This window comes from Mycolicibacterium palauense, assembly GCF_002592005.1.
GTDB classification, from domain to species: Bacteria; Actinomycetota; Actinomycetes; order Mycobacteriales; family Mycobacteriaceae; genus Mycobacterium; species Mycobacterium palauense.
Window position 1 is genome coordinate 1 of the sequence record NZ_NVQF01000012.1, and the last position, 95,719, is coordinate 95,719.

Sequence of the window (95,719 nt, forward strand, 5' to 3'; positions counted from 1 at the left end):
GAAAGCCCGCCCCGCCCGGCGTCACGGGACAGACCAACCACGCCGCCACACGAAAACCGCTACTCAACAACACAACTCGGCACCAGACCGAGCCCACACCAACTACCACGCAAAATCGAGGCTAGCCCCCCGGGGCCGGATCCGGCCAGCCCGGGATGTGCCTAGGGTCGATCCATGCCCACCGACCGCCGCACCGCATCGCCGCTGCGCGGACTGCTGACGCTGCGGCCGGCGCCGCCGCGCTGGCCGCTGGCCACCCGCGTCGCGTTCAGCAGCGCGATTCCGATCCTGATCGGCTGGGCCGCCGGGGACATCGGGGCCGGCCTGATCGCCTCCCTGGGGGCGTTCACCTGTGCCTACGCCAGCGACCGCCCGTACTACAACCGCGGAGCGCAGTCGGCGGTGGTGGCCGTGGCGCTGGCCACCTCGGTCACGGTGGGCGCCTGGGCGGCCGACGTCACCTGGCTCGCGGTGGCCGCCGTGTCGGTGGTCGCGGTGGCCGCGGTCTGGTGGTGTTCGGCGCTCGATGTGGGTCCACCCGGCGCCTACATGTTCGTGCTGGTGTGCGCGGTCGGCGTCGGGGTCTCGGCGTCGCACCTGGCGCCCTGGCAGATCGGGCTGCTGGTTCTCGCGGGCGGCGTGGTCGCCTGGAGCGCGCAGATGAGCGCGGCCCTCCTCGCGCCGCGTGGCCCGGAGAAGGCCGCGGTGGCCGCGGCCGGGGAAGCCGTCGCCGACTACCTCGAGCACGACGGCACCCGCGACTCGGGCGTCGCGCGGCGACGCGCGGCCACGGCGCTGACCCGGGCGTGGGCGACCCTCGTCGACTACCAGCCGCGCAGGACCCGGCCCGGTCCCGCGCTGCGGGAGCTGCGCGACGCCAACCACGCACTGCATGTGCTGTTCACTGAGGGAATGAGCGCGGTGAACGCTGGGCGACCGCTACCCGCCGGGGCCGCGGCCACCGCCCGGGCCGTCGGCAGCAGGGAGCTCGATCCCGGGGCGGTGCGGAATCTGCAGCGGGACCGCCCACCGCTGCGGCAACCCCCCGCGCGGACCCGCCTGGCCCGGGCGGTGCGCCCCGGCACCCACACCCGCCGGGTGATGCTGCGGGTGGCGATCGCGGCGCCGCTGGCCGGCACCGCCGCCGTCGTCGTCGGCCTCGGCCACGAGTACTGGGCGATGGCCGCCGCCGTGCTGGTGCTGCACCAGGGGGTCGACCGCGTCGCCACCCTGCAGCGCGGGACGGAGCGACTGGTCGGCACGGTCGTGGGCCTGGGCGTCGCGGCGGTCATCCTCAGCATCCACCCGCAGGGCCTGTGGCTGATCGTGGTGGTGGCGTTGCTGCAGTTCGCCATCGAGATGTTCGTCGTGCGCAACTATGCGATCGCGACCGTGTTCATCACCGCGATCGCACTGACCATCTCCTCGGGCACGCACCGCGTCGACGTCGGCGGCGTCGTCGCGGACCGGGGGTTGGACACCGTGATCGGCTGCGGCGTGGCCATCGTGGTCTATCTGGTGCTGGCGCCGCGCCAGGAGGCCCACCGCATCGGTGAGGCGATCGCCGCGCTGCTCGAGGACGCCGCCACCGCGACTGCGTTCCTCGCCCGCGGGGACGCCTCGTCGCTGGCGGCCCGCGGCGCCCGGCGTGACCTGCAGGACAGCGTCTTCGATGTCGTCGCCGCCGAGCAGGCCGCCCGCAGCGGTTCGCGCCGCGACCGCGCCGCCGCGGCACGGCTGTCGGCCGCCGTCACCGCCGCCGAGCACCTCGGCTACGCGACCGTGACCGCGGGCTGGGCCGCCGAGCAGGGTTCGGCGGAGGTCTTCGGCTCGGCCGATCCCGACGCCTACGTGGCGCTGCTGCGGCGGATCACGCTCGCGGTCCGCGACGACACCGCTCCCGTCGCTGTCGCCGACGACACGACCCCCGTCGCCGGTGAGCGCCTGCCGCCCTTCGCCGCCGGCGAGGTGCCGCTGCTGATCGAGGCCCTGCGCGACGGCGCCCGCGCCCGCCCGGGAGCGCGCTGAGTCAATTTGGACCGTCCGGCCCACTCGCGCCGGTCAGCTGCCGGCTGGCCTCCTCGGCGCGCGCGAACGCCGCGCGGTCGCCGAGGATGGACGCCTGGATCTGGGCGCCCTCGTAGAGCAGGTGGATCTGTGCGGCGAGCGCGTCGTCGCCCAGGAGGCGGCCGAACAGTTCGAGCATCCAGCGCTTCTCGGCCCGCACGGTGTCGACCGCCTCCGATTCGCCGGCGCCGAGTTCGGACCAGGCGTTGACGAAGGCGCAGCCCCGCGGGTTGGCGGCCGCCCACCGTTCGGCGACCGCGAAGACCACGCCCAGCCCGCCCCACCCCGGCGACTCCGCCGGGTCGCGCAGCGCCGAGAGCAGTGCGTTCTGCCAGTCGTGGGCGCGCTGTTGCAGATAGGCGGCGATGAGCCCGTCCTTGGACCCGAACCGCTGGTAGAGAGTGCGTTTCGTGGTGCCCGCGTGCTCGGCGAGCAGGTCGACCCCGACCGCGGTGATGCCGCGTTCGTAGAACAACTCGCCGGCGGCGACGAGTATCCGGCGCCCGACGCGGGTGGTCGCCGGCGCCGGCACCGGGTCCAGACCGGCCAGTTCGGGCATGTGACCGTCCTCTCCCCCAAAGTCCACTGAAAGTATACCGATCGGTATGCTTTGGTGGACGGTATGGCCCGTTTCCTCCTCGCCGCCGGCTTCGTCGCGCTGTGGAGTTCCGGATTCGTCGGAGCCACGTTGGCCGCCGACGTCGGCAGCGCCTCGGCGATCCTGGCGTGGCGCTACCTGGTCACCGCCGCCGTGCTGCTCGCCGTCGTGGCCCCCAGGCTGCGGCGGCTCTCGGCCCGTACCGTCGCGCAGCAGGCCGCCCTCGGGTTGTGCGCCCATGTCGCCTTCCTCGGCGGGGTCTTCGGCGCGGCCGGCGCGGGCGTGGACGCCGGCACCACGGCACTGGTGTGCGCCCTGCAGCCGATGCTGGTGATCGCGATGGGCCGGGCGTTCTGGGGCGACCGCGTCACGCTGCGCCAGCTCGTCGGCCTCGGGCTGGGACTGGTCGCGGTCGCGGTGACCGTCGGCGGTGCCGGCGCCGGCGGCGGTGCCGCCGTGCTGTTTCCGGTGGTCAGCGTCCTCGGGCTGTCCGGGGCGGCGCTGCTGGAGCGCAGGTGGCGGCCCACCGTCGACGTGGCGGTCGGCCTGGCGGTGCAGGTGACGGTGTCGGCCGCGGTGTTCACCGCCTACGCCGGCCTGTCCGGCACCCTGCGGCAGGTCTCGCCCACCCCGCCGTTCTTCGTGGCGCTGCTGTGGCTGGTGGTGCTGTCGGGGCTGGGGGGCTACACCGCGTTCGTGATGTGCCTGCGCCGGTTCGGGGCGTCCTCGACCAGCACGCTGTTGTATCTGACCCCGCCGGTGACCGCGCTGTGGGCCTGGGCGGTGTTCGGCCAGGCGCCGACGGTGCCCCAGCTCGGCGGGCTGGCATTGGGCGCTGCGTCGGTGGCTCTCGTCACCGCACGGGTATCGGGCGCCGCCCGGCCGGCACCGGCGGCCACGGTGCGGGCCCCGGAAACGCAGTCAGGGCCGTGATCCCGACGGGATGCACGGCCCTTGCTGCGATCTGGGCGCCGAGGCGCCGAACGGTCAGGCGCTCTTGTCGCGCCGCTCGGTGCGCGACGGCTTGCGCGGAACGATGGTCGGCAGCACGTTGTCCTGCACGGTCTCCTTGGTGACCACGACCTTGGCGACGTCGTCGCGGCTGGGGATGTCGTACATCACCGGCAGCAGGACCTCTTCCATGATGGCGCGCAGGCCACGGGCGCCGGTGCCGCGGTGGATCGCCTGATCGGCGATCGCCTCCAGGGCGTCGCCGCTGAACTCCAACTCCACCCCGTCCATCTCGAACAGCCGGGTGTACTGCTTGACCAGCGCGTTCTTGGGGGTGGACAGGATCTGCACGAGCGAATCGCGGTCCAGGTTGGTCACCGAGGCCACCACCGGCAACCGGCCGATGAACTCGGGAATCAGGCCGAACTTGATCAGGTCCTCGGGCATCACTTCGGCGAAGTGGTCCTGGGTGTCGATCTCGGCCTTGGAGTGCACCTCGGCGCCGAAGCCCAGGCCGCGCTTGCCGACGCGGTCGGAGACGATCTTCTCCAGCCCGGCGAAGGCGCCCGCGACGATGAACAGCACGTTGGTGGTGTCGATCTGGATGAACTCCTGGTGCGGATGCTTGCGGCCGCCCTGCGGGGGAACCGAGGCCTGGGTGCCTTCCAGGATCTTCAGCAGCGCCTGCTGCACGCCCTCACCGGAGACGTCGCGGGTGATCGACGGGTTCTCGCTCTTGCGGGCGATCTTGTCGACCTCGTCGATGTAGATGATGCCCGTCTCGGCGCGCTTGACGTCGTAGTCGGCGGCCTGGATGAGCTTGAGCAGGATGTTCTCGACGTCCTCGCCGACGTAGCCGGCCTCGGTCAGCGCCGTGGCGTCGGCGATCGCGAACGGGACGTTGAGCATCTTGGCCAGCGTCTGGGCCAGGTAGGTCTTGCCGCAGCCGGTGGGCCCGAGCATCAGGATGTTGGACTTCGCCAGCTCCACCGCCTCGGCCGAGCGGCTGTCGCGGCCGCCCTTCTCGCCGGCCTGGATGCGCTTGTAGTGGTTGTAGACGGCCACCGCCAGCGTGCGCTTGGCGGTGTCCTGACCGATCACATAGCTCTCCAGGAAGTCCCGGATCTCGGCGGGCTTGGGCAGCTCGTCGAGTTTGACGTCATCGGCGTCGGCGAGCTCTTCCTCGATGATCTCGTTGCACAGGTCGATGCACTCGTCGCAGATGTACACCCCCGGGCCCGCGATGAGTTTCTTGACCTGCTTCTGGCTCTTCCCGCAGAACGAGCACTTCAGCAGGTCACCGCCGTCTCCGATGCGCGCCATGGTGGTGGGGTCCTACTTCCTGTCCGCCGGTTGTCTACCGGGTGCCGTCGGGGTGTGTCCCCGGCGTGCCTGGGCCATTGGTTCCCGACGCTACCCGCTAATCCGGGTAAGAGGCGACCGATGAAGCGAATAGCGTCGGTGGTATTCGTCTGTGGCACGAACATAACGCCTCACCGCCCACCGGACCGGCGCAACGCGCGACCGTGTCTTTGGCGTGTCGTCGCGTTGACCGGACCGCGACCGGCACGGCACCGCGGCGGCCGGCCCGGTCAGACCGTCTGCGCGGAGAGCTTGCGGTACTCCAGGACCGTGTCGACGATCCCGTACTCCTTGGCGTCCTCGGCCGTGAGGATCTTGTCGCGGTCGGTGTCCTTGCGGACCTGCTCGGGCGACTTGCCGGTGTGCCGCGCCAGGGTGTGCTCCATCAGCGTGCGCATCCGCTCGATCTCGGCGGCCTGGATCTCCAGGTCGGAGAACTGGCCCTGGATCACCCCGGCCAGCGAGGGCTGGTGGATCAGGATGCGCGCGTTGGGCAGCGCCAGGCGCTTGCCCGGGGTGCCGGCGGCCAGCAGCACCGCCGCGGCCGAGGCGGCCTGCCCCAGGCACACGGTCTGGATGTCGGCACGCACGTACTGCATGGTGTCGTAGATCGCCATCAGCGAGGTGAACGATCCGCCGGGCGAGTTGATGTACATGGTGATGTCGCGGTCGGGATCCAGCGACTCCAGCACCAGCAGCTGGGCCATGATGTCGTTGGCCGAGGCGTCGTCCACCTGCACGCCGAGGAAGATGATGCGCTCCTCGAACAGCTTGTTGTACGGGTTGGACTCCTTGACACCGAAGCTGGAGTGCTCGATGAACGACGGCAGGATGTAGCGCGCCTGCGGCTGCAGACGCGGGTCCGTCGACTGGTGGGTGTGGTTGCTCATGAGGCACTCCCGTTGAGGTGGGCGCGGGTGATGATGTGGTCGACGAAGCCGTACTCCAGCGCCTCCTGGGCGGTGAACCAGCGGTCGCGGTCGGAGTCGGCCTCGATGCGCTCCTGGGTCTGGCCGGTGAACTCGGCGTTGAGCCGGAACATCTCCTTCTTGATGACCGTGAACTGCTCGGCCTGGATCGCGATGTCGGCCGCGCTGCCGGTGACACCGCCCAGCGGCTGGTGCATCAGGATGCGCGCGTGCGGGAGGGCGTAACGCTTGCCCTTGGTGCCCGCCGCCAGCAGGAACTCACCCATCGAGGCCGCCATGCCCATGGCGTAGGTGGCGATGTCGCACGGCGCCAGCACCATCGTGTCGTAGATGGCCATGCCGGCGCTGATCGAGCCGCCCGGGGAGTTGATGTAGAGGTTGATGTCCTGGGTCGGGTCCTCGGCGGCGAGCAGCAGAATCTGAGCGCACAGTCGGTTGGCGATGTCGTCGTCCACCTGTGACCCCAGGAAGATGATGCGCTCGGCCAGCAACCGCTCATAGACCGAGTCCGTGAGGGTGAGGCCCTGCGATGCAGATCGCATGTCAGTCACGACGGGATACCTGCTTTCTCGTGTGTGTTCTCGCTCGACATTAACCAACACCGGCGCACGCGCACTCCTTGAGACGTGCGCGTTCGCTCACAGCGTCACTTCGTGTCGTCTTCGTCCTCGTCGGCCTCCCCGGCCTCGTCTTCGGCGCCGGCCGCCTCGGCGTCCGCGGCGGCGGCCTCGATGAGTTCCTCCGCCTCGGTGGGCCGGCCGAAGAACTCCGAGGTGTCCACCACGGCACCCTCGGTGTCCTTGACGGTGGCCGCCTCGACGACGGCGGCGACCGCCAGGCCGCGGCGCACGTCGGCGAACAGCACCGGCAGCTGGTTGTTCTGCTGCAGCGCCTGGATCAGCTGCTGGGGCTCCATGCCGTACTGGCGCGACATCAGCATCAGCCGTTCGGTGATGTCGTTCTGGCCGGGCTGGATCTCCAGGTCATCGGCGATGGCGTCCATCAGCAGCTGGGTCTTGACGGCCTTCTCCGCGCTGCTGCGGGTGTCGGCGTCGAACTCCTCGCGGCTGCTGCCCTGCTCGGCGAGCATCGCCTCGAACTTGGCCTCGTCGTGGTCCAGGCCGTGGATGGCGTTGTGCACGGTCTCGTCGATCTGGGCCTGCACGATGGACTCCGGCAGCGGCACCTCGACCTGCTCGAGCAGCATCTCCAGGGCCGCGTCGCGGATCTTCTCGGCCTGCTCGATGCTCTTGTACCGCTTGACCTGGTCGGTCAGGCTCTCCTTGAGCTCCTCGATGGTGTCGAACTCGCTGGCCAGCTGCGCGAACTCGTCGTCGGCCTCGGGCAGCTCACGCTCCTTGACCGAGCCGACGGTGACGGTGACGACGGCGTCCTTGCCGGCGTGCGCGCCGGCGGCCAGCGCGGTGGTGAACTCCTTGGTCTCGCCGGCCGACATGCCCACGAGCTGCTCGTCGAGGCCCTCGATGAGCTGCCCGGAGCCGACCTCGTGGGACAGCCCCTCGGTCTTGGCCTCGGGCACCTCCTCGCCGTCGACGGTGGCCGACAGGTCGAGGGAGACGAAGTCACCCTCGACGATCGGTCGCTCCACACCGGTCAGGGTGCCGAACCGGGCCCGCAGGTTCTGCAGCTCGGCGTCGACGTCCTCGTCGGTGACCTCGACGGGGTCGACGGTGACCGTCAGCGTGCTCAGATCCGGCAGGCTGATGTCGGGGCGGATGTCGACCTCGGCGGTGAACACCAGCTCGACGTCGTCCTCGATCTTGGTGACCTCGATCTCGGGCTGGCCCAGCGGCTTGACCTCGGTGGAGGTCACCGCCTCGCTGTAGCGGGCCGGCAGCGCGTCGTTGACGACCTGCTCCAGGACCGCGCCGCGGCCGATGCGGGCCTCCAGCAGCTTGCGGGGGGCCTTGCCGGGCCGGAACCCGGGCAGGCGCACCTGCTGGGCCAGCGCCTTGAAGGCGCGGTCGAAGTCGGGTTCGAGCTCGGTGAAGGGCACCTCCACATTGATCCGCACCCGGGTGGGGCTCAACTGCTCGACGGTGCTCTTCACGGAAACTCCTTGATTGTTCTGCTGCTGTCGCTGGTCTGGTCGGTCGTGCTGGTCGGGGTGACAGGATTTGAACCTGCGGCCTTCCGCTCCCAAAGCGGATGCGCTACCAAGCTGCGCTACACCCCGAGGTGGCCCGGGCACGCGTTATCGCGAGCCCACGGCATCCTACGGCCTCGTGGCTCCCGGTTCATACGCCGACCTGCTCGTGCACCGGCGAGAACACCTCCGCGGGGGTCCGGGACGGATCCGAGTGGATTTGGCGTCGCGCGAGTCGGTACAGTCTGGCCCTGGTACTCCATGAGTGCTGCATGCGGGCGTAGCTCAATGGTAGAGCCCTAGTCTTCCAAACTAGCTACGCGGGTTCGATTCCCGTCGCCCGCTCCACAGCTACCACTACATCCTCGGTAGCACGCTCGTTCGACGGATCGCGCCGTACCCCGGCTGTACCCCCAACGGCTTTCGCCGAAGGCCGGGACGATGTTGCTACTGGGACTGCAATGGCCAGTGAGCCCAATGTTGCGATTGTGGCGTTGCCCCAGCTCAGCCCCTACCCCGCGCCCGGCGTGTCGATCTTGAATCGAACGCACGTTCGCCTATGGTGGCAACTGTTGGTTCCGATCAGAAGGAAGGGGCCGTGAACACACAGGAGTAGATACATGACTGAAGAAGCAGAACCCGAAGGCAAGCAGGGCGGCAAGCCGGCAAAGCCGGCCAAGCGCACGCGGCGGCCCCGTCCCTTCCCGAACATCTCGTTCAACGAGGCGTTGGTGTTGGCCAACGCCATTCAGGAGCATGGGTCTGGGCAGAAGATCCGCCGCCTGACGCTCTTCGATGCGTTGGAGAGGTCGCCCGACAGCGGACCGACACGCAAGCTCATCATCGGCAGCAACCAGTACGGCCTCACCACGGGCAGCTACTCCGCCGAGTTCCTTGACCTGACGGACGAGGGACGAGCCGCGTCCGACCCCTCGGCATCGGCTCGCGCAAAGCGCCGCGCTCAGATCAACCTGGCGATCACCAACATCGACAGCTTCAAGACCGTGTACGAGAAGTACAAGGGTGGCCGACTTCCTGCCAGCGATGTATTGCGGGACAGCTTCATCGAAGCAGGCATTGACGCCGATATGGCGAATCAAGCTGTTGAGGTGTTCCTCGCCAATGCGCGCGAACTCGGCTTGGTCAAGACGATCAGCGGATCGGAGCACCTGGTATCCGTCGATGCGGTGATCGACGAGATTAATGCCGACCCTGCGCCAGCACCTACATCGACAGGCAACGTCGCCACGGGTGCGGTGGCGACGGGCACCACCAACGTGATCCAGTTCGGATCGTTGGGCGCCAACAAGACTGCCGCCTCCACTGCCGCGGCCACCGCTGCGCGGACCGATCTGTCCACGACGTGCTTCATCGTCTCGCCCATCGGCTCCAACGATTCCGAGCAACGGAAGCATGCGGACCTCGTCCTGACCGCGTTGATCGAGCCTGCCCTGGCTGACCTCGGACTGACCGCTGTTCGCGCGGATCAGATCGGCAGTCCTGGTCTCATCACGGCACAGGTCATTGACCATGTGGCTCGTGCGGCGCTCGTGATCGCAGACCTGAGCTTCGCGAACCCGAACGTCTACTACGAGGTCGCACTGCGCCAAGCGGTCCGCAAGCCGATGGTGCAGATCACCCGCTCGTCAGACCCGCTTCCATTCGACGTCGGCCAATTCCGCACGTACGTGATCGACATGTCGGACATCTACACCTTGGTCCCGCAGATTGATCTTCACCGCAAGGAGATCACCAGGCAGTGCCGCTCGGCGCTGGAGGACGGCGCACCCGCCGAAAGTCAACTATCGCAGTTCTGTCCGCACTTCTGGGATCAGATCGCGGAGGGCACCGCCTAACCCCACAGCGGTACAACATTTTTCGCGTGTAGCGGTGGTGCGGCCTCCATCGCTCCAAGTGCCGCCATCGCGTCGGCGTGGTCGTCGGTGTTGAACAAGCGGGCGTAGACGCCGAGCGTCGTGGTGACCTTCGCATGGCCCATGAGCCGCGCGATCTCCAGTGGCGACCGCCCAGCCGCGACGCATAGGCTCGCGTGGGTGCGCCGGAGCGCGTGGAACTTCAGCTGGGCTCAGTTGCTGCGGCCTTGTTGCCCGACGCGGTAGCGCGCCGACTAGCCCGCAATACGGCTGGCCGATACACGGCCTTTGACACGTCATCCGAACTGGTCCCGCCCCTCGGTGGACGGTTCCCCTCGGCCGACTGGCTAAGCCGCCGGCTGTCCAAGGGGCTCATTCCTGGGACGAAGCTCGGCCGTACATGGGTGATGTCGGGTATGGCTCCGGCATCGGGGTTCAAGGCATTATCGAGACGTTCGGACTCGGTGAGCTGGCGTACCCGAACAAGTCGTGGCTCGGTCGCATCCTCGCCGGCTTCGCGGGCGCAAGAGCCGCCATCCCTAATCAGGCTGGTGAGACCAAGACCCCGCGGAAGCCAAACATGAACGACGTCAAGGCCGGCGCTGCTGCTGCAATTCAGAATCAGACGAACGGCGGAGTTCACATCGCGGGTGACTTCATCGCGCAAGCGGGTCGGGACAACGGCCAACAGATCCTCAACGACATGGCATTTGCGAGCGCGTCGAACGGCAGTCGCTGATAAGGCCCTCAAGACGGAAAGGCATTGACAAAAGGACGATTACGACCTCAATGACTACTACTACCTCGCCGCCATCCACACCGATGAGGAGATCGATGCAATGCTGTTCGCGGAGGTGGCCTAGCGTGGCTAGACGCCCCTGCCTCACCATGGGCTGTAGTGGGTGGGCACTGCCTAATGGCAGTAGGTGTCGTGGGCGCCATCGACAACGACGACGAGACACCTACGACAGCCCGAGTTATCGAGCGTTAGGTAGGCCCTCAGGACCCTGTCGACTGCGGTTGCAGGGCTGTACGGGCATCGGCGACACGTGGCACCACGTCATCCCTTTGGCCAAGGGCGGCAACCATGCACGTGCTAACGCGGTCTCCGCATGTGGGCACTGCAACAGCAGTAAGCGCGATCGCCTCTAGGGTTTGGCCTCGAAGAAGACGGGGTCGCCAATGAATCCTGTCTTCACCGACCACAAGCCGTCCGCCCCCGCAGGGACAGCGACACAGACGTTTCCTTCTGCGGTGCCACCCGCGTACAAATCACCGATGTCGCTAATGGGACTGGGGACCACCCCACACGAGTCGCCATAAGTTCTGTTGTCGGAACCGACGAAGTTCACCCTGATTCCGAATGTGGGGTTGCCGGTCTCCTTTCCGGTGTAAGTGGCCTTTACCGGCACCATCCAAAACTCCATGCCCGGCTTCGGCGGGTCATTGAATTGATTCTCTGCCGCAACCGCATCCCCAGCTTCCACCGGCTGGCCGAGCGTGACCGTCCAATCCTCGTTACTCACCGGCTGACCGATGGGTAGCGGGTTGTCTCTACTGCCACCTTCGGGTGGGGCGGCCTGGGCTGTGCTACTGCCCTGACTGCCGGTTGACGGCGAACTGGCCGGGGACAGGTCTGAGTCGTGAAAGGCGTCACTGAACGCGTTGCCGACGATGGTGAAGAACACGACGGCGCCGACGATGAAGCCCACGATCGAAACGATGATCGCGGCGATGCTCGTTCCCTTGGTCTTGCCGGAGAGGAAGACTCCGACAATGCCGAGAATCAAAGCGATCGGCAGGAGTACCCAGCCGACAATGAGAGCGCCGGGAACACACGCGAAGACGAAGCCGACGATGGCACAGATGAGGCCGATGAGTCCGACGACGTTTCGTTGTGGCGGCGCCGCCAGTGGTGGTGGGGCGTAGCCCGGCTGCTGTCCTGGATACAAGTCGTCTCTGCCTTCCCGATGACTGAATAAGCGCCGCCAACGCTAGCAACTTCCTGTGAGTCGCCTGCACTGCCCTCGAAAAAGTGCCCTGAACAGGCCCAAAAGTTCGTAATCCATCGTCCCAGTTCGACGCTCGGGCCGCTCCGCACGCCTATAAAGCCGCTCTTCATGCCTCGTTTATGGATTCTGACCTGCATATACATGCCTCCAGCAAGCATCTGCCAAGCGCAAACCCGCCGTTCGCAGATGCTGCACAACCCTTCGAAGGGCCAACTCTTGACATCATCCAGCCGCGAAATTCGCGACGCCATCGTTGACGCCATCGCAGAGGACGGTTCCCATACGCACATGCTCACTAGTGGCTCAAACGAGCATCGACAGCGCCGATATCGAGGACATGATTCGCCACGTTGTCCACCACGGCTACGGGCGTTTCGGCGCCCAAGGCGGGCGGCTGATCATTCTCGCTCACCCGAATCAGGTTGAAGATATGACGTTCTGGCGGGCAGGTGTCGAATACGCCGCCGGCAGGACGCCCAAGTGGGACTTCATCCCCTCGGCCGCGCAGCCCGCCTACTTCACCAACGAGCAGATTGTCGGTGCGATCCCGCCCACCGACTTCGAAGGGCTGCGGGTGCTGAGCAGCTACGGCGACGCTTGGCTGATCGAATCCCACTACGCCCCATCTGAATATGTAATCGGCGCTGCGACAGGTGGATTGGATTCTGATCGCAACCCCGTCGGTTTTCGGGAGCACACCAATCCTGCGTACTCCGGTCTACGCCATATTCCCGGCGCCAACCGGTACGCCCTGCAGGATTCGTTCTACGCAAGCGGGTTCGGCACGGGCGTGCGACATCGTGGCGCGGCGGTCGTCATGCAGGTGACCGAGGACGCCAACTACACCGCCCCGACCATCCAAACGTGAGGGTCGCCATGTTCGAATGATGCCGCAATTCCCGCGACCCGGAGAAGGACTACCGCGACATCTCAGGGTTTGGCTTCGGGCCTGGGCTCGTGCCTCCCGGCAAGGAGCACGCGCCGCCGGGCGAGGGCGGTCGATACGTCGGGGTGTGCCCGCCGGTCGAACTCACCCCCAGCCACGACCTCAGCGTCCGCGTCCGACAAACCCGATGGAGACCCGGAGACCCGCCGCGCGGCTACCCCGGCGAGCGGCTGCGCGGCTAGGCGTGGCGGCGGTCGACGAGTGAAGGAAGTCTCCCAACCTACTAGCGCTTGGTGACCGTCGCCGCAGTCGTTGGCGTGGTTGGGGGTTAGACCTCAGCAGTAAGGGATCTCAGCTGCTCACCGATGGTCTCTAACAGCTCGGTAGGCGAGTCAAAGGTGAGAACGATGGGCTCGCCCTGAACCTCTCCGCCATTGGCGGCGAGCATAATCGCGGGCATCTCGGCGACACGTTGCACAAACTCGTCAATGAAGCGGTGATACCCGTCAATCCCCGAATCAGACAGCAGCGCGACATTATTGAGCAGATCGGCATATGTGGACGGTGCGGCCAGGCCCCGTGCGCGCTCGGAGAAGGCGAGAATCCGGTCGTAGAAGTCCATCAACCGCATCGCGCAGTGATAAACAGCTTCGGCGTCGGCGCTCGCTTCGTCGTGCGGCGAACACATGATCGCGACGAACGGGCCGCTGAACATGAAGTCTTCCATTTGTTGGATCAGCTGCGCGTAGTCCTGCATTGCGTCAACGACGAACTGACCGACCTCGCGGGAATCACGGGCGCGCTCGCCGGTGGGCTTCGCGAAGCGGAACAGGTGATCGCGGACGCGGGAGTTGGCGAGATCACGGCGCTGGACGAGCACGGACACGAACCCGGCATAGCGCCAGTTGTGATCCTTGGCTGCGAACAGCTCATTCAACTCTTCGGTGGTGTGGACTACTTCGGCGAACTTCGGCTGATCGTCGTCGCTAGGTCTGGCATCTTCGGACATGGTGGGTGTTGCTGCTTTCATCCTGGGCGTGCCGGAGGGAGCACCTTGTGCGGCTCACTAGAAACCCAACTTCCCACGTGCCAGCTGTAAACACAGTTCGCCACGCCGTGTGTAGCGTATTCAAAAATCGTGGACTACATCACAGTGCGGCGTGTCGGCTTGACGGATTTGTGACGAATGATGCGCGTGGGGTGTATGGATTTCCAGGCTCACGTAGCCGATGACCTATGTGCGGATGTGCGCTCCGGGCGCCTTGGGCTCTAGAGACGCGAAGTAGTCAACCTCAACTTTGACGTCCTCGACGACCCTCTCGGTTGTGGAGACGCCGATGCCGTTGGCCTTCAGCAGGTCGCAAAGTCTGTCGCCGTCGATCAGATCAATCGGTGGCGCTCCATCCCGCTTCGATTCCGTTCGGGCGTCGCTCGTGAAGGTGCCGGTCGTGATCAGCAGTCCTTTCTCCCCCCGGCCGGCCATTGCTCCACGAAAGTCGCGGACGGCCGAACTGCCGACGCTTCCCTTGTACCGCTTGCATTGGAAGAACACCGGAAAGCTCAGTAGCGATATCTCATAGACGCCGAGCCCGTCGATGCCACCGTCGCCCGTTCGGCCGGTCACTGCGACGCTGGAGAAACCGGCCTCGCGGAGCAATCTCTGAGCGAGACGTTCAAAGGCGCCAGGCGACATCCTGACCATCGTGTCCAGCAGTTCGTCTTTCCAATCGGCCTCGGCCTCAGCCTCCACGTGTTCTAGCTCGTCAGCCACATCCGATGAGCCACGGCGGCCGTTCTTCTTGTTGGCCTTCGTCGCCTTCTTGCGGCTGGCTGCGAACTCCGACCGCAACGGCTCGATGATGTCGGGTGTCGCGTCCTGCCCCGCCTGGGTAACCGACCAGACGCCTCGTGTGCTGTTGTCGAGGAGACCCATACCCTTCAAGTAGGTCCGCGCCCAGGCGAGCCGATTTTGGACGACCGTTTGCGGACCGCCACTGAGCAACGCACTCTGCTGCTCGGACGACAGCTGCTCGCGCTCTATCACCGCCCCATCCAATTCCGCGATGGACGCGGAGCCGCCGAGCGAGATCACGGCTTGAAGCGTTGGCCAGAGAAAGTCCGAGTAGGAGGGCACCGTCACAGTCACGTGTTCGAGTTTCGCAGAACAATTACGCACCCCGGCGGGTATGACACGGTCCCGTATTGGTCCCGTAGACGGAGCCGAACCGCGGACGTACCCGAGCGGTACCGAGGGCGGCTATCAGCCGCACCGAAAGTGCGTTTGACCAATGCAAAAACTGGTCTCGCCAAGCCGCCTACCAGCGCGATTCCGAACAGCCGTTCAGGCGCGTAGAAAACTTCCAAACTAGCTACGCGGGTTCGATTCCCGTCGCCCGCTCCACACCGACCCGCGGAACGCCCGCGCGACTCCACCGGCCCCACGTTCATTTCGGCTCGTAGCCACCCGCGAGGTGGCGCCGCGGGTGTGAAATTGTGCTCATGCCTGCTGGCCCGATCGGCGGGGCTCGGGAGCGCCCACCGATGACCGCGGGGACGATCCTGGCCGCGGTGGGCGTGGCATTCGCCTTCGCCATCCCGGCCATCGATCCCCGACTGCTCACCTTGAGTCTGGCCGCGGTCAGCCGCGGTCTGGACGTGCCGTCGGGCCACCTCGGTTTCCTGGCCGGCGCCGCAACGCTGGTCATGGCCTTCTCGGTGCTGGCGGTGGGCAACCTCGGCGATACCTACGGGCTCAAACGGCTGCTGCGCTACGGGCTGCTGGCCAACATCGTCGTGGCGTTGCTGGCCGCGCTGTCGCCCAACTACCCCGTCCTGCTGGTGCTGCGCATCGCCGACGGCCTGGCGCTGACGGCGCTGGCCGGACTGTCTCTGGCGCTGCTGACGGTGTCGGTCCCGCCGACGGTGCGCCCGGTGGCCATCGGCATCGTCATGGCCACCGATGCGATCCTCTACGGGGTGAGCCCGCTCGTCGGTGGGTGGCTGGTCGGGCTTCTCGGGTGGCGGGGACTGTTTCTGGTGTCCCCGATGCTGGCGCTGGTGGCGCTGCTGTTGACCGCGCGCTATGCGGTCGAGTCGCCGCGCCAGCCGGCCGGTGGCGTCGACACCGCCGGCGTGGCGCTGTTCGGGGTGGCGCTGGTGGGTCTGACCTACGGCATGAGCTCGGCGCAGAACGGCTTCGGGTCGCCGCATGCGTGGCTGTCGCTCGCCGCGGCGGGCGTGGCCCTGGCGGCCTTCGTGCGCCATGAACGCCGAACGCAGCACCCCGCCCTGGATCTGGGGTTGTTCGCCCGGCCGGGATTCGTGGTGGCGTTGCTGACCGTGATGACCATCGGGTTCCTGTCCGGCGGATTCAGCCTGGTGCTGGGCCAGTTCGGCGGGGTGATTCTGCGGCTGTCGGCCCAAGAGATCGGGATGGTGTATCTGCCGGGCACCGTGCTGCTCGCGGGGCTGAGCATCGTCGCCGGGCATCTGGTCGCCAAGTACAGCGCGCGCCCGGTGTTGGTCACCGGCTTGTTGGTGATGGCCGGCAGCGGTCTGCTGGTGGCGCTGACCGCCGCACCCACGATGGCGGTGTGGGTGCTGGTGCTGGCCACCGTGCTGCTCAATCTGGGCTCGGACCTGGCCTCCACCCCGGCCTCGGACACCGTGCTGTCCTACGCCCCGCCCGACGGGGCCGGGTCGGTGTCGGCCATGCGCTCCACGTTCGGAACGGCCGGCTCCGCACTGGGCCCGACGATCTACATCGTGCTGTTCAACGCGTTCTTCCACCGCGAGTGGCTGGCCGATGCGCAGTCACGCGGGATATCGGCCCAGCAAGCCCAGCACCAGGTCGACGCGGCGCGCAGCTCGCTGGCGCACGGCCCGGGTCTGCCTGGATTGGACCCGCATCTCACCCACCAGGCGTCCACCCTGACGCTGGACTGGGACTTCAGCAACGGGGTCCGACTCACCATGCTGGCGGTCAGCGCCGTGCCGGCGGCCCTGGCGATCGTGGCGTACTTCGTGATGCCGCGACGCTCGTGACCTCCGGGCCGCCGACCGGCTCCGGGATTCGGGCCGAATTCAGGCTGGTACCGGTCCCGCGAGCGCGATCCGCACCAGCCTTCCCTGGTCACCCGTGTCGTACACCAGCTGGTACAGGTTCCCGTCGGGTCCCTGGGCCAGCACCACGGTGGGGCCGGCGTCCGGGTCGAAGGTCTGCGGATCACCGCACATCGTCAGGGCGGCGTCGCAGGTAAGCACCTTGATCCAGCCCTGCACCTCGTCGGCGATGAACACCTTGTCCTGATAGCCCACGCCGAGCTGGCCGCCGGTGTAGAGCAGCCCCGCGGTGATGGCCGCCCCGGCGCCGCGGGGATAGGTGTAGATCGGGTCGGTCTGGCCGGCGCAGTCGCTGGTGCACAGGCCCTCGGAGTCGGGCCAGCCGTAGTTGCCGCCCGCGGTCACCAGGTTCAGCTCCTCGAACAGCGACTGGCCGACGTCGGCGACCAACAGATCGCCGTCGGCGGTGAACGACATCCGGAACGGGTTGCGCAGCCCGTAGGCCCAGATCAGCGGGTGCGCCCCCGGCCCGAAGTCGGGGTTGTCCGACGGGACGGTGCCGTCGGGGTTGATCCGCAGGATCTTGCCGTAGACGTTGGTCAGGTCCTGTCCGTTGGGCGCGTAGAGGTCGTCGCCCTTGCCCCAGTAGAGCTTGCCGTCCGGGCCGAACGCCAGCCCGCCGCCGCGGTGATAGAGCGCCACGGTGTCCGGGGTTTCGTAGAGCACCATCTCCGAGTCCGGGGCGGCGGTGTCGCCGACGACGGTCAGCCGCGACAGCCGGTCGTGGATCTCGGCGGTGGTGTAGGCGACGTAGAGGTATCCGTTGTCGCTGAACTGCGGGTCCAGGGTCATCCCGCTGATGCCGCGCTCGAAGGCGTTGTTGACCGACAGCGTGATCAGGGGCTGGTCGAGCACGGTGCCGTTGTCGACGATCTTGATCGCACCGGTCTTCTCGGCGAGCAGGACCCGCCCGTCGGGCAGGAACCGGAAGTCCACCGGCTGGTGCAGACCGGCGGCGACGACCGTCCGCTGCGATCCGATGAACACGGTCTCGGTCGTCTTGTGGCCGCGGTTGCCGAGCAGGCCGAAGGTGAACAGGCTGATCAGTCCCTGGACACCGTGGATGTGGAACCCGCTGCGGGCGTCGCTGACCGTCACGATGAAGCTGTCCTGGCCCGCGTACGTCGGGCCGGGCGTGTAGACGAAGGATCCGTCGCTGTCGATGTCGACCGTGCCGTTGGCGGGCTTGGTTGCGGTGTACCTCAGCGTCGAGGAATCGGGGTCGACGGGGTGCAGGCTGCCGAGGATCGTGTCGCCGACGGGGATGTCCTCCGAGGGATCGTGGCTGAGTGTCGGTGTCACGTTGTTGAAGAACGCGTTCACCGGGGCAGCGGCGGTCGAGCTGTCCGCGGCCTCGGCCGGGGGGTCGACCGTGCTCGCGGCCGGGGACGTGGTTGATACGCGTTGTGTCCGTTGGGGTTCGGCGACCGCGGGGTCGGCCTCGTCATCGGCGCCGATATCGGTGCCGATGACGGGTTGGACGTCCTCCAGTGGTGCGGGATCCACCTCGGAGGAGTCGGCATCGAGGGACTCGTCGACGGCTTCCTCGACCTCGGCGTCGGCCTTGATGTCAACCTCGACCTCGTCGACCCCAGCCTCGTCGACCCCAGCCTCGTCGACCTCAACGTCGTCGGACTCGGCCTCCTCGGCCTCGGCGTCGTCGACGGCAGCCTCCATGGCCGCCTCGACATCGGCGTCGGTGTCGGATTCCGCGTCGGTGCCTGTGCCGGTCCCGGAGTCCCTATCGGAGTCCGTGTCGGCATCGCTGCCGTCCGACGCGACGTCAGCGGCACCCCTCGACGCCGCAGACGTTGCGGAGTCCACGGACGATGTGGACGCCGAGGACACCGACGCCGACACCGAGGACGCCTTCGAGGATGACCCGCCGCCGGCCCTCGACGTGCTCGCCGCCGACGTCGAGCCACCCCCCGCCGAGGAGTCGGACGCGTCCGCGGAGGCCACCGCCGTCCCACTGGCGATCGCCGCGCCGACCCCCAGCGCGAACGCCAGTCCGCCGACCCGTCCGACATAGCGCGCGTACCCGGCCGAATCCGTCGCCGCTGCCGATTTCCCCATGTCACGCCCCCTTTTTACGAGGCGACCCGTGACCCCCCGGCGCGGCCGCCCTCTGGGGGGCACTCTATGCCCCGAGTTTGCCGGCCACGTCGTTTCCAGACCAGCGGTCACAAACTCGCGAACCAGCCGCTGCGGACACGCTCTGGGGAGGTCGAGGCAACCTCGACGGCCGCGGGGGTTGGGCACAGACGTGTTGACTCCGAGGTCGCGCGTGGCGCCAACCCCCGCTACTCCAGGGGGTCAGATTTGGTGGTTTTGCCACCCCTGGTGCTGCCACTGGATCTCGGGTCGCAGATTGTTCAGGTTGTTCAGATCATGATTGAACGGCTGAACCTGTGCGACCTGCCCGAGACCATTGCCGATCTCCGGTGCGGCGTTGCTGGTGGCAGCCAAACCGACCGCGGCAGAGCCCGCGATGGCCAGAGCCGCCGCCGGAACGGCGACGTAGCGGCTCACCCGACGGGTGAATGCGTTGGACATGATTTCCCTCCCACAAGCGGTGCGTTTCAGGTTGTCGGCGCCATACCGGCACGATCAAAGTGTGCCGACCTCACCACCGATTCGGCATCGGCCGATCGGCCGGTAGTCGGGACGACATCGTTGTCCCCCGGCCGGGGGACACGGACAACGGCCGCGGCGAAGGTTCCCGGCGTCCCGGTGCCGAACGGGCGACTGACGACATCGGGGCTCTGGAGATATCGGGGATCTGGCGCTCGCCGAATGATCAAACCGCCGTGCCCCCGCACCCCGGCAGATACCGTGGGACCGCACGGAGACGGGCCAGCGATCGGCGGGACGCGCGATGACCGATGTCAGGCCCCCTCAGCCGGCCCCCACCCCCGGGGGCCCGAGGCTGGGGCGCTCCCTGGGTGCACTCGACGGGCTGAACTTCTTCCTGGCCGACGTGCAGTCGGGGCTCGGCCCGTTCCTCGGTATCTACCTGCTGACCGTTCCGGGCTGGGATCCCGCCGATATCGGCCTGGTGCTGACCGTCGGTGGACTGGTGGGGTTGGCGGTGCAGACGCCGATCGGTGCGTTCATCGACAAGACCGTGCACAAGCGCAGCCTGATCGTCGCCGCCGCCGTGGTCACCGCCGTCGGCGCGGTGATGATCACCGTCAACCCGAGCTATCCGGTGATCACCGCGGCCCAGGTGGTCACCGGTGTGGCCGGGGCGGTGTTTCCGCCCGCGATCGCCGCGATCGCGCTGGGTCTGGTCGGCGCGGCGGCCTACACCTACCGCACCGGCCGGATGGCGGCGTTCAACCATGCCGGCAACGTGGTCGGCGCCGTGGTCTTCGGGGTGGCGGGCTATCTGATCACCATCAAGGCGGGGTTCTGGTTCGCCGCCGCGGTCAGCGTCCTGGTGGTCGTCGTGACGCTGATGATCAACCCCCGGTTGATCGACAACGACGTCGCCCGGGGACTGACGCCGGGACCGGTCGCCGATCACCGCGTCAAGCGTCCGTCGGGTTTCGGTGTCCTGCTCACCTCGCGCGCGCTGCTGGCGCTGTGCGCGGCGGCCCTGCTCTGGCAGCTGGCCAACGGCGCCATGCTGCCGCTGACCGGCCAGGAGCTCGCGCTGGAGAACGTCAAGCAGGGCACCGTCTATCAGGCGGCGCTGATCATCGTCGCGCAGCTGGTGATGATCCCGATGGCGATGATGATCGCGCGGCACGGCAAGGACTGGGGGCGCAAGCCGATCTTCCTGGCGGCCTTCATCGTTCTGCCCATCCGCGGGATCATGTTCACCTGGTGGGACCAGCCCTACTACATCATCTCGGTTCAGATCCTCGACGGGATCGGCGCCGGGATCTTCGGTGCGATGTTCATCCTGGTGATCGCCGACCTGACCCGGGGCACGGGCCATTTCAACCTGGCGCTGGGCGCGGCCACCACCATCCAGGGCATCGGCGCCGCGCTCAGCCCCACCCTGGCCGGGTTCGTCGCGGTCGCGGCGGGATTCCACGTCTCGCTGTTCGTGCTGTCGGGCATCGCGGTCCTGGCGCTCGTCGTGTTCGTTCTCGGCGTGCCCGAGACCGCGGGCATACCCGACACCGTCGCGGGCGAAGCGCCACGGCCCCCCGGGCCCTGACCCGCACCGGGACGTCGCCGCCGTCTTACCGGCAGAGACTGCACATTCTGCGGGACCTCACAGCAGATTCGCAGCGCATCCGGCGGGTGGCGGAGTACGGCTCGTAGGTGGGGACGTCACCGCGGGGACCGCGGCGGTCCGACTGTCGCGGCAGCCTCCGGTCGCCGGCGTGCCGACGCGTCGATCGAGAAGAGGGCACATGAACATCGGCAGGCACAGAATCAGACGATGGCAGGCCGTGGTCGTCGGCGGGTCCGCCTTGGTCCTGACCGTGGCCAGTTGCGCCTCCGACTCGACCCAGTCGTCCTCGACGTCGACCTCCGCGCCGGCGGACACCACGACCACCACCGTCTCCGAGGCGGCGGCCGCCCCCGTCACCGTGCAGCTCAACCGGGAACCCTCCGGCACCGCGACGCTGAGCTGGGACCCCGATTCCAGGATGGTCAGCGCCACGCTGCACATGCAGGGTTTCACCCCGGGCAGCAGCCACGCCATGCACATCCACGAGGGCGGGTGCGCCAGCCCGGGCAAGGTGCTGGTGCCGTTCCCCGACGTGACGGCCAACGAGAGCGGGGCGATCGACACGACGGTCACCAGCTCCCAGCCGGCTCCCGACGGCCTGGCCGGCGGCACCCTGCTGAACATCCACCTGGCCCCGTCGGACCAGCTGGGCAGCCCGGATTCGCTGGGCTTCACGTCGATCTCGTGTTCGGACATCACCCCCGCCGCGGCACCGGCGTCCACGGAGCTGACCATGACGGCACCACCGTCGGGTCCGCAGCCGGAGGGGTCGGCGACGCTCGCGTTCGACCCCGGCGCCAGGACGCTCACCGTGTCCGTCACCGCGAACGGCCTCGCCGCGGGAAGCGACCACGCCGAGCACATCCACCTCGACTCGTGTAGCGCCCAGGGCGCCGTCCACTTCCCCCTCAACGACCTGGTCGCCTCGGCCGACGGCACCGCGGAGGCCACCACGGTGATCCCGAACGTCGACCAGGCACCGCCGGACTCCGGCTGGTACGTCAACGTCCACCTCGGGTCGGCCACCCAGATCGAGCAGGACGGCAACCCGACCCTGTACTTCCAGCCGATCCTGTGTGGAGACGTCGGCCAGTAGCCGATGCGGGCCAGGATGCCTGCCCGCCCTACAGGGGACTGGCCGCCGGTGCGGTGTCGGAGTCGGCGTCGGAGTCGCGGCGCTGCCACGGCCACCGGCCGGTCATCTCCACCTCCAGCGAGAAACTCAGGAACGTTCTGATCGCCACGATCCCGGCGAGCAGCCCGACGCTCTGCGCGGTCGGCGTGATGGCGACGGTCTTGATGATGTCGGCCGCCACCAGGAATTCCAGTCCGAGCAGGATCGCCCGGCCGAGCTGCTCGCGGAAGTCGCGGTAGGCGGTGCCGGTCCCCTTTCGCGCCCGCGTCACCGCGACGCCGGCGGCGAACGCCCCGCCCAGCGCGATCACGGCGACGCCGACGCCGTCGATCACCGTTCCGACCAACTCGACAGACTCGATGAAGCTCATGCCCGGCACGCTAATCCGCTGCGCCGCGGTTTGGGCCGCGGATCGGGCGCGGCGCCCCGATCAGCCGGCCAGGGCCGAATCCACCCAGCTGCGCAGCGCCGCCACCGGTGCGGCCCCGGACTGGCGGGCCAGCACCCGCCCGTGATCCATCAGCAGCAGGGTGGGCACGGCACGCACCTCGAAACGCTGCGAGAGCCCCGGTGCGGTGTCGACGTCGACCTTGACCAGCTTCAGCGTCCCGGCCCGCTCTGCGGCCAGCTGCTCCAGCGCCGGGCTCACCATCCGGCACGGGCCACACCAGGTGGCCCACAGATCGACGAGCACCGGCACCGAGGCGGACTCGACGACCTCGGCGAAGTCGCCGTCGCTCGCGGAGGTGATCCATGGCAACCACTGCCGGCACTTGCCACAACGCGGCTTGCCGGCGCCGCCGGCGGGGACGCGGTTGCGCTGCCCGCAGTGCGGACACGTCACGGTGCTCGATTCCATGGACCCATTCTCGTCGCAGCGGCCCACCCGCGGGGCGGTGTTCGCCATCCCGGCCGCTGACCGGGTGTCCCGCCGGGTGCCCGCCTGGGGTGCTGGCGCGAGGTGCACACCACGGTCGTGGTTGCCGGCGGTGGACGCGAAAGCGGCGACCCTGACGTCCATCTCGGCGTAGCACGCCGGAGAGCCCCCCGGGAGGACCCTGCCCGGGAACCCCACCGCAGAGCCCCGGTGGCTTTGGGCCCCGCCGCCATATCCGGGTGCCCCTTGCGCGGTCGCGGCGGCGGGCGAACCATCGGTATCGGGCGACAACCACGCAGACACCGGCAGACGAAGGAGTCCACCATGAAGGCGACGATCGGTGATTGGCTGGTGGTCAAGAGCGCGACCACGGGCAAGTCCGAGCAGCGCGGCCTCGTCCTGGAGACCCACGGCGCCGACGGGTCACCGCCGTTTCTGGTGCGCTGGCTCGACAGCGGCCACGAGGCCCTGATGTACCCGGGCCCGGACGCCGTCGTGCTCACCGCCGAGGAGATCCGGGAGGCCGACGAGCGGGCCGAGGCGCGGGCGATGGCGGTGCAGGACGTGATCCGCCAGCACCCTCACTGATCCGGCACCGAACCGGCACTGAACCGGCACCGATTCGGCGACCGGAGCGCGGATCAGCCCAGCGCGGATGCGTGCAGCTCGCCGAACGCCGTGTCGATCTCCTCGGCCAGCCCGGCCACCCCGGGCAGGGCGTGCGGGTCGGTGCACAGCCCGATGCCGATGTCACCGGCGCACGAGACCGCCGAGATCCGCAACGCATGGTGCACCGCCGGCTCCGACGACGAGAACAGGTGGCGCACAGCGCGTCCCGCCACGCCCACCGGGCTCGGCGGGCCCGGGACGTTGGAGATGGCCACCCCGAACTCCCGCGCGCTGCCGGCCAGCCGCTGCGCGGCGGCACCGACGTGGTGCAGCCGGCCCAGCGCGTGGAAGAGGTCGAACAGCTCCTCGGCGTCGCCCAGCCGCTTGCGTTTGGCGGTCTCGGCGCGGATCAGATCCAGCCTCCTGAGCGGGTCGGACTCGGCCAGTGGCAGATCGACGTTGATGAAGGAATCCCGGTTGCCCAGTTCAGCGGCCGACTCGTCGCGGTGGTGCAGGCTGACCGGCACCTGGGCCCGCAACCGGTGCAACGCGGTCCCGCCGGCGCTCAGCCACGCGCGCAGGCCGCCGGCGACCACGGCGAGCAGAACGTCGTTGACGGTGGCGTGGTCGGGCCGCGTGGCGCCGATCTCCTTGAGCTGCGCCAGTGGCGCCACGGTGAAGGCGAGTTCGCGGGCCACGCCGACGCGCCGGTCGAACGGCGAGGCCGGGCCGGGCCGCGCGAGTTCGCGCAGCACCGCCTCGGGCATCCGGCGGGCCTCGGTCAGCCGCGACGGTTCCGGGGCCGTGCGCAGGCCGGCGGCGGGGTGCCCGCGGCGCTCCCCGCGATGATCGAGCTGCCGGTCGAACAACACCGCGTCGAGGAAGCGCATCCCGGCGATGCCGTCGGCCATCGCGTGGTGGATCCGCACCGCGATCGCCTCGCGGCCGTCGTCGAGCGGCCCGATCACATCGACGGTCCACAGCGGCCGTCGACGGTCGAGGTGCTCGGCCATCAACTCACCGACGACACGCCACAACTGCGCGCGGGTGGCCGCCGCCGCGATGCCACGGCGCCGGACGTGGGCGGTGATGTCGAACCCGGTGTCGGGCACCCAGCACGGACCGTCGGCACCGTCCACGACGCGCTGGGTGGCCCGGGGCTGGCCGGCGAGGCGTTCGGCCACCCCGGCGCGCAGTCCGTCCAGGTCCAGGGGCTCGTCACCCGGGTCGAGCAGCACCAGTTTGAGGGTGTGCCCGGTGATGGCCGACGACTCCAACCCCAGGATGCGCGCGTCGTCCTCGGACAGCTTCTCGCCACCGTCCCCGGCCATCGGATCAGTATGCCCGGAACCCGGCCTTTGCGGGCTGTCAGGGCACAGCCCGCACGGCTATTCGGGATGCCTGTCGTCCGCGGCCGCGACCGTCTGCTTTACGCTGTGGCCGAACCGATCAGCGAAGGAGACGAGGATGGCCTGGTTTCTCGCCCTGCAGGGCTCGTCCACCGCAAGCCAGCAATCGTCGGCCCACGAACTGCAGGACGGGGTCGACCTCGACCGGCTGGCGCAGGACATGATCGGCGCCGCGTCGCGCGACGGTGTGGTGGCGGTCCCGGCGATGTTGCCGCAGAACAGCAAGCGTAAACAGCGCGCCACGCTCTACATCCGGCCCGCCGCGTGGGGCATGTGGACGTTCTATCAACTCTCCGAGGACGACCGGCGCGATCTGGCCAAGGAGAACCCGGTCCTGCACGCCCTCACCCACGCCGCGAACCAGCAGCGCGCACAGGCCGGCGGGGTGAACCCGCTGGGCGGCCCGCTGCAGCCGGGGAACCGGCCCGGCCGCCCCTGAGGCCTACTCCGGTTCAGCCGGCGACGACGTCGCCGTACCGCGGGCAGTAGGTCTGCACCGCGCCGCGCACCAGATCGGCGGCCTGTCCGTCCGCGAGACCGGCGTCGGACAGGCCGGTGATCAGGCCGCTGCGGATGGCGGCGTCGTCGGCACCCTGCGATACCCCCGCGGCGATGTGGTTGCACATACCCCTGCCCGCTTCGCCCGCGGCCTGGGTCGAACTGAACTTGACTCCCAGATGTGTGGCGATGTCGACGAATTGGTCGTCGTCGGTGTCAGCGCCGGCCACGGCCGCCCCGAGCATCGCGGCCACCATCGCGGTGGTGGCGGCGATCGTCCCGGCGGCCGTGCGCGCCGTCCTGCTCTTCGAGAACAATGACGCTCCTTGATCGGCTGGCCGCGCTCGAGGCTAACAAGACCCACCCCGGATGCGGGGCCTCCCCGTCCGCCCGTCACGGAACGGTGTCGATTCGATGCCGATCGGTCTCCGGGCGGCTGTCGCTCCGGCCGGAACCGTACATTCGTGGCACAGAACGTGTTTCGTCGAGAGCCACAGCGTCAGGACCCGGCGCACGACGACCACGTCCGTTCCCGTCTGGAGGCGTGGTGCGCAGTACTTCCTTTGCCCGCATGTCGCCGGCGGTCTCGGGCACCTGTGTCCCCGCATTCGAGGCCGTGCGCGCCGCCTTCACCGACAACTTCGCCGAGCGCGGCGAGGTCGGCGCGGCCGTCGCGGTGTGGGTCGACGGCGAACTGGTGGTCGACCTGTGGGGCGGTTCGGCCGACGCGACCGGACGACGCCCCTGGCGCCAGGACACCCTGGCCAGCATCTTCTCCGGCACCAAGGGACTGACCAGCACCTGCGTGCACCTGCTGGCCGACCGCGGCGAACTCGACCTCGCCGCGCCGGTGAGCCGCTACTGGCCCGAATTCGGCCAGGCCGGCAAGCAGGACATCACCCTCCGCATGGTGATGGGTCACCGCTCCGGGGTGATCGCCCCCCGCGCGCGGATGCACTGGAGCGACACCACCGACTGGGACTCGGTGTGCCGGGCCTTGGCGGCCGCCGAACCGTGGTGGCGTCCCGGGACCGCGCAGGGCTACCACATGGTCAGCTTCGGCTTCATCCTCGGCGAGGTGGTGCGCCGGGTCACCGGCCGCAGCCTCGGCCAGTACCTGCGCACCGAGATCGCCGAGCCGCTGGGCGCCGACATCCACATCGGGCTGCCCGCCGCCGACCACGCGCGCTGCGCGGACATGGTGGACAAGCCGCACATCCGCGACGTGCTCGCCGTCGGCCGGGCACCCGCCGACCCGGTCTCGCTGGACGAGCACCCGATGGCCGGGCTCGCCGCGGCGATGGGGTTCGTGCCCGACGACGAGCTGGGGTCCCACGACATCACCCGGTGGCGGTCGGCGGAGTTCCCCGGCACCAACGGCCACGTCTCGGCGCGAGGCATGGCGACCTTCTACAACGCGCTGGCCCAGGGCAAGCTGCTGTCCCGGGAGTACCTGGACACCGTGCGGGAGTCCCAGGGCGGATTCGACCCCGACGTGGTGCTCGGCGCACGGGTCGCCGATCACGGCTGGGGGCTGGGGTACATGCTCAACCAGCGCGGCGTCGCCGGACCCAACCTGCGCAGCTTCGGCCACGGCGGGTCCGGTGGTTCGTTCGCGTTCGTCGATCCGGAGCACCGGATCGGCTACGCCTATGTGATGAACCGGTTCGACGCCACCAAGTGCAATGCCGACCCGCGCTCGGTGGTGCTGTCCGACGCGGTCTACGACGTGCTGGGTGTGGCCCGCCGGGCGAGCTGACCCCGCACCGCTCCCCCGATCGCGCCCCGGTCGCGCCCCGATCGCGCTCGGCGAAACCACCCTTTCCTGTGGGTACGCTGGACGCCATGAACGGCGTTCTGCTGGTCCTCATCGTCCTGGTCGTCGCGGCGATCGTGCTGGCCGTCTGGAGTTCCTCACGGGCCTCGCAGCGGCGCAACGAAGCCTCCCTGGCCGACGCCAAAGCCGACGCGCGGCGCGTCATCGACCGGCTGGGCGGGCAGGTGATCAACCTGACCGGCACCGACGACGCCTCCAAGCAGGCCCTGGCCGACGCCTCGGAACGCTTCACCGCCGCCGGCGCGCAGATCGAGCAGGCCGCCACCGCCAAGCAGGCCCTGCTGGCCAAGGAGAGCGCACTGGAGGGCCTGTACTACGTGCGGGCGGCGCGCAGCGCGATGGGCATCGACCCGGGCCCCGAGTTGGAGACCCTGGCCGGGCAACGGGCGGCCGGCAGCGTCACCGAGGACCGCCGGGTGCAGTTCGAGGGCCGCGAGATCGAGGCCTCGCCGGGGCCCTCGGCGCGCACCCCGAACTACTACCCCGGCGGCCGGGTGGCCGGCCGGCCGGTGCCCGCCGGCTGGTACTCCGAGCCGTGGTGGAAGCCGGCACTGGTCGCCGGCGCCTGGGGTCTGGGGTCGGTGCTGCTGTTCGACGCGCTGTTCTCGGGCATGCACGGCAGCGGCTACGAACAGGGTTTCGCCCAGGGCTATGACCAGGGTTTCGATCAGGGCATGGATCCGGGTGTCGACCAGAACGCCGACATGGGCGCCGATCCCGGCGGGTTCGACGGCGGCGGGTTCGACGGCGGCGGGGATTTCGGCGGGTTCGGCGACTTCGGTTTCTGAGGCCCGACACATCGCAGTCGACCGCGCCGTCTCGCGGTGTCAGTTCCGCACGGGAGCCGCGGCGAGCCAGTCGTCGATCGCCGCGGCCACCAACGACGGCGCCTCGACCGGGGCGAGGTGGCCGACGTCGTCCAGCATCGTCAGCGGGGCGGCGCCCGGCAGGGCCCGCTGCAGCCGCAGCGCCTGCTCGGCCGGAATCCAGGGGTCGGCCCGTCCCCAGCCCAGGGCCACCGGACAGCGCACCCGGTCCAGGCGTTCGGCGATCGGGCGGGTGTGCTCGCTGCGCAGCGCGGCGATCTGGCGGTAGAAGGCGGCCTGACCACCGACCTGATCACCGCCGTCGGTCCAGGGCCCGGTGAGGGCGTCGACCCAGTCGGGCCCGAGCCGATGGCGGGCGGCTCCGCCGATGTACTCGCGGACCAGCGCCGCGTGCAGCCCGGCGGGCAGCGCCGCGAACACGGCGCCGTGCTCGGCGACGAGCCGGAAGAACGCCGACCCCCACGGTTCGAGGACGACGGGATCCCAGAGGTACATCCCGGCGTAGTCGCGGTGGTGCAGCAGGTGTGCGCCCAGCGCGACGGCGCCGCCGATGTCGTGGGCGACCACGTGGGGCCGCTGCAGACCCCAATGGTCGAGCAGCCGCGCGAACCGGGACATCTGTGCGGCCAGGTCGACGGGCACCGCGGGGTCCTTGGGGGCGGCCCCGTAGCCGGGCATGTCCCACAGGAAGACCCGGTAGCCGGCGCCGAGCCGGGCGGCCACGTCGGCCCACACCCGCGCCGACCACGGTGTCCCGTGGCAGAACACCACGTCCCCACGTGCGCCGGGGCCGCCGAGGGTGTAGGTCATCACCGTCGCGCCGTCGACCTCCAGGGGACGTCCCGCGGGCAGGAAGCCGATCGTCGAGTCCATGCCGGCAAACCTAGAACTTCAGGTCCACCTGAAGTCAACCGCGTCGGCCGCGGGACAATCGCCGCATGAGGATCGGAGAGGCCGCGCGCCGTGTCGGGGTCGCCACGCACGTGCTCAGGCACTGGGAGGAGGTCGGCGTCGTCGTACCGGACCGCAGCGCGGCGGGCCACCGCGACTACACCGACGAGCACCTGCACCGCCTGCGCATCCTGCGGGCGTGCCAGGGCGTCGGCATGCCGCTGGCCGAGATCCGCCTGCTCCTGCACCGCGACGAGCCCGGACGGACCACGGTGATCGAGCGGCACCTGTGCGCGATCCAAGGGCGGCAGGCTCAGCTGGCGGCCGCCGAACGCTTCCTCACCCACGTGGTGGACTGCCGACACGACCTGGTCACCCGGTGCCCGGAGTGCAGCGCCTACGGCGACCCCGCAACCCCGGTCGACGGGTAGGGGTGTCGCGGCGGCGGCCTCAGCGCTGACAGGTGGGGCACCAGAACAGATTGCGCCCCTCCAGCTCCTCGGTGCGCACCGCGGTGCCGCACACCCGGCACGGTTCGGCGGCGCGACGGTAGACGTAGGTGCGGGGCCGGCCCTGCCGATACGAGGGCGCGCCGTGGTCGTGTTCGGGGCGGACCACGACGATCTTCCCGCGGCGCACCCCCACCGTCATCAGCGCCACCAGGTCGGCCCACAGCGCGTCGAACTCGGCGCCGGTGAGCGCGGTACCCGGCCGGTGCGGGTCGATACCGTGCCGGAACAGCAGCTCGCTGCGGTAGACGTTGCCGACTCCGGCGATCACCGTCTGATCCATCAGCAGCGCACCGATGGGTCTGCGCGACTTACTGATTCGTTTCCACGCCGCCTCCGGGTCGGCGTCGGGGCGCAGCGGGTCCGGCCCCAGCCGGGCCACCACGTCGGCCACCTCCGCGGCCTCTATCACCTCGCACAGGTTGGGCCCGCGCAGGTCGGTGCCGTACTCGCCGCCGATCATGCGCATCCGGACCTGACCGACCGGATCCGGCGCGCCGGCCGACTCCGACAGCGCGAACTCGGTGAACGTCCCGTACAGCCCGAGGTGAACGTGGACCACCTTGCCGCCCTGATAGCGGTGAAACAGATGCTTGCCCCAGGCGTCGGCCTTCTGCAGCACGCGCCCGTCGACGGCGGCCGCACCGTCGGTGAACCGGCCCTGCGGGCTGCCCACCCGCACCGGGGCGCGGCCGAAGCGGCGCTGGTGCAGCCGGGCCAGCCGGTGCAGGGTGTGCCCCTCGGGCATCGGTCAGGCGCCGGGCACCGCGGGCGGCACGTGCGTCTGCTCGTACTCGGCGAGGATGTCGATGCGGCGCTGGTGCCGCGGCGCCTCGGACCACTCGGCGGCCAGGAAGGCGTCGACGATGGCCAGCGCCTCCTCCGTGGTGTGCATCCGCCCGCCGATCCCGATCAGCTGGGCGTTGTTGTGCTGGCGGGCCAGCTCGGCGGTCTCGGTGCTCCACGCCAGGGCGCAGCGCGCACCGGGCACCTTGTTCGCCGCGATCTGCTCGCCGTTGCCCGAGCCGCCCAGGACGAGGCCCAGGCTGCCGGGGTCGGCCACCGTCCTGACCGCGGCGGCGATGCAGAAGGCCGGGTAGTCGTCCTCGGCGTCGTACGTATAGGCGCCGCAGTCGATGGGCTCGTGGCCGCCGGCGGTCAGGTGTTCGATGATGGCCTGCTTGAGTTCATATCCGGCGTGGTCGGACCCGAGGTAGACGCGCATGGCGATCACCCTACTGCCCGCCGGGGACCGGCCCGCGCGTCGCCACCAGCCCGTCGACCAGCAGCTCGAGCAGTCGGCGCCGCTGCTCTTCCGAGGTGGCCGCCAGCGAGATCCCCAGCAGGCCGGTCACCACGTCCTCGGCGCGGACATCGGCACGCAGGCTGCCCTCGTCGATGCCGGCCGCCAGAAGCGACTCGACGGCGCCGATGATGTCGGCGCGTGTCCGGCTCCGCGAGACCGAGCCGGAATCGAGGACCGCGCGCAGGGATTCGGCCATGCCCTGCTTGGCGGCGACGAACCGGGCGTAGCGCTCCATCCAGCGCCGCAACGCCACCACCGGCGGGTTGCGGCGCAGCAGCTCGGCGGCCGCGGCCGACACCTCGGCGAGCTCGGCGCGGTAGACCGCCTCGACGAGCGCCTCACGGTTGGGGAAATGCCGGTAGAGCGTGCCGATGCCCACGCCCGCCGACCGGGCGACGGCCTCCAGCGACACCGGCCCGTCGGCGGCGGCGAAGGCCTCGGCCGCCGTCCGCAGCAGCAGCTCGCGGTTGCGGCGGGCGTCCGCCCGGGTGGGCGCCGGCGTCGACTCGGACAAAGCGGAGGATCCTCCGATTCTGTTACGGTGAAGGAAAGCGGAGGCTCCTCCGCATCGTCAGTATGGCACGACGGGAGCATCATGGACCCCGCCCGACGCCCCGGCGGCACCGGCCGCATCGCGGGTCATGAGGTGGCCCGCATCGGTTACGGCGCAATGCAACTCGAACACGGCACCGCCCAGGAGGCCGCCGTCGTGCTGCGCCGCGCGATCGAGTGCGGCGTCGACCACCTCGACACCGCCCCCTTCTACGGCGGCGGCGAGGTCGACCGGCGCATCCGCGCCGCGCTGGCCCCCTACCGCGAGGACCTCGTGATCGTGAGCAAGGTCGGCGCCGTGCACGTTCCCGGGGGCCGGGTTCCGCTGGCCGCCGCGCAGAAGCCCGCCGAGCTGCGCGCCGCCGTGGAGAGCGAGCTCGCCGAACTGGGCCTGGACCGGATCGCGGTGGTCAATCTGCGCCGGATGGACCTGGGCCCCGGCGTGCTGGCCGAGGGCGACCAGGTCGTCGATCTCGATGACCAGCTGGCCGAGATGGTCGCGCTGCGCGACGAGGGCAAGATCGGGGCGATCGGCCTCAGCGCCGTCACCCCGCAGACGCTGCACCGGGCCCTGCCGGCCGGCATCGTGTGTGTCCAGAACGCCTACAGCCTGCTCGACCGCCGGTGCGAGGACATGCTCCGGATCTGCGCGGGCCACGGCGTCGCCTGGGTGCCGTTCTTTCCGCTGGGGTCGGCGTTCCCGGGGTTTCCCAAGGTCACCGACAACGAGGTGGTGCGCCGCATCGCCGGCGAGCTGGGCGCCACCCCCGCCCAGATCGGGTTGGCCTGGCTGCTGGCCCACTCCCCCGACATCCTGCTGATCGCCGGCACCCGCTCGCCCGCGCACCTGCGGGAGAACCTGCGCTCCGGTGACGTCGCACTGTCGCCGGCCCAGCTGGCCGCGCTCGACGCCGTCCCCGGCGCCGGGTCAGCCGACGGTGATGGCGTCGAGGCGTTCCTTGATGAAGGCCGATGACGTCACCGGCGGCAGCCCCGAGACCTTGCCGACCGGCGGTTGCAGTGGTGTGACCAGCGCGTCGTGGTTGGCCTCGTAGAAGTAGATCAGCGACACCAGATCCTCCTCGGGCGCCTGCGGCTGCGGCGGCAGCACCCGGTGCCGGCCCGACGGCCAGCGCCGTCCGCTCCAGTACTCCAGCAGGTCACCGATGTTGACCGTCAGCGCCCCCGGCTCCCACGGCGCGTCCTCCCAGCCGGCCCCCTCGGAGTAGACCTGCAGGCCGCCGGCACCGGGTTCGCGGTCGAGCACGGTCACGGTGCCGAAATCGGTGTGCGGGCCGATGCGGAACTGGCCGGGTTCGGGTTCACCGACCACGCTCACCGGCGGGTAGTGGTTGATGTTCATCGTCCACGTCGGCCGGTCCGCCAGGGTGACGAAGGGGTTGCCCGCCAGGCCGAGGGCGTGGGCGAACAACGCCAGCAGGTCGTCGGAGACCCGGCGCATCGCCGCGACGTACTCGCTGACCAGGGTCTGCAGTGCGGGCACCTCGGCCGGCCAGACGTTGGGCGCGAACCAGATCCGGTCCACCTCCGGGTCACCGGTGGCGGTCTCGGCACCCAGGCTGAAACTCTCCTTGAGATCCGGGGGCGTCTCGGTGCCCTCGGCGTAGCCGTTGGCCTCCGCGCCGGGCCCGATCCAGCCGTGGCCCCCCACCGGCACCGAGTAGCGGGCCTTGATCTCGTCGGGCAGCGCGAAGAACTCCCGGCTGGCCGCGCGCACGCGGGCCGTCAGCGCGGGGTCCACACCGTGGCCGGTGACGACGATGAAGCCGGCGCGCTGCAGACCCTCGTCCACCGCAGCGGCCACCGCGTCGGCCTCGGAACCTCCGGCGTACCAGCGTGAAATATCAACCGTGGCAATAGCACTCATCACGAAACTCCGATGTCTTCGTTCCACAGAACCGGATTGGCGGCGATGAAGTCCGTCATCATCGCCACGCAGCGCTCGTCGTCGAGCACGGTGACCGCCACCCCGTGCTCGGCCAGCCAGTCATGACCGCCGGTGAACGTCCGCGACTCGCCGATGACCACCGCGCCGATGTTGAACTGGCGTACCAGCCCGCTGCAGTACCAGCACGGCGAGAGCGTCGTGACCATCACGGTGGAGCGGTAGTCGCGCTGGCGTCCGGCCGCGCGGAAGGCGTCGGTCTCGGCGTGCACCGACGGGTCGTCGTCCTGCACCCTGCGGTTGTGCCCGCTGCCCAGCAGCTGCCCGTCGGCGGTGAACAGCGCCGCCCCGATCGGGATGCCGCCCTCCCCGAGGCCCTTTCGGGCCTCGTCGACGGCGACGTCGAGCATCCGGTCGAGCATCTGCTGCGCGGTCATAGCGCCCCGGCGAGCGACGCGCGCTCGGCCTCGATCTTCGACCGGCACAGCACCAGGTAGGACACCGCGGCCAGCACGAAGCCGACGAAGAAGGTGATGTCGCCGATCTCGGGCACCGCGCGCACCACGAACCCGACGAACTTCTCCTGGTTGCAGAAGAACAGCACCGAGACCACCAGCCCGATCAGGAACGACGACAGCCCCGGCCAGTTCGTGTACGAGCGGTCATAGAGGTACCCGGCGATGGGCTGGCCGCGGCGCAGGTACTGATCGGCGAACACCACCCCCAGCCACGGCCCCACCCAGTAGGCGATGAGCAGCAGGAACGCCTCATAGCTGGCGGCGGCGTCGGCCAGCGCCCACCAGGCGATCAGGAATCCGGCCACCCCGAAGAAGACGGTGACCAGGGCGCGGGCGACGTGCGCGGGCAGTTTGATGCCGATCGTCACGAAGGCCATCGCGCCCGAATAGACGTTGATCGAGTTGGCGGCCACGGCACCGATCGCGATGGCCAGCAGGGTGGCGCCGGCCAGCCAGGCGGGCAGCTCACTGGTGAACGCGTCGGTGGGGTTGTCCGACGCCGCGGCGCCGATGGTGACCGAGGCCGCCCCGACGATCTCCAGCAGCGTGCACGACAGGAAAAGGCCGGCGGCGGCGAACAATCCGGTGCGCGCGCCGGACACCGAGGACGGCAGGTAGCGGGTGTAGTCGGCCGCGTACGGGGTCCAGCCGGCGGCGTAGCCGAACGCGGTGCCGACCGTCAGCAGGAAACCACCGAGGCCGCCCACGCCGCCCTCGACGGCCGGCGCGCCGGGGTTGGACTTGCTCAGGATCACCACCGAGGTGATCACGAAGATCACCGCCAGCACCGGGAACGCCCAGCGCTCGAACGCCTGCACCAGGTTGTGACCGAAGAAGGCCAGCGCGGTCTGGACCAGCACCACCAGCACCAGGCCCAGCAGCGGGCCGATGTGGAACAGGGTCGCCAGCGCGAACGCCCCGCTGACGCTGTTGGTGGCGAACCAGCCCACCCCGGCGGTCACCGACATCAGCACCGCGGGTACCGCGTTGCCCTTGAAACCGAATGGCAGCCGGCCCAGCACCATCTGCGGCACCCCGTGCAGCGGGCCGCGGGCCGAGAGCACGTAGTGGGCGACGGCACCCAGCCCGGTGCCCACGACGATGCCCGCCGCCGCCTGCCAGAACGTCATCCCGAAGTAGGAGACCGCCAGCACACCGACGAAGATGGTCGCGAATTCCAGGTTGGGCGACGCCCATGTCCAGAACAGCTGACTGGGCCGCCCGTGCCGGTCCGCCTCGCCGATGAACTCGTTACCGCCGGGTTCGACGGCCACGATCCGGTCGCGGTAGGTGCCGTCGGTGGTGGGTTCGGGCGCTGTCATGCGAAGACTCTGACCCCGGCCGTGCCGCCGTGCAACCGGAGCGCCGGTCAGTCGAACTGCGGCGGCTCGGTGCGGGTGCGCTTGAGCTCCCAGAAGTGCGGATAGGAGGCGAAGATCACCGAGGCGTCCCACAGCTTGCCGGCCTCCTCGCCGCGCGGGATGCGAGAGAGCACCGGGCCGAAGAACGCCACCCCGTTGACGTGGATGGTCGGGGTGCCGACCTCCTCGCCCACGGCGTCCATCCCCTCGTGGTGGCTCTTGCGCAGCTCGACGTCGTACTCGTCGGAGTCGGCGGCCTCGGCCAGCTCGGCGGGCAGGCCCACCTCCGCAAGCGAGGAGGCGATGACGTCGGCGAGATCCTTGTTGTCCTGGTTGTGGATCCGGGTGCCCATCGCGGTGTAGAGCGGGGAGAGGATCTCGTCGCCCTTGAGCTTGTGCGCGGCCATCGCCACGCGCACCGGCCCCCAGGCCTTCTTCATCAGCTCGAGGTACTCCTCGGGCAGCTCGCGGCCCTCGTTGAGCACGGCCAGGCTCATGACGTGGAAGTGGACGTCGATATCGCGGACCTTCTCCACCTCGAGGATCCAGCGCGAGGTGATCCAGCACCACGGGCACAGCGGGTCGAACCAGAAATCGGCGCGGGACTTCTCTGCGGATACCGGAGAGGACATAGGGATGTTTCCTTCGTCGAGGGCTGAACGGGCACGGTTCCATACGGCACAACCGACACACCTCCGGTCGTGTTCCCGCCGGGGTCCAACCACCCGCACCCACCGCCCGGCTTCGTCGAAGTCGGGTCGATCCCGCGGCCCCTGAGTTGAGTTCGCGGCCACCGACCCGTCGGCGCTCAGGGCACCAACAACAGCTTGCCGACGGTCTTGCGCCCCTCCATCTCGGCATGGGCCCGCGCCGTATCCGTCAGCGGATACTCACCGAAGATCTTGACCTCCAGCCTGCCCTCGGCGATCCACGCGAAGAGTTGTTCGGTGCGTTCCCGAAGCTGCGCGGGAGTGGCGATGTGATCGGAGAACACCGCATACCCGATCTTGATGCTCCTGGGTAGGCTCATGATGTCGATGGGACCGGGGCCGCCGAGGACGGGACCGTACCAGCAGAAGGTGCCCGACCGGGCGAGCACGTCGAGCGATCCCTCGAACGTGGTGGGCCCGGAGCCGTCGTAGACCACCTGCACACCCCGCCCCTCGGTGAGCCGCAACGCATCCTCGGCGAATCGGCCCTCGGCATCGACGATCACGTGGTCGGCGCCGGCCGCCGTGGCCGCCGGGACCTTGGCATCCGAGGACACGCGTCCGATGACCCGGCCGCCGCGCAGCTTGACGATCTGGGTGAGCAGCAACCCCAGGCCGCCGGCCGCCGCATGAACGAAGGCGAGGTCACCGGGTTGCACCGGGTAGAAGTCCGTCGCGAAATGGCTCGCGGTGAGCCCTTGCATCATCACTGACGCCGCCACCCGGTCGTCAACCGCATCCGGAATGGGCACCAGAGACGCGACGGGTATCGCGATTCTCTCGGCATAGCTTCCGGGCGCATACGCCCATGCGACGCGCTGACCGACCAACAGGCCGTGTACGCCCTCCCCCAGTGCGAGCACCCGCCCGGCGCCCTCGACTCCGAGGATCTTCGGGTCGGGGACGTCCGTCCACGCCGCCCCCTGACGCACCCCGATGTCCATGAAGTTCACGCCCGCATAGGCGATCTCCACGAGCGCCTCACCCGGACCTGGCGCGGGGTCGGGACGTTCGACGTACTCCAGCACCTCACGGCCGCCGGCCCGTGTCATGACTATGGCCTTCATGGAAACCCCCTTTAAGGAATAATCGATCAACAATGGGTCGGTTTCCGCTAGCGAAGCGCCCGCATCGCCATATCGGCCAGACCGGCCAGGGTTGCGGGGTCGGCGCCGCCCCGTCCGGCCACACGGATACCCGAAATGTTCGCGATGAGAAACCGGGCCACAGCGTCGGGATCGACGTCACCGGTGACGTCTCCCTCACGCTGCGCATCACGGATGCGTCCGGCCACGGCAGTTCGCAGACTGACCCCCAGGACTTCGTTGATTTCGGCGAGGTCGGGCCGCGTTGCACCGAACTCGCAGATCGATCCGACGCCAAGACAGGGCTGAGCAGCCGTTTCAGCCACGCGATGCAGCATCGCGGCAATGCCGTCCACGGCGCGCGGCCCCTTGCGCAGGGCGTCGATATGGGCAGCGCACTCCCCCATCGCGTACCGTCGCACCGCCGACCGGTAGAGCTGCCACTTGTCACCGAAGGTCGAGTAGAGGCTCTGTCGGCCGATCCCCATGCGGTCCACCAGCATCTGGGCCGAACTGCCTTCGAAGCCGTGCTCACGAAACACGCCGATCGCGGCGTCGAGTGCGGTGTCCGCGTCGAACTCTCGTGTCCGGGCCATGAACCCACCCTAGGGTTTTCCGGAATGTTCAGTCAATTATTGCGGCCTGGGTGACGACGTATCAACATGCCGACGGGGCCGGGCCGGATGGGCATCAGGCGTCCGGAGCAAGGTGGGGAGTACGCGCTGTCGGCGCCCACGATTACTGTTGAGAGTCGTGGCACTTCCCAATCTCACCCAGGACCAGGCCGTCGAACGCGCCGCCCTGGTCACCGTCGACAGCTACCGCATCTCCCTGGACCTCACCGACAGCAGCGGTGGGCCCGGGGAACGCACCTTCCACTCGGTGACCACCGTGGAGTTCGACGCCCTGGCCGGCGCGGACACCTACCTGGACCTGGCCGCCGAGAAGGTCCGCAGCGCCACGCTCAACGGCCACGCCATCGACGTGTCCGGCTATGACGAGTCCACCGGGATTCCGCTGCGCGGGCTCGCCGCGCACAACGTCGTCGTGGTCGACGCCGACTGCCGATACTCCAACACCGGCGAGGGTCTGCACCGGTTCGTCGACCCCGTCGACGACGAGGTGTATCTGTACTCGCAGTTCGAGACCGCCGACGCCAAACGGATGTTCGCCTGCTTCGACCAGCCCGACATCAAGGCCGCCTTCGACGTCACCGTCACCGCGCCGGGCCACTGGCACGTCATCTCCAACGGCGCCACGACCCTCATCGAGGACCGGGGCCCCGAGGGCGGGCCGAAGGTGCACACCTTCGCGACCACGCCGCGGATGAGCACCTACCTGGTCGCCCTCGTCGCCGGGCCCTACGCCCGCTGGAAGGACACCTACACCGACGAGCACGGCGAGATCCCGCTGGCGATCTACTGCCGGGCCTCGCTGGGCGACCACATGGACGCCGAACGGCTGTTCACCGAGACCAAGCAGGGCTTCGGGTTCTACCACCGCAACTTCGGGGTGCCGTACGCGTTCGGCAAGTACGACCAGCTGTTCGTGCCGGAATTCAACGCCGGGGCCATGGAGAACGCCGGCGCGGTGACCTTCCTGGAGGACTACGTCTTCCGCAGCAAGGTGACCCGCGCGTCCTACGAGCGGCGCGCCGAGACGGTGCTGCACGAGATGGCGCACATGTGGTTCGGCGACCTGGTCACCATGGCCTGGTGGGATGACCTGTGGCTCAACGAGTCCTTCGCGACGTTCGCCTCGGTGCTCTGCCAGGCCGAGGCCACCGAGTACACCCAGGCCTGGACCACTTTCGCCAACGTGGAGAAGTCGTGGGCCTACCGGCAGGATCAGCTGCCCTCGACGCACCCGGTGGCCGCCGAGATCCCCGACCTGCACGCCGTCGAGGTGAACTTCGACGGCATCACCTACGCCAAGGGTGCCAGCGTGCTCAAGCAGCTGGTCGCCTACGTCGGCCTGGAGGCGTTCCTGGCCGGCCTGCGCGACTACTTCCGCGATCACGCCTTCGGCAACGCGACGTTCTCGGATCTGCTGGGCGCGCTGGAGAAGTCCTCGGGGCGCGACCTGAGCCACTGGGGGCGGCAGTGGCTCAAGACCACCGGCCTGAACACCCTGCGGCCCGACTTCGACGTCGACGCGCAGGGCCGCTTCACCCGGTTCTCCGTCGAACAGGGCGGTGCCGCGCCCGGCGCCGGCGAGACCCGGGTGCACCGGCTGGCCGTCGGCGTCTACGACGACGACCCGGCCGGTACGGGCAAGCTGGTCCGCGTACACCGCGAGGAACTCGACGTCGAAGGCCCCAGCACCGATGTGCCTGCCCTGCAGGGGGTTTCGGCCGGCAAACTGGTACTGGTCAACGATGACGACCTGACCTACTGCTCGTTGCGGCTGGACCCGGGCTCGCTGCAGACGATGCTGACCCGCATCGCCGACATCGCCGATTCGCTGCCCCGCACCCTGGCCTGGTCGGCGGCCTGGGAGATGACCCGCGAGGCCGAACTCAAGGCCCGCAACTTCGTCACCCTGGTCAGCGGCGGCATTCAGGCCGAGTCCGAGGTGGGGGTGGCCCAGCGGCTGCTGATGCAGGCCCAGACCGCGCTGGGCTCCTACGCCGACCCGGCGTGGGCGTCGGCCGAGGGGTGGCCGGCCTTCGCCGACCGGCTCGTCGAACTGGCCCGCGCCGCCGAGGCCGGCTCCGACCATCAGCTGGCCTTCGTCAACGCGCTGTGCTCGTCGGTGCTGTCCACCCAGCACGTGGTGCTGCTGGCCGACCTGCTCGACCGCGACCCCGCCGAGCTGGGGCTGGCGGGCCTCGAGGTGGACACCGATCTGCGCTGGCGGATCGTCACCGCGCTGGCGGCGGCGGGCCGCATCGACGGCGGGGGCACCGAGACGCCGTTCATCGACGCCGAGGCCCAGCGTGACCCGACCGCCACGGGCCGTCGGCAGGCGGCGGCCGCGGCGGCGGCCCGGCCGCAGGCCGCGGTCAAGGAGGCGGCCTGGACCCAGGTCGTCGAGGACGACACCCTGGCCAACATCACCGCACGGTCGATCATCACCGGGATCGTGCGTCCCGGGCAGGGCGAGCTGCTGGCCCCCTTCGGGCGGCGGTACTTCGACACCATCTCCGGGGTGTGGGAGCGGCGCTCCAGCGAGGTCGCCCAGACCGTGGTGGTCGGGCTCTACCCGTCGTGGGACATCAGCCAGTCCGGTGTCGCCGCCGCCGACGCGTTCCTGGCCGGCGAGGTGCCCCCGGCACTGCGGCGGCTGGTGTCCGAGGGCCGCGCCGGGGTGGTGCGCTCGCTGAAGGCGCGCGAGTTCGACGCGAGCTGACGGGCGCCCCCGGCTCAGGTGACGGCGCGCCCCAGGTGGGCCATCAGCCGGGCCGTCGGGGTCGCGTCGTCGGGGGCCGGTTGAGCCGGCCCGAAGGCACCGGGCCGGCGCAGGGCCTCCTCGGGCACGCCCGCCACCAGCGCCTCACACATCGCCAGCAGGTCGTCGGGCAGCTCGGTCTCCCGGCCACCGCTGCGCCGTACGTCCCAGCTGTGCAACACCAGGTCGGCGACGGGAAACGCCAGTGCGCGCCGCAGCGGCACCTCGCCCTGCGGTGAGGGCCGCGGCGCGTCCATGTCGGCCCCGGGCAGCGCGGCGTGCAGCCGCTCGGCGAGTTCGCGCAGATCCTCGACCGGCCGTTCGCTGACCCAGTCCGCCGGTTCGGAGGGGCCGCGCCAGATGTCCCCGCCCTCGACCTGGATCACCGCCTTGGTCGCGCTGCCCGTCGCGTGCCCCACCAGGTCACGCACGCTCCATCCGGCGAGGTTGGACGGCCGATCCCAGTCCGTCGCGGGGATCTGCTCCACCGCGGCGCTGAACAGCTCCAGTGCGCGGTCCAGCGCGGTGCCGATCGGCATGGCATCGGTCATCGCCGCGTCGTCGGTCATGGCCGCATCGTAACGGCACGCAGTACCGACACCCAGGATCGATTCGGTACTGAGCGCGAAGAATCGGCCCCGGAACTCGCTCTCAGTACCGAGTCAATCGGTACGGGACCGACGGGACGGGCGCGACGGGACGGGCCCGCGATGTGGTGCGGTGCCGTCAGGGGCGCGAGATCGCGGCCGACATCACCCGCACGGCGCTGACCAGACCGTCGATGAGGTTGCCCTCCTGGAACGCCGACGCCGCGGCGGCCACACCCAGCGGGGCGGCCGCATCGGCGCCGCGCGCCTTGACGCCCTCGCCGTAGACGACCTCGATGGCCTTCTGGTTGGGCGACACGGCCAGTAGGACGGCGTCGTTGGGGGTGGGCACCCGGCCCAGGATGCGACGCGCCTCGGCGGCGGTGTCGGCCCCCAGCTCGCCGATGTAGACCGCGAAGCGGGCCTTGGACGCCCGGGTGCCCCACTTCAGCGCCTCATCGAGCTCGACCCGCTCCGCGATGGAGAACGGGTAGTCCTCCGAGAGCGTGCCGGGCTCGGTGACGCCGGAGACCCGGCCGCTGGAGGTCACCGCCCAGCCGACCGGCAGCGACGCCGGATCGACGGTCGCGACGGTTGCGTGCTCACCACTTGCCACTTGCGCCACCTCCCACGGTCAGCTCCTCGGCACCGTGCCCGTGCCCGTGCCCGGCACCGACTTCCTCTTCGGTGGCGGCCCACAGGATCGGACCGTAGGTCCATTCGTCGGGCAGCGTGTAGGACTCGGGGTGGGGGCCCTTCTTGAGCATGGTCAGCAGGTACACGATCACCAGCACCAGGAGGGGAACCCCGCCCATCAGGGAATGGGTCAGCGCGGTACTCACGGGGTAAACCTATCCCACCGGACCCGCCGGCTCTATCGAGACCGCGTTTCCCGCGCGTCCGGCCCGGGTTTTCCGACCCGGGACGCGGTCAGGCCGCGCCTTCCCCCAGATAGCGGGCCCACGCCGGATGCAGTTCCTTGACCGTGGACAGCAGCCGCCAGTGCTGGCCCTTGGGGGGCATCGGGGCCAACCGCAGCGCCCAGCCCAGCTCGGAGAGCAGCTTGTCGGCCTTGCGGTGATTGCACGGCGAGCAGCACGCCACGCAGTTCTCCCAGCTGTGCTCTCCCCCGCGGCTGCGCGGCACGACATGGTCGACGGTGTCGGCCTTGCTGCCGCAGTAGGCGCACCGGAACCGGTCCCGGTGCATCAGCGCCGCCCGGGTCATCGGGATGCGCGCCCGGTAGGGCACCCGCACATAGGACCGCAGCCGGATCACCGAAGGCACCGCGATGGTCCTGGTCGCCGAGTGGATCACCGGCCCGTCGGGATCGTCGTGCACCACGTCGGCCTTACCGCACAGCAGCATGACCACCGCGCGCCGCATCGGCAGGGCGGTCAACGGTTCGTAGGTCGAGTTGAGCAGCAGCACCCGGCGCCGGCCCCACACCGAGACACTGTCGTGGGGCACGTGTACCGGCGGCGCGACGGTGTCGACGCTGTGCAACGCCGGTGCGCCGGCCGGGCCACCCAGGGCCCCCGGCACATGGCGGCCAGCTCGGTTCTTAGAGTTGCGTTTGCGCTGCGCCATCGGTCCTCCGCGGACAGTCCACCATGGATCGGGAACCGCCGCACGGCAATTTGCGCCGTGTTCGCTGGTCAATCCGATGAACATCGCGTGACGCGCGGCCGGGTCACGGGGTCAACCGCCTCGTCACAGCACGCACGAGGGGAGAAGTTTGTGACATACGAACCGTACGGTCAGGGGCCCGGCGACCCCCGGTATCCGCAGTATCCCGACGGGCCGCCCGAGACCGGCCCGCCGTTCGCGTACGGGCCCGGGCCCGGCGGTCCGCAGGCCCCCTACGGCCCGCCCGGGCAGCCGGGGCCCTTCCCGCCCGGGGCCTGGGCGGGCCCGCCCCAGCCACCGGAGCGGACCAACCCGCTGGCCACGCTGTCGGTGGTGTTCGCGTTCGTCTTCGCCCCCGTCGGCGCGGTCCTCGGCCATCTGGCGCTCTCGCAGATCCGGCAGCGCTTCCAGCCGGGACGCGACCGGGCGATCATCGGGCTGACGCTGTCCTACACGTTCATCATGCTGGCGGTGTTCGCGCTGGCGCTGTGGGGCATCACCGCCACCAGCCCGTCGACGTCGACGGTCGCCGTTCCCGGCACCTCACTGGCCCCCGGAGCGGGCCCGGCACCGAGCGTGCAGGTGCGGCCCCCGCAGGCGGCCGGCCCGGACCTGTCGGCGGTGCTGCTGAACCCGCAGGAGATCCGCGCGATCATGGGCAACCCGAAGCTGCGGTCGGCCGAGGAGGGTTCCGGCGGCGGCGACGCGGCCAGCGACGCCAAGGCCGAACCGGCCGAGTGCGCGGGCACGGTGATCGCGGGGCTGGCCACCGAGTACACCGACGCCGAGAGCTTCCGGAAACTGAATCTGTCCGATCCCGACAGCGCGATGCTCGTCGACCAGTTCGCCGCCCGTTTCGCCGGCAGCACCGACGCCCGCGATTTCGTGTCCCGGGTCACCAAGACCTGGCGGGGCTGCGCGGGCGAGAAGCTGACGCTGTCGGCCTCGGGACTGACGTCGCTGACCTGGCGGGTGGGCACCCCGGTCCAGAAACAGAACGTGACCACCCTGGTCAACACCTTTCTGGGCGCCAAGCCGCTGCCCTACTACCGCATCCTGGCGGCCAAGAGCAACGTCGTCATCGACCTCAGCGTCTTCGCCCTGAAGATCGACGACGAACCGGCCACGATCGCCGAGGAGATGCTCTCGCGTATCCCCGGCTGACGGGCATCGGCCACAATGGAGGAGATGGAACCGGTGCAGCAGTCCTTCTATGACGCCGTCGGCGGGCACGAGACGTTCGACAAGATCGTGTCGACCTTCTATGAGCTGGTCCGCGACGACGAGATCCTTCGGCCCCTCTACCCCGAGGACGACCTCGACGGTGCCGAGGAACGGCTGCGGATGTTCCTCGAGCAGTACTGGGGTGGGCCGCGCACCTATTCCGATCGGCGTGGGCACCCCAGGCTGCGGATGCGCCACAGCCCGTTCCGGATCGGCTTTCTCGAGCGCGACGCCTGGCTGCGCTGCATGCACACCGCGGTGGCCTCGATCGACTCCGAGACCCTCGACGACGCGCACCGCAAGGCGCTGCTGGACTATCTGGAGATGGCCGCGCAGTCGATGGTGAACTCGCCGTTCTGAGCCCGCAGGACGGTCCGGCGCGGGTTCAGCGCAGGACCAGCGCCGGGTCGCCGCGGCGCCGGTAGATCGACCCGAACCGGGCGTCGATGCGCAGCCACGCCGGCAGCGCCCGCACCCGCACGATCTCGTCGGCGGCCACCGTCTCGGGGGCGAACTCGTCGGCCCCGCCGGCCGACTGCGGCAGGAAACCCAGCGCCGTCAGCGCGAACACGCAGCGCATCGGGATGCCGACGGTGAGGTCGCCGGCGCTGACGCTGACCACCTCCTGATCCAGCAGCGACACCGGCGGGCCCTGGCCGCTGCCGTGCTCGCGCGCCAGGGCCACTCCCCGCTGAGCCAGGTCGAGCATCACGCGGGCGGGCACGTCGTCGAGGTGGACGAAGCCCGACTCCGGCGGCAGCGCGCCCCGCCAGGCCGAGTCCATCGGGAAGCCGGGGTCGACGAACCCGGAGTCGTCCATGGCCGCGAGTCCCCGGGACAGCTGATCGGCCCCGGCGCTGAGGTCGTCGGGGCGCACCCGACCGGCCACCACGCGGCTGGCCAGCACGTCGAACCCGGTCGCCACCCACGCCACCACCGACCCCGGTGCCCGGTTGCGCAGCCGGATCACGGCCGCGTCGTCGAGGCGCTGCACCCGCTCGGCGAACGTGGCCAGGTCCGTGCGTTGGGCGGGATCGGCCAGCCAGATCCCGCGCTCGGTTATCGCAGCCACCGCTGGAGGTATTCGCGGTGCTGCGGTGAGAGCCGCACCAGGCGCTGGTCGTTGATGTCGAAGGCGGCCAGCTGCGTCTCGGCGATCACCGCGGGCCGCGAATCGGGGTCGGCGTTGACCGAACGCACCTCGTAGCCCAGGGTGAAGTCCACCGCGCGCAGCCGGTTGACCCAGATGGTGACCTGCAGCGGCGAGTCGACCAGCCGCAGCTGCCCCTTGTAGGCGACCTTCACCTCGGCGATCAGCAGCCCCGTGGTGGTGATATCGGCGGCGAAGGCGTCGGCCAGGAACGGCACCCGGGCCTCTTCGAGGATGGTGACCATGGTGGCGTGATTGACGTGCTGGTACATGTCGATGTCCGACCAGCGCACCGGCACCGGCGTGACGAACCGTTCGCCCACCACCACTCTCCTGTTCAGCTCGTCCGGGTCATGTTGCGGATCTGGCGCGCGGCCACCGACAGCGTCGCCAGGTCGAGGATCTCGGCCTCGGCGATCTCGGTGAGGGTGCGGTGCGCGCGGTCGACCCGGGAGCCGTTGGTGTGCTGCCACTCGGCGATCTTCTGCTCGCCGCTCTCGTCGGGTTCGCCGACGGCCAGCACGTCAATGGTCAACTGCCGCAACGAACTGTAGATGTCGTCGCGGATGGCCAGCCGCGCCAGGGCGTGCCACCGGTCGTCGCGGGGCAGCCGGGACACCGCGGTCAGCAGCCCGTCGGCGCCGAGGTGGTCCATCAGCGCGTAGTAGGTCTCGGCGACCTCGACCTCGTCGCGTTCGACGATGTCGGCGATGTCGATGACGTCGAGCAGGCTGTACTGGTAGAGCACGGTGGCCACGGTGTAGGCCAGGTCCTCGGGGGCGCCCTGGGCGGCGAACTCGGTGGCTTCCCGGTTGACGATCGCGAGGTCGTCGCCGCGCAGCCATTCACGCATCCGCGGGGTCAGGGCGGCCACCTTGGCCCCGAACCGGTTGATCTCGGCGCCGACGGCCAGCGGCTGCGGGCGGAAGTTGAGCAGCCAGCGGGCCGAGCGGTCGACGAGCCGGCGCAGGTCCAGCGTCATCCGGTCGGAGACGTGCACCGGGATGTGGTGGACCAGGCTGGCCTCCCGGATCTGGCGCCAGACCCCGCCGATGCCGAAGATCTGGTCGGTGGCCACGAAGGAGCGCACGGCGTCGACGTAGCCGACGCCGGCGTCCTCGGTGACGCGGTAGGCGTAGGTGATGCCACCGGTGTCGACGACGTCGTTGACCAGCATCGTGGTGGTGATCTCGCGGCGTAGCTGATGCGCGCGGATCTCGGGGACGAAATGGTCCCGCAGCGGGCCCGGGAAATACGAGGGCAGCCGCGCGGCGAACACGTCCTGGTCGGGCAGTTCGCTGGCCAGCACGTCGTCCTTGAGCGCCAGCTTGACGTGGGCCATCAGGGTGGCCAGCTCCGGGGAGGTCAGCCCCAGTCCGGCCTCGGTGCGCCGGCGGATCTCCTTGTCGGTGGGCAGCGCCTCCAGCTGGCGGTTGAGGTCGCGCCTGGTCTCCAGTTCGGCGATCTGGCGGGCGTGCACGTTGAGCAGGCTGGGTGCGTTGGCCCGGCTGGTGCCCATCAGGTCGTTCTGCTCGGCGTTGTCGGTGAGCACCAGCTCACCGACCTCGTCGGTCATCGATTCGAGCAGCCCGGTGCGTTCGGCGGGGTCCACCTTGCCCGCGGTGACCAGCGAGTCGATCAGGATCTTGATGTTGACCTCGTGGTCGGAGCAGTCCACGCCCGCGGAGTTGTCCAGGGCGTCGGTGTTGATCCGGCCGCCGGTCAGGTCGAACTCGACCCGGCCCAGCGACGTGACGCCGAGGTTGCCACCTTCGCCGATCACCTTGGCCCGCACCTGGTTTGCGTTGACCCGGACCAGGTCGTTGGCCCGGTCGCCGACGTCGGCGTCGGATTCGGTTTCGGCCTTGACGTAGGTGCCGATACCGCCGTTCCACAGCAGCTCGACCGGGGCCTTGAGGATGGCCCGCACCAGCGCCGGCGGGGTCAGTTCGGTGATCGACTCGTCGATGTCGAGCGCCGAGCGCACCTGGGGGCTGATCGGGATCGACTTCTGCTCGCGACTGTAGACACCGCCGCCCGCCGAGATCAGCGACTCGTCGTAGTCGGTCCAGCTGGAACGCGGGAGGTTGAACAGCCGGGTCCGCTCGGCGAACGAGGACGCCGCATCGGGGTCGGGGTCCAGGAAGATGTGCATGTGGTTGAACGCGGCCACCAGCCGGATGTGCTCGGAGAGCAGCATGCCGTTGCCGAACACGTCGCCGCTCATGTCGCCGATGCCCACGACGGTGAAATCCTCGGTCTGGGTGTCGACGCCCATCTCGCGGAAGTGCCGGCGCACGCTTTCCCACGCGCCCTTGGCGGTGATCCCCATGGCCTTGTGGTCGTAGCCCACCGAGCCGCCGGAGGCGAACGCGTCCCCGAGCCAGAAGCCGTAGGACTTGGCGACGTCGTTGGCGATGTCGGAGAAGGTGGCGGTGCCCTTGTCGGCGGCCACCACCAGGTAGGCGTCGTCGCCGTCGCGCCGGACCACCCCGTCGGGGCACACCACCGCCCCGGTGGAGCGGTCGACGTTGTCGGTCACGTCGAGCAGTCCGCCGATGAACAGCCGGTAGCAGGCGACGCCCTCGTGGCGGGTGTTCTCCCGGTCGGTGCCGGGATCGCCGGTGGCCAGCGGAGGCCGCTTGACGACGAATCCGCCCTTGGCGCCGACGGGCACGATGACGGCGTTCTTGACCGCCTGGGCCTTCACCAGCCCGAGGATCTCGGTGCGGAAGTCCTCCCGGCGGTCCGACCAGCGCAGTCCGCCGCGGGCCACCGCCCCGAAGCGCAGGTGCACGCCCTCCACCCGCGGCGAGTAGACGAAGATCTCGAACCGCGGGCGCGGCAGCGGCAGTTCGTCGATGAGCCCGGGATTGAGCTTCATCGACAGCACCCCCTGGGCGCGGGCCGAGTCGGCTCTGTCGACGAAGTAGTTGGTGCGCAGGGTGGCCTGGATCAGCGAGGCGAACCCGCGCAGCACCCGGTCGGTGTCCAGGCTGACCAGCGCGTCGATACCGGCGGAGACCTCGGCCGCGGCGGTCTGGGCGCGCTGGGCCTTGTCGGCGTCGGACTGGTCGGGGTCGAACAGCGCCTCGAAGAGCTTGACCAGCGACAGCGCGGTGTTCGAGTTCTCGTTGATCACCGACTCGATGTGTCCCTGGCTGTACGGGAAGCCGGCCTGGCGCAGGTACTTGGCGTAGGCGCGCACGATCTCGACCTGTCGCCAGGTCAGGCCGGCCCGCAGCACCAGTTCGTTGAACCGGTCGATCTCCACGCGGCCACCGAAGATGGCGGTCACCGCGTCGGCGAAACGCTCTGCCAGGTCGTCGATCTCGCCGGCACCGGTGGCGGGGATGGTCGGGTGCGGGGTGACCCGGAACTGGTAGATCCACACCGCGAGCCCGTCGCGACGGGTCACCGTGAACGGACGTTCGTCGAGCACCACCACGCCCATGCTCTGCAGCATCGGCAGCAGCTCGCTCAGCGAGGCCGAACGGCCGCCCAGATACCAGGTAAGCCGGTGATTCTGGGTGTCGTTGTCCGCGGCGAACACCAGTTTCACCGCGCCGTCGTCGAGCCGTTCGATGATGGCGATGTCGTCGATGGCCTGCCGGGGTGACACCGCCTGCTTGTAGACCTCGGGGAAGGCGGTGGCGTAGTGCTCGGCCGCGGCCTGGCCGATCGAACCCTGCTGGACGGCTCCGAGCAGCCGGTCGGCCCAGGTCCGGGCGGCCTCGGTGAGCAGGCCCTGGATCCGGGTCTGGTTGGCCGGCGACACGTCGATGTCGTGGCGGCTGGTGCCCTCGGGCATCTTGACGGTGAAGTGCACCGAGGCCCAGGGGAATTCGGTGACACGGGCGGCGTAGTCGATGCTGTTGCCGCCGAACTCGCGGACCAGGATCTCCTGCATCCGGAGCCGGACGGCGGTGGTGTAGCGGTCACGCGGGAGATACACCAGGCAGGACACGAAGTGGCCCAGCCGGTCGGCCCGCACGAACAGCAGGGTGCGCCGGCGCGAGCCGAGGTCGATGACGGCCATGGCCAGGTCGTGCAGGTCGGCGCCGCCGAGCGCGAACAGCTCCGAGCGCGGCACGGTCTGCAGCACGTCCATCAGCAGCTGCCCCGGATGGCTGGGGTCGTTCTCGGCCAGCGCCTGCGCCTCCCGCACCCGCTGCGCGATCAGCGGGATGTCCAGGACGTTGGCGTTCATGGCGGCCACGGTGAACAGCCCGACGAAGCGGTGCTCCACGACGTCGGGGCGGCGTTCCTCGCGCACCACCACGATGTAGGGATAGGCCCCGTAGCGCTGGAAGCTGGGCACGGTGGCCTGGGCCAGGGCGAACAGCTCGCCCGCGCTGGTCAGCGGCGGTAGTACGTGGTCGCGGCGCAGCACCACACCGAGCCGGCTGGCCTCGTCGACGGAGGCGCGCCCGTCGTCGATGCGGCACTGCTGATAACCCAGCAGCACGAAGTGCCCGTCGGCCAGCCACCGCAGCAGGTCGGCGACGTCGCGACGCTCGGTACCGGGGAACCGTCCGCCCTCGTCGGTGCCGACCTCCTCGGCCAGGCCCTGCAGCGCCGAGTGCAGCGCGGCGGCGTCGGCGGCGACCAGGCGGGCGTCGGCGAGCACCCTGGGCAGCAGCTTCTGCGCCTCCTGCAGGGCCGACTCGTTGATGGTGCGGGACAGCTGGACGTGCACCCAGGCCTCGGCGGTGCCGTCGGCGCCGGCTCCCCCGTTTGCGCCCGCGTCGCCGTCGGCCCGGAGGTCCAGCAGGTCGCCCCGGGCGCTGCGGCGCACCCGCAGGACGGGATTCATGATCGCCACGTAGGCCACGCCCAGGCGGTGCAGCAGCACGGTGACCGAGTCGATGAGGGTGGGAACCTGATCGGTGACCACCTGCAGGGCCGGACCGAACCCGCCCGGGTCGCCGGCCGGGTAGACCGCGACCAGAGTCTGGCCGGCCTCACGTTTGCGGGCGAGGCGGTACTGGGCCGCCGGCAGCGTCTCGGGCAGCGGGTCGAGGGCTCCGGCCGCGGGCAGCTCACCGGTGTCGGCCGAGTCGGCGTCGGTCTCCGGGGCGTCGCCGTGCGGGCCCCGGTAGGTCTCCAGGTAGGCCGTGCGGACGGCGGCGGCCAGATCGGGGTCCAGCGTCGACCAGTCCGCCAGCACATCGGGATTCGCAGTCGTTCCCGGATTCACCGTCATGCGGATCCCTCCCTGACTCAACGCGTACCGGCCGTCGTTGGATGTCGCCGCCACCGCGGCGACTCGGCACGCACCCGCGACACTAGTAGCCCGGCGAGTGGCTGCGCGCAAACCCGCCAGATATGTTGCCGGCGGACCGCCGAGCGCCCCGTCCGGCCGGACTCAGTCGCGGGTGAGCCTGCGGTGTGTCACCCGGTGCGGGCGGGCGGCGTCGGCGCCGAGCCGTTCGACCTTGTTCTCCTCGTAGGCACCGAAGTTGCCCTCGAACCAGAACCACTTGGCCTCGTTGTCGTCGTCGCCTTCCCAGGCCAGGATGTGCGTGCAGGTGCGGTCCAGGAACCAGCGGTCGTGGGAGATCACCACCGCACAGCCGGGGAACTGTTCCAGCGCGTTCTCCAGCGAACCGAGCGTCTCCACGTCGAGGTCGTTGGTGGGCTCGTCGAGCAGGATCAGGTTGCCGCCCTGTTTGAGGGTCAGCGCCAGGTTGAGTCGGTTGCGCTCACCACCGGACAGGACACCCGCCGGTTTCTGCTGGTCGGGGCCCTTGAAGCCGAACGCCGACACGTACGCCCGCGAGGGCACCTCGCTCTGCCCGACCTCGATGTAGTCCAAGCCGTCGGAGACGACCTCCCAGACGTTCTTCTTCGGGTCGATACCGGCGCGGTTCTGGTCGACGTAGCTGAGCTTGACGGTGTCGCCGATGCGCACGGTCCCGCTGTCGGGCTGCTCCAGACCGACGATGGTCTTGAACAGGGTCGACTTGCCGACACCATTGGGGCCGATCACCCCGACGATGCCGTTGCGCGGCAGGGTGAACGACAGGTCCTTGATCAGCGGACGGCCGTTGAAGCCCTTGTCGAGGTGTTCGACCTCGACCACCAGGTTGCCCAGCCGGGGGCCGGTGGGGATCTGGATCTCCTCGAAGTCGAGCTTGCGCGTCTTCTCGGCCTCGGCCGCCATCTCCTCGTAGCGCTGCAGCCGGGCCTTGCTCTTGGCCTGGCGGGCCTTCGCGCCGGAGCGCACCCACGCCAGCTCGTCCTTGAGGCGCTTCTGCAGCTTCTGGTCCTTCTTGCCCTGGACTTCGAGGCGCTCGGCCTTCTTCTCCAGGTAGGTCGAGTAGTTGCCCTCGTAGGGGTAGGCACGGCCGCGGTCGAGCTCGAGGATCCACTCGGCGACGTTGTCGAGGAAGTAGCGGTCGTGGGTGACGGCCAGGATGGCGCCCTTGTACTCGGCGAGGTGCTGTTCGAGCCACTGCACGCTCTCCGCGTCGAGGTGGTTGGTCGGCTCGTCGAGCAGCAGCAGGTCGGGTTTGGACAGCAGCAGCTTGCACAGCGCCACCCGGCGTCGCTCGCCGCCGGACAGGTGGCTGACGGGCTCGTCGGGCGGCGGGCAACGCAGCGCGTCCATGGCCTGCTCGAGCTGGGAGTCCAGGTCCCAGGCGTCGGCGTGGTCGAGATCCTCCTGCAGCCGGCCCATTTCCTCCATGAGCTCGTCGGAGTAGTCGGTGGCCATCAGCTCGGCGACCTCGTTGAAGCGGTCGAGCTTGACCTTGATCTCGCCCAGGCCCTCCTCGACGTTGCCGCGTACGGTCTTGTCCTCGTTGAGCGGGGGCTCCTGCTGGAGAATGCCCACGGTGGCGCCGGTGGCTAGGAACGCGTCGCCGTTGTTGGCCTGGTCCAGCCCGGCCATGATGCGCAGCACACTCGACTTACCGGCACCGTTGGGACCGACCACGCCGATCTTGGCTCCGGGCAGGAAGTTCAGGCTGACGTCGTCAAGGATGACCTTGTCGCCGTGTGCCTTGCGGACCTTCCGCATCGAGTAGATGAATTCGGCCATGCCGGAGTCGCGCCTTTCTGGTCGACAGGTTGGTGCTCGCCGACCATCCTAGGCGGGTCGCCAAACCGCGAGCTATCAGCCGTATCGCAACCCGTCCCGATCGCGCACCCCACCGGCCATGACATCGCCGGTGATATCACTTCCGCCGGCCCGGCCCGACCCCGAACCGGCGCGCGGGAACGGACATGTCACCCCCGCCGAAGTGACATCGCCGGTGATATCACTCCCCGGCCGGCCGACTCGGCGGCCGGCGGGGCGGGGAACCGGGCCTGCCGCCGAGCGGACCGGTGGCCCGGCCGGCGGCAGGCCAGCCCGTCAGGCCGACAGCGGCAGCCCTTCGTCCGCGGGGTCCCCGGGGTCGTCGGGGCCGTTGTGGGCCCTGCCGGCGTCGCGGACGGGTCCGGGCTCGTCCCCACGTTCATCGCCGACGGCGACGGCGGGGATGAACGGATCGGTGGCGGCGTCGGTGGTGACGTCCGTGGCAACGTCGGTGGGGTCGTCCGTGGCGACATCGGTGGCGTCACCGCCGGGCACCGGACCGGCGTCGGCGGCCGCACCGTCCTCGGCCGCGGAGCGGGCGGGCCTGCTGACCTGGGCGGTGCAGCGGCCCAGGTCGGGCCCGACCGCGCTGGCCCGCAGTTCCAGCGAGCTGCGCGGCAGGCCTTCGCGATCGACGTATTCGCTGGTGTGCGCGACACCGGCGACCACCACGGGATCGCCCTTGGTCAGATGACCGGCCACGCCCGAGGCCAGCCTGCTCCAGCAGCTGACCGTCAGGTACAGCGACGTCCCCGCTTCCCAGTTGCCGTCGGGCAGGCGACGGCGGGTGTTGCTGGCCATCCGGAACCGCACGACCTGCTGGTCGCCGACATGGCGCAGGGTGGGGTCGGTGATGATCCGGCCGACGACGGTCAAGGGTGTCTCGAACATGGGTGTTTCCTCTCGTACACAGTGCGGATGCGTGAGCCCATTGAGCAGCAGGCGGGCGACGTCCGAGCGGGGACCGGGCCTGCCACACACCGGTGCTGTGGACAGCGGCGCGACTGTGGAGAACCCGCCGGTGTGTAAATTTTGTGTTACGGGTCCGGCTTCAATATGCTCGCCGTATGCGAGACAAAGTCGTCTTCGCCGAGGTCGCACGGGTGCGTGAGCAGCTTCGCGACCGCGAGCAGATGCCGGAGATTTCCCCCATGGCGCTGGAGGTGCACGTTCGTGCCCTCGTCCGCACCGCCGAGAGCCCGTTCCCGGCCTTCGTGCCCGACCCCGTCCTCGACGACGTGGCACCGCCGCGGGTGGCGACCATGGCCGCCCTGGAGCTCTGCCTGTCCGGGCTGTGGGACCGCGCCTCCGACGGCTACGTGGTCTCCGATCTGGTGACCGTCGAGCGGCTGGCCCGCTCCGCGCTACGCCGCAACCTCACCTCGGCCGGCGCCCGCTCGGCCGCGCTGATCCGCCGCTCATGGCGGGCGCTGAATCGGGAGACCGTCGTTCCGCTGTAGCCCGCGCGCCGGTCAGCTGGACGCCGCCGGGTGGCGCAGCGCGCCGTCGCGGATCATGAACTGCTCGCGGGCGAGATCGTTGATCAGGCGCATATCGCCGACGATGCCGCGCAACTCCGCCAGGAAGGCCCTGCGCCGCTCGGCCAGGTCGGCGGCGGGCTCCATCAGATGTTGGTCCACGGCCACCTGCCGGGCGGTGGCGAACAGCAGAGCCGACACCGCTTCGTTGCTGTTGACCCTGGTCTGGGCGGCGTACTGGCGGCCGATCCCCAGCGCGAGGGTGGTGAGGTCATTCAGGCTGACCTCGGTGGGCGCGTCGCACAGTACGTCGGCCACGATCTCGTAGGCCTCGAAGAACGGCCGCAGCATCGCAAACGACATCAACGGATGTTTCTCGCGCAGCAGCACGTTGATCTGTGCGGCGCCCTCGGCCACCCGGGATTCCCAGTCGGGGTGGTCGGACATCTCGGTTTCCAGATGCTCGCGGAACGCCGCGGAATCGGCGAAGTAGAAATCGAACTTCAGCAGGTGTCGCAGCCGGAAAGCCTGCTCCCAGAACGCCTCCAACCGGTCACCGTCGGCCCGCGCCGCGTAGGCCAGCGCCAGCTCGACGATCGAGGTCTCCAGGAACGCATGGATCAGCGAGTTGCGGTAGAACGCCGCCTCGTGCTCGTTCTCGGGCGCGATCCGCCACACCGGTTCGCGCCCGCCGTCGATCCGGGTGACCGGGTGTCCGCCCGAGAGCGCGTCCAGCGCGGCCCGCACCCCCTCCGGCGTGCGCAGCCGCACCATGCTCTCGGTCATCGGAGTGTCCCTGCGCTGCAGATAGTCCAGTGAATCCTGCACGGTGTGGTGAACCTGATTGACGGTCAAGGCCACGCCCTGGGCGCTCAGCAACAGCGCCGACACCAACGCGGTGGCGTTGATGGGGGTGGCCTGCAGGATGCGCCAGGCCACCTCGAAGGCCATCTTCTGCAGGGCCAGCTTCTTGGCGTCGCCGTCCTGGGCGATCGCGCTGTGCGGGGCCCCGAGATACTCCGCCATCGACACCGCCGCGGGAAACCGGACGTAGATCTTGCCGAAATTGCGTTCGCCCTGGGCCTTGATGAAGTTGTAGAGCCAACTGAAGCCCTCGGGCGCCTTCTCCCCGCCCTTGGCGTAGTCGGCGTACTCGGCGGTCTCGTGCAGTTGGTCGAAGCTGATCGACACCGGCTGCAGCAGGATGTCGTCGCTGCGGCCGTCGAGGTAGGCGTCGGCCACGTAGCTGAGCAGACCGAGCTTGGGCGGCAACATCTTTCCCGTCCGCGACCGGGTGCCCTCGATGGACCAGCTCAGGTTGAACCGTTTGGCAACCAGGTAGCCCACGTACTCCTTGAGCGAGTACTTGTAGAGCGCGTCGTCGCCGATGTTGCGGCGGATGAAGATCACCCCGGACCGCCGCAGCAGCGGACCCATGAAACCGAACGACATGTTGATGCCGGCGAACAGATGCGCCCGCGGCAACCTGTTCTCCTGCAGGGCCACGGTCAGCACCGCGCTGTCCAGGTTGGAACGGTGTGACCACAGCATCACCGCCGGGTGGGCCTCCAGCGCCCGGCGCATCGCGTCGACCTGATCCTCGTCGTAGTCGATGTTGGGATCGAAGCCGCGGCTGTAGATGAACCGGGAGAACGTCGGGATGAGGTCCACGGAGAACCGGCTCCACCCGGTGGCCAACTCATCGAGAATCTCGCCGGCCGCCTCGACCGTGGCACCGGGGATACGCTCCAGGCCTTCCCGGAATCTGCTGGAGGCCAGCATCTCCGGTTTGATCAGGCGCGGCGACTTGTACTCGGGTCCCAGCAGCCGATACTCGATGCGCTCGACCGCCAGGCTCGCGCGGCGCAGCACGAACCGGGCGAAATCCCGCGGGTTGTCCGCGACGGTCGTCTCGTGCCACTGCTTGCGCAGTTCTGCCACCGTGGCAGGCTCACCGGTCACCACCGCGGCGCGGGTGGGATCCCGCCGCAGGATGCGGCGCTGGATCAGCTCCGGCGGTCGATAGGTGTCGCGGCCCGAGAGCAGTCCCACGACCTTGACCCGGGTCGGCAGACCCGCCGGCACCCAGAACACCCGCACCGGCACCACGTTTCGGTCGTCGCCGGCCGCCAGGCCCTCGACCAGCTGAGCCACCACCCCCGGTGGCGGTTCCTGCCCGTCGACCGGGAGTTGCAGCACCTCGATGCGGCCCTCGGGATGCTCGCGGCGCTGCCGGGACAGCCAGGCGTTGAGCAGGTCGAGTTCGGCCGGTGAGGACACCGAGGCCAGTACCAGCGCGTCGTCGGAGGTGTCGAAGCAGGGCAGCTCGTCGGACCGGTCGGCTGCCTTGGTCATGACCCGCCCCTGATCTCTCCGTGGTCGAGAATCTGGGGCGCGCCATCCTCGTCTGCCGGCGCGACGGACCCGGTGTTCTCGGCCGGCGCCGGTGGGGACGGCGCCTCTGCCGTTTTCTTGGCGGCCGTTTTCTTGGCGGCCGTCTTCTTGGCGGCCGTCTTCTTAGCCGCCGTCTTCTTAGCCGCCGCCTTCTTAGCCGCCGCCTTCTTCGCGGGAGCCTTCTTGGCCGGCCGCAGGTAGGGTTCCAGTGCGGGCAGCTCCTCGACCGGCCAGTCCTTCAACGTGTCCAGATAGAGCTGCCGGATTCCGGCGATGCGCTCGTTGAGATCCTCGACGCTCCAGTCCCCGACCGAGATCGGCGGGAACACCGCGACGTCCACGGTGCCCGGGTTCATCATCGACGAGTCGCGCGCGGCGATCACCTCCGCGTTGCGGATGACGACCGGGACGATCGGGATTCCGGCGGCCATCGCGAGGCGGAAGGGCCCCTTCTTGAACGGGCCGACCTCCACGGTGTCCAGCCGGGTGCCCTCGGGGGCCATGACGATGGACAGGCCCTTGCGGGCGAGGTCTTCCACCCGGTGCAGCGATTCCACCGCCGCGGTGGTGTCGTCGCGGTCGATGAACACCGCGTCCATCAGCTTGCCCAGCGTCCCGACCACCGGGTCGCTCTCCAGCTCCTTCTTGCCCACCCCGGTGAAGTTGTGCCGCACCAACGCGCTGGTGATCACCGGGTCGAAATTGTTGCGGTGGTTGAAGATGAACACCGCCGGCCGTTGCGCGGTGAGGTTCTCGCGCCCGATCACGTTGAGATTGACCCCACTGGCGGCCAACAGTGCGGGCCCCCAGTTGCCGGTGAAGAAGTTGATGCCGCGGCGGCGGTTACGGGTCAGCAGACCCCACCCGACGGCTCCGGCGGCGATCGGGAACATCGAGCCCACCCCGACCAGCGTGCGCACCGCCCCGGTCAGACCGGTGCCGCCCCGGCTGGTGAACCGTGTGACGGGCCAACCGCGTTGGCGGGCAACGGCGGCCATCTTGCCCTCGGGGTTGGTGGGACGCGGATTGCCGACCAGGTACATCAGGGCGACGTCCTCGTCGCCGTCGGCGTAGAAGTAGCTCTGCCTGAGGTCGACGTCGTTGTCGGCGGCGAACTTCTGCACCGCGTTGGCCTTGCCCGGCCCCCACAGCAGCGGTTTGAGCACACCGCCGGTCAGGACACCGTTCTCGTCGATCTCGAACCGGTTGGTCAGCATGTTGGGGATTCCGAGGAATCGGGCCACCGGTTCGACCTGGATGGTCAGTGCCGACGAGCTCAGGCACACCGTGTGGCCCTGTTCCATGTGGGCGCGCACGAGTTCGCGCATCTCCGGGTAGATGCGGGACTCGATCTTCTGGCGGAACAGCCGCTCGCCCATCTCGTCGAGGTCGGTCAGCGCGCGGCCGCGCATCGCCCGCGACGCCGCGGTGATCAGGTCCTCGAACTCCGAACGGCCCAGTCGATGGTTCAGACCCGCCTGGATCATGCCGATGAAGTCGCCGATACCCAGCTGGCGGCTCAGGAACTGCTCCTGGGTCAGAATCACCCCGGTGAACCCGGCCACCAGCGTTCCGTCCAGGTCGAAGAACGCGCCGATGTGCGGCCCGGGCGCACTGGCCTTGACTTCGGCGACCGACCCGGGCAGGCGCATGTCGCGTGGCTCGGTCATACCTGCACCCCTTCCGGATCGGGCCTCCCGACATCGGCGGGACAACAGGCCGCGGGCACGGCCGTCGGGGCTGGGGCGCCGGCCAGCGCCAGCACCTCGTCGAACCCGGCCTTGAGGCATCGCGCGAAGAGTTCCTCGTCGGTCACCGAGGCCCGGTCGTAGCGGGCGCTGACGGTGCACCAGCCGCCGCGGGACACCAGCACCACCATCATCGCGATACCCGGTAGTGGACCAATACCATACTGCCGCAACACTTTCGAACCCGCAATGAAGGTGTCCCCCTGATAGACCGGAACGTTGCTGGCCTGCACGTCGGAGCCGATCACCGACCCCGTCATGGCCTCCAGGACCGCGTCGGGCAGCAGCGACAGGATCGGCGCCACCGCCCCGATGACGTCGAGGGCGGCCTCGTCACGCCGGTGCGTCATCTGCGATCGAATCTTCTTGATGCGTTTGGCCGGGTCCGCGGTACCGATCGGCGCGGCCAGATTCACCCCGGCGAACCGGTTTCCCCCCGCGGGGTCGGAATCGTGACGCAGATTCACCGGCACCGCCATCGGCAGCGTCGCGATCGGCACGCCGAGCGCCTCGTGGTAGAGCCGCAGGGCGGCACTGACCCCGGCCAGATAGGCGTCGTTGATCGACCCGCCGGCCGCCTTGGCCGCGCGGTGCAGATCCGACAGTTTCATGTCGACCGCCTCGGTGCGCGAGGACAGGCTGCGCCGCATCAGCAACGGCGAGGGTTCGGCGGCCCGGCGCATCACCCGGGCGCCCGACTGGGCGTATCCGAGGACACCGCTGAACGCCCCTGCGGGGTTGCCGAACACCTTGCCCGCCGCCCCGACAGCGCCCACCACCGCGCCGCGCACCCCACCGAGCAGCGAAGCCGGAAGGTGGTTGAGGCCCTGGCGCATCAGGTCGTTGGCCGACAGGTCCTCCGGGATGGGGAGCGGCGGCGTGGGCCGCGGGTCCGGTTCGCGCTCCAGGTCGTAGAGCTGGGCGAACATCTCCACTCCCCCGACACCGTCGGTGACGGCGTGGCTCAGATGCAGCAGCTGCGCCGAACGCCCCCCCGGCAGACCCTCGATCAGCGTGGCGCTCCACAGGGGCCGGCTGATGTCCAGCGGCGACTGCAGCGTGACCTCGGCAAGGTCGAGTACCTGACGCAGCGTGGCGGGCTCGGGTACCCGCACCCGACGCACGTGAAAATCGAGGTTGAAGTCGGGATCGACGACCCAGCGCGGAGCCGCGGTCGGCAGTGTCGGCATGACGACCTTCTGCCGCAGCCGGCGGATGGCGCGCGAGGCGTTCTCGAAGTTGGTCCGGTAGGTCTCCCAGTCCGGGGTGCTGTCCAGCAGTTCCAGCGCCATGACGCCCGAGCGGGTCCGTGGATTGGCCTCGCCGCGGTGTAGCAGCTGATCGACCGCGCCCAGTTCGTCGGGCGAGGTGGAAACACCCGGCTCAGTCACCGCTGACACCGCCCCGCATCCCGCACGTCACCGCCGCCCTTTCCCGTCTGGTCCCGTGTGACCCGTCGTCGCCCCAAATACGCTAGTCTGCGCGCACCCGGGCGGGAGCCGATTGTCCGGATCTGGGGCGCGTCGCCCGGGATGCCCCGCAACGGCACCCCGGTGTGCTCCGAAAAGAGATGGCACACCCGGCAATTGACCGCAGCCTGCCCCGCTCAGCTGGCCGAGCTGGTGTGCAGCTGGGTCCCGTCCAGGCACATCCCGGCGTATCGGCCGTAGACCGTTCCCAGGAACCGGGCCACCCCCTCGGCGACGGTCTGGGACCGCACCGTGGCCATCGTGTCGAAGGCGTGGTGGGCGTTGGGCAGCTCGGCGTGGCCGATCGTCGACGCGCCCGCCCGGCGCAGGGCGGCGACGAAGGACTCCGCCTGCCGGCTCGGGATCACCGCGTCGTCCCGGCCGTGCAGCACCAGGAAGGGCGGCGCGTCGCGGTGCACGTGGGTGATCGGCGAGGCCGCCTCGTAGATGTCGCGGCTGTCGGCCAGCCGCGCCCGCAGCACGAACTGCTCGAGGAACGGCATCATCAGGTCGTGCATGTTGTCGGTGTCGGTGAGGTCGTAGACGCCGTAGTGCGGGACGACGGCCTGAACGCTGGTGTCGGCGGTCTCGAATCCCGGCTGCAACCGGCGATCACCGGCGGTGAGCGCGGCCAGTGACCCCAGGTGCGCGCCGGCCGACCCGCCGGTGACGGCGATGAAGTCGGGATCGCCGCCGAACTCGGTGATATGGCGGCGTACCCAGGCGACGGCCCGCTTGACGTCGATCAGATGCTGCGGCCACGGAGCGAACGGGCTGCGGCTGTAGTTGATGGTCACGCAGATCCAGCCCAGCTCGGCCATCCGGTTCATCAACGGGTAGGCCTGGCCGCGCTTCTCGCTGATCGCCCAGGCTCCCCCGGGGATCTGCAGCAGCACCGGGGCGCGGTGCGCCTCGGGCAGGCCCGGTCGCCGCCAGATGTCGAGCAGGTGATCGCGTCCGGCGGGCCCGTAGGCGATGTTGGTAGTCTCGGCCGTGTAGCGGCGCCGCTGCCGGGTGGCGTCGATCAGCCTGGAGGCGGGCAGGCGCAGCGACGGGTCCGGGGCCAGCGGATGGTGCACACCGTCGAGGTACTGCCGGCCGAAGACCTCCCGCAACGCGGTGTCGAGCACCTCCGCCGAACGCTGCGCGGCCAGCCCGCTGACCAGCCGGTCCAGCGGCGGAGCACCCACGGTGCCCAGCGCGTGGCCGGCCAGTACCTGCAGCGGGAACTCGGTGGTGGCCCACCCCAGCACCCAGGCGGCCAGGCGCGGGGATCCGCGCAGCAGCAGGCCCGCGGCCCGCGAGAACGCGGCCGGGTCCGCGGCGACCTGCCGGCCCCACCGGGCCCCCACACCCAGGTATCGCAACGCGGTGTCGGCGGCCAGGCTCATCGGCGTTGCCACTCCTTGCAGGTCGTTCGCGCGGATCTTCGTCGCCCGGCGCGAGGCGGCCGCCGGGTACCCGGCTGTGCCGCCGGTCACACTTTAACGAATCCAGATTCCGGCTTCGCCGATTTCGCGGCCCGCGCGTGGCACGGTCGGACCGGGCGTCCCGAGGGTCTTCGTTAAACTGACCTGCGCGTTGCCCCCGTAGCTCAGCGGATAGAGCGCCCGCCTTCTAAGCGGTTGGTCGCAGGTTCGATCCCTGCCGGGGGCGCTGTGTGATGTCCCGGGACACCGTTGACAGGTGTCCCGGGACATTGTTTACACCTGGGGTCTGTTTGTGGGGGAGTTTCCGGGTTTTACGCCGCGTGGTTGGTAGTCGCGGGTGGCGTCGAGGGTGAGTTTGCGGATCAGGTGTCCGGTGTCATGGTGGATGACGCGGATGTCGAGGTCGTTGATCAGTACCGTGACTTTGGTTCCACGCAGGTGTTTGGACAGTCCGATGTGGTGTAGCCGGCTGTTGTAGCGGATGGTGATCGAGCCGCCTTTGTCGATACGGTCGGTGCGCACGCGGTAGTGCGGGGGGATCTGGTAGCCGGTGGGGATCGCCTTGGGTCGGCTGTCGTAGGCCTGTTGTGGAGTGCGTCGGCGCAGGGCGCGGTGGGGTCGTTTGGTGTTGTAGTAGCCGGTGAAGGTGTCGAGCTGGGTTTGTAGGTCGGCCAGGGTTTCTGCGGGGGGTTGGGCGCGCAGGTATCTCTTGTGGGTCTGGTGGAAGCGTTCGACCTTGCCGCAGGTCTGCGGGTGATAGGGGCGGCAGTGGTCGTAGCGGATGCCGAGCTCGCCCAGGATGATCCCAGGGTGGTGCGGCCGTGGCCGCGTTGTCGGGCGGTGAAGATGGCGCCGTTGTCGGTGAGCAGGCCCGCTGGGGTTCCCCAGGTGGCGATCGCGGCCAGGAAGGTGTCCACGACGTCGGGGCCGGTGGTGATGGTGCGGGCGTGGCTGGCGATGGCCACCCGGGAGTGGTCGTCGATGATGTCGAGGATCTCCACGGTGGTGCCGTCGGCGGTGTGCCAGTGGGTGACGTCGGCTTGCCAGCGTTGGTTGGGTTGTTCGGCTTCAAAGCGTATCCACGAGGAGCGGGGCCTTTTGTGGGGTTGGGGTGTGACGAAGCCGCGTCGGGACAATACGCGCCAGATCGTTGATACAGCAGGTGCTTTCGGTATGTCGGGGTCGCGGTTGAGGTGTTCGGCGATGGTGGCCGCGCCGGCGTCGTAGTCGGCTTTGGTCAGCGTCTTGCGCAGCAGGACGATCTTTTCTTCGACGTCGTGGTCGACGGCGTTGGGATGGTGATGAGGTTTTCGTGAGCGTGGCTCGAACGCTGCGGGGCCCTCGGTCTCGTAGCGTTTGACCAGTTGCTGGACCCAGTAGCGGGAGACGTCGTAGTCGCGGGCGACTTCGCTTTTGCTGCGTCCTTCCACCACGACGGCGGCGATGACGAGCTGGGCCTTGGACATGGCCGACCTCCCCGGTGCAACGAGGTGTCAACTATGTCCCGGGACAACTGCCAACTATGTCCTGAAATCAGACACTGCCGGGGGCGCTGCCGGGGGCATCAACTCCACGGCCGTGTGAGGCCCTAGCACCTGGTAGCGATCAGAACCTCCAAGGCAACCGGCTCGGTGAACTGTCCGGTGGTGTCGATCGCGAGCAGAGCGTCCGTGACGGCGCCTTCGAAGGCGGCCTGCCGGTCACCCAGCAGCCGACGAAGTGGCAGCGATGTTGAGTAGAGGTAGCCGATGGCGTCTCCGATGGTCCACGGGCGTAGGAACTCGTAGACCTGGCGCCGCACCCAACGAAACGTCGACTCGGCCAATACCTGCTCGTGTGTCGGGTGAGTGACGGCGTTCGGCGTCGGCCCACGTCGTTGATCCGGCGGCAGGAATCGGCGCTGGACCTCCTCGATGGCCTCCTGCCATGGCGTAGCCGGCCGGACGAGGCAGCTGTCGTTGGCGATGACCAGACTGCCGTCGTCGTCGACCATCCCATCGAGAGCAGCGAGCACCTGCCCACGGTCCATCCAATGAAAGGAGCGACCCATTGTTACCAGCCCGAACCGACCGAGGTCGCCCGGAAGATCTGCTGAGTCGCCCTGCTTCCAGCTCACATTGGCAATGGCCCGTTCGCGTGCATGCCGGTCGGCTTCGGCGAGCATCTCGGGTTCGGGATCAACACCAACGGCTTCGGCGACGTGGGCTGCCAGGAGGAACGTCAGTTGACCAGTCCCGCAGCCCAGATCGAGGAGGCGACCGGAGCCATCAAGGTCCAGTCGCTGAACGAGGTCTTCGACGAAGGCCGGCGGATAACCTGGCCGGTAACGTGCGTAGTACCAGGCGGTCCCTGCGAACGGGCCACCGTCCGAGCTGCCGGGCCAATCGGTCGCGATCGTCTCGCCCCTTCCCCACAGCGCGTCCGGCTGGCACGACCGTCGAGGTCAACACTGCCAGCTCTGCTGACACCTGGGTGCATCCCTGCTGCGCGCGACATACAAACGTCACCAACCGAAGCCGTCAAGAAACGTGCGCACCTCAGCGACTGCCGTCCACGGTAACGGCCCTATCCGCCATTGGCATCCCACGTCGAACGCCCGTTGGCCGAGCCGCGCATTTCCCGCGGCTGGGCACGGTCCGGCGTGCGCCGGATATGGCGGTCAGCCGTCCCTGTGTTTCTGGGCCGTGACCGGGACCGGCACGCGCACCCGCCGTCACCAGTTGAACATCTGGAACACGACCGTCCCCAGGCAGAGCACCACACCGAGGTAGGGCACCGCCATCGGGACGTCGATGAACCCGCCGTGCTCGCGGTGGCGCCGCTTGATCACGATCAACGACGCGTTGACCAGGGTGAAGATCGTGAGCACCAGCAGGCTGGTGAGCTGGGCCAGCGACACCAGGGGCAGCACCACGGTGCCGGCGATCATGGCCGCCAGCACGACGAGCGTGGCGGTGACCGGTGTCCGGAAGGACCGGTGCACGCGCGCGAACCTCCCGTGGATCCAGCCCTGTTTGGCCAAACCGTAGAGGATCCGCGAGCCCATGATGATCTGCACGATGACGCCGTTGGTGGCGGCGACCATGCCGATGAGGCTCAGGACGACTCCATGACCGGCTCCGCTGCGTTCGAACACCAGCGTAAGCGGTGCCTCGCTGCCGGCGAGTTCGGCCGGGGGCACCAGAGTCGTCGAGACCACGATGACGAGCAGATACAGCACGGTCGAGGCGAGCAGCGCGATCAGGATGGCCAGCGGCATGGTCCGGCGGGGATTCCTGGCTTCCTCGGCGACGTTGACCATGTCCTCGAACCCGATGAACGCGTAGAAGGCCAGAAACGCGCCGGCCAGGACGCCGCCGAGGCCGACGGCCGGGTCGATCGTGAACACGGCACCGACATCGAGATGCGCAAACGCCCTCCGACCGAACCAGATCACCAGCAGCAGCCCGAGCACCTCCAGCCCGGTCAGCAGCGCGGCCATGGTCGCCGACTCACCGATGCCCTTGATCGCGACCGCGCCGAGTACCACCAGCAGCCCCACGCTGCCCACGATGGTCGGAACCGAGACCAACGAATCCAGATAGCCCGCGAAGCCCTGCGCCAGCGCCGCCGCCGATGCGACGCCGCCGCCGACCATCGTCAAGCCGACCGCGGTTGAGAGCCAACGCTTTCCGAACGCCTGGTGCAGGTAGATCGAGACGCTGGCACTGACCGGGAAGCGACCGGCCAGCTCCATATAGGACAACGCGGTGACCGAGGCGACGACCATCGCGATGAGGAAGGCCAGCGCCGTGCTCGTTCCGGCGAAACCCGCGACCTTCCCGATGAGCACATAGATGCCCGCGCCGAGGATGTTGCCGAGCCCGTAGAGGGCGAGCGTGGGCAGGCCGAGAGTGCGGTTCAGCCGGGCACTGCCCCCAGGGCTGCCCGTCACGGGCGGATCGGGCAGGCGGGGGCACGCACGGCCCCATGGTTTCACGCCATCCCGCCTCGCGGGTCGGCGACCTACGGGAGCTGCGTACCCCTAGCGGCCTTCCTCGGCGGTCTTGCCCGGTGGCCCCGGTTCACTCACCGAGCGCTGCGGGCGAGCGAGGTGACCAGGGCCATCCCGGCCCGCATCTCCAGGTGGGCGAGTGACGCTTCCATGGTCGGATATCCGCATACGACGCACAGCACGGAATCGGTGACTCGGGGGCGTCGGTGGCAGGTTGCGCACAGTTCGGCGTGGTGACTTCTCCAGGCCATGGTGCACCTCCTCGGTGTTTCGATGTAGCACGCTCCAGCGTTCTCGCGGATCCTCCCGTGTCGGTCAGTGACCGCTGTCGATCCTCTGTGAACTGCGCCGGAGCGCCCTCCCCGCAGCCTGCGAACGACAAGGCGCCCGGCGGGCGAACTGTGTCAGAAACAGACAGTATCCGCTGTTCTGCGAGCCGTACATTTGCCACGCAGTCGGCGGTCAGTCCGGACGTAACGCACTAAGGAGAACGCAATGGGAAAGCTCGATGGGAAGGTCGCCCTCATCACCGGCGGTGCGCGCGGCCAGGGCCGCTCGCACGCGCTAACCTTCGCCCGCGAAGGCGCCGACATCGTCGTCTGCGACGCCCTCGCCGAGATCGAGAGCGTCCCGTGTGTCATGCCGACCCAGGCCGATCTCGACGAAACGGTCAAGCTGGTCGAGGAGGAAGACCGCCGCGCGCTGGGCATGCAGGCCGACGTGCGGGACACCGCCCAGCTCACCGCCGTGGTATCGACGGCGCTGGAGCAATTCGGCAAGATCGACATCCTAGTCGCCAACGCCGGCGTGTGCTCACCAGTTCCGCTGGTCGACATCACCGATGATCAGTGGGACGAGATGATCGACATCGATCTCGGTGGCGTGTTCAAGTCGATCCGCGCGGTGGCGCCGCACATGATGGAGCGGCGCTACGGGCGCATCATCGCAACCTCATCCATGGTGGGGCGCACTCCGGTGGGCTTACTCGCGCACTACGTCGCGGCAAAGTGGGGCGTCATCGGCCTGGTGAAGTCGGCGGCTTTGGAGCTCGCCGACTACGGGGTCACGGTCAATGCCATCTGCCCGACCAATGTCGACACTCTGATGATCCACGGCAACAAGTCGATGTATCAGATTTTCGCGCCCGACGTGGACAATCCCACCCGCGAAGACGTCATCCCTGCCTATACCTCTCTAAACGCGATACCGGTGCCATGGGTACAGCCGGAAGACATCTCCGCCGGGATGCTGTTCTACGCCTCCGACGAGGCCCGCTACATCACCGGGGAGACACTGTCGATCGCTGCCGGCTGGAATGCCAGCAACGTCGGCTGAGTGATACCGAGCCCCCACCACCGCCATCAGTCACAAGGAGAGCCCAGCATGTCGGAAACAGTCGTCGTCGTCGCGCATATTTTCCCGAAACCTGAATGCCGTGCCGATGTCATCGAGGTCCTCAACAAGACCCAGGCCGCCGTCCACGAGAACGAGGCGGGGTGCCAGTTATACGCACTGCACGCCAACGACGACCAACTGATCATGATCGAGAAGTGGGACGACCTGGCCAGCCTGCGCGCGCACTTCGACGCCGAGCCGTTCAAGGCGCTGCCCGAGCAGCTGGAGGGCAAGTTGGCCAAGGATATCGATATCCAGCAGCTGAGCCCGGTACCCGCCGGAACCTCTAAACAGGGTGTGCTGTAACACGATGCGCCACCCACAAGGCCGTGGACCCGCAACCGAGACCGAAACCAACCCGAAGAACGAGGTGAGATGATGGACAAGCTCCTACCGGCGAACTCCGCGCTACTGCTGATCGAGTGCCAGAACGACTTCATGTCCGAGGGAGGGGCGTTCTACCCCTCCACGCAAGCGGTCATCGAGACGGTGAACATGGTCGAGCACGCACGGGCAGCGCTGCAGGCCGCGCGCACCGCCGGGCTGACCGTCATGCACGCACCGATCTCTTTCTCCAAGGGCTACCCAGAGCTGGGCTCGGATCCCTACGGCATCCTCGGTGGGGTCGTTGAGCACAACGCCCTGCTGCGCGGGGAGTGGGGTTCTCAGATCGTGGAGGAGCTCGCCCCGGTCGGTGAGGACATCGTGATCGAAGGCAAGAGCGGCTTGGACGCGTTCGCCAGCAGCAACCTCGACTTCATCCTGCGCAGCCGCAAGATCGAGAACCTCGTAGTGGGCGGGTTCCTGGCGAACTGCTGCTGCGAAGGCACCATGCGCTCAGCATACGAGGGCGGTTACACGGTGTATGCCCTCGCGGACGCGATGGGCGCCAGCTCCATGGAGGAACTCGACAACGCGGTCAAGTTCAATTTCCCGATGTTCGCCAAAGTGACAACCGCCGACGAATTCGTCGCGGCGGTGAAATAACAATTCCCCCGAGGCGTCCAAATCTGCCCATCGGGGCGGGTGCGACGGTGGCTTCCCCCCGCCCGCCGTGCATCCGCCCCGATGTGCGTTCGGACGCCGTCCGACCCGCCGGAGGCCCGATGCCGTCTGATCCCGCCACCAACTCCTATGCCGCCTTTCACGAACGGGTATCGCGTACTGTCGTCGGTCGCGGGCACGAGGCGGCGCTGGTGTACGCAGCCTTCCGGGCCGGAGGTGATGTGATGCTGGAAGGCCCCCCGGGCACGGGAAAGTCCACGTTGGTCCGCGCAGTTGCCGAGTTCGACGACACACCGTTTGCGATGGTGGAGGGCACCTCGGAGCTCACTCCGGCCAAACTGCTCGGGTATCACGATCCGGCCAGGGTGATGCGCGACGGCTACGTGACGTCCGCGTTCGTGCCCGGACCGCTGGTCGCGGCGATGGAGGACGGTGGCGTGCTCTACATCGAGGAACTCAACCGTGCGCCCGAAGACACACTCAACGTGCTGCTGACCGCGATGACCGATCGACGGGTGCACATTCCCCGGGTCGGCGTGTTCTGCGCTAAACCGTCTTTTCGCATCGTTGCGTCAATGAACCCACTCGACGACGTCGGCACCGCACGGATCTCGGACTCGGTCTATGATCGCTGGTGCCGAATCTTCCTCAACTACCAGAAGGAGGACGACGAGCGAAGGATCGTCCAAATCGCCACGGGCAGTGCGGATCCCAGTCTGATAGAGGATGCCGTGGCGTTGACACGGGCCACCCGCGCGCACCCCGACATCCGGCGTGGTTCCTCGGTGCGGGGCGCAATCGCCATTGTGGGGATCGCCGGCGAACTCGCCGGCATCTGGGACGATGTGGAATACCGCGATCTGATGTTCGACGCCATGCTGGTGGCGCTGTCAGCACGAGTGTCGTTGATCGAACTCAGCGAGCGCTCCGTCGAGGATGTGCTACGGGAGATTTGGGAGAACCGTTTTTTTTTGACCGAAACCAGGGTTCCGCCAGCCTGATCCCGCCCGCGCTGGTGGAGCAGTCGGCGATTCACGTTTTCCGGGAACCCGGTGGCAAGGCTCGACGGCCCAAACCCAAGGAACTGACCGAGACGCCATCGCTGTTCACGGACAGCTCCGCGGCAGCCGGCGGCTTTGCTCCCGAAACGTCTGCGGCACGGAGACCTTCAGGCCGCGGGAGCGGAACACAGTATGTCGCCGGCGAACAGGCGTCACGACGCGACCTCGCCGATGTGCTTTCTGAGCGCCACTACAGCCCCGAGATCGCCGAATTCGCGCGCCGAATCGGACTGTCGCTTCGGGTACGCCAGCACCTCGGCCAGAGCACCTCACGACGCCGGGGACGCATGGTGCGACTGCCCTACCGCCCCGGCGACGACGACGTCGACATCGACGAGACCATTGCGGCATACCTTCAACACCAACCATTTTCGAACCGTGACGTGGTGGTACGGCGTCGCCGCCACGCCCCGATGGCCGCGGTGGTGATGGTCGACCTCTCGGGGTCCATGGAGGGCGACAAATGGAAGACGGCGGCCAGCACCATCATTGGTCTGTCCCTGTGGATGCGTGATCAGTTGGACGCCTTCGGCGTGGTGGCGTTCTGGTCGGACGCTGCCGTGCTGTGTCCCATCGACGCGCCGGTGTCGGCCGCGACTGTGGTGGACCGGATGCTACGAATACCCGCACGCGGGTTGACCAATGTGCATTTCGCGCTGACAGTGGGAGCCGCCGAGTTGGCCCGAGCCAACGCCGAGCGACGAGTCGGCATCCTGCTGTCGGACTGTGTGCACAATGCGGGACCTGATCCCCGCGCGGTCGCACGGCAGTTCCCATCACTCAGCGTCCTGCTGCAGACTTCCGGCGAGGTGGACCCCATGCTGGCGCAGGGACTGGCGCGCCAGACGCGCGGCATGGTGGCACCGATCGCCACCCACCGCGACGTGGGCCCTGCGTTGGCGCGGGTGTTGAACCTCTAGAAAGTCAGATCACCGTGCGCCTGGGTTCGATCCCGAACTCACGCAGCCGGCGGTACAGGGTCGAGCGGGACACCCCCAGCGCCGCCGCAGCCTTGATCTTGTTGCCGTTGTTGGCCTCAAGCACCTCTAAAATGGCGTCGCGCTCCACGGTCTCGAGTCGGGTCAGCGAGCGCCACCCGTGGGCAGCGCTGCGAATGTGCTCGCTGAGACTGTCGGTGGTGATCTCGCCGGACGACCGGTGAGACGCCGCAAGTATCTCTGTGCGCAGCTCTCTGATGTTGCCGGGCCACGAATAGGCCATCAACGCCGCCGTCGCGCGCTGGGTGATGCGGGCGGGTCGGTCCTGTTCGGTCAGGATGCCCTGCGCGATCGCCTGGATCTCGTCGCGGCGCAGCCGAAGTTCGGGCACCCGGATCCAGGCCTGGCTGACCCTGCTCAGTTCGGCGAGCAGCTCCGGGTCGGCAGCAGGTCCGTGGGTCAGCACAACGAGTCTCGGTGACGGAGCCGACTTAAGCAGTTCCACAGCGGCGCGCACGGTCTGCGCAGCAAGCAGATCGACACTGGTGACCACGATCGACGCATGCGGTTCGGCGACTAGTTCCCCCAGGCGCCGCAGCCACGATGCGTCACCCTCGGTTGCCGCCGAACCGGCGGAATACACCAGCTGAGGCGAGTCCCCGTAGCGCCGTTGGTGGACCTGACGGGCCAGGAACAACTTTCCGGTACCGGGCAGCCCGGTGATGGACACAGCCCGCACCGAGTCAGCCAGTGCCCCATCGACCTCGGCAAGCAGCGTCTGCGCCGTGGACAGCCTGCTGGACACGGCAACGTTCGGGGTGTTCCTGGCCGTCGTCGCCGGCTCGTGGGGAACGATGGTGATCAGGGCACCGACGGTGCGCGAGCCGACACTGATGCGCGAGCAGGCGACGTCGATGCTACGCCCGCTGCTGAGCATCAGGGTGGCCAGGCTGTCACGACGCGTACGCAGCGACTCCAGCGCCTGATTCCACAGCGACGCTTGGTCGCTGATGTCGACCAGTTCGGCCGCGGCCGCGTTGGTCACCATGTATTGCTCACTCAGCGCCAGGATGGGCGCCGAGCTGGTCCTGCTACTGGCCAAGAACTCGTCGAACACGATCTGATCGGCCTCAGAGAGGTGGTTGGTGATCTCACTCTCGATCTGGTGTGCGAGGTTCAGCGCCGTGGGCGCAAGCAGGTTGTTCGCGTCGGCCGACGGACACGACAAGGCCACCACGCCCTCCAGGCGCCGACTGCGGCGGTTGTGGATGGGAACGCCGACACAGACGTGCTCGATGAGCGACTCCGCGAAATGCTCACCCGCCCGGATGTGCACCGGTTTCAGCTCCTCGATCGCGGTCCCGATGCCGTTGGTGCCGGCGAACTCCTCGGAGAAGACGAAACCGGTATCGATGGATGCCCGGTCCAACCAGCGCAGAGCCGCGCTACTGCCCGCCCAGCGTGCGAGGATGCGCCCATTGCGTTCGGCGAGCAGGACGTTGACCCGGGTGTCGATGAGCCCCTCCGCAAACCGGCTGAGTACTGGGGCGGCGTTGGCCAACAGTCGGCTGCCGCTGCCGCTGACTGCGTCGAAGGGCACCGTGATCCGCTCCATGCCCGCCCCGGCCTGGATGCTGCGCAGCCAGGACCGGCGGATCAGCGCGGGTACCGTCGACGGCAGTTCGGCACCCTCGATGAGGGCCCTGCGCGCCGAGCGGGGAGAAACCAGAGACTGGGACCCGAATGCCGAATCTGACATATCACACAACCTAAACAACGCTGTTAGCTAAATCACTTCGCCACACTACTCCTGCGCCCCCACCCTCAGGCCGAATCGGCGACGTCCGTACGGAGCCCGCGTATGCCCATGACCCGGATGTGTCAAAGATGAACAGTCCATCCGGGTCCGCCCGTCCTAATGTGTTGTCGTGGCACGTTACGCGGCACCTGGCCGACGTAAACAACAAGCGGGCCAACGGAATTGAGAACTGTCACGCGGTGCGACACGCACAGCGGGCGGCGAGACGCAGAGGGAGGCCGCACAATGGGCAAACTGGACGGCAAGGTCGCCTTGATCACCGGCGCGGCGCGGGGGCAGGGTCGTTCCCACGCCCTGACGCTGGCACGCGAGGGTGCCGATATCGTCGCCGTCGACCTGGTCGGACAGATCGACTCCGTCCCGTACCCGATGTCCAGGCCCGACGACCTGTCCGAGACCGTGAAGCTGGTCGAAGAGCTGGACCGGCGGATCCTGGCCCGCGAGGGCGACGTGCGGAACCCCGATTCGATGAACACTCTGGTGGCCGACGCAATCGACCAGTTCGGACACATCGACATCGTCTGTGCGAATGCAGGAATTGCCGGCCTCGGCGACGCGCTGTCGATGACGCCAAAACAATGGACCGATATGGTCGATGTCAACCTCAGCGGAGTCTGGTTCAGCATCCAGCCGGCGCTCAAACCGATGATCGAACGCGGCGCCGGCGGCTCGATCATCATCACCAGCTCGCTCTACGGCGTCAAGGCGCCGCCCGGTAACCTCGCGCACTACACCGCCGCCAAGCACGGCGTCGTCGGATTGATGCGTGCGCTGTCGGTCGAGCTGGCCCCGCACTTCATCCGGGTCAACACCATCAACCCGACATTCGTACAGACCGACATGATGCAAAACGACTCGATGATCTCGGTGTTCGTCCCCGACAAGGACAACCCCACACAGGAGGAGTTCGAGGCCGCCATGCAGCAAATCAATGTAATGCCGGTGCCGTGGATGCCACCCGCCGATGTCAGCAAGACGGTGCTCTACCTGGCTTCCGACGACTCGCGGTTCGTCACCGGGACAACGGCACTGATCGACTTGGGTGCTCGCCAGATCTCCTGAGGCCGAGGACACTGCACCGAAGCCGAAGGGTGGCACGGTCGGGCCTTCCGGTATGCCTCCGAGCCTGCCTGTCGGTCAACGGGTTCGAGCTATCGCGCAGTTTGTTCACACAACGGCCTCACCCGGCTGGTGGCGGTCGCATGCTCACCGAGCCTGGGCCCTTACGATTCGGGACGTCGCCAAGCGTCGCCACCATCTCCGCACCCGTGCGCAACCCCGACGGTGCGGTGACGATGACCGTGATGGTCTCGGTGTTCGGCACCCTCGACGGCCCCGCGATCCGTCGCCGCGGGGAGCTGGCACGCGTGGCCGCGGATGCCATCGAGGACCGCGTCGCGCGCTACGGCGAACCGGGCGGGCCGTGAAGCCGGGTCGCACATCCGGGACTTGCGAGCCCGTAAATCTCCGTAGATACGGATATCCACATTAAAAATTTCCGCTTCTACGGTATAGGCTCGGCGGGTGGGCATGAGCTATCGGATCAGCGAGGCCGCGGCGGTACTGGGGGTCAGTGACGACACCGTCCGCCGGTGGATCGACAACGGGCGTATCGCCGCGGTATCCGGCGACGACGGCCCCGCACGGGTCGACGGTGCCGACCTGGCACGGCTGGCCACGGAACTGCGCAGCGCGCCCGAGCCCGGCACCGCGCGGCTGGAATCGGCACGCAACCGGCTCGTCGGGATCGTCACCCGCGTCGTCAAGGACGGCGTCATGGCCCAGGTGGAACTGCAGTGCGGCCCCTACCGAATCGTCTCGCTGATGTCCCGCGAGGCCGCCGACGAACTCGACCTGCAACCCGGCAGCCGGGCCGCCGCCCAGGTGAAGGCGACCAACGTGATCGTGGAGGTGCCCTGATGCGAAGCACTGTGCTGAAACTGCTCACCACCGTGACACTGGCAGTCGCGCTGGCCGGGGTGGCCGGCTGCGGCGGCGGCAGCGGCAGCGGCAGCGGCAGTACTGACCAAACCCGTTCCGGCGGAACCGGAACCGCCGACATCACCGGTCCACTGACGGTGTTCGCCGCGGCCTCGCTCACCGACGTCTTCGGTGATCTCGGGGCCCGGTTCATGAGCGAGCATCCCGGCACCGAGGTGAGGTTCAATTTCGCCGGCAGCTCGTCACTGGCCACCCAGATCAACCAGGGCGCCCCGGCCGACGTGTTCGCCTCGGCCAACGAGAAGCAGATGGCGGCCGTCACCTCGACCGGGGAGGTCGCCGGGGAGCCCGTCCCCTTCGCCGAGAACGTCCTGGTGATCGCCGTTCCCCCGGGCAATCCGGGCAAGATCACCGGCCTGGCCGATTTCGCCGACCCCGATCTGACGCTGGCGACGTGCGCCCCCGAGGTGCCCTGCGGCGCCGCCGCCGAGGCCGTGTTCGCGGCCGCCGGGATCACCCCGTCGGTGGACACCCTCGAGGAGGACGTACGCGCCGCCCTGACCAAGGTCGAGCTGGGCGAGGTCGACGCCGCGCTGGTCTACACCACCGACGCCCAGAGCGCCGGCGACGCCGTCCAGTCCATCGAGTTCCCCGAGTCCGCGCGGGCGGTCAACGTCTACCCGATCGCCGTCCTCAAGGAATCGCCCCATCCGGCCGCCGCGCGGGCATTCGTCGACCTGGTGCTCTCCCAGCAGGGGCAGGACGCCCTGCGGGCCGCGGGCTTCCGGCCCCCGGCGGCCCCCTGACCCCCCGGAAGAACAGGCAGCGGTATGCGACGTGGTCGACCCGACCGGCGAAATCCCGCCGGCGGTGTCCCCGCCGCGCTGCTCATCCCGGCCGTCCTCGGTGCGGCGTTTCTGGTGCTGCCGATGGTCGGCCTGCTGGTACGCACCCCCTGGTCACAGCTGGGGCGGTTGCTGTCGTCCCCGGACGTGGCCACCGCGCTGCGGCTGTCGCTGACCACCGCGACCACCGCGACCGTGGTGTCGCTGGTGCTCGGCATCCCGATCGCCTGGATCCTGGCCCGGTCCGACCTGCCGGGGCGGTCGGCCCTTCGGGCGCTGGTGACCGTCCCGCTGGTCCTGCCGCCCGTCGTCGGCGGGGTGGCGCTGTTCCTGGTGCTCGGCCGGCGCGGTCTCCTCGGCGGCTGGCTCTACGAACACTTCGGCATTTCGCTGCCGTTCACCACCACCGCCGTGGTGATCGCCGAGGCCTTCGTGGCGATGCCCTTCCTGATCATCAGCGTCGAGGGTGCGCTGCGGGCATCCGACGCCCGTTTCGAAGACGCCGCAGCGACTCTGGGCGCCGGCGGGTGGTCGACGTTTCGCCGGGTCACCCTGCCGATGGTGGCGCCCGGGGTGGCGGCCGGCGCCGTCCTGTGCTGGGCGCGCGCGTTGGGTGAGTTCGGCGCCACGATCACCTTCGCCGGCAATTTCCCCGGCACCACCCAGACGATGCCGCTGGCCGTCTACCTGGCGCTCCAGGACAATCCCGAGTCGGCGATCGTGCTGTCGGTGCTGCTGCTGGTGGTGTCGGTGGCCACGCTCGGTCTGCTGCGCGAGCGCTGGATCAGCCGGGCATGACCGCCGGCGCCACCGACGAGGGCCTGCACGCACAGATCGGCGTGCAGCGGGGCGAACTCGCACTCGACGTCGGCTTCGACGTCTCCCCCGGGCGCACACTGGCCCTGCTGGGACCCAACGGCGCCGGCAAGTCGACGGTGCTACGGATACTGGCCGGCCTGCTCAGGCCGCAGCGCGGCCGGGTGACCCTGGGCCCCACCGTGCTCGACGACGCCGACAGTGGAGAGCACCTGCCGGCCCACCGCCGGCCCGTCGGCATGGTGTTCCAGGACTACCTGCTCTTCCCCCACCTCTCGGTGCTCGACAACGTCGCCTTCGGCCTGCGGTCCCGCGGCGTGCGCCGGCCACAGGCCCGGGCTCAGGCCCGCGAGTGGCTGCAGCGGGTGGGAATCGCCGAGCACGCACGCAGCCGACCCGGCGCCCTGTCCGGCGGCCAGGCCCAGCGCGCGGCCCTGGCGCGTGCCCTCATCGGCGAACCCCGGCTGCTGCTACTCGACGAACCGCTGTCCGCCCTCGACGCGCGCACCCGACTGACGATCCGGTCCGAACTGCACCGCCACCTCGCCGCGTTCCCGGGTCCGGCGGTGGTGGTCTCCCATGATCCGATCGACGCCATCGCGCTGGCCGACGATGTCGCCGTGATCGAGAACGGGGGCGTGGTGCAAACCGGTGCGGCACATGACATCGCCCGCCGGCCACGGACCGACTACGTCGCGCGGTTGATGGGATTGACCCTGCTGGAGGGCTTCGCCGTCGGCACCACCGTCCGGCTGGACTCCGGCGGCGAACTCACCTCGACGCAGTCGATGTCCGGACCGGTCTATGCCGCCATCCGCCCCGAGCACGTGTCGCTCTACACCGCGCCGCCGCACGGCAGCCCCCGCAACGTGTGGCCGGCCCGGCTGGTTGCCGCAACCCCGTACAGCACTACCGTGCGCTGCGATCTCGACGGCCCGGTGCCGCTGACCGCCGACGTCACCGCGGCCGCGTTCGCCGAGCTGGCTCTGGCGCCGGGCGATTCGGTGTGGGCATCGGTCAAGGCCCACGAGATCGATATCTACGGCCGCTGACCCCGCGTCGCGGCGGGACTACCCGTCGGTCACCGAATGGTGGGGTGCGCAACCTGATTGGCCGAACCACACCACGGCGTTCGATACCGGCAACCTCGTGGAGGCCACCGGCCGCTCCTGGCGCACCGGTGAATTCGCGTAAGCGTAAGTATTCGGAAAGATTTTGTAGCACCATGACGCTCAGCGCGATCGTAGGATCGTGCCATCGGGAACGTAAGCGGGCTGCGCTCATGCGACATCACCTGAGAGTCACCGGGACCGGGGGATCACGGACCCACGCGCATCAGCGCCGTCAGCGACATCCCCGAAAAGCACTCCGTCGAGACCGATATCGAAGCCACCCCCCGAAAGGATCGTCATGAAATCCACATTCGCCGCACTCGCGGCCTCGGCCCTGACCGTCGCCGCGCTGGGGTTCGCGGGGCCCGCCAACGCGGAGCCGACCCCGTCCCCGGACCCGGAGCAGACGGCCACCGGCGAAGACGCCATGATGATGATGACCAGGGCCATGTACGAGTGCATGATGGGCGACAGGCCGGGCATTCCCCGCGCGATCTCCAACGACCGCGGCGTGATGTTCACCTGCGATCGCTTCTCCAGCTAACCGCAGCGCACCCGACGCGTCAGGACTGCGCCCCGTTGATCACCGGGTCGTCGATCATGCCGTTCTCGACGCCCCACATGGTGGCGATGGTGCGGTACTCCCCCGTCTCCATCAGATGCTTCAGGGCGGCCTGCAGCGGCTCGGCCAGGCCCGAGCCCTTGGCCACCGGCCAGCCGTAGGGTGCGGTGTCGAAGACCTCCCCGGCCGGCTCGAGGGCACCGGCGCTGAGCTTGATCGCGAACCCGGTCACCGGTGAATCCGCCGACATCGCATCGACGTCACCGGCGATCAGGGCGGAGGTCAGATCGTCCTGCCGGGTGAACACCACCATGTCGATGGGCGCCAGACCCGCCGCCACGCACGCGTCGCTCTTGGCCGGGATCTCCGTCGTCTGCTGCAGGACCCCCTGGGCCACACCGACTTTGAGACCGCAGGCGGCATCGGGGTCCACCGTCGAACCGGTGCGCCTGGCCCACAGGTTGCCCGCCGTGAAGTAGGTGACGAAGTCGACCTGCTGCTGGCGCTCCACGGTGTCGGTGATCGACGAGGCGCCCAGGTTGAAATGCCCCTGCTGCACCGAGGGCATGATGGTCTCGAACGCGGTCTCGCGATAGTCCGGTGTCAGCCCGAGGGTGCGGGCCACCGCGTTCATCAGGTCGACGTCGAATCCGACGATCTCGCCCTTGGAGTTGGTGAACTCGTTGGGCGCGTAGGGCACGTTGACGCCGACCACCAGCCGGCCCGTCGCCCGGATGTCCTCGGGCACCGTGGCCGCGATCTCCGGCACCGACCCGCTCGGGGTGCCGGCCGGCGCGGTCGACTCGTTCAGGCCGACCGGTTTGGTGTCGCGGCCGGGTGCTCCCCACAACTGCCACGCCCCGAGCGTGCAGGCGGCCGCGACCACGATCGCGGCCCCGCCGGCCACCAGGGCCCGCCTGCGCAGCCAGCGCCGGGACGGACCCTGCCGGGCCGAATGCCGGCCACTGGACGGGCGCGCCCGCGGCACCGGCGCGGTCAGCGCCCGGCGCGCGGCCGTGGCCAGCTCGGCGGCACTCTGATAGCGCTTGGCGGGTTTCTTGGCCATGCCCCTGGCGATGACGTCGTCGAAGGCGGCCAGCCTGGGATCGGTGGCCGACGGCCGCGGTGGCTCCGACATCATGTGCGCGGCGATCTGCTGCTCCAGGCTGTCGGCCTGGTAGGGCCGCACCCCGGTGAGGCATTCGTAGAGCACACACGCCAGCGCATAGGTGTCCGCGCGTGCGTCGATGGGCCCGCCCTCGAACCGCTCGGGGGCCATGTAGCCGAGGGTGCCCAGGGTGTTGCCCGCCGTGGTCATCCCCGCCTCGCCGGCGGTGCGCGCGAGCCCGAAGTCGATCAGGTAGACGAAGTCGCGTGGGGTGATCAGGATGTTGGACGGCTTGATGTCGCGGTGGATCAGGCCGGCGGCGTGGGCGGCGTCGAGCGCGGCCGCGACCTGTTCGGCCACCGCGACGGCCGCCGCGGGCTCCATCGGTTTCTTGCGCTCGGCGAGCAGCGAGGCCAGCGTCCGGCCCTCGATCAGCCGCATATCCAGATAGAGCCGGCCGTCGATCTCGCCGAACCCGTGAATGGGCACCACGTGCGGGTCGTTGACCCCGGCCGCGGCCCGGGATTCCCGGCGGAAACGCTGTTGGAAGGTCTCGTCCTCGGCGAGGTGGTGTGGGAGGACCTTGAGCGCGACGACACGGCCGGTTGCGGTGTCGTAGGCCTGATAGACCTCACCCATCCCGCCCTTGCCCAGCAGCTTCTGCAGCTGGTAGCGCCCGAATGGTGTCGCGTCCACCGGTGAACTCCTCGGCAGCGGCCAGTCGGTGTGTGCCGTTCGAAGCTACCTCACAGTTGCCGGCAATGTGAGCGCAGCGCCACACCCGCGGCCGACGGCGCCGGCCGACCCTCGCCCGACCTTAGGCGGGGCTGACCTCGACGTCGGAGCCGTAGACACCCAGCAGATCACGGGCGGAGACGATGCCGAGCAGCTCACCGTCCTGTTCGACGAAGATATGCCGGATGTAGTGGTCCATCATCCGCGCGGTGACCTCGTCGACGGTGGCGTCGGCCTCGCACCACACCAGATGGGTGCTGGCGACGTCGCTGGCGCGCACCGCGGCGGGATCCTGGCCCGAGGCGACGACCTTGACGACGTCGCGCTCGGTGACCAGCGCAACCGGTCGGGCCTCGTCGCCCACGACGACGGCGCCCACCCCTTCGGCGGTGATCGTCCTGGCGACGTCGGCGACGGTGGCGTCAGCGGCGACGCGGGTCACGGGGTCCCCGGTGACGACGGAGACGGGAGTCGATCCACCGGACGGTATGTGCTTCATAACCCCATGGTGGCACCCGCATTTCACCGGGTGGTAACCGAGCCCCCAACCTGCTACCTCGGTCACCGCCGTCAGGGACCAAAGCCCTCGATGACTACGGGGCCTGGTATCTGCCTCCCGGGTCGTATAACATACCCCCTAGGGTATCCAGATACCATTGCTGAAGACCCGCACGAAAGGAACCGGACCCATGAAATTCATCCAGTACTACTTGGACTGCCTGTCGCACGCCTCGTATCTGATCGGGGACGAGACCAGCGGACGCGCCGTGGTCATCGACCCGCAGCGCGACGTCTCGCAGTACGTGGCCGACGCCAAGGAAATGGGCATGAAGATCGAGCTCGTCATCGAGACCCACTTCCACGCCGACTTCCTGTCCGGGCACCTGGAGCTGGCCAAGGCCACCGGCGCCCAGATCGTGTTCTCCTCGGTGGCCCAGCCGGAGTTCGAGGCCATGGGGGTCGAGGACGGGCAGCGCTACTCGCTGGGTGAGGTGACCCTGGAGTTCCTGCACACCCCCGGACACACCCCCGAGTCGTTGAGCATCGTGGTCTACGAGCACCCCGAGGACACCGTGCCCTACGGCGTGATGACCGGGGACACCCTGTTCATCGGCGACGTCGGCCGGCCCGACCTGCTGGCCTCGATCGGCTTCACCCGCGAGGAACTGGCCGACAAGCTCTACGACTCGCTGCACAACAAGTTGATGCCCCTGCCCGACCCGACCCGGGTCTACCCCGCTCACGGCGCGGGGTCGGCATGCGGCAAGAACCTCTCGACGGACCTGTGGTCGACCATCGGCGATCAGAAGGAGTCCAACTACGCGCTGCGGGCGTCGACCAAGGACGTCTTCATGCAGATGGTCACCGAGGGGCAGCCACCGGCACCCGGCTACTTCGTCTACGACGCGATCCTCAACCGCAAGGACCGCGAGCTGCTCGACGAGACCAAGATGCCCGCGGCCATGTCCTACGAGGACCTGCAGAAGGCGCTCGAGGGTGGGGCGGTGCTGGTCGACGGCCGCGCGCCCGAGGAGTTCGCCACCGGCCACCTGCGCCAGGCGGTCAACGTCGGACTCGACGGCCGCTACGCCGAGTTCGCCGGCTCGGTGATTCCCTCCGATGTCGACATCGTGCTGTTCGTCGACCCCGGTGAGGAGCTGGAGGCCAAGAATCGGTTGGCCCGCATCGGGTTCGACCGCGTGGTCGGCTACCTGGACAACCCGTTCCAGGCGATGTACGACCACCAGGATCAGGTGCAGGTCGCCTCGCGCCTGACGGCGATGGCGTTCGACGATCGCGCGAGGACGGTCGACGGCCTGCAGATCGTCGACGTGCGCAACCCGGGCGAGGCCGACGCGGGGATGATCCCCGGCGCGGTGAACATCCCGGTCGGCCAGCTGCCGTCGCGCACCGACGAGCTCAACCCGGCGGCCCCGACGGTCGTGTACTGCGCCGGCGGCTACCGGTCCTCGGTGGCGGCCAGCCTGCTGCGCCAGCGCGGCTTCGGCGATGTCAGCGACATCCTGGGCGGCTACAACGCCTGGGAAGAGACTGTCCAGAACGCCTGAGCCACAGAAGGATTCCCGATTAGGTCACAGTTTAGGACAGATACATGACCATCACTGCCAAGCATCAGATCGTCGTTGTGGGCGGCGGCACGGCGGGTATCACCGTCGCCGCCCGCCTGCAACGCAAGGGCTACACCGACATCGCGGTGATCGAGCCCTCCGACACCCACTACTACCAGGCACTGTGGACCCTCGTGGGCGCGGGGAAGGCGCAGGCGTCTTCCACCGCGCGCGCCGAGAGTTCGGTGATGCCCAAGCACGCCACCTGGATCCGCAAGTCGGCGTCGGCGTTCGACCCCGACAACAACACGGTGACGTGTTCGGACGGCACCTCCTACGCCTATGACGTACTGGTGGTATGCCCGGGCATCCAGCTCGACTGGAACCGCACCGAGGGCCTGGAGGAGACGTTGGGCCGCAACGGGGTCTCGTCGAACTACCGGTTCGATCTGGCCCCCAGGACGTGGGACTTCATCAGGAACACCCGTTCGGGTAGCGCGGTGTTCATGATGCCCTCCGGCCCGATCAAGTGCGCCGGGGCACCCCAGAAGATCGCCTACCTGGCCGCCGACTACTGGAAGAAGCAGGGCGTCCTCAACGACATCGACATCCACCTGGTGGTGCCGACGCCGCGCATCTTCGGCATTCCCGAGATCGCGGACAACCTGGACAAGGTGATCGCCGGCTACGGCATTCAGCTGCACACCGAGTCCGAGGTGACCGCCGTGGACGCCGGGGCGCACAAGCTGACCGTATCCAGCATGGTCGAGGGCGGCGGGGAAACCGTGCTGCCCTACGACGTGCTGCACGTGGCGCCGCGCCAGTCGGCCCCGGACTGGATCAAGTCCAGCCCGCTGTCGACCGGGGACGCCAACGGCTACGTCGAGGTGGACAAGAACACGCTGCAGCACGTGCGGTATCCGAACATCTTCAGCCTGGGCGATGCGGGCTCGACGCCGAACTCCAAGACCGGCGCCGCGATCCGCAAGCAGGCACCGGTGGCGGCCGAGAACATCGACGCGTTCATCAAGGGCCGTCCGCTGACCGCGCAGTACGACGGCTACGCCTCGTGCCCGCTGGTGACGTCCTCGCACGACATGCTGCTGGCCGAGTTCGACTACTCGCTGAAGATGACCCCGACCTTCCCGATCCTGGATCCGGCCAAGCCGCACCGGGTGTACTGGTACCTGAAGAAGTACGGCCTGCCGTTCATGTACTGGAACCTGATGCTCAAGGGCCTGGCCTGAGGACAGGCCATCGGGCACCAGCCTGAGGACAGGCCATCGGGCACCAGCCCGACGACCCTGCCTGACAACGAGGTCGGGCGACTGGCCCGGCGTGGGTGGTCCGCCACCCACGCCGGGCCTTTCCGCGCGCAGCGAACCCCTCTGGCCGAGGGGCGGCCGGGTGTGGCAACGTCCTCCCGGTGACAGTGATCACCACCTCCCTGCGCCATGAGATCGACGGTGTCGGCCACGACGCGGTCCTGGTTTCCGAAGAGGCGCTGATCGGGTCCGCGCCCACCGTGCTGGTGTTTCACGGCATGGAGGGGCGCAGCGACACCCAGCTGGACTTCGCCGCCGAGCTGACCGGGTGGGGGTACCAGGCGATCGCGGTCGACCTGTTCGGCGAGGAGGTCACCCGCGGCGGCCTGGAGTCCACCACCGCGGCCATGACCGGTTTCCTCGATGACCGCGAGGCCCTGGCCGAGCGGCTCTCCGCGGTGGTGCCCGTGCTGACCGGGGCGCCCCAGGTGGACGCCGCGCGGGTGGCGGCGATCGGCTTCTGTTTCGGCGGCCTGTGCGTGTTGGACCTGGCCCGCGCCGGTGCCGCGCTGCGCGGTGTGGCCAGCTTCCACGGACTGCTCACCCCGCCGCCCGCGGCCCGGCGGCACCAGGTGACGGCCAACGTGACAGCGAAGGTCATGGTCTTCCACGGCTGGGACGACCCGTTCGCGCCCCCGGAGGACGTGGTGGCCCTGGGCCGGGAGTTCTCCGGCCGCGGCATCGACTGGCAGCTGCACGCCTACGGCAATGCGCTGCATGCCTTCATGGCGCCGTGGGCCGACGACCCCGACCGCGGCGTCCGCTACGACGAGCGCGCCGCCCGGCGGGCGTGGGAGTCGCTGGGGCACTTCCTGCTGGACTGTTTCGCGCCCGGGGCCTGAACGTCCGATCCCTCGTCGCCGGGTAGGTTGCCGATATGACTGGCACCGACCTCGTCCTGTACTCCTGCACCGACCGCGTCGCGCTGATCACCGTCAACGACCCGGACCGGCGCAACGCCGTCACCGACGCGATGTCGGCACAGCTGCGGGCCGCCGTCGAACGCGCACAGGACGACCCCGGGGTGCACGCCGTCGTGGTGACCGGCGCCGGCAAGGCGTTCTGCGCCGGGGCCGACCTCAGCGCGCTGGGTGCGGCCGCCGAGGAGGGGCTGCTGCGCATCTACGACGGGTTCATGGCGGTGGCCAACTGCACCCTGCCCACCGTCGCGGCCGTCAACGGGGCCGCCGTCGGCGCCGGGCTGAACCTGGCCCTGGCCGCCGACGTCCGCATCGCCGGGCCGCACGCCCTGTTCGATCCGCGGTTCCAGAAGCTGGGCATCCACCCCGGCGGCGGTGCCACCTGGATGTTGCAGCGCGGGGTCGGCCCGCAGGTGGCCCGCGCGGCGCTGCTGTTCGGGATGCGCTTCGACGCCGAATCGGCGGTGGCGCACGGGCTGGCGCTCAGCGTGGCCGACGACCCGGTGGCCGCCGCCCTCGAGCTGGCCGCCGGGCCGGCGGCCGCACCGCGCGAGGTGGTGCTGGCGACCAAGGCCACGATGCGCGCCACGACCGCCCCGGGCTCGGTGGACACCGATCTTCACCACGCCGCGATGCGCACCGAACTGGGGCCGCAGGCCACCTCGATCCGGTCCCCGGAGTTCGCGGCGCGGCTGGCCGCGGCGCAGAAACGCTGAGCCCCGCCGGCCCGCCCTCCGGACCCCGCTACGGCGCCAGCGACACGATGCGTTCGGCCCGCCGCAGCACCGGCGCATCGACCATCTGGCCCCGGAACGCGAAGGCCCCCGGTTGTTGTGCGGCGGCGGTCAGGACCTCTCGGGCCCACTCGACCTGCTCCGCGGTGGGCGCATAGCCGGCGCGGATCACCGCGAGCTGACTCGGGTGGATGGCGACCTTGATGTCGAAGCCGACCGCGACGGCGTCATCGACCTCGCCGCGCAGACCGTCGAGGTCCTTGATGTCGAGGAACACCGAGTCCAGCGCGAGCCGGCCGCGGGCCTTGGCGGCCAGCAGCGACTGGGAGCGCACGTGGCGGGCCACATCGCGGAAGGAGCCGTCGGCGAAGCGGTTGGCCGTCCCGCCCAGGACGGCGAAGAGGTCCTCGGCGCCCCACATCACGCCCACCGCGTTGGCCGCCGCCGCCGACTCGGCGACCGTCAGCGCCCCCAGCGGGGTCTCGACGATGAGCACCACCTCCCGCGGCGCCAGCGCCGACACCTGTTCGGCGGCTTCGCACTTGGGCAGCATCACGGTCTGGTAGTCGGTGCGCTCCAGCGCCTGCAGGTCCAGGCGCTGATCCTCGGTGCCGGCCGGGTTGATCCGGATCACCGTGCGCGCCGGGTCCAGCGGCGTGCCGAGCAGGGCTTCGCGCGCGGCGGGCTTGTCACCGGCGCCGTCCTCCAGGTCCAGGATGACGATATCGGCCGCCGCGGCGGCCTTTTCGAATCGCTCGGGTCGGTCGGCCGGGCAGAACAGCCACGCCGGGCCGGCGTTGTCGAGGGGCACTAGTTCTCCTCCTGGGGACGCTTGCGCACCATGGTCTTGCGCGCCGCGGTCGCCACGACGTCGCCGTGCTGGTTGCGCCCGGTGTGGGCGAAGGTCACGATGCCCTCCCCGGGCCGGCTCTTGGACTCGCGTTTGTCGGTGACGACGGTCTCGGCGTAGAGGGTGTCACCGTGGAAAAGGGGCTTGGGGAAGGCGATCTCGGAGAACCCGAGGTTGCCCACGATGGTGCCCTGGGTCAGCTGGGCGACCGAGAGACCCACCAGCGTGGACAGCGTGAACATCGAATTGACCAGCCGCTGGTGGAAGGGCGGCAGCGCGTCGGAGAACGCCGCATCCAGGTGTAGTGCCTGGGTGTTCATCGTCAGCGTGGTGAACAGCACGTTGTCGGCCTCGGTGATGGTGCGGCCGGGGGCGTGGATGTAGCGCACCCCGATCTCGAACTCCTCGAACCACAGGCCGCGCTGGTGGACCACTTTCTCCGGATCGGTCACGGTCACAGTCCCATCTGCCGGGCGATGATCATCAACTGGACTTCGGTGGTGCCCTCGCCGATTTCGAGGATCTTGCTGTCGCGGTAGTGGCGTGCGACGGTGTACTCGTTCATGAAGCCGTAGCCGCCGTGGATCTGGGTGGCGTCGCGGGCGTTGTCCATCGCGGCCTCGCTGGCCACCATCTTGGCCACCGCGGCCCCCTTCTTGAACGGCTTGCCGGCCAGCATCAGCGCCGCAGCGTCGTAGTAGGCGGTGCGCGCGGCGTGGGCGCGGGCCTCCATCCGGGCCAGCTTGAACTCGATGGCCTGATACTTGCCGATCGCCTGCCCGAACGCCGAGCGCTCCTTGGCGTACCGCACGCTCTCGTCGACACAGCCCTGCGCCGCACCGACGGACAGGGCGGCGATGGCGATGCGCCCCTCGTCGAGGATGCGCAGGAAGTTGGCGTAGCCGCGGCCCCGCTCCCCCAGCAGGTTCTCCTGCGGCACCCGCACGTCGTCGAAGCTGAGCGGGTGGGTGTCCGAGGCGTTCCACCCGACCTTGTCGTAGGCGGGTTCGGCGGTGAAGCCCTCGATGGGCACCGGCACCAGGATGGAGCTGATCTCGGGCTTGCCCGGCGCGCCGCCGGTCACGGCGGTGACGGTGACCAGCCGGGTGATGTCGGTGCCGGAGTTGGTGATGAACTGCTTGGTGCCGTTGATCACCCAGTGCCCGTCGTCGAGGCGGGCGGTGGTCTTCGTCGCGCCGGCGTCGCTGCCGCCGCCTGCCTCGGTGAGCCCGAAGGCGCCCAGCGCCTTGCCGCTGGTCAGCAGCGGCAGCCACTGGCGCCGCTGATCCTCGGTGCCGAACCGGTAGACGGGCATGGCCCCGAGCGACACCCCGGCCTCCAGCGTGATCGCCACGCTCTGGTCGACCTTGCCGAGTTCCTCCAGCGCCAGGCACAGCGCGAAGTAGTCGCCGCCCATGCCGCCGTACTCCTCGGGGAACGGCAGCCCGAACAGCCCCATGTCGGCCATGCCCGCGACCACCTCGTAGGGGAAGCTGTGCTCGGCGTCGTGCTTGGCGGCGACGGGGGCCACGACGCCCTGGGCGAAGTCGCGCACCGTCTTGGCCAGCTGGGCGTACTCGTCGGGCAGATCGCCCGTCGACAGGTAGTCACTCATCGCGTGCTTCTTTCTCGGTTGCCTTGATGCGGGCCAGGAGCTGACCCACCTTGACCTGATCGCCGACGCCGACCAGCACCTCGACGACACCGTCGACGGGGGCGGTCAGCGAGTGCTCCATCTTCATGGCCTCCACGGCGACGACCACGGCGCCGGCCTGCACCGCCGCGCCGTCGGCCACGTTGACGGCCACGACCGCCCCGGGCATCGGGCTGACCAGTTCGGCGTCCCCGGCATGCGCATCGTCGGGACGCACCGGGGCCTCGCGGACCTCCTCGACGACGGCGACACCGTCCTGCCCGGCCAGCCAGATCCGGTGATCGTGCTCGGCGACGAGGTACTCCGAGCGCAGTCCGTCGACGGTGACGCTGAGCCGGTCGCCGGCCAGCGCGGCGGTCACGGTGCGCGCCGGGCCGTCCTCAACGACGGCGCGGGCCTGCCGTGGCGTGCCGGTGATGCCGACGTGGTCGGTGCGCTCGCCGGAGCGCAGCCGGATCGTGCTGGCCGCGGGGGCACCCATGCGCCAGCCCGACGGCGCCGACCAAAGGTCGTCGGTGCGGGCCTGCCAGCGCTGCATCCAGCGCAGGGCGGCCGCGGCGATCAGTTGCCCATCACCGGCGCCGGGCGCGCCGAAGTCGCCGGCGCGGCGGTCGAGCAGTCCGGTGTCCAACCGTCCCGCGGCGACGTCGGGGTCGGCGAGCAGGAAACGCAGGAAGTCGATGTTGGTGGTCACGCCCAGGATCGCCGTGCGGGCCAGCGCGCGGTCCAGCCCGCGCAGCGCCGCGGCGCGGTCGGGCCCGTGGGCGATCACCTTGGCCAGCATCGGGTCGTAGTCGCTGCCGACGACGGTGCCGGCGAAGATTCCCGAGTCCACCCGCACGCCCGCACCGGACGGCTCGAGGAGATCCAGCACGGTGCCGCCGGTGGGCAGGAAGCCGTGCGCGGGGTCCTCGGCGTACACCCGGGCCTCGATCGCGTGCCCACGCAGTTCCACGTCGTCCTGCCCGCACGGCAGGGTCTCGCCCGCGGCGATGCGGACCTGCCATTCAACCAGGTCCCACCCGGTGACCATCTCGGTGACCGGGTGCTCGACCTGCAGCCGGGTGTTCATCTCCATGAAGAAGAATTCATCGGGCCGGTCGGCGGAGACGATGAATTCCACTGTGCCGGCGCCGATGTAGTCCACACTGCGGGCGGTGTCGCAGGCGGCCGCGCCGATGCGGGACCGGGTCGGCTCGTCCAGCAGGGCCGAGGGCGCCTCCTCGATGACCTTCTGGTGGCGGCGCTGCAGGCTGCACTCCCGCTCGCCGAGGTGGATCACGTTGCCGTGGCCGTCGGCCAGGACCTGCACCTCGATGTGTCTGGGCTGCAGGACGAACCGTTCCAGGAACAGGGTGTCGTCACCGAAGGCGGCAGCGGATTCTCGCCGCGCCCCGGCCAGGGCCGCCGGTAGCTCGGCGGGCTCGGAGACCCTCCGCATGCCCTTGCCCCCGCCGCCGGCAGAGGGTTTGACCAGCACCGGATAGCCGATGTCCTCGGCGGCGGCGACCAGCTCGGAGTCGCTGAGTCCGGGCCGGGCCAGCCCCGGCACCACGGGAACGCCGAAGCGGCTCACGGTCTCCTTGGCGGTGATCTTGTCGCCCATGGTGGCGATCGCCCTCGCCGGCGGCCCGATGAACACGATGCCGGCCGCGGTCAGCGCCGCGGCGAACTCGGCGTTCTCCGAGAGGAATCCGTAGCCGGGGTGAACGGCCTGCGCGCCGGTGCGCCGCGCGGCGTCGACCACGGCGCCGATGTTGAGGTAGCTTTCGCGGGCCGGGGCGGGACCGAGCAGCACCGCCGCGTCGGCCTCGGCGACGTGGCGCGCGCCGGCGTCGGCCTCGCTGTAGACCGCCACGGCGCGGATCCCCATCCGCCGCAGGGTCCGGATGACCCGCACGGCGATCTCGCCGCGGTTGGCCACCAGAACCGTGTCGAAGCGTATCCCCGAGCCTGTCGCCGTGCCTGTTTCCGTCATCGTGACCTCACATCCGGAAGACGCCGTAGGAGACCGGTTCGACGGGGGCGTTGCCGACGACCGACAGCGCCAGACCCACCACGGTCCTGGTGTCGGCGGGGTCGATCACCCCGTCGTCCCACAGCCGCGCCGTCGAGTAGTAGGGGTTGCCCTGGTGCTCGTACTGCGCGCGGATGGGCGCCTTGAACGCCTCCTCGTCCTCCGGGCTCATCTCGCCGCGCACCGTGGCCAGCACCGAGGCCGCCTGCTCGCCGCCCATCACCGAGATCCGCGCGTTGGGCCACATCCACAGGAACCGCGGCGAGTACGCGCGCCCGCACATCGAGTAGTTGCCCGCCCCGTAGGATCCCCCGATCACCACGGTGAGCTTGGGTACGCGCGCGCAGGCCACCGCGGTCACCATCTTCGCGCCGTGCTTGGCGATGCCGCCGGCCTCGTAGTCACGCCCCACCATGAACCCGGCGATGTTCTGCAGGAACAGCAGCGGGACCATCCGCTTGTCGCAGAGTTCGATGAAATGCGCTCCCTTGAGCGCGGATTCACCGAAGAGCACACCGTTGTTGGCGACGATGCCGACGGGGTGGCCGTGGATGTGGGCGAATCCGGTCACCAGTGTCGTGCCGTACTCGGCCTTGAACTCGCTGAACTCGCCGCCGTCGACGATGCGGGTGATGACCTCGTGGACGTCGTAGGGCACCCGGGCGTCGACGGGCACGACGTCGTAGAGCTCGCTCTGGTCGGCCACGGGCGCGACGGCGGGGCGCACCTCCCAGGGCCGCGGGGGCACCGGGCCCAGGGTGGACACGATGCGCCGCACGATGCGCAGTGCGTCGCGGTCGTCGTGTGCCAGGTGGTCGGTGACCCCGGAGACCTTGGCGTGCAGATCGCCGCCGCCGAGGTCCTCGGCCGTGACCACCTCGCCGGTGGCGGCCTTCACCAACGGCGGGCCGCCCAGGAAGATGGTGCCCTGGTTGCGCACGATGACGGCCTCGTCGCTCATCGCCGGCACATAGGCACCCCCGGCGGTGCAGGAGCCGAGCACCGCGGCGATCTGCGGAATCCCCTTGGCGCTCATGGTCGCCTGGTTGTAGAAGATGCGCCCGAAGTGTTCACGGTCGGGGAAGACCTCGTCCTGGCGTGGCAGGAAGGCGCCGCCGGAGTCGACGAGGTAGATGCAGGGCAGCTGGTTCTGCAGCGCGATCTCCTGGGCGCGCAGGTGCTTCTTGACCGTGACCGGGTAGTAAGTGCCGCCTTTGACGGTAGCGTCGTTGGCCACGATCATGCACTCGCGTCCCGAGATCCGGCCGATGCCCGCGATCATGCCCGCGCCGGGGCACTCGTCGTCGTACATGCCGTCGGCGGCCAGCGGAGCCACCTCCAGCAGGGGGCTGCCGGGGTCGAGCAGACCGTCGACACGGTCGCGCGGAAGCAGCTTGCCCCGGGCGACGTGTCGTTCCCGGGCCCGCTCGGGGCCGCCGAGCCCCGCGGTGGCCAGCTTGTCGCGCAGCTGGGCCACCAGTGCCAGATGCTCGTCGCGGTTGGACGTTACGGAAGTCAAGCGACCCTGCCTGTTCGCTTCGGTTAATGATGACTAACTCATGGTATGTTAGTCACGATTAACTGCAGAAGTCCAGAGCGAGCCGACGGAGCCGCCATGCCCGCACCGGCCGCAGGAGCCGGGGAACACAAACCGGCCACCCGCCGCAGCCAGCGCAAGTCCGACCGGCGGACCCAGCTGCTGGCCGCGGCCGAGCGCCTGTTCGCCGAGCGCGGCTACCTGGCCGTGCGGCTGGAGGACATCGGCGCCGCCGCCGATGTCAGTGGGCCCGCGATCTACCGGCACTTCCCCAACAAGGAGGCGCTGCTGGTCGAACTGCTGGTCGGCATCAGCACCCGGCTGCTGCAGGGAGCGCGGGCCGTGGTCGCCGGGGCCGCCGACGCCGCGGCAGCGCTCGACGGTCTGGTCGAGTTCCACCTCGATTTCACCCTGGGCGAGCCCGACCTGATCCGCATCCAGGACCGCGACCTCGACCACCTGCCCGACACCGCCAAGCGACAGGTCCGCCGCAGCCAGCGGCAATACGTCGAGATCTGGGTGCGGGTGCTCTGCGAGCTCGGTCCGCGCGGCGACGGGGACCGCGGCGAGGACCGCGACGAGGATGACGCCCGGTTGATCGCCCACGCCGTCTTCGGGCTGCTGAACTCCACGCCCTACAGCACCAAGGGCGCCGGCGGCAGGATCGCCGATCCGGACCGGTCCCGCACGGTCCTGCGCGCCATGACGATGGCCGCACTCACCGCGCGCCGCTGAGACCGCCGCGACCACCGGGGACAGGGGCCGCCGGGGACACCGCCCGGCGGTCAGCCGATGACGCCACCCACGAGGTGGCCGATTCCGTAGGTGACCGCCAGTGCCAGCCCGCCGCCGATCAGGTTGCGCAGCACGGCGCGTCCGCGGGGCGCGCCGCCCAGCCAGGCGCTGACCGCGCCGGTCAGCGTCAGCGCCAGCAGCACGGTCACGATGGTGATCGGGACCCGCAGCGTGATCGGCAGCACGGTGATCGCGATCAACGGCAGCAGCGCACCGATGGTGAAGGCCAGCGCCGAGGACAGCGCCGCGTGCCAGGGATTGGTCAGTTCCTCGGGGTCGATACCCAGTTCCACCTCGGCGTGCGCGGCGAAGGCGTCGTGGTCGGTGAGTTCCTCGGCCACCGTCCGCGCCGTGGCCGCCGAGAGCCCCTTGGCCTCGTAGAGCGCGGCCAGTTCGTCGAGCTCGGCACTCGGTTCGGTGCGCAGCTCCCACTTCTCCTTGGCCAGCAGCGCGCTCTCGGTGTCACGCTGCGTGCTCACCGACACGTACTCCCCCAGCGCCATCGAGACCGCCCCCGCGGCCAGGCCGGCCACACCCGCGGTCAGGATCGGTCCGACCTCGGGAGTCGCCGCGGCCACACCGACCACGATGCCCGCGGTGGAGACGATCCCGTCGTTTGCGCCCAGTACACCCGCGCGTAACCAATTCAGCTTGGCGGCAACCGAACCCTCGTGGGGCTCATCGGGATGCGTGTGCGCCGGCAACTCGCTGGAGGACATGCGCGACAAGTTACCTCCCGGGCCGCCGCGAGCACCAGGAAACACAGCCTATCCAAAGACCGCGGGCCGGTGCGGATTTGATCCGCACCGGCCCGCCGGGACAACTGGTTTCAGGTCCGCGTCACAAGACCCCCGACGCTAATACCAGACCTTGCGTCCGCCCACCGGCCGACCGACCGCGCCCAGGATCCACAACACCGCCCCGATCACCAGCAGGATGATGCCGATGGTCCACAGGATGTTGATGTTCAGCACGAAGCCGAGGATGAGCAGAATCGCTCCGAGAACAATCATCGTGACTCTCTTTCCGTGAATGCGGTGGTCATAGCGCTATTACTGACTGGGCTGGGGCAGTTCGCAGTTCTCCACCTTGGGATTGACGCCCATGTAGTTCAGCGGCCCCGCGACCACCGTCAACGCAATGGTTCCCGCAGTGGCACAGCTTGTTTCAGTGGACTTGAAGTAGTCCCGCTGGTAAGCGGCGAGCACACCGATCGCCAACCACACCAGCACGATCACGCCGAGCAATCCTCCGCCGCGCCGCATCTGAGCCTCCGTCTCTGTCGGCACCTCCTGGCGCCCAGAGGTTTACCCTGGTGCAATATTCCCAAACATCGGCGCCGCACCCCCGCCTCCGGGGCCGGACCCGCACGGGGTGATCGCCGGTCAGGCGGCCTTGAACGGCGCGAAGGCGGTGCGCAGCCAGTCGCAGACCTCGACGGCGAGCACCTCACGGTTCTCCCGTTTGGCGATCTCGTGACCGTCGTCGGGGAAGACCACGTAGCGCACCGTGCGGCCCCGTTCGCGCAGGGCCTCCTCCATCTGCGTGGACTCGCTGACCGGGACGTTGGTGTCGTTGCCGCCGTGCACCAACAACACCGGTGCGGTCAACGCGTCCACCCGCAGCAGCGGCGAGAGCTGGTCGAGCAGCTCCCGGTCGCTGATCGGGTGGCCGTACTTCGGCTGGGCGGCCGCGGCGATCCAGGCCTCGGTGTTGCGGTAGAACGTGCTCAGGTCGCTCATCCCGCAGATGCTGATGCCCGCGGCGAACAACTCGGGGTGGAAGGTGAGCGCCGCCAGCGTCAGGTAGCCCCCGTAGGACCAGCCTCCGCAGGCGATCCGCTGCGGGTCGGCGTGGCCGCCGTCGATGAGGTGCTGCACGCAGTCGGCGACGTCGTCGATGGCCGCGAACCGCTTCTCGCGGTCGTCGGCGTGCATGAAGCTGCGGCCGAATCCCCCGGAGCCGCGCACATTCGGCGTCAGCACGGTGATCCCGGCGTTGAGCAGCTGCGGAAACACCTCGTCGTAGCCGGGCCGGGACTGACCTTCGGGTCCCCCGTGCAGGTAGATCAGCGCGCCGATGCTCTCCACTCCCTCGGGGGGGTCGTAACGCCAGGCCGTCAGCCGCAGACCGTCACGCGCGGTGATGATGTCCAGGTGCGGCGCCTCGGCTCGCGGACCCGACATCGGCACCCGGTCGACGGCCTCCCACTCGCGGGTCCTGGTGTCCACCAGTTCGACGGTCCTTGGCTGCCAGGGGCTTTCGACCGTCATCGCCACCATCGAGCCGCCTGCGCTGATCGAGAGCTGGCTGGCCACCAGCCCGGGCAGCGGGATCGGATCGGTGAGCGTGTTGTCGACGAACTGCAGGATCTGGAGTTCGCTGCAGCCGTTGATGTTCCACAGGATCGCCACCGTCGACAGGTCGTCGCTGATGACGAACTCGTCGAGTTCGTAGCCGGGCTTCTCGGCCACCACGTAGTAGCTGACACCGTCCGGCGTCGCCGTCACCTCCAGCAGCCGGGCGTGGCCGGTCCCGTTGTCGCTGCGGATCAGCGCCCGCACATAGCCCTCGGCGCTGTTGACGCCGTAGGTCTTCGCCGGGTGGTAGAGCTTCATCTCCTCACCGTCGGCGCCGGCGCGCAGACGCCGCGGCATCTGGTCGTCGAGGATCACCCCGGCGTCGGTGGTCGAGCCCGGATCGTAGGGCAGCAGGGAGATCTCGGTGAGGCCGTGCAACATCAGCAGTTCCCGGTAGCCGCGGGGTCCCACCCGCACCAGCGACGCGCCCGCCCAGGAGTCCACCAACCGTCCCGAGGAGCGGCGGTCCAGGATGATCCGGTTGCCGGTGGCCGGGTCGATCAGGCAGGACGCGCCGATTCCGTCGTCGCCGGTGAGGATGGCCGCCACTTGGGTGCCGTCCCAGGCGATCAGCTCGGCGGTGCCTTCCTCGCTCTCGGGGCCCATCCCGTCGATACGGTGCGCGTCGCGGTCGTCGGGGTCGGTGGTGACGACCCAGATCTGGGTGCGCTCACTGCCGGCCGGGGCCACCTCGCAGGCCAGCCAGTGCCCGTCGGCGGAATGCAGCACCCGGGTGACCGGGCCCTCGACCGGCAACTCGACGTCACGCGAGGAACTGGCGCGCCATCCCCGCAGGAAGCGCTGCACGGCCCGCGGGTAGCCGCCGTCGTCGACGATGTTGGCGAAGGCCGTGGCATCCGGTGAGAGCGATGCGCCGTAAATCTCGCGCACCTGCGGACCCACCGAATCGACCTCCTACTCGTCTGCCCGCGCCGGCTCGCGGGGCCGAAACGGACGCTACCCGCCCGGCCAGCGCCTCGCCACCGCCCTCACCGGGGGTGTCCCCGGCGCGCCGTCGGGGTCCGGGGCACGCTACCTGTGCAGGTCTGATCGGCCTCGCCGACGCCGACGCAGGTAGCCTGCAGGCATGAGGTGGGCATGACCGATCCGCGTCGACCCGATGGCGGGGAGTCGAACCGGAACCCCAACCGGCCGCACTGGTCCCAACCGACCGAGCCGGTGGGCAACCACTATCGGCCCGAGATCGACCCGGCATACGCCGGGCAGTACACGTATCCGAGCTACCTTCCCCCGTCCTCGGCCAATCCCACCGAACCGCTGCCGCCGTACTGGACGCAGACCCAGTTCCAGGCACCCGGCCAGCCCCCTGACCAGGGCGTTCCCGAACCTCCGAGGTCGCCGCGGTGGCTGTGGCTGATCGCCGGGGTGACCGTCGTGCTGGTCGTCGGCCTGGTCATCGCGCTGGTGATCGTCAACGGCGCCTCCAAGCAGGACACCGTGGTGGCGCCGCTGCCGTCGATGCCGGCGCCGACCACCACCGGGTTCCCCCTGCCGACCACGCGGACGCCCACGACCACCACGACACCGAGCCCGCTGCCGACCACCACCGCCACGACGTCACCGACCCCGTCGACCAGGGCGCCGGTGTCGCCCGGGGGCACCGACACCGTGGTCTACTCGGTGACCGGCCGCGGCCGCGCCATCAGCATCACCTACGTCGACACCGGCGGTCTGCTGCAGATCGAGTTCAACGTGGTGCTGCCCTGGAGCCGCGAGGTCACCCTGACCTCCCCCGCCGCGACGTCGGCCAGTGTCACCGTTCTCAACGTCGGCCGCGAGGTCACCTGCACGGTCCGCGTCAACGGCGCGCCGGTGCGCCAGCGCACCGGAACCGGGCTGACCATCTGCGCTTCGGCCGGATAGCCGGCCAGACGGCCCAGCCGGATAGCCGGCCAGACGGCCCAGCCGGATAGCCGGCCAGACGGCCCGGCCGGATAGCGGGAGCCCTCAGAGCACCAGCGCGCGGCCGGCGACACGGTGCGGCGGCACCCGCACGAACAGCATCCCGCCCAGACCGGCGGCCAGCACCACGCAGATACCGCCCAGCCCGGCGCGGTCGGTACCGAACGCGTCGACGAACAGGAAGAACAGCCACGGCGCCAGGAACGACACCGCGCGCCCGGTCATGGTGTACAGGCCGAACGCCACGCCCTCGGTGCCGTCGACGGACAACCGCAACAGCAGCGCCCGCGCCGACGCCTGGGTCGGGCCCAGGAACAGGCACAGGATCAGCCCGCAGATCCAGAACGCCACCGGCCCCGACAACGCGAGCAACAGCAGTCCGACCACCACCATGGCCGACAGCGATCCGACGATGACGGGCTTGGAGCCCACCCTGTCGTCCACCTGCCCGCCGGCCACCGCGCCGATCGCGGCGACCACGCACGCCGCGACACCGAAGATGAGGACGTTGGCCGGGGAGATGCCGTAGACGGTCACGCCGAGCACCGCCCCGAAGGTGAACACTCCGGTCAGTCCGTCGCGGAAGACGGCGCTGGCGAGCAGGTAGTAGACCAGGTTGGGGTCGCGGCGCCATTCGGCGTTCAGGTCGCGCCACACCTTGCGGTAGGCACCCAGCAGGCCAGGGTGTTCATGGGGGTCCAGCGCGGTGGGCAGGATGTGGTGGGCGGTCAGCAGCAGCGGCAGCGCGAACGCGGCGAACCAGGCGGCCGCCACCAGCACCACGATCCGGATGTTCAGGCCGTCGGCGGCGGGCACCCCGAACAGCCCGCGGGTGGGGCCGTCGCCGGCGATGAACCCGACGTAGACGAACACCAGCAGTGCGACACTGCCGAAATAGCCCGCCCCCGAGCCGATCCCGGAGATACGGCCGGAGTTCTGCGGGGTCGAGAGCTGCCGCAGCATGGCGTTGTAGGGCACCCCGGCCAGGTCGCCGCAGGCGGCGGTCGCGGCGAGCAGCGCCAGCCCGGCGAACAGATAGGACTCCTCGGGGCGGATCAGGCTCATGGCCACGGTGCACAGCACCGCGGCGGCGGTCAGGACGGTCAGCGCCCGCTGCCGCCAGCGCGGTGCCTGCACCCACACCCCGGTCACCGGCGCCAACACGGCCACCGCCAGCCCGGCGATGGTCAGGGCCCGGCCCAGCCAGCTGCCCGGCGAGGCGCCGCCCTGCATCCCCTGGCCGACGGATTCGGTCAGGTAGACCGAGAACACGAACGTCACGACGATGGCGTTGAGGCCGACGAATCCGCAATCCCACAGCGCCCAGGCCACCACCCGGGACTTCCGGGGCGGCGAGGCTTGCTCGGTCACTAGGGCACCATGCTCTCTGCGAATGCTCTCGGAGTGTTCGTTGAAGGGACTCGGCGGGGACCGAGGTGACGGCCAGGTGCGGTCGCTCGTAGAGGGCCTGCATGACACCGCCGCCCTCGG

General features: G+C 69.2%; 91 protein-coding genes, 3 tRNA genes and 2 pseudogenes. 40 read left to right on the top strand and 56 right to left on the bottom strand.

Features of this window, described 5'->3' with window-relative positions; all coding sequences use genetic code 11:
• Positions 1-174 precede the first annotated feature (174 nt).
• A complete protein-coding gene (locus CSR00_RS07050) occupies positions 175-2,028 on the top strand; it encodes an FUSC family protein (RefSeq protein ID WP_099021684.1) in 1,854 nt (617 codons plus the stop codon).
• A 1-nt stretch (position 2,029) separates the two neighbouring features.
• Here CSR00_RS07050 and CSR00_RS07055 read toward each other — a convergent pair whose 3' ends face one another.
• On the bottom strand, positions 2,030-2,626 hold the full coding sequence (locus tag CSR00_RS07055; protein ID WP_099021685.1) for a TetR/AcrR family transcriptional regulator: 597 nt from the start codon (positions 2,624-2,626) through the stop codon (positions 2,030-2,032).
• Between the two features lie 63 nt (positions 2,627-2,689).
• Here CSR00_RS07055 and CSR00_RS07060 point away from each other — a divergent pair, with 63 nt between their 5' ends.
• Positions 2,690-3,598, top strand: a complete 909-nt coding sequence (locus tag CSR00_RS07060) for a DMT family transporter (RefSeq protein WP_099021686.1) — start codon at positions 2,690-2,692, stop codon at positions 3,596-3,598.
• A 54-nt stretch (positions 3,599-3,652) separates the two neighbouring features.
• On the opposite strand, the gene clpX is transcribed toward CSR00_RS07060, so the two are convergent.
• The 5 genes from clpX to CSR00_RS07085 all read right to left on the bottom strand — a co-directional run bounded on the left by clpX (position 3,653) and on the right by CSR00_RS07085 (position 8,104).
• Positions 3,653-4,939: an ATP-dependent Clp protease ATP-binding subunit ClpX gene (clpX, locus tag CSR00_RS07065; protein ID WP_099021687.1), complete on the bottom strand. Its 1,287-nt coding sequence runs from the start codon at positions 4,937-4,939 to the stop codon at positions 3,653-3,655.
• A 269-nt stretch (positions 4,940-5,208) separates the two neighbouring features.
• On the bottom strand, positions 5,209-5,868 hold the full coding sequence (locus CSR00_RS07070) for an ATP-dependent Clp protease proteolytic subunit (RefSeq protein WP_099021688.1): 660 nt from the start codon (positions 5,866-5,868) through the stop codon (positions 5,209-5,211).
• Positions 5,865-6,506, bottom strand: coding sequence for an ATP-dependent Clp protease proteolytic subunit (locus tag CSR00_RS07075; RefSeq protein ID WP_281259683.1), 642 nt, complete (start codon positions 6,504-6,506; stop codon positions 5,865-5,867). The genes CSR00_RS07070 and CSR00_RS07075 overlap by 4 nt, the downstream gene beginning before the upstream one ends.
• 47 nt (positions 6,507-6,553) lie before the next feature.
• Positions 6,554-7,978, bottom strand: a complete 1,425-nt coding sequence (gene tig, locus CSR00_RS07080) for a trigger factor (RefSeq protein ID WP_176561936.1) — start codon at positions 7,976-7,978, stop codon at positions 6,554-6,556.
• A 49-nt stretch (positions 7,979-8,027) separates the two neighbouring features.
• Positions 8,028-8,104, bottom strand: a tRNA-Pro gene (locus CSR00_RS07085).
• A 184-nt stretch (positions 8,105-8,288) separates the two neighbouring features.
• Here CSR00_RS07085 and CSR00_RS07090 point away from each other — a divergent pair.
• A tRNA-Gly gene (locus tag CSR00_RS07090) sits at positions 8,289-8,362 on the top strand.
• A 272-nt stretch (positions 8,363-8,634) separates the two neighbouring features.
• The gene (locus CSR00_RS07095; protein ID WP_099021691.1) at positions 8,635-9,870 is read left to right on the top strand and encodes a hypothetical protein; all 1,236 of its coding nucleotides are present in this window, start codon (positions 8,635-8,637) and stop codon (positions 9,868-9,870) included.
• On the opposite strand, the gene CSR00_RS31200 is transcribed toward CSR00_RS07095, so the two are convergent.
• Positions 9,867-10,013: a hypothetical protein gene (locus tag CSR00_RS31200; RefSeq protein WP_245905880.1), complete on the bottom strand. Its 147-nt coding sequence runs from the start codon at positions 10,011-10,013 to the stop codon at positions 9,867-9,869. The genes CSR00_RS07095 and CSR00_RS31200 overlap by 4 nt on opposite strands.
• 275 nt (positions 10,014-10,288) lie before the next feature.
• Here CSR00_RS31200 and CSR00_RS07105 point away from each other — a divergent pair, with 275 nt between their 5' ends.
• Positions 10,289-10,627, top strand: a complete 339-nt coding sequence (locus tag CSR00_RS07105) for a hypothetical protein (RefSeq protein ID WP_099021693.1) — start codon at positions 10,289-10,291, stop codon at positions 10,625-10,627.
• A 149-nt stretch (positions 10,628-10,776) separates the two neighbouring features.
• Complete coding sequence (locus CSR00_RS31770; RefSeq protein ID WP_407662406.1) at positions 10,777-11,040, top strand: HNH endonuclease; 264 nt, start codon at positions 10,777-10,779, stop codon at positions 11,038-11,040.
• On the opposite strand, the gene CSR00_RS07115 is transcribed toward CSR00_RS31770, so the two are convergent.
• Positions 11,037-11,840: a DUF308 domain-containing protein gene (locus CSR00_RS07115; RefSeq protein ID WP_141564306.1), complete on the bottom strand. Its 804-nt coding sequence runs from the start codon at positions 11,838-11,840 to the stop codon at positions 11,037-11,039. The two genes, CSR00_RS31770 and CSR00_RS07115, sit on opposite strands and share 4 nt — an antisense overlap.
• Positions 11,841-12,198: 358 nt before the next feature.
• On the opposite strand from CSR00_RS07115, the gene CSR00_RS07120 reads away from it, so the two are divergent.
• Positions 12,199-12,768: a hypothetical protein gene (locus CSR00_RS07120; RefSeq protein ID WP_099021696.1), complete on the top strand. Its 570-nt coding sequence runs from the start codon at positions 12,199-12,201 to the stop codon at positions 12,766-12,768.
• 346 nt (positions 12,769-13,114) lie between these two features.
• Here CSR00_RS07120 and CSR00_RS07125 read toward each other — a convergent pair whose 3' ends face one another.
• Positions 13,115-13,795 carry a hypothetical protein gene (locus tag CSR00_RS07125; protein ID WP_099021697.1) on the bottom strand — a complete coding sequence of 227 codons (681 nt, stop codon included), beginning with the start codon at positions 13,793-13,795 and terminating at the stop codon, positions 13,115-13,117.
• Between the two features lie 225 nt (positions 13,796-14,020).
• The gene (locus CSR00_RS07130; protein ID WP_099021698.1) at positions 14,021-14,932 is read right to left on the bottom strand and encodes a restriction endonuclease; all 912 of its coding nucleotides are present in this window, start codon (positions 14,930-14,932) and stop codon (positions 14,021-14,023) included.
• 395 nt (positions 14,933-15,327) lie between these two features.
• Here CSR00_RS07130 and CSR00_RS07135 point away from each other — a divergent pair, with 395 nt between their 5' ends.
• Positions 15,328-16,830 carry an MFS transporter gene (locus CSR00_RS07135; protein ID WP_099021699.1) on the top strand — a complete coding sequence of 501 codons (1,503 nt, stop codon included), beginning with the start codon at positions 15,328-15,330 and terminating at the stop codon, positions 16,828-16,830.
• Between the two features lie 39 nt (positions 16,831-16,869).
• Here CSR00_RS07135 and CSR00_RS07140 read toward each other — a convergent pair whose 3' ends face one another.
• A complete protein-coding gene (locus tag CSR00_RS07140) occupies positions 16,870-18,732 on the bottom strand; it encodes a PQQ-dependent sugar dehydrogenase (protein WP_176561938.1) in 1,863 nt (620 codons plus the stop codon).
• A gap of 7 nt (positions 18,733-18,739) precedes the next feature.
• Between CSR00_RS07140 and CSR00_RS07145 the strand changes: the two genes are divergently transcribed.
• Positions 18,740-18,940, top strand: a complete 201-nt coding sequence (locus CSR00_RS07145) for a hypothetical protein (RefSeq protein ID WP_099021700.1) — start codon at positions 18,740-18,742, stop codon at positions 18,938-18,940.
• A 284-nt stretch (positions 18,941-19,224) separates the two neighbouring features.
• On the opposite strand, the gene CSR00_RS07150 is transcribed toward CSR00_RS07145, so the two are convergent.
• Positions 19,225-19,464, bottom strand: coding sequence for a hypothetical protein (locus CSR00_RS07150; protein ID WP_099021701.1), 240 nt, complete (start codon positions 19,462-19,464; stop codon positions 19,225-19,227).
• 322 nt (positions 19,465-19,786) lie between these two features.
• On the opposite strand from CSR00_RS07150, the gene CSR00_RS07155 reads away from it, so the two are divergent.
• Together CSR00_RS07155 and CSR00_RS07160 are read left to right on the top strand one after the other, a co-directional pair.
• On the top strand, positions 19,787-21,079 hold the full coding sequence (locus tag CSR00_RS07155) for an MFS transporter (protein WP_099021702.1): 1,293 nt from the start codon (positions 19,787-19,789) through the stop codon (positions 21,077-21,079).
• 199 nt (positions 21,080-21,278) lie between these two features.
• Positions 21,279-22,196 (top strand): CHRD domain-containing protein, encoded by a 918-nt coding sequence (locus CSR00_RS07160; protein WP_141564307.1) that lies wholly within the window; start codon positions 21,279-21,281, stop codon positions 22,194-22,196.
• A gap of 28 nt (positions 22,197-22,224) precedes the next feature.
• Here the strand turns inward: CSR00_RS07160 and CSR00_RS07165 are convergent, their stop codons facing one another.
• Both CSR00_RS07165 and trxA read right to left on the bottom strand, forming a co-directional pair.
• On the bottom strand, positions 22,225-22,605 hold the full coding sequence (locus CSR00_RS07165; RefSeq protein ID WP_099021704.1) for a DUF1622 domain-containing protein: 381 nt from the start codon (positions 22,603-22,605) through the stop codon (positions 22,225-22,227).
• Between the two features lie 60 nt (positions 22,606-22,665).
• Positions 22,666-23,094 (bottom strand): thioredoxin, encoded by a 429-nt coding sequence (gene trxA, locus CSR00_RS07170; protein WP_099021762.1) that lies wholly within the window; start codon positions 23,092-23,094, stop codon positions 22,666-22,668.
• 342 nt (positions 23,095-23,436) lie between these two features.
• On the opposite strand from trxA, the gene CSR00_RS07175 reads away from it, so the two are divergent.
• On the top strand, positions 23,437-23,700 hold the full coding sequence (locus CSR00_RS07175) for a DUF1918 domain-containing protein (RefSeq protein WP_099021705.1): 264 nt from the start codon (positions 23,437-23,439) through the stop codon (positions 23,698-23,700).
• 53 nt (positions 23,701-23,753) lie between these two features.
• Here CSR00_RS07175 and CSR00_RS07180 read toward each other — a convergent pair whose 3' ends face one another.
• Positions 23,754-25,052, bottom strand: a complete 1,299-nt coding sequence (locus CSR00_RS07180; RefSeq protein WP_099021706.1) for a wax ester/triacylglycerol synthase domain-containing protein — start codon at positions 25,050-25,052, stop codon at positions 23,754-23,756.
• A 136-nt stretch (positions 25,053-25,188) separates the two neighbouring features.
• Between CSR00_RS07180 and CSR00_RS07185 the strand changes: the two genes are divergently transcribed.
• Complete coding sequence (locus CSR00_RS07185) at positions 25,189-25,569, top strand: hypothetical protein (RefSeq protein WP_099021707.1); 381 nt, start codon at positions 25,189-25,191, stop codon at positions 25,567-25,569.
• Between the two features lie 13 nt (positions 25,570-25,582).
• Here the strand turns inward: CSR00_RS07185 and CSR00_RS07190 are convergent, their stop codons facing one another.
• A complete protein-coding gene (locus CSR00_RS07190) occupies positions 25,583-25,945 on the bottom strand; it encodes a DUF732 domain-containing protein (protein WP_099021708.1) in 363 nt (120 codons plus the stop codon).
• Positions 25,946-26,199: 254 nt separating this feature from the next.
• On the opposite strand from CSR00_RS07190, the gene CSR00_RS07195 reads away from it, so the two are divergent.
• Both CSR00_RS07195 and CSR00_RS07200 read left to right on the top strand, forming a co-directional pair.
• Positions 26,200-27,387, top strand: a complete 1,188-nt coding sequence (locus CSR00_RS07195) for a serine hydrolase domain-containing protein (protein ID WP_099021709.1) — start codon at positions 26,200-26,202, stop codon at positions 27,385-27,387.
• A gap of 86 nt (positions 27,388-27,473) precedes the next feature.
• Entirely contained in the window at positions 27,474-28,253 is a 780-nt protein-coding gene (locus tag CSR00_RS07200) for a hypothetical protein (RefSeq protein WP_099021763.1), read from the top strand.
• Between the two features lie 39 nt (positions 28,254-28,292).
• Here the strand turns inward: CSR00_RS07200 and CSR00_RS07205 are convergent, their stop codons facing one another.
• Positions 28,293-29,165 carry an alpha/beta fold hydrolase gene (locus CSR00_RS07205; protein WP_099021710.1) on the bottom strand — a complete coding sequence of 291 codons (873 nt, stop codon included), beginning with the start codon at positions 29,163-29,165 and terminating at the stop codon, positions 28,293-28,295.
• Between the two features lie 65 nt (positions 29,166-29,230).
• Here CSR00_RS07205 and CSR00_RS07210 point away from each other — a divergent pair, with 65 nt between their 5' ends.
• The gene (locus CSR00_RS07210) at positions 29,231-29,614 is read left to right on the top strand and encodes a MerR family transcriptional regulator (RefSeq protein WP_099021711.1); all 384 of its coding nucleotides are present in this window, start codon (positions 29,231-29,233) and stop codon (positions 29,612-29,614) included.
• Positions 29,615-29,633: 19 nt separating this feature from the next.
• Here the strand turns inward: CSR00_RS07210 and CSR00_RS07215 are convergent, their stop codons facing one another.
• Genes CSR00_RS07215 through CSR00_RS07225 form a run of 3 tightly spaced genes read right to left on the bottom strand, consistent with a single transcriptional unit; the run spans position 29,634 to position 31,512 of the window.
• On the bottom strand, positions 29,634-30,440 hold the full coding sequence (locus CSR00_RS07215; RefSeq protein ID WP_099021712.1) for an Fpg/Nei family DNA glycosylase: 807 nt from the start codon (positions 30,438-30,440) through the stop codon (positions 29,634-29,636).
• A gap of 3 nt (positions 30,441-30,443) precedes the next feature.
• Positions 30,444-30,917 (bottom strand): ribose-5-phosphate isomerase, encoded by a 474-nt coding sequence (locus tag CSR00_RS07220; protein WP_099021764.1) that lies wholly within the window; start codon positions 30,915-30,917, stop codon positions 30,444-30,446.
• Positions 30,918-30,927: 10 nt separating this feature from the next.
• A complete protein-coding gene (locus CSR00_RS07225; RefSeq protein WP_099021713.1) occupies positions 30,928-31,512 on the bottom strand; it encodes a TetR/AcrR family transcriptional regulator in 585 nt (194 codons plus the stop codon).
• 81 nt (positions 31,513-31,593) lie between these two features.
• Here CSR00_RS07225 and CSR00_RS07230 point away from each other — a divergent pair, with 81 nt between their 5' ends.
• Positions 31,594-32,526, top strand: coding sequence for an aldo/keto reductase (locus CSR00_RS07230; protein WP_099021714.1), 933 nt, complete (start codon positions 31,594-31,596; stop codon positions 32,524-32,526).
• Here the strand turns inward: CSR00_RS07230 and CSR00_RS07235 are convergent.
• The 6 genes from CSR00_RS07235 to CSR00_RS07260 form a co-directional block, all read right to left on the bottom strand.
• Entirely contained in the window at positions 32,479-33,438 is a 960-nt protein-coding gene (locus CSR00_RS07235; protein ID WP_099021715.1) for an isopenicillin N synthase family dioxygenase, read from the bottom strand. The two genes, CSR00_RS07230 and CSR00_RS07235, sit on opposite strands and share 48 nt — an antisense overlap.
• A complete protein-coding gene (locus CSR00_RS07240) occupies positions 33,438-33,893 on the bottom strand; it encodes a nucleoside deaminase (RefSeq protein ID WP_099021716.1) in 456 nt (151 codons plus the stop codon). Before CSR00_RS07240 ends, CSR00_RS07235 begins: the two co-directional genes overlap by 1 nt.
• A complete protein-coding gene (locus tag CSR00_RS07245) occupies positions 33,890-35,296 on the bottom strand; it encodes a purine-cytosine permease family protein (protein WP_099021717.1) in 1,407 nt (468 codons plus the stop codon). The genes CSR00_RS07240 and CSR00_RS07245 overlap by 4 nt, the downstream gene beginning before the upstream one ends.
• A gap of 47 nt (positions 35,297-35,343) precedes the next feature.
• Positions 35,344-35,967, bottom strand: coding sequence for a DsbA family oxidoreductase (locus CSR00_RS07250; RefSeq protein ID WP_099021718.1), 624 nt, complete (start codon positions 35,965-35,967; stop codon positions 35,344-35,346).
• Positions 35,968-36,143: 176 nt separating this feature from the next.
• Complete coding sequence (locus CSR00_RS07255; RefSeq protein WP_099021719.1) at positions 36,144-37,112, bottom strand: quinone oxidoreductase family protein; 969 nt, start codon at positions 37,110-37,112, stop codon at positions 36,144-36,146.
• A 47-nt stretch (positions 37,113-37,159) separates the two neighbouring features.
• Entirely contained in the window at positions 37,160-37,726 is a 567-nt protein-coding gene (locus CSR00_RS07260) for a TetR/AcrR family transcriptional regulator (protein ID WP_099021720.1), read from the bottom strand.
• Between the two features lie 157 nt (positions 37,727-37,883).
• Between CSR00_RS07260 and pepN the strand changes: the two genes are divergently transcribed.
• Positions 37,884-40,481: an aminopeptidase N gene (pepN, locus tag CSR00_RS07265; RefSeq protein ID WP_099021721.1), complete on the top strand. Its 2,598-nt coding sequence runs from the start codon at positions 37,884-37,886 to the stop codon at positions 40,479-40,481.
• Between the two features lie 14 nt (positions 40,482-40,495).
• Here pepN and CSR00_RS07270 read toward each other — a convergent pair whose 3' ends face one another.
• The 4 genes from CSR00_RS07270 to CSR00_RS07285 form a co-directional block, all read right to left on the bottom strand.
• Positions 40,496-41,089, bottom strand: coding sequence for a TIGR03086 family metal-binding protein (locus CSR00_RS07270; protein WP_245905881.1), 594 nt, complete (start codon positions 41,087-41,089; stop codon positions 40,496-40,498).
• A 157-nt stretch (positions 41,090-41,246) separates the two neighbouring features.
• Positions 41,247-41,723 carry a DUF5130 family protein gene (locus tag CSR00_RS07275; RefSeq protein WP_099021722.1) on the bottom strand — a complete coding sequence of 159 codons (477 nt, stop codon included), beginning with the start codon at positions 41,721-41,723 and terminating at the stop codon, positions 41,247-41,249.
• On the bottom strand, positions 41,710-41,922 hold the full coding sequence (gene ctaJ / locus CSR00_RS07280) for an aa3-type cytochrome oxidase subunit CtaJ (protein WP_141564309.1): 213 nt from the start codon (positions 41,920-41,922) through the stop codon (positions 41,710-41,712). Before ctaJ ends, CSR00_RS07275 begins: the two co-directional genes overlap by 14 nt.
• A gap of 115 nt (positions 41,923-42,037) precedes the next feature.
• Complete coding sequence (locus CSR00_RS07285; RefSeq protein ID WP_099021724.1) at positions 42,038-42,697, bottom strand: HNH endonuclease; 660 nt, start codon at positions 42,695-42,697, stop codon at positions 42,038-42,040.
• Positions 42,698-42,847: 150 nt separating this feature from the next.
• Here CSR00_RS07285 and CSR00_RS07290 point away from each other — a divergent pair, with 150 nt between their 5' ends.
• Both CSR00_RS07290 and CSR00_RS07295 read left to right on the top strand, forming a co-directional pair.
• The gene (locus tag CSR00_RS07290) at positions 42,848-43,900 is read left to right on the top strand and encodes a sensor domain-containing protein (protein WP_218014437.1); all 1,053 of its coding nucleotides are present in this window, start codon (positions 42,848-42,850) and stop codon (positions 43,898-43,900) included.
• 24 nt (positions 43,901-43,924) lie between these two features.
• Positions 43,925-44,320, top strand: a complete 396-nt coding sequence (locus tag CSR00_RS07295) for a globin (RefSeq protein WP_099021766.1) — start codon at positions 43,925-43,927, stop codon at positions 44,318-44,320.
• 25 nt (positions 44,321-44,345) lie between these two features.
• Here the strand turns inward: CSR00_RS07295 and CSR00_RS07300 are convergent, their stop codons facing one another.
• From CSR00_RS07300 to CSR00_RS31620, 5 genes and pseudogenes are all read right to left on the bottom strand, one after another.
• On the bottom strand, positions 44,346-45,023 hold the full coding sequence (locus CSR00_RS07300) for a DUF8010 domain-containing protein (protein WP_407662407.1): 678 nt from the start codon (positions 45,021-45,023) through the stop codon (positions 44,346-44,348).
• A complete protein-coding gene (locus CSR00_RS07305; RefSeq protein ID WP_099021767.1) occupies positions 45,020-45,433 on the bottom strand; it encodes an acyl-CoA thioesterase in 414 nt (137 codons plus the stop codon). The genes CSR00_RS07300 and CSR00_RS07305 overlap by 4 nt, the downstream gene beginning before the upstream one ends.
• A 14-nt stretch (positions 45,434-45,447) precedes the next feature.
• Positions 45,448-50,316 (bottom strand): NAD-glutamate dehydrogenase, encoded by a 4,869-nt coding sequence (locus tag CSR00_RS07310; protein WP_099021727.1) that lies wholly within the window; start codon positions 50,314-50,316, stop codon positions 45,448-45,450.
• 162 nt (positions 50,317-50,478) lie between these two features.
• The gene (gene ettA / locus CSR00_RS07315; RefSeq protein ID WP_099021728.1) at positions 50,479-52,155 is read right to left on the bottom strand and encodes an energy-dependent translational throttle protein EttA; all 1,677 of its coding nucleotides are present in this window, start codon (positions 52,153-52,155) and stop codon (positions 50,479-50,481) included.
• Positions 52,156-52,629: 474 nt separating this feature from the next.
• Positions 52,630-53,085, bottom strand: a pseudogene (locus CSR00_RS31620) (single-stranded DNA-binding protein); the annotation flags it as partial.
• 176 nt (positions 53,086-53,261) lie between these two features.
• Between CSR00_RS31620 and CSR00_RS07325 the strand changes: the two are divergent.
• Positions 53,262-53,654, top strand: coding sequence for a hypothetical protein (locus CSR00_RS07325; protein WP_176561940.1), 393 nt, complete (start codon positions 53,262-53,264; stop codon positions 53,652-53,654).
• Between the two features lie 12 nt (positions 53,655-53,666).
• Here CSR00_RS07325 and CSR00_RS07330 read toward each other — a convergent pair whose 3' ends face one another.
• The 4 genes from CSR00_RS07330 to CSR00_RS07345 form a co-directional block, all read right to left on the bottom strand.
• Entirely contained in the window at positions 53,667-56,027 is a 2,361-nt protein-coding gene (locus tag CSR00_RS07330; protein ID WP_099021730.1) for a glycerol-3-phosphate 1-O-acyltransferase, read from the bottom strand.
• Entirely contained in the window at positions 56,024-57,736 is a 1,713-nt protein-coding gene (locus CSR00_RS07335) for an HAD-IB family hydrolase/lysophospholipid acyltransferase family protein (protein WP_245905882.1), read from the bottom strand. The genes CSR00_RS07330 and CSR00_RS07335 overlap by 4 nt, the downstream gene beginning before the upstream one ends.
• Positions 57,733-59,205: a wax ester/triacylglycerol synthase family O-acyltransferase gene (locus tag CSR00_RS07340; RefSeq protein WP_099021731.1), complete on the bottom strand. Its 1,473-nt coding sequence runs from the start codon at positions 59,203-59,205 to the stop codon at positions 57,733-57,735. The genes CSR00_RS07335 and CSR00_RS07340 overlap by 4 nt, the downstream gene beginning before the upstream one ends.
• 215 nt (positions 59,206-59,420) lie before the next feature.
• Positions 59,421-60,674 (bottom strand): alpha/beta hydrolase, encoded by a 1,254-nt coding sequence (locus CSR00_RS07345; protein WP_099021769.1) that lies wholly within the window; start codon positions 60,672-60,674, stop codon positions 59,421-59,423.
• A 192-nt stretch (positions 60,675-60,866) separates the two neighbouring features.
• Between CSR00_RS07345 and CSR00_RS07350 the strand changes: the two genes are divergently transcribed.
• A tRNA-Arg gene (locus tag CSR00_RS07350) sits at positions 60,867-60,939 on the top strand.
• Between the two features lie 47 nt (positions 60,940-60,986).
• Here the strand turns inward: CSR00_RS07350 and CSR00_RS31205 are convergent.
• The 4 genes and pseudogenes from CSR00_RS31205 to CSR00_RS07365 form a co-directional block, all read right to left on the bottom strand.
• Positions 60,987-61,601: an integrase core domain-containing protein gene (locus CSR00_RS31205; RefSeq protein WP_328514688.1), complete on the bottom strand. Its 615-nt coding sequence runs from the start codon at positions 61,599-61,601 to the stop codon at positions 60,987-60,989.
• Between the two features lie 5 nt (positions 61,602-61,606).
• Positions 61,607-62,179 (bottom strand): annotated as a pseudogene (locus CSR00_RS31210) (helix-turn-helix domain-containing protein); the annotation flags it as partial.
• Positions 62,180-62,301: 122 nt separating this feature from the next.
• The gene (locus CSR00_RS07360; protein WP_218014439.1) at positions 62,302-63,129 is read right to left on the bottom strand and encodes a class I SAM-dependent methyltransferase; all 828 of its coding nucleotides are present in this window, start codon (positions 63,127-63,129) and stop codon (positions 62,302-62,304) included.
• Positions 63,130-63,426: 297 nt separating this feature from the next.
• A complete protein-coding gene (locus tag CSR00_RS07365) occupies positions 63,427-64,647 on the bottom strand; it encodes an APC family permease (RefSeq protein WP_176561941.1) in 1,221 nt (406 codons plus the stop codon).
• A gap of 555 nt (positions 64,648-65,202) precedes the next feature.
• On the opposite strand from CSR00_RS07365, the gene CSR00_RS07370 reads away from it, so the two are divergent.
• The 5 genes from CSR00_RS07370 (at position 65,203) to CSR00_RS07390 (ending at position 69,088) form a co-directional block, all read left to right on the top strand.
• Positions 65,203-66,042: a mycofactocin-coupled SDR family oxidoreductase gene (locus CSR00_RS07370; RefSeq protein WP_099021734.1), complete on the top strand. Its 840-nt coding sequence runs from the start codon at positions 65,203-65,205 to the stop codon at positions 66,040-66,042.
• Positions 66,043-66,090: 48 nt separating this feature from the next.
• The gene (locus CSR00_RS07375) at positions 66,091-66,408 is read left to right on the top strand and encodes a putative quinol monooxygenase (protein WP_099021735.1); all 318 of its coding nucleotides are present in this window, start codon (positions 66,091-66,093) and stop codon (positions 66,406-66,408) included.
• Between the two features lie 72 nt (positions 66,409-66,480).
• Entirely contained in the window at positions 66,481-67,089 is a 609-nt protein-coding gene (locus CSR00_RS07380) for a cysteine hydrolase family protein (protein WP_328514686.1), read from the top strand.
• A 119-nt stretch (positions 67,090-67,208) separates the two neighbouring features.
• The gene (locus CSR00_RS07385) at positions 67,209-68,108 is read left to right on the top strand and encodes an AAA family ATPase (protein ID WP_099021737.1); all 900 of its coding nucleotides are present in this window, start codon (positions 67,209-67,211) and stop codon (positions 68,106-68,108) included.
• A 233-nt stretch (positions 68,109-68,341) separates the two neighbouring features.
• Entirely contained in the window at positions 68,342-69,088 is a 747-nt protein-coding gene (locus tag CSR00_RS07390) for a vWA domain-containing protein (protein WP_141564308.1), read from the top strand.
• Positions 69,089-69,092: 4 nt separating this feature from the next.
• Here the strand turns inward: CSR00_RS07390 and CSR00_RS07395 are convergent, their stop codons facing one another.
• Positions 69,093-70,865: a sigma-54-dependent Fis family transcriptional regulator gene (locus CSR00_RS07395; RefSeq protein ID WP_099021739.1), complete on the bottom strand. Its 1,773-nt coding sequence runs from the start codon at positions 70,863-70,865 to the stop codon at positions 69,093-69,095.
• A 285-nt stretch (positions 70,866-71,150) separates the two neighbouring features.
• Here CSR00_RS07395 and CSR00_RS07400 point away from each other — a divergent pair, with 285 nt between their 5' ends.
• The 7 genes from CSR00_RS07400 to CSR00_RS07425 all read left to right on the top strand — a co-directional run bounded on the left by CSR00_RS07400 (position 71,151) and on the right by CSR00_RS07425 (position 76,183).
• Positions 71,151-71,987, top strand: a complete 837-nt coding sequence (locus tag CSR00_RS07400) for a mycofactocin-coupled SDR family oxidoreductase (RefSeq protein ID WP_099021740.1) — start codon at positions 71,151-71,153, stop codon at positions 71,985-71,987.
• 206 nt (positions 71,988-72,193) lie between these two features.
• Positions 72,194-72,352, top strand: a complete 159-nt coding sequence (locus tag CSR00_RS30600) for a hypothetical protein (RefSeq protein WP_176561942.1) — start codon at positions 72,194-72,196, stop codon at positions 72,350-72,352.
• Between the two features lie 103 nt (positions 72,353-72,455).
• Positions 72,456-72,845, top strand: coding sequence for a TOBE domain-containing protein (locus CSR00_RS07405; RefSeq protein ID WP_099021741.1), 390 nt, complete (start codon positions 72,456-72,458; stop codon positions 72,843-72,845).
• Positions 72,845-73,672 (top strand): molybdate ABC transporter substrate-binding protein, encoded by an 828-nt coding sequence (gene modA, locus CSR00_RS07410; RefSeq protein ID WP_099021742.1) that lies wholly within the window; start codon positions 72,845-72,847, stop codon positions 73,670-73,672. Before CSR00_RS07405 ends, modA begins: the two co-directional genes overlap by 1 nt.
• Positions 73,673-73,696: 24 nt before the next feature.
• Complete coding sequence (locus CSR00_RS07415; protein ID WP_099021743.1) at positions 73,697-74,509, top strand: ABC transporter permease; 813 nt, start codon at positions 73,697-73,699, stop codon at positions 74,507-74,509.
• Positions 74,506-75,579: an ABC transporter ATP-binding protein gene (locus CSR00_RS07420; RefSeq protein WP_099021744.1), complete on the top strand. Its 1,074-nt coding sequence runs from the start codon at positions 74,506-74,508 to the stop codon at positions 75,577-75,579. Before CSR00_RS07415 ends, CSR00_RS07420 begins: the two co-directional genes overlap by 4 nt.
• 358 nt (positions 75,580-75,937) lie before the next feature.
• Positions 75,938-76,183 (top strand): hypothetical protein, encoded by a 246-nt coding sequence (locus tag CSR00_RS07425; protein ID WP_099021745.1) that lies wholly within the window; start codon positions 75,938-75,940, stop codon positions 76,181-76,183.
• A gap of 19 nt (positions 76,184-76,202) precedes the next feature.
• On the opposite strand, the gene stpK7 is transcribed toward CSR00_RS07425, so the two are convergent.
• Both stpK7 and CSR00_RS07435 read right to left on the bottom strand, forming a co-directional pair.
• Complete coding sequence (stpK7, locus tag CSR00_RS07430; RefSeq protein ID WP_099021746.1) at positions 76,203-78,005, bottom strand: serine/threonine protein kinase StpK7; 1,803 nt, start codon at positions 78,003-78,005, stop codon at positions 76,203-76,205.
• 121 nt (positions 78,006-78,126) lie between these two features.
• Positions 78,127-78,543, bottom strand: coding sequence for a CBS domain-containing protein (locus tag CSR00_RS07435; protein WP_099021747.1), 417 nt, complete (start codon positions 78,541-78,543; stop codon positions 78,127-78,129).
• Positions 78,544-78,733: 190 nt separating this feature from the next.
• Between CSR00_RS07435 and CSR00_RS07440 the strand changes: the two genes are divergently transcribed.
• The 4 genes from CSR00_RS07440 (at position 78,734) to CSR00_RS07455 (ending at position 83,074) form a co-directional block, all read left to right on the top strand.
• Complete coding sequence (locus CSR00_RS07440; RefSeq protein WP_099021748.1) at positions 78,734-80,113, top strand: rhodanese-like domain-containing protein; 1,380 nt, start codon at positions 78,734-78,736, stop codon at positions 80,111-80,113.
• A gap of 44 nt (positions 80,114-80,157) precedes the next feature.
• Complete coding sequence (locus tag CSR00_RS07445; protein WP_099021749.1) at positions 80,158-81,360, top strand: NAD(P)/FAD-dependent oxidoreductase; 1,203 nt, start codon at positions 80,158-80,160, stop codon at positions 81,358-81,360.
• A 179-nt stretch (positions 81,361-81,539) separates the two neighbouring features.
• A complete protein-coding gene (locus tag CSR00_RS07450) occupies positions 81,540-82,280 on the top strand; it encodes a dienelactone hydrolase family protein (protein WP_099021750.1) in 741 nt (246 codons plus the stop codon).
• A gap of 35 nt (positions 82,281-82,315) precedes the next feature.
• Complete coding sequence (locus tag CSR00_RS07455; RefSeq protein ID WP_099021751.1) at positions 82,316-83,074, top strand: enoyl-CoA hydratase; 759 nt, start codon at positions 82,316-82,318, stop codon at positions 83,072-83,074.
• Positions 83,075-83,102: 28 nt separating this feature from the next.
• Here CSR00_RS07455 and CSR00_RS07460 read toward each other — a convergent pair whose 3' ends face one another.
• From CSR00_RS07460 to CSR00_RS07480, 5 genes are read right to left on the bottom strand one after another with little or no spacing between them, the layout of a single operon-like run.
• On the bottom strand, positions 83,103-83,903 hold the full coding sequence (locus tag CSR00_RS07460) for an HpcH/HpaI aldolase/citrate lyase family protein (RefSeq protein ID WP_099021752.1): 801 nt from the start codon (positions 83,901-83,903) through the stop codon (positions 83,103-83,105).
• Positions 83,903-84,394 carry a MaoC family dehydratase gene (locus CSR00_RS07465; protein WP_099021770.1) on the bottom strand — a complete coding sequence of 164 codons (492 nt, stop codon included), beginning with the start codon at positions 84,392-84,394 and terminating at the stop codon, positions 83,903-83,905. The genes CSR00_RS07460 and CSR00_RS07465 overlap by 1 nt, the downstream gene beginning before the upstream one ends.
• 2 nt (positions 84,395-84,396) lie before the next feature.
• Positions 84,397-85,557 (bottom strand): acyl-CoA dehydrogenase family protein, encoded by a 1,161-nt coding sequence (locus CSR00_RS07470; RefSeq protein ID WP_099021753.1) that lies wholly within the window; start codon positions 85,555-85,557, stop codon positions 84,397-84,399.
• The gene (locus CSR00_RS07475) at positions 85,550-87,574 is read right to left on the bottom strand and encodes an ATP-binding protein (RefSeq protein ID WP_099021754.1); all 2,025 of its coding nucleotides are present in this window, start codon (positions 87,572-87,574) and stop codon (positions 85,550-85,552) included. The genes CSR00_RS07470 and CSR00_RS07475 overlap by 8 nt, the downstream gene beginning before the upstream one ends.
• A gap of 7 nt (positions 87,575-87,581) precedes the next feature.
• Complete coding sequence (locus tag CSR00_RS07480) at positions 87,582-89,132, bottom strand: carboxyl transferase domain-containing protein (RefSeq protein WP_099021755.1); 1,551 nt, start codon at positions 89,130-89,132, stop codon at positions 87,582-87,584.
• Positions 89,133-89,228: 96 nt separating this feature from the next.
• Between CSR00_RS07480 and CSR00_RS07485 the strand changes: the two genes are divergently transcribed.
• Positions 89,229-89,885: an SACE_7040 family transcriptional regulator gene (locus CSR00_RS07485; RefSeq protein WP_099021756.1), complete on the top strand. Its 657-nt coding sequence runs from the start codon at positions 89,229-89,231 to the stop codon at positions 89,883-89,885.
• Between the two features lie 50 nt (positions 89,886-89,935).
• Here the strand turns inward: CSR00_RS07485 and CSR00_RS07490 are convergent, their stop codons facing one another.
• The 4 genes from CSR00_RS07490 to CSR00_RS07505 all read right to left on the bottom strand — a co-directional run bounded on the left by CSR00_RS07490 (position 89,936) and on the right by CSR00_RS07505 (position 93,208).
• Positions 89,936-90,664: a VIT1/CCC1 transporter family protein gene (locus tag CSR00_RS07490; protein WP_407662405.1), complete on the bottom strand. Its 729-nt coding sequence runs from the start codon at positions 90,662-90,664 to the stop codon at positions 89,936-89,938.
• 138 nt (positions 90,665-90,802) lie between these two features.
• On the bottom strand, positions 90,803-90,958 hold the full coding sequence (locus tag CSR00_RS30605; protein WP_099021757.1) for a DUF6131 family protein: 156 nt from the start codon (positions 90,956-90,958) through the stop codon (positions 90,803-90,805).
• 39 nt (positions 90,959-90,997) lie between these two features.
• Positions 90,998-91,210, bottom strand: coding sequence for a hypothetical protein (locus tag CSR00_RS07500; protein WP_099021758.1), 213 nt, complete (start codon positions 91,208-91,210; stop codon positions 90,998-91,000).
• Positions 91,211-91,330: 120 nt separating this feature from the next.
• A complete protein-coding gene (locus tag CSR00_RS07505) occupies positions 91,331-93,208 on the bottom strand; it encodes a S9 family peptidase (protein ID WP_099021759.1) in 1,878 nt (625 codons plus the stop codon).
• A gap of 195 nt (positions 93,209-93,403) precedes the next feature.
• Between CSR00_RS07505 and CSR00_RS07510 the strand changes: the two genes are divergently transcribed.
• Complete coding sequence (locus CSR00_RS07510; protein ID WP_099021760.1) at positions 93,404-94,189, top strand: MmpS family transport accessory protein; 786 nt, start codon at positions 93,404-93,406, stop codon at positions 94,187-94,189.
• Positions 94,190-94,273: 84 nt separating this feature from the next.
• Here CSR00_RS07510 and CSR00_RS07515 read toward each other — a convergent pair whose 3' ends face one another.
• Entirely contained in the window at positions 94,274-95,599 is a 1,326-nt protein-coding gene (locus CSR00_RS07515) for an MFS transporter (protein ID WP_218014438.1), read from the bottom strand.
• Positions 95,600-95,719: the final 120 nt, after the last annotated feature.

What these genes read in the sequence shown, in the direction of transcription:
- CSR00_RS07415 (WP_099021743.1), top strand. Translation starts at nt 73,697, where the DNA reads ATGCGACGTGGTCGACCCGACCGGCGAAATCCCGCCGGCGGTGTCCCC.
- CSR00_RS07205 (WP_099021710.1), bottom strand. Translation starts at nt 29,165, where the DNA reads ATGGACTCGACGATCGGCTTCCTGCCCGCGGGACGTCCCCTGGAGGTC.
- CSR00_RS07285 (WP_099021724.1), bottom strand. Translation starts at nt 42,697, where the DNA reads ATGGCGCAGCGCAAACGCAACTCTAAGAACCGAGCTGGCCGCCATGTG.
- CSR00_RS07400 (WP_099021740.1), top strand. Translation starts at nt 71,151, where the DNA reads ATGGGCAAACTGGACGGCAAGGTCGCCTTGATCACCGGCGCGGCGCGG.
- CSR00_RS07095 (WP_099021691.1), top strand. Translation starts at nt 8,635, where the DNA reads ATGACTGAAGAAGCAGAACCCGAAGGCAAGCAGGGCGGCAAGCCGGCA.
- CSR00_RS07420 (WP_099021744.1), top strand. Translation starts at nt 74,506, where the DNA reads ATGACCGCCGGCGCCACCGACGAGGGCCTGCACGCACAGATCGGCGTG.
- CSR00_RS07270 (WP_245905881.1), bottom strand. Translation starts at nt 41,089, where the DNA reads ATGACCGACGACGCGGCGATGACCGATGCCATGCCGATCGGCACCGCG.
- CSR00_RS07210 (WP_099021711.1), top strand. Translation starts at nt 29,231, where the DNA reads ATGAGGATCGGAGAGGCCGCGCGCCGTGTCGGGGTCGCCACGCACGTG.
- ctaJ (WP_141564309.1), bottom strand. Translation starts at nt 41,922, where the DNA reads ATGGGCGGGGTTCCCCTCCTGGTGCTGGTGATCGTGTACCTGCTGACC.
- CSR00_RS07395 (WP_099021739.1), bottom strand. Translation starts at nt 70,865, where the DNA reads ATGTCAGATTCGGCATTCGGGTCCCAGTCTCTGGTTTCTCCCCGCTCG.
- CSR00_RS07475 (WP_099021754.1), bottom strand. Translation starts at nt 87,574, where the DNA reads ATGACGGAAACAGGCACGGCGACAGGCTCGGGGATACGCTTCGACACG.
- CSR00_RS07260 (WP_099021720.1), bottom strand. Translation starts at nt 37,726, where the DNA reads ATGGCCCGGACACGAGAGTTCGACGCGGACACCGCACTCGACGCCGCG.
- modA (WP_099021742.1), top strand. Translation starts at nt 72,845, where the DNA reads ATGCGAAGCACTGTGCTGAAACTGCTCACCACCGTGACACTGGCAGTC.
- CSR00_RS07150 (WP_099021701.1), bottom strand. Translation starts at nt 19,464, where the DNA reads ATGTCCAACGCATTCACCCGTCGGGTGAGCCGCTACGTCGCCGTTCCG.
- CSR00_RS07500 (WP_099021758.1), bottom strand. Translation starts at nt 91,210, where the DNA reads ATGCGGCGCGGCGGAGGATTGCTCGGCGTGATCGTGCTGGTGTGGTTG.
- CSR00_RS07310 (WP_099021727.1), bottom strand. Translation starts at nt 50,316, where the DNA reads ATGACGGTGAATCCGGGAACGACTGCGAATCCCGATGTGCTGGCGGAC.
- CSR00_RS07175 (WP_099021705.1), top strand. Translation starts at nt 23,437, where the DNA reads ATGAAGGCGACGATCGGTGATTGGCTGGTGGTCAAGAGCGCGACCACG.
- CSR00_RS07195 (WP_099021709.1), top strand. Translation starts at nt 26,200, where the DNA reads ATGTCGCCGGCGGTCTCGGGCACCTGTGTCCCCGCATTCGAGGCCGTG.
- CSR00_RS07255 (WP_099021719.1), bottom strand. Translation starts at nt 37,112, where the DNA reads ATGAAGGCCATAGTCATGACACGGGCCGGCGGCCGTGAGGTGCTGGAG.
- CSR00_RS07165 (WP_099021704.1), bottom strand. Translation starts at nt 22,605, where the DNA reads ATGAGCTTCATCGAGTCTGTCGAGTTGGTCGGAACGGTGATCGACGGC.
- CSR00_RS07245 (WP_099021717.1), bottom strand. Translation starts at nt 35,296, where the DNA reads ATGACAGCGCCCGAACCCACCACCGACGGCACCTACCGCGACCGGATC.
- CSR00_RS30605 (WP_099021757.1), bottom strand. Translation starts at nt 90,958, where the DNA reads ATGATTGTTCTCGGAGCGATTCTGCTCATCCTCGGCTTCGTGCTGAAC.
- CSR00_RS07425 (WP_099021745.1), top strand. Translation starts at nt 75,938, where the DNA reads ATGAAATCCACATTCGCCGCACTCGCGGCCTCGGCCCTGACCGTCGCC.
- CSR00_RS07220 (WP_099021764.1), bottom strand. Translation starts at nt 30,917, where the DNA reads ATGCGCGTCTACCTCGGGTCCGACCACGCCGGATATGAACTCAAGCAG.
- CSR00_RS31770 (WP_407662406.1), top strand. Translation starts at nt 10,777, where the DNA reads ATGGGCTGTAGTGGGTGGGCACTGCCTAATGGCAGTAGGTGTCGTGGG.
- CSR00_RS07125 (WP_099021697.1), bottom strand. Translation starts at nt 13,795, where the DNA reads ATGTCCGAAGATGCCAGACCTAGCGACGACGATCAGCCGAAGTTCGCC.
- CSR00_RS07050 (WP_099021684.1), top strand. Translation starts at nt 175, where the DNA reads ATGCCCACCGACCGCCGCACCGCATCGCCGCTGCGCGGACTGCTGACG.
- CSR00_RS07470 (WP_099021753.1), bottom strand. Translation starts at nt 85,557, where the DNA reads ATGAGTGACTACCTGTCGACGGGCGATCTGCCCGACGAGTACGCCCAG.
- CSR00_RS07375 (WP_099021735.1), top strand. Translation starts at nt 66,091, where the DNA reads ATGTCGGAAACAGTCGTCGTCGTCGCGCATATTTTCCCGAAACCTGAA.
- CSR00_RS07200 (WP_099021763.1), top strand. Translation starts at nt 27,474, where the DNA reads ATGAACGGCGTTCTGCTGGTCCTCATCGTCCTGGTCGTCGCGGCGATC.
- CSR00_RS07155 (WP_099021702.1), top strand. Translation starts at nt 19,787, where the DNA reads ATGACCGATGTCAGGCCCCCTCAGCCGGCCCCCACCCCCGGGGGCCCG.
- CSR00_RS07055 (WP_099021685.1), bottom strand. Translation starts at nt 2,626, where the DNA reads ATGCCCGAACTGGCCGGTCTGGACCCGGTGCCGGCGCCGGCGACCACC.
- CSR00_RS07070 (WP_099021688.1), bottom strand. Translation starts at nt 5,868, where the DNA reads ATGAGCAACCACACCCACCAGTCGACGGACCCGCGTCTGCAGCCGCAG.
- CSR00_RS07250 (WP_099021718.1), bottom strand. Translation starts at nt 35,967, where the DNA reads ATGTCCTCTCCGGTATCCGCAGAGAAGTCCCGCGCCGATTTCTGGTTC.
- CSR00_RS07335 (WP_245905882.1), bottom strand. Translation starts at nt 57,736, where the DNA reads ATGACCGAGCCACGCGACATGCGCCTGCCCGGGTCGGTCGCCGAAGTC.
- CSR00_RS07345 (WP_099021769.1), bottom strand. Translation starts at nt 60,674, where the DNA reads ATGAGCCTGGCCGCCGACACCGCGTTGCGATACCTGGGTGTGGGGGCC.
- CSR00_RS07235 (WP_099021715.1), bottom strand. Translation starts at nt 33,438, where the DNA reads ATGAGTGCTATTGCCACGGTTGATATTTCACGCTGGTACGCCGGAGGT.
- CSR00_RS07435 (WP_099021747.1), bottom strand. Translation starts at nt 78,543, where the DNA reads ATGAAGCACATACCGTCCGGTGGATCGACTCCCGTCTCCGTCGTCACC.
- CSR00_RS07445 (WP_099021749.1), top strand. Translation starts at nt 80,158, where the DNA reads ATGACCATCACTGCCAAGCATCAGATCGTCGTTGTGGGCGGCGGCACG.
- CSR00_RS07440 (WP_099021748.1), top strand. Translation starts at nt 78,734, where the DNA reads ATGAAATTCATCCAGTACTACTTGGACTGCCTGTCGCACGCCTCGTAT.
- CSR00_RS07490 (WP_407662405.1), bottom strand. Translation starts at nt 90,664, where the DNA reads ATGTCCTCCAGCGAGTTGCCGGCGCACACGCATCCCGATGAGCCCCAC.
- CSR00_RS07230 (WP_099021714.1), top strand. Translation starts at nt 31,594, where the DNA reads ATGGACCCCGCCCGACGCCCCGGCGGCACCGGCCGCATCGCGGGTCAT.
- CSR00_RS07485 (WP_099021756.1), top strand. Translation starts at nt 89,229, where the DNA reads ATGCCCGCACCGGCCGCAGGAGCCGGGGAACACAAACCGGCCACCCGC.
- CSR00_RS07370 (WP_099021734.1), top strand. Translation starts at nt 65,203, where the DNA reads ATGGGAAAGCTCGATGGGAAGGTCGCCCTCATCACCGGCGGTGCGCGC.
- CSR00_RS07185 (WP_099021707.1), top strand. Translation starts at nt 25,189, where the DNA reads ATGGCCTGGTTTCTCGCCCTGCAGGGCTCGTCCACCGCAAGCCAGCAA.
- CSR00_RS31200 (WP_245905880.1), bottom strand. Translation starts at nt 10,013, where the DNA reads ATGGGCCATGCGAAGGTCACCACGACGCTCGGCGTCTACGCCCGCTTG.
- trxA (WP_099021762.1), bottom strand. Translation starts at nt 23,094, where the DNA reads ATGGAATCGAGCACCGTGACGTGTCCGCACTGCGGGCAGCGCAACCGC.
- CSR00_RS07325 (WP_176561940.1), top strand. Translation starts at nt 53,262, where the DNA reads ATGCGAGACAAAGTCGTCTTCGCCGAGGTCGCACGGGTGCGTGAGCAG.
- CSR00_RS07215 (WP_099021712.1), bottom strand. Translation starts at nt 30,440, where the DNA reads ATGCCCGAGGGGCACACCCTGCACCGGCTGGCCCGGCTGCACCAGCGC.
- CSR00_RS07385 (WP_099021737.1), top strand. Translation starts at nt 67,209, where the DNA reads ATGCCGTCTGATCCCGCCACCAACTCCTATGCCGCCTTTCACGAACGG.
- CSR00_RS07405 (WP_099021741.1), top strand. Translation starts at nt 72,456, where the DNA reads ATGAGCTATCGGATCAGCGAGGCCGCGGCGGTACTGGGGGTCAGTGAC.
- CSR00_RS07380 (WP_328514686.1), top strand. Translation starts at nt 66,481, where the DNA reads ATGGACAAGCTCCTACCGGCGAACTCCGCGCTACTGCTGATCGAGTGC.
- clpX (WP_099021687.1), bottom strand. Translation starts at nt 4,939, where the DNA reads ATGGCGCGCATCGGAGACGGCGGTGACCTGCTGAAGTGCTCGTTCTGC.
- CSR00_RS07135 (WP_099021699.1), top strand. Translation starts at nt 15,328, where the DNA reads ATGACCGCGGGGACGATCCTGGCCGCGGTGGGCGTGGCATTCGCCTTC.
- CSR00_RS07060 (WP_099021686.1), top strand. Translation starts at nt 2,690, where the DNA reads ATGGCCCGTTTCCTCCTCGCCGCCGGCTTCGTCGCGCTGTGGAGTTCC.
- CSR00_RS07295 (WP_099021766.1), top strand. Translation starts at nt 43,925, where the DNA reads ATGGAACCGGTGCAGCAGTCCTTCTATGACGCCGTCGGCGGGCACGAG.
- CSR00_RS07240 (WP_099021716.1), bottom strand. Translation starts at nt 33,893, where the DNA reads ATGACCGCGCAGCAGATGCTCGACCGGATGCTCGACGTCGCCGTCGAC.
- CSR00_RS07330 (WP_099021730.1), bottom strand. Translation starts at nt 56,027, where the DNA reads ATGACCAAGGCAGCCGACCGGTCCGACGAGCTGCCCTGCTTCGACACC.
- CSR00_RS07510 (WP_099021760.1), top strand. Translation starts at nt 93,404, where the DNA reads ATGACCGATCCGCGTCGACCCGATGGCGGGGAGTCGAACCGGAACCCC.
- CSR00_RS07180 (WP_099021706.1), bottom strand. Translation starts at nt 25,052, where the DNA reads ATGGCCGGGGACGGTGGCGAGAAGCTGTCCGAGGACGACGCGCGCATC.
- CSR00_RS07455 (WP_099021751.1), top strand. Translation starts at nt 82,316, where the DNA reads ATGACTGGCACCGACCTCGTCCTGTACTCCTGCACCGACCGCGTCGCG.
- ettA (WP_099021728.1), bottom strand. Translation starts at nt 52,155, where the DNA reads ATGGCCGAATTCATCTACTCGATGCGGAAGGTCCGCAAGGCACACGGC.
- CSR00_RS07105 (WP_099021693.1), top strand. Translation starts at nt 10,289, where the DNA reads ATGGGTGATGTCGGGTATGGCTCCGGCATCGGGGTTCAAGGCATTATC.
- CSR00_RS07160 (WP_141564307.1), top strand. Translation starts at nt 21,279, where the DNA reads ATGAACATCGGCAGGCACAGAATCAGACGATGGCAGGCCGTGGTCGTC.